The sequence below is a fragment of the Kitasatospora sp. NPDC032757 genome (assembly GCF_055579305.1).
This window is the reverse complement of sequence record NZ_JBVINN010000010.1, coordinates 96,024-179,773: the sequence shown is the minus strand read 5'-3', so window position 1 is coordinate 179,773 and position 83,750 is coordinate 96,024. Positions and strand designations below refer to the sequence as shown.

Genomic DNA, 83,750 nt, shown 5'->3' with positions numbered 1-83,750 from the left:
TCGCCTGGTGCCTGGGCCTGGCCGTCCTCGGCTACTTCTGGTCGACCTCCACCTTCAACCGCGACCCCAAGTAACCGCCGTGACAGCGCGGGCCGTGTCCCGCAACCCGCTCCGCCCCAGGGCGGCGTACTCCGACACCGCGTCGGCGTACGCCGCCCCGTCGGCGTCCGGGGGAAGGGTCTCCAGGGGAAGGGCGTCCGGGGAGGGGCGTCCCGTCGTACGGGTGATCCAGTGGCCGGCCGGGATTTGGGCAGGTGTTCGAGTCAATGGGCCTATCTCATATGACTGTTCCCGTTCGTCGGTGGAGATCGTTGCGCAGGGGTAATGCTGAGCCGACCGGGTGGCGGGTGCTGAGAGGACCGCGGTGCGCTTCGCCGTGCCGGTCGGCCTCCTCGACACGTCCAGAAAGGCTCGCCCGGTGACTCAGCCGTTCGAACTGCCCTCCTTCTACGTGCCGCACCCGGCACGCCTCAACCCCCATCTGGAGGAGGCCCGCACCCACTCCACCGCGTGGGCCCGGGAGATGGGGATGCTGGAGGGCTCGGGGATCTGGGACCAGGCCGACCTGGAGGCGCACGACTACGGCCTGCTCTGCGCGTACACCCACCCGGACGCCTCCGCCGAGGCGCTGTCGCTGGTCACCGACTGGTACGTGTGGGTCTTCTTCTTCGACGACCACTTCCTGGAGATCTACAAGCGCACCAACGACCGTGAGGGCGGCAAGGCCTACCTGGACCGGCTGCCGCTGTTCATGCCCGCCGACCCGTCCACACCGATGCCCGAGCCCACCAACCCGGTCGAGGCGGGGCTGGCCGACCTCTGGCGGCGGACCGTGCCGACGATGGGCGAGGACTGGCGGATCCGGTTCGCCGAGAGCACCCGCAACCTGCTCAACGAGTCGCTCTGGGAGCTCGCCAACATCAACGCGGGCCGGATCGCCAACCCGGTCGAGTACATCGAGATGCGCCGCAAGGTCGGCGGCGCGCCGTGGTCCGCCGGGCTGATCGAGTACGCGGCCAACGCCGAGGTGCCGCAGGAGGTTTCGGGCTCGCGGCCGCTGCGGGTGCTGATGGACGCCTTCTCGGACGGCGTCCACCTGCGCAACGACATCTTCTCCTACCAGCGCGAGGTCGAGGACGAGGGCGAGCTGAGTAACGGCATCCTCGTACTGGAGACCTTCCTCGGCTGCTCGACCCAGGAGGCCGCCGAGGCCGTCAACGACCTGCTCACCTCGCGGCTCCAGCAGTTCGAGAACACCGTGCTCACCGAACTCCCGGCGCTGTTCGCCGAAACCGGGCTGGATCCGGCGGGCTGCGCCAAGGTGCTGGCCTACGTCAAGGGCCTCCAGGACTGGCAGTCCGGCGGCCACGAGTGGCACATGCGGTCCAGCCGGTACATGAACGACGGCGGGGCGGCCGCCAAGTCGGCCGAGAGCAACTGGTGGGACCCGTACGCGATCGGCGGGGTCGGAACGTCGGCGCTGGACGTGCTCCGGCCCGGCCCGGAGCGTGCATTCCCGGGCGGGCTCGGCGAGTTGGGATCGCTGAGCGGCGCGTTCGGGATCAACACGCTGGCCGGTACGCCCGGGTCGCCGGGCGGCGTCGACCCGGCGGTGCGGCGGGCCCGCTCGCACAGCCACGTGCCGTTCCAGCGCGTCGGACCGTCCCAACTGCCTGAGTTCAAACTCCCGTTCAGCGTCGACCTGAGCAGGCACCTGGACACCTCGCGGCGCAACACCCTCGCGTGGGCCGAGAGGATGGGCATGCTGGAGGCGCAGCCGGGCCTGGCCCACTCGGACATCTGGACGGCCGAGAAGGTCGCCGACTACGACTTCCCGCTCTGCTCGGCCGGCATCCACCCGGACGCCACCGCCGACCAACTCGACCTCACCTCGGCCTGGTTGACCTGGGGCACCTACGGCGACGACTACTACCCGGTGGTGTTCGGGCGCTCCCGCGACCTGGCCGGCGCCAAGCTCCTGACCGCACGCTTCTCCGAGTTCATGCCGGTCGACGGCGGCCCGGCGCCGGAGCCGGTGAACGCCCTGGAGCGCGGCCTCGCCGACCTGTGGGAGCGGACCGCCGGGCCGATGGCCGCCGATGCCCGGCGGAAGTTCCGCACGGCCGTCGAGGACATGGTGGAGAGCTGGGTCTGGGAGCTCAACAACCAGGCGCAGCACCGGATCCCCGATCCGGTCGACTACATCGAGATGCGCCGCAAGACCTTCGGCTCCGACCTCACCATGAGCCTCTGCCGGCTGGCCCACGACCGGTCCGTCCCGCCCGGGATCTACGAGAGCGGGCCGATGCGCTCGCTGGAGAACGCGGCCGCCGACTACGCGTGCATGATGAACGACCTGTTCTCGTACCAGAAGGAGGTCGAGTACGAGGGCGAGGTGCACAACGCGGTGCTGGTCGTGCAGAACTTCTTCAACTGCGACTACCCGGCCGCCGTCCGCATCGTCGACGACCTGATGCACTCGCGGGTGCAGCAGTTCCAGCACGTGGCGCAGAACGAGTTCCCGGTGCTGTACGACGACTTCGAGCTGGGGCCGGAGGGCCGGGCGCTGCTGGAGGGGTACGTCAAGGAGCTCGAGAACTGGCTCGCGGGCATCCTGATCTGGCACCGGGGCTGCAAGCGGTACACGGAGGACGACCTGAAGCGGCACTTCGGGCGGGAGGAGCTCCCGGCGGGGCCCGCCGTGGCGGAGGCGGCGGCGTTGGGGCCGAAGGGCCTGGGGACGTCGGGGGCGCGCGTTGCGGTGGCGGCGGCACCGGCGGGTGGGGGCGTCGGGGCGGGTGTCCCCGCGGGCGTCCTTGCGCGTGTTCCTGCGCGCGTCGGTGCGGGTGTCGGTGTGGCCGAGGCGGCGCCGAGGCCGGGGCTGGTCCCGTCCGGGCCGGCCGGCTTCGGGACGGCGGGGGCGCGGGCGCCGTTCACCGCGGCCGTTCCGGCCGCTTCCGCTGTTCCGACCGTTCGGGGTGTTCCCGGCGTTCCTGGCGTTCCCGGCGGTGCGGTGGGTGCGGCCGGGTAGCGGCTGCTCGCTCCGGGACGGCCCGCCGGTGGGTGTACCGGCGGGCCGTCGCCATCGGCGAGGTGACCCAGGCGTGGCTCGGGGCGCGGCCGGGCGGGGGACTGGCTACTGTGGCGAATCGGGGCAAAACGTCACCAATGCCACAAGAAGAGGTGCAGAGACATGGCCGCGCTACCCGAGGGCACACCCTGCTGGGCCGACGCGATGTTCGCCGACCTGGACGGCGCCAAGGCGTTCTACGGCGAGGTGCTCGGCTGGACCTTCGGCGAGAGCTCGTCGGAGTTCGGCAACTACACGACGGCGTACTCGGACGGCAAGGCGGTCGCCGCCGTCGTGCCGCCGATGCCGGGCGAGGACGCGCCGCCGTCCGCCTGGTGCCTGTACTTCGCCTCGCCCGACGCCGCCGCCACCGCGGAGGGCATCCGCGCCAACGGCGGTGAGGTCCTGATGGGCCCGATGCAGGTCGGTGACTTCGGCACCATGGTGATCGGCAAGGACCCGGGCGGCGTCACCTTCGGCGTCTGGCAGGCCGGCAGCCACAAGGGCTTCGAGAAGCAGGGCGCGCCCGGTGCGTACACCTGGGCAGAGGTGCTCACCCGCGAGCCCGGCAAGGCGGACGGGTTCTTCCCCGCCGTCTTCCCGTTCACCGTCAAGAAGATGGACACCGACGAGGTGGACTACAAGATCTTCCACGTCGACGGCCAGCCCGTCATCGGCCGGATGAAGATGGGCCCGGAGGACCTCCCGCCCGAGGCGCCGTCCTACGTCAGCGTGTTCTTCGCCGTGGCTGACTGCGACGCGACCGTCGCCAAGATCACCGAGCGCGGCGGACAGGTGTACGCCGGTCCGATGGACAGCCCGTTCGGCCGGTTCGCGGCGGTCGGCGACCCGCAGGGCGCGGCCTTCGGCATCATCGACCTCGGCACGACGTCCGGGGACATGCCCGTCCTGGCGGACATCTGATGCGCGGGGTGTCCCGGTGAGCAGCGAGCGGACCGACCTGCTGGAGACGCTGGACAAGCACCGCGGCTTCCTGCGCTACACCGTCCGCGACGTCACCGACGAGCAGGCCGCCCGGCGCACCACCGTGAGTGCGCTGTGCCTGGGCGGCCTGATCAAGCACGTCATGGGTGTCGAGAGCCGGTGGATGCGGTTCGCGACCGGCGGTGCGGCGGCGATGCGGAGCGAGCCCGTCGACTGGGAGGGCCAGTTCCGGATGGCGGACGGCGAGACGCTGGCCTCGCTGCTCGACGCCTACGAGCGGGTGGCGCACGAGACCGACGAGCTGATCTCGACCCTTCCCGACCTGGACCTCGCCCACCCGCTGCCGGAGGCGCCGTGGTTCGAACCGGGCGCGAGCTGGTCGGTACGGCGGGTCCTGCTGCACATCATCGCGGAGACGGCACAGCACGCCGGGCACGCGGACATCATCCGGGAGTCGCTGGACGGGGCGAAGACGATGGGGTGAGGGGCAGGATCCGGCGTTGGCTCCGGGGGCCGGCTGTCGGGCTCCCGGGGCCGGCGCTCGGGCGGCGAGCCCTCAAGGGCGGTTGTCCCGGGTGAGCCCTCTCACGCGAGCTGGAGACCGAGCAGCTCGTGCAGGGCCCGGTCGCCGTCCGCCGTCACCCGCAGGGCCCGGCCTGAGCCGATCCGCTCCACCCAGGCCCGGTCCAGCGCCGTCCGGCACAGTGCGGCACCGAGCGCCCCGCCGAGGTGGGTGCGGCGCTCCGTCCAGTCCAGGCAACCGCGCACCACGGGGCGGCCGCCGCCGTGCCCCGCCCGGGCGGGCAGCTCGATGCCGGCGCCGGCCAGCCACTCCCGCCCGCGCTCGGTGACGGCGAGCCCGGCGTCGTCCGCCACCAGGCCACGGGCCAGCGCGGCGTCGGTGACGGCCACGCCGAGGCGGCCGGCCAGATGGTCGTAGCAGGTCCGGGCGCGGGCCTCGGCGCTCAGCCGGGTGGACTCGCGCAGATTGCGCGGGGCCCTGGTGGGGGCCGTCGCGGTGGCCGCGGTCTCCGCGAAGACGGTGAGGTCCTCGATCAGCGCTGCCGCCTCCGGGCCGGCCAGCCGGACGTACCGGTGGCGCCCCTGACGCTCCTCGGCCAGCAGGCCGCCGGCGATCAGGCGGGACAGGTGCTCGCTGGCCGTTGACGGCGCGACACCGGCGTGCCGGGCCAGCTCGCCGGCGGTCCAGGCCCGGCCGTCGAGCAGGGCGGTGCAGAAGGCGGCGCGGGTCGGGTCGGCGAGCAGACCGGCGAGCTGGGCGAGTGGCATGGGTCCATGGTGCCCCGGGCACGGTTCGGCCGGGGCCGAAACGTTCCGCTCCTACCGTGGCGTGCATGAGCACCCCGACTACCTCCGAGCCTGCCGAGACCTCCGAGACCTCCGAGGCCTCCGAGGCCTCCGAACGGGCCACTGATCGTGGCTCCGAGCGGCACTCCGCGCGGTCCGCCACCGTGGTCGCGCGGGCCCGCGTCGCCGAGCCGGCGTACCACGCGGGCCCGGTGGGCGACCTGCGCCCCGTTGCGGAAGAGGTCGGGCCGTGACTCCGTTCGCCGCGCTCCACCACCGCCCCGGCGAGCCGCTGCTGCTCCCCAACGCGTGGGACCACGCCTCCGCCGCCGCCCTCGCCGAGCAGGGCTTCGCCGCGATCGGCACCACCAGCCTCGGCGTGGCCGCGGCCGCCGGTCTGCCCGACGGCGCCGCCGCCACCCGCCGGGAGACCGTCCGGCTCGCCCGCCGGCTCGGGCGCGGGCGGTTCCTGCTCACGGTCGACGTCGAGTCCGGATTCTCCGACGACCCGGCCGAAGTCGCCGATCTGGCTGCAGAGTTGGTTTCGTTCGGGGTGGCCGGAGTCAACCTGGAGGACGGCCGTGCGGACGGGACGCTCGCGCCCGTCGCCGTGCATGCCGCGAAGGTCGCGGCCGTGAAGGCCGCCGCCCCCGACCTCTTCGTCAACGCCCGCACCGACACCCACTGGCTCGGGACCGCCGACCCCGGGCCGGAGACCGTCCGGCGCCTCGCCGCCTACCAACAGGCGGGCGCGGACGGCGTGTTCGTCCCGGGGCTGGCCGACCCGGCAGCCATCGAGGCGCTGGTCGGGCGGCTCCGCGTCCCGCTCAACATCCTCCACAGCCCGGCCGGCCTGCCGCTGAGCCGGCTCGCGGACCTCGGCGTCGCCCGGGTCAGCCTCGGCTCGCTGCTCTACCGGGCGGCGCTGGCGGCCGCCGTGCAGACGGCCGTGGCCGTCCGGGAGGGCTGGGCCGGGCCGGTGCCGGGCGCGGTGCCGGCGTACGCGGCGGTCGCGGCACTGCACCTCGACGACGCCGCGGGAGAGGGTGCGAGCGTCATCTGACGAACCAATAGCTAATCCATCGACATATCCCAATGGTTGACCTATGCTCCCGATCATGGGAAACCGTCAACTACAGGAGCCGACCAGGCTCGTGCTCACCGCGCTGGCCGACGCCCCGCGGCACGGCTACGCCATCGTCCAAGAGGTCCTGGCCATCTCCGGCGGCCGGACCAAGCTCCTCACCGGCACCCTCTACACCGCGCTGGACCGGCTCCTCCAGCAGGGGCTGATCCGGATCGACCACGAGGAGGTCGTCGCCGGGCGGCTGCGCCGCACCTTCGCGCTCACCGAGGACGGCCGCGGGGTGCTGGCCGAGGAGACGGAACGCCTGCGCGCCGGGGTCGTCGAGGCCGAGCGCCGGCTCGCCCTCGGCCGCCGCCCCGGCCTCCAGGCGAGCTTCATGCGGCTCGCGCCGGCCGGGGGTGCGGCATGAGCGCCTCCTCCCCCCACCTCGGCACGCCCACCCGGCTCCCGCTCCTCGGCCTCTACCCCGCCAAGTACCGGGCCGCGAACGGCGAGGAGATCGTCGCCGTCCTCGCCGAGTCCCTCCAGGGCGCCGACCGCCGCACGGTGCTGCGCGAATGGGCCACCGTCGCCGCGCACGCCGTCCGGCTGCGCACCCGGCTCAGCTCCAGCGACCCGGCCGGCCGGTTCCTCGCCGGCGCCGCACCGTTCCTGCTGGCCGGCGGGGCGGGCCTGGCCATGGTCCACCTCCTGCTCGGGCTCTTCCTGCCCGACCAGTTCGGCGACGAGGGTCACCCCGCCGCCCGGGTCGCGGTCGGGGCGGCGCAGACCGTTCCGTGGATCCTCGCCCTGGTCTGCGCGGGATCCGGCCGCTGGGGAGCGGCCCGGCTCCTCGTCCTGGCCGGCACCCTCGTGCGGACCGCGGCCGCCGCGGCCTTCTTCGCCCACGAGAGCCTGGCGCTGTTCCAGTACCTCCCCCTGGCCGGCTTCTGGCTCCTCCTCGGCGCGCTGCTCCTCGCCCCGCCGGACGGCATCGACGTCACCCGTCGTGCCCGCTCCGAGATGGTGGCCACCGCGCTCGCACTCGCCCTGCCGATGGGCGCGATCGCCGTCATCTGGCCCTGGCCGGAGGAGGGCCTGGCCGTCGACCACGTCTTCTCGGACGCCAACCGCACCCTGCTGGACGTGTCCACCGCCTGGCCGGCCGTGGTGATGAGCATCGCCCTGCTGCTCAACCTCGCCCGCCGCGACACCGACCGCGTCCGCGCCGCCGGAGTCGCGCTGGCCGTCCTGCCCTGGACGGTCATGCTGGCACCGCCCTACTACTGGCGGCCGCCGTTCAGCGGGCCCGACCTGCTGCGCAACCTGCTCGTCGTGGTCGGCCTGCTGGTCCTCACCGCCACCGTGGCCGCCACCCGTCACCGGGTCGCCGCCTCGACGGACCCGGTCGAACCGGCCTGATTGCTTCCACGGCCCGGCCGTTGCGCCGGTCCGACCGTGCCGGCGGCCCGGCCGTTGCGCCGGTCCGACCGTACCGGCGGCCTGGCCGTGCCGGCGGCCTCCCCGCTCCCGGGCCTCGCCCCGGAGCGGGGAGGCCGGTGGTGTCCCGGCGGCTGCCAGGTGGCGGCGTCAGTGGGCAGCGCGCTCGTCGGTGCCGGGGATCTTGGCGGTGCTGAGGGCGATGCGGTTCCAGGTGTTGATGGTGAGGATCATGGCCAGCAGGCGGGCCAGTTCCTCCTCCGTGAAGTGGGCGGCGGCGAGGGCGTAGACGTCGTCCGGGACACCGCCCTGGCCGATGAGGGTGACGGCCTCGGTGAGGGCGAGGGCGGCGCGTTCCTGCGCGGTGAAGAAGTGGCCGGCGTCCTTCCAGACGGCGACCATGTGCAGCCGCTCCTCGCTCTCGCCGGCTTTGCGGGCGTCCGAGGTGTGCAGGTGGAGGCAGTAGGCGCAGCCGTTGAGCTGCGAGGCGCGGATCTGCACCAGCTCGACGAGGGCCGGGTCGAGGCCCTCGCGGGCGGCGGCGTCGAAGCCGATCAGGGCCTTGAAGGCCTTCGGGGCGGCGGTGGCGAAGTTGATGCGGGGGTTCGTCATGACCATGAATCTATGGGCTGACAGACCGGTGGAAAAGGGCATTTCCAGGGTGGAGCCATGGGTCAATTCCGCGTGAGGGTGAGGAGTTGCTCGTCCGGGCCGAGCGTCCGGCCGCGGGCGAAGGCGGCGTCGAAACCGCCGGCGCCGAGGCGCTCGCGGGCCCGCTCGGCGGCGCGGTCCACGTCGACGCGCTCGGCCCGGGGGAGCGGGGAGCCGACGGAGTCGCGGAGGGCGGCGGCCGTGCCGAGCAGGGCGGCGGCCTGTTCGCCCTGGCCCGCCGCGGCGCGCGCCCCCGCCAGACCTTCGAGGGCGAGTGCGAGGGCGCGCACGTCCCCGGTCCGGCGGGCGGCGGCGAGGCCGTCCAGGTGGAGCCGCTCGGCGAGCCTGGCGTCGCCGCGCTGCTCGGCGACGTAGCCGAGCTGGGCGAGGATCAGCGCGGTACCGGACTCGACGCCGAGGCGGCGGTTCCACTCCAGCCAGGGGCGCAGATGCCGCTCGGCGGTGTCGAGGTCACCGCGGCGGCGGGCGCCGATGGCGAGGCCGGTCTCGGCGAACTGTTCCGCCGGGCGGTGCGACTGCTCGACGGCCAGCCGCCGGGCCCGCTCGTGGAACTCGTCGGCCTGGGCGTGGTCACCGGTCAGCAGGGAGATCCGGCCGCGTCTGGCCAGCTGGAAGGAGGCGTCCGTCCAGAGCTCCAGCTCCTCCGCGCTGCGGACACCGTCCCGGTGCAGGCCGGCGGCGGCCTCGTAGTCCCCGGCGATCTCGGCGAGTACGCCGAGCTGCTCGGAGGCCTTCAACTGGCCCCAGCGGTCGCCGAGTTCGGCGAAGAGAGCGGCGCTCCGGACGGCGTTGCGGCGCAGCTCCTCGAGATCGCCCCGGTAGAGGGCCAGGGTGGCGCGGGTGCTGAACGCGGCGGCCTCGCCCCAGCGGTCGCCGAGCGCGCGGAACTCGTCGGGCAGGCCGTCGAGGCGGCGCCGGACCAGCGCGTCGTCGAAGCCGCACTGGGCGTGGGCGAGCAGCCAGCGGCCGCGGGCGTCGGCGCCCTCGAAGGGCTCGGCCGGAAGGGTGTCGTCGGGCCGGGTGTCCTCGGGCCGGGCGTCGTGCGGCCGGGTGTCCTCGGGCCGGGCGCCGTCGCCGGTGAGCAGGGTGAAGGCGGCGTGCCGGATGCGGGCGGCGGCGAGGAGGGCGGCCGTCTCCGCCGCGTGCGCCGTGTCTGCGGCGCCTGCCGCGCCTGCCGCGCCCTGGCCCGCGCCTGCCGCGTCCAGGGCGCGGGCCAGGGACCTGCCTGCCTCGCCGACCCGGCCGCGCAGGTGCCAGTACCAGGTGAGGCCGTTGACCAGGCGGAGCCCGAGGAGGGGGTCGCCGTCCGTGGTGGCGTGGTCGAGGGCGGCCCGCAGGTTGAGGGTCTCGTGGTCGAGCCTGCGCAGCCAGTCCCGCTGGTCGTGGCCGTGCAGGTGGGGTGCGGCGCGTTCGGCGAGGTCGGTGTGGTGCCGGGCGTGGCGGTGGCGGGCGTGAGCGGTCTCGCCGGCCTCGGCCAGGCGCTCCAGGCCGTAGGCGATGACCGATTCGAGCATCCGGTACCGGGGGCCGTCGTCCGCCGTGCCGCCGTGCGCGGCACCCCCGTGGTACGGCGGGACGACCAGGGAGCGGTCGACCAGGCGGGTCACGAGGTCGAGCACGTCGTCGGCGTGGACGTCCCCCGCGGCGCAGACCGCCTCGGCGGACTGCAGGGTGAACCCTCCGGAGAAAACGGCGAGTCGGCGCAGCATCGCCTGCTCGGGCGGAGAGAGCAGCTCCCAGCTCCAGTCGATCATCGCGCGCAGGGTGCGCTGCCGGGCCGGCGCGTCCCGGCGGGCCTGGTTGAGCAGGCGGAACCGGTCGTGCAGACGGTCGGCCAGGGCCTGCACGCCGAGTGTGCGGACCCGGGTGGCGGCCAGTTCGAGCGCGAGCGGGATGCCGTCGAGGCGGCGGCAGATGAGGGCGACGGCCTCGCGGTTCTCCGGGCCGAGGGCGAAGCCGGGAGCGGCCGCCGCGGCGCGCGCGGCGAACAGCTCGACGGCCGCCTCCTCGTCCAACGGAGCCACGGCGTCGAGGACTTCGCCGGAGATCGCCAGCGGCTCCTGGCTGGTGGCGAGGATGTGCAAGCCCGGCGCCCGGCGCAGCAGACGGTCGGCCAGCGCGGCGACCGGGGCGATCACGTGCTCGCAGTTGTCGAGCACGAGCAGCAGCCGTCGCTGCCCTAGTACCTCCGCGAGCCGGTGCTCGACCGGCTCGCGGGTGCTGAGGTCCGTTGCGTCGTCGTCGCGCACGCCGAGTGCGGCCGCCACGGTGGTGGCCACCTCGCCGGTGGTGCCCGCGAGTTCCACGAAGCGGACGCCGTCGGGGAAGCCCTCCGCGAGGCGGGCCGCCGCCGCCAGGGCGAGCCGGGTCTTGCCGACCCCGCCAGGCCCGGTGAGGGTGACCAGCCGGCCGGCCCCGACGAGTGTGCTCACCCGGGTGACGGCGTGCTGCCGTCCGATCAGCGAACTCGCCGGTACGGGAACGGCGTTCCGCCGACCGGCCGCGCCATCGGTCGCGGTCGCGGCCGCGCTCTCGGTCGCGGTGTCCGCCGGGCTTGCGGCGGCAACGGCGGAGGGCCGGGCTTCCGGGCCGGGGGCGAGCGACGGGTCCTGCCGCAACATCGCCTGGTGGAGTGCGGCGAGTTCGGCGTCCGGGTCGATGCCCAGCTCCTCGGCGAACCGGCGTTCCAGTTCCCGGTAGGCCTCCAGAGCCTCGCTCTGCCGCCCGGACAGGTAGAGCGCCCGCATCCGGGCGGCGTGCAGCCGCTGGCGCAGCGGGTGTTCGGCCGCCAGCGGCGCCAACTCGTCCGCGAGCATGGCGTGTTCACCGAACTCCAGCCGGAGGCCGGCCAACTCCTCCAGTGCGGTGAGCCGTTGTTCCTCCAGCCCGGCGATCGCGGCCTGCGCGAACCCGGCGTCCCGGAAGTCGGCGTACGCCGGCCCGTGCCAGAGGCCGAGCGCCTCCGTGAGCAGCGCCGCCCGCGCCCGCGGCTCGGCCGCCTGCCGGGCCCGGGCCGTCAACCGCGCGAAGCGGCCCGCGTCCACCGCCTCCTCGGCCACCGTCAGCGCATAGCCCGCCGGGCCGTACGCGACCAGCGCCCGGGTGCCCTCCTCGGCCTTCGCCAGGGCGCGGCGCAGCTGCGAGACCTTGGTCTGCAGGGTGTTCTCGGGATTGCCCGGCAGGCCGTCGCCCCACAGGTCGTCGATCAGCCGGTCCACCGGAACCGGCCGACCGTGGTGCACCAGGAGGCCGGCGAGCAGTGCGCGGACCTTCGCCTCGGGGACGGGAACGGGATCCCCGTCGTCCGTCCGTACCGCCACCGGGCCCAGCACCTCGAAACGCATGCCGCCCACGCTAACCGGTGCGCACCGGGCCGTCGTGCGCCGGTCGTCGGCGGCCGTGCGCGGACCGTCAGCGGACCGTGCGCGGCCCCGGGCACGGTGAGTCCTGTGAGCGCGGCGGAACACCGCCGCGGAAGCCCCGACAACTCCCCGCGGAGGGAAGCACCATGACCGTGTCCCATGAGATCCGCCTCGCCGCCCGCCCGGCCGGCGCACCGACCGCCGGCAACTTCGAGCTGGTGGCCACCGAAGTCCCGGAGCCGGGCGAGGGCCAGATCGTGGTCCGCAACACCTGGATGTCGGTGGACCCGTACATGCGCGGCCGGATGGACGACGCCCCCTCGTACATCCCGCCGTTCGAGCTCGGCGCCGCCCTCGACGGGAGCGCGATCGGCGAGGTGGTCGCCTCCCGGGCCGCCGCAGTCCCGGTCGGCTCGACCGTCTCGCACTTCCTCGGCTGGCGCGAGTACGCCGTCCTGGACGCCGCGGCGGCCACCGTTGTGGACACCTCGCTCGCCCCGGCGGAGGCCTACCTCGGTGCCCTGGGCACCACCGGCCTGACCGCCTACGCCGCCCTCACCCGGACGGCGCCGGTCCGCGAGGGCGACGTCGTGTTCGTCTCGGCGGCGGCCGGAGCGGTCGGCAGCGTGGCCGGCCAACTGGCCCGGCAGCTGGGCGCGTCCCGGGTGATCGGCTCGGCGGGCGGCCCGGAGAAGACCAAGAAGCTGCTCGACCGGTTCGGCTTCGACGCGGCGGTCGACCACCGCCAGGGCAGGCTCGCCGAGCAGCTCGCCGAGGCCGCCCCCGCCGGCATCGACGTCTACCTCGACGCCGTCGGCGGCGACCACCTGCAGGCCGCGATCGGCGCCCTCCGCAACGGCGGACGGATCGCCCTGGTCGGCGCGATCAGCGGCTACAACGCCACCGCGCCGGCGCCCGGCCCCGACAACCTCTTCCGGGCCGCCGCCAAGGAGGCCACCCTGCGCGGGATGCTGGTCAGCAGCCACTTCGACCTCTTCCCGGAGTGGATCGGCAAGGCCTCCGGATGGCTGGCCTCCGGCACGCTGCGCACCGAACAGACCGTCGTCGACGGCATCGAGCAGGCCCCCGAGGCCTTCCTCGGCGTGCTGCGCGGCGTCAACACCGGCAAGATGCTGGTCCGGCTGGGGGCGCAGCGATGACCACCGAGCCCGTCACCGCCACCCGCGAGGGCCGGCACGCCCTGCTGGTCGTCGCCCACCCGCGCACCGACTCGCTGACCGCCCAGCTCGCCCGCCGCACCCGGGACCGGCTGGCCGCCGAAGGCCTCACCGTCGACCTGCTCGACCTGCACGCCGAGGGGTTCGACCCGCGGCTGGGCCCCGAGGACGAACCGGACTGGGCCGACCCCGACAAGGAGTACTCGGCCGAGGTCCGCGCCCACATGCGGAGGATCGACGCGGCCGACGTGATCGTGGTGGTCTTCCCGCTCTGGTGGTTCGGCCTCCCGGCGATCCTCAAGGGCTGGATCGACCGGGTGTGGAACCACGGCTTCGCCTACGGCCGTGGACGCCCCCGGCTCCAGGGCAAGCGGATGGTCTGGATCGGCCTGGTCAGCTACGGCCGGGACAAGTTCACGGAGCTGGGGTGGGACGGACCGGTCTCCCGCATCCTGCGGGAGGGGATCTCCGGGTACTGCGGGATCGACGACGCGGCGGTCCACTTCGTCCACGACTCCCTGAACGCGGGCGGGACGGCGTTCGAGGTGGTGGACTTGGCGCTCGACTCCTTCGCGCCGTAGCTCCCGGGGGAAGGGTGGAAGGCAGAGGCCCCGGCCGGGTGATCCGGCCGGGGCCTGCGCGTGCCGCGCCGGCGCTGCTCGTCGTGCGGCACCCTGGCGGTCGTCGGCCGCGCCGCCGACCGTGCCGACCGCGCCGACCCGTGCCGACCGCGCCGGCCAGCAGGCCGAGCACGTCGACCGTCCTGGGCCGAGGCGCTCGTCCGGCGAGACGATCGGACATCTTTCCAAGACTGAAGGATATTCAGAGGATCGCTCGACCTTCCTAGAGTTGAGGACATCAGAAGCCGACCCGGCAGCGGGCCGGACGATCCGGAAGGAAGAACTCCCATGCGCGCAGTCATCCAGAAGTCCTTCGGCGGCCCCGAGGTCCTCGAGACGGTCGAGACCGAGCGTCCCGCCCCGCTCGGCGGCGAGGTGCTCGTCCGGGTGCACGCCAGCGGGGTCAACCCGGTTGACCTGGCGGTCCGTTCGGGTGCGTACCCGCTGTTCGGCGAGCCGCCCTACGGGGTCGGCTGGGACATCTCCGGTGTGGTCGAGGAGGTCGGCCCCGGGGCTCGGTTCAAGGTGGGTGACGAGGTGTTCGGAATGCCCTTCTTCCCCCGCGCCGCCACCGGATACGCCGACTACGTCGCCGTGCCGTCCCGGCAGGTGGCCCGCAAGCCCGCCACGCTCGACCACGTGCAGGCCGCCGCCATCCCGCTGGCCGCCCTCACCGCCTGGCAGGGCCTGGTCGACGCGGCGCAACTGTCCGAGGGACAGCGGGTGTTGATCCACCGCGCGGCCGGCGGCGTCGGCCACTTCGCGGTCCAGATCGCGAAGGCCCGCGGCGCCCACGTCATCGCCCTCGCCAGCGAGCCCAAGCACGAGTTCCTGCGCGGCCTGGGCGCCGACGAGGTCATCGACTACCGGACCGCCGACTACACCGAGGTGGTGCGCGACGTCGACGTCGTCTTCGACTCGTCCTCCGAGGGCACCCGCGCCCTGTCGGTGCTGCGGCCCGGCGGCACCCTGGTCAGCATCATGGAGCACTTCAGGCTGGACCTGGCGGCCGAGATCGAGGCGGCCGGGCGGAAGTTCGCGGGCGTCTCGGTCGAGCCCGACTACGCCTCGCTGGAGGCGATCGCCGCCCTCGTCGACGCCGGCCGGATCCGTCCGCACGTCGCCGAGACCTTCCCGCTCGACGACGCCGCCAAGGCCCACGAGCTGGTCGGCTCCGGGCGGGTGCAGGGCAAGGTCGTCCTCACCGTCGCCTGAACGGGACGGGGTGAACGGGAGCGGTGCCGGACGGGATCCGACGGGGGTGGGTCCCGTCCGGCGCCGGACGAGGGTGGGGGAGTGGCGTGACGGGGGTGGGTGAGTGGCGCGGCAGGGGCAGGGTCCTAGGGTGGGGCCGAGAACGGTGAACGGGGGGAAGGCCATGGACATCCTGACCGAGGCGCTCGGCTCCATGAGGACCGGACACCCCACGTCCGTCCGTACCGAGGGCCGCGCCCCCTGGGGGCTGCGTCTGCCCCCGGTCGCGGGCGCCGGCTTCCACGTCGTGCTGCACGGCACGTGCTGGCTGATCCCGCTCGGGTGTGCCTCCAGTCAGGAGCCGATCGCCCTCAGCCCCGGTGACGTGGTCTTCCTGCGGGACGGCAGCGGCCACGTCCTCGCCGACCACCCCGCGACGCCCGCCGAGCCGGAACGGCCCGACCAGTACCGGCCGAGCACCCCGATCGGCACGGTCACCCTCGGCGGTGACGGCCCCCGGACCAGCCTGCTCTGCGGTAACTACCACCTGGACCAGGGACGCCCGCACCCGCTGGTGCGCAACCTGCCCGAGGTCATCCACCTGGCCACCGGGCAGGGACGGCACCCCGAGCTGACCGCCGCCGTCCAACTCCTCGGCGCCGAACTGGAGAACCCCCGGCTCGGATCGACCGGGATCGTCCCCGCGCTGATCGACTCGCTGCTGCTGTACATCCTGCGCGCCTGGTTCGAGGACCAGCCCACCGTGACCGCCGTCGGCTGGGCCGCCGCCCTCAGCGACTGCGCCGTCGCCCCGGCCCTGGCCGCCATCCACGAGACCCCCTCGACCCCGTGGACCGTCGAGTCACTGGCAGGCCGGGTCGGCCTCTCCCGTGCCGCCTTCGCCCGCCGCTTCACCAACCTCGTCGGCGAACCGCCCATGGCCTACCTCACCCGCTGGCGCCTCACCACCGCCGCCCGGCTCCTCCGCGAGTCCGAGGCCCCGCTCACCTCCATCGCCACCCAGGCCGGCTACGGCTCCGAGTACGCCTTCGCCAAGGCCTTCAAGCGCGAGTACGGACAGGCCCCCGGCGGCTACCGCCGCGACACCCGCGCGGCCTGACCGGCCTGACCGGCCTGACCGGCTCGCCCGCCCTGACCGGCCTGACCGCCCCGACCGGCCCGACCGGCTCGCCCTGCCGACCCGATCGGCCCGCCGGCCGCTCCGATCCCCAACTGCCCTACCCCGCTTGTCCGCTCACCCCTACGGTGATCCCGGACACCGGTCCGAACATCCGAGCCACGGGGAGCGAACGAGAATGCGCAAGGCCTTCCACGCAGCACACGTCTACATGATTCTGGGGCTGGTCTCCGGCCTGTACCACCGCGAGCTCACCAAGCACGAGGACTTCCACGGAGACAGTCAACTCGCCGTCGTCCACACCCACTTGCTCGCCCTGGGCATGCTGGTGTTCCTCATCGTCCTCGCCCTCGACAAGCAGTTCGGACTCTCCGGGACGAGACAGTTCACCGCGTTCTTCTGGTTCTACAACACCGGTCTCGCGATCACCGTCCTGGCCATGCTCTTCCGCGGCACCCAGACCGTCCTCGGCCACGAGGTCCCCGAGGCCGTCTCGTTGATAGCCGGCCTGGGCCACATCGTCCTCACCGTCGGCCTCGTCCTCTTCTTCACCCTGCTCGGCAAGCGCCTCAAGGCGACGGAGCCGGCCGCGGTCGACAAGGCCTGAGCAGCAGCCGGCGCCGCTCGCGGAGCGCCGGAGGCCCCGGCCGCCCGAGCTGCCGGGGCCGCCCAGGGTCAGGGAGTGTCGGCCGGCTCCGCCGCCACCGGCAGGGCCTTGAGCCGGCTGACGGGGGAGAGGACCAGCCCGATCACGACGAGGGCGGAGGCCGCGGCCGCCACGGTCAGCGCGTTCTCCGCCCCGATCCGGCCGGCGAGCACGCCGGCGGTCAGGCCACCGAGGGCGCCACCGCCGAACAGCAGGGTCCGGAAGGCCGCCGTCATCCGTCCCATCATCGCCTGCGGAGTGAGGGCCTGGCGCAGGCTGACGATGATGACCCCGGCCACGCCCAGCCCCAGGTACGTGGTGAAGAAGGACAGCACGAACATCGTGATCACCACCGGCCGGGGCCCGGCGGCGACGGCGATCAGGGTGGGCCCGAGCAGCAGCGCCGACTGGGCGATCAGATAGACCCGGCCGAGCGGGAACCGCGCGATGACCCTGCGGGAGACGAGCGCGCCGATCAGCCCACCCACGGAGGCCGTCGCGAAGACCGCGCCGAGCGTGGCCGAGCCGAGGTGGAGGTCGTTGGTGCCGTGCAGCAGGAACATGGTCCAGACGGTGACCATGGAGAAGTTGCAGCAGAAGCCGACGAGCGCCAGGGCCCGCAGGACGCCGTCGCGCAGCACCCAGCCCAGCCCGTCCCGGAGTTCGCGCAACAGGTGCCGGTCCGCGGCCGGTTCGGGGCGCGGCTCGGGGGTGCGGATCAGCAGCAGCGACACGAGGGACAGCGCGTACGAGCAGGCGTCCACGACCAGGGCCACCGGTGCGGTGAGCGCCGACACCAGGAGTCCCGCGAGCCCGGGCCCGGCAACGTCGGCGGCGGAGGAGCTGGTGCCCATCCGGGCACTGGCCTCCACGTAGTGCTCGGGCTTGCGCACCAGCACCGGCACGTACGACATCCAGCTCACGTCGAAGACCACCGACGCGATGCCGACGGCGCAGGCGATCACGAGGAGGACGGTCAGGTCGAGGGCGTGCCACCAGTACAGCAGCGGGACCAGCGCGACGAGGACCAGCCGGACGAGGTTGGCGCCGACCATGACGGGCCGGCGCCGAACCCGGTCGGTCCAGACCCCGATCAGCAGGGCCAGCCCGAGGTACGGGACGAGCTGCAGGAAGCGCAGCAGCCCGACCTGCTCGTCGGTGGCGTGGAAGGCGCGGATCGCCGTCAGCGGCAGGGCGAGGTTGGTGACCTGGGTGCCGAGCAGCGAGACCGTCTCGCCGAGCCAGAACTTGAGGAAGTCGCCGTTGCGCCACAGGCTCTCGGGCGGTGCCGGTGCCGGTGCCGGCGCAGGATCAGCGGTGGCGGTGGCGGTGGCGGTGGCGGTGGCGGTGGCAGTGGTGTCGGGGTCGGGGTCGGGGGCGCTGCCGGCCAGAGGGGGTCCGGCCGAAGCCGCGGTCATCGGGCTCCTCCCGCCAGCTCGGCGACCGTGCCGGCCACCGCGTCGACCTCGTCCTCGGTGTTGTAGTAGTGCGGCGACAGCCGCAGGCACCACTCCACGTCCTTGTCGGCGAAGTCGAACTGCGCGAACTCCCGGAAGCTCAGAGCCGAGTTGATCCCGCGCGCGTCCATCGCCGCCTTGAACGGCTGCGGCTGCCACCCGTCGATCGCGAAGGTGACCAGTGCGGCGGGGGCCGGACCGCCATCGAGCACCCGTACGCCGGGCAGGCCGGCCAGGTGCGAGCGCAGCCGCCCGGCCAGGGCGGGGGTGCGCCAGGAGATGGGTTCGATCCCGACCCGCAGTGCGTAGCGGACGGCGGCCGCGCAGCCGAGCACGGTGGCGTAGGGGAACTCCCACTCCTCGAACCGGGCCGCGGTGTCGACCGCCCGGTAGGTGTCGGGACCGGTCCAGCGGGCGCCGTACATGTCGATGAACAGCGGCTCGTAGCCGGCCGCGAGCACCCGGTCGGAGACGTACAGGAAGCCCGAACCGCGCGGCCCGCGCAGGAACTTGCGACAGGTCGCGGTGAGCAGGTCACAGCCGATCCGCTCGACGTCGATCTCGTACTGGCCGACCGACTGGCAGGCGTCGACCAGGTACAGCAGGTCGAGTTCGCGGCAGTGGCGGCCGATCTCGGCCACCGGCTGGACCAGTCCGGAGTTGGTCGGCACATGGGTGGCGGCGACCAGCCGCGGGCGGCGGGCGCGCATCAGCGCGGCCATCGCCTCGACGTCGACGCCGCTGCCGTCCGGGTGGTCGGGCGCGTGGACGACCTCCACGCCGTGGCGCCGGCGCAGTGCGAGGAAGGCGATCTGGTTGGAGATGAAGTCGTTGCGCGTGGTGAGGACGACGTCGCCGGGGCGGAAGTCGATCGCGGACAGGGCCTTGGTGTAGGCGTGGGTGGCGCTGCCGGCGAAGGCGATGTTGCCGGGCCGGGCGTTGATGAGCTCGGCGACCGAGGCGTGGAAGTCGGCGACCTCGGCGGCCCGGGCCGCCGAGGCCTCGTAGCCGCCGATGGCGGCTTCCAGGCCCAGGTGGTCGAGCATCGCTGTGAGGACCGGACGGGCCATCAGGCCGCAGCCTGCGTTGTTGAAGTGGATCACCGAGTCGCAGCCGGGGGTGTCGGCCCGCAGGGCGGCGATGTCGAGGAGCGGTTCCGTCGCTGGCGCGAAAGCGCTATCCTGGTTCGTCATGTCTGACGGTAGCAGTACTGAGACCTTGGTGGCGATCCTCCGGGCGGAGATCGCCGCACTCACCCCGGGCGACCGGCTGCCCAGCAGCCGCGACCTGATCGCCCGTCACGGGGTCGGCCCGGTCACCGTGTCCCGTGCGATCGCGCTGCTCGCCGCCGAGGGAGTGGTGGTCACCCGCCCCGGCAGCGGCACCTACGTCGCCGCCCGCAGGACGCCCCGCGGCGACACCGCGCCGGACACCTCCTGGCAGGCCGTCGCACTGGCCGGCCGCGACCACGATCCCGGCGCCGATCCCGGTGCCGAGTCGTCCGTGGCCGACGGAGCGTCGGAACCGCTGCCCGCCGGGACCATCACGCTCTCCGGCGGCTACCTGCACGAGAACCTCCAGCCCACCCGCGCGCTCGGCGCCGCCCTCGCACGCGCCGCCCGCCGGCCCGACGCCTGGCACCGCGCCCCCGCGGCCGGCCTGGCCCCCCTGCGCGCGATCTTCGCCCGGCAGGCCGGCAGTGGCGTGGGCCCCGAGGACGTACTGGTCACCGGCGGCGGCCAGGGCGCGCTCTCCATGCTGTTCCGCGCCGTCGCCGCGCCCGGCAGCCCGGTGCTGGTCGAGTCGCCCACCTACCCCGGGGCGCTCGCCGCCGCCCGCGCCGCCGGTCTGCGGCCGGTACCCGTCCCGATCGACGACGACGGGGTCCGGCCCGACCTGCTGGCCGACGCCTTCGCCATGACCGGAGCCCGGCTGTTCTACTGCCAGCCGACCTTCCACAACCCCACCGGCACCGTGCTCGCCACCGAACGCCGCCTCCAGGTCGTGGACGTGGCCCGGGCCGCCGGAGCGTTCCTGATCGAGGACGACTTCGCCCGCCACCTCGGCCACGGCCGGCCGGTGCCGCGCCCCCTCGTCGCCGACGACCGCGACGGCACCGTCGTCCACCTGACCTCGCTGACCAAGCCGGCCTCACCCAGCCTGCGGATCGGCGCCCTGATCGCCCGCGGCCCCGTGATGCGGCGCCTGCAGGGGATGCGACTGGTCGACGACTTCTTCATCGCCCGCCCGCTCCAGGAGGCGGCCGTCGAACTGCTCAGCACCCCCGCCTGGGACCGCCACCTGCGGGCCCTGGCCACCGCGCTGCGCGAGCGCTGCACCGTCCTGGCCGACGCGCTCGCCCGTGAACTCCCCGACTGGACCCTCGCCCGCAGCCCGGCCGGCGGCCTCCACCTCTGGCTCCGGCTCCCGCCCGCGCTCACCGACACCGCCGTCGCCGAAGCCGCCCGCGCCCACGGGGTCTCCGTCAACGCCGGCCGACGCCACTTCCCCGCCGAAGCACCCGCCGCCCACCTGCGCCTCGGCTTCGCCGCCGCCGCCGACCCCGCCGACCTCGCCACCGCCGCCCGCCGCCTCGCGACGGCCGCCCGCACCCTCGCCCCCTGCGGGTGAGCCGCCCGCGGACCGGGCACCGTTGTCGGCCGCTTCCGGTATCAATGGGCGCGGAAGCGGCCACCGGCCACGGCCGGGGCGGAACAGACGCAACAGGGGGCGGGGAAGCGAGTGACCGATCAGGAGGTGTTCGTGCTGGGCGACGACCTGCACGCCCTGGAGCCGACCGCGTTCGAGACGGAGGCGGAGTTCCAGGAGCTGCTCGCGCGCCACCCGCGGGTGCTGGACTTCGGCTCGCTGGCCGACGGCCGGCCGCTGCGCCTGGTGCTGGTGGCACGGGAGATGGGTGTCCCGACCAGCGCGGACGGCGGCCCGGCGTACCGGCTGGACCACCTCTTCGTCGACGCCGACGGCGTCCCGACGCTGGTGGAGGTCAAGCGCGCGAGCGATACGCGCATCCGGCGCGAGGTGGTGGGCCAGATGCTGGACTACGCGGCGAACGGCGCGCGGTACTGGCCCGGCGCGCTGCTCCGGCGCTCCTTCGAGGAGACCTGCCGCGCGGACGGCCGGGAGCCGGACGACGCGTACCGGGACCTGCTCGGCGACCGCTCCCCGGAGGAGTTCTGGACGACCGTCGAGGAACGGCTGGCCGCCGGGCAGATGCGGCTGCTGTTCGTCGCGGACCGGATCCCGCTGGAGCTGAGGGCGATCGTCGAGTTCCTCAACAGGCAGCTGCGGCAGACCGATGTGTACGCGGTCGAACTGACCCAGTACGGCGGCGGCGGAGACCTCCGCGTCCTCGTCCCGCGCATCCACGGCGAGGTCGCCACGGCGGCGAAGTCGCCCTCCCGCCGCGGCATCACGCGGCGGACCACGCGTGCCGACATGGACGCGGCGATACGGGCCCGACTCGCCCCGGGGCCACGGCGGATCGCGTCCGCACTGCTCGACCACGCCGCGGCCAACGGCCGCCTGGAGGGCGGCACGGCCAAGTACCCGAGCATGTCCGTCTACTATCCCGCCGCCGGCCGGCAGGTGCCGGTCTGGACGCTCTCCCTGTACGACGGCCCCGCGAAGGAGGACCTCGCCTTCAGCTTCGGGTCGATCACCCACCACCTCGGCGCCGACCGCGCGGCCGCGTTCGCGGCGTCCCTGCCGGCCGTCCCCGGTCTGGCCGAGAAGCTGGAGGCGCAGCGGGGGAAGGGCTACAAGGGCTGGCCGTCGGCACCCCTGGCCGCCCTGGCGGCCCACGACGGAGCCGTCGAGGGGATTCTGGCCGCGATCCAGCAGCTCATGGACGCTCCGGAGGCGTCCTGACGAGAGCGGTCAGGAACACGCCCCACCCGCCTCGGGTGACCCGCCGTCATCGGCGCTGATGCGCACAGGACGCGGACGTGCGGAGGATCGGGCATCTCGACGGGGCCGTCCATCGAGGTCCGGACCTCGATGGACGGCCGGCGCGCGGTATGGCGGCCCGGGAGCCGGGGAAGGAGCCCGGCGACGGAACGCCCGGGCATGCTCAGTGCCCGGTGGGTCGAGTGGCCGCGCTCCGCAGTGCGTCGAGCAGTCTGTGCAGCGCGGGTTGGGCGGATGACGGCTCCCGCACCGCTGCGTAGATCGCCCGCACCGGCTCCGGATTGCGGACCTCGCGCACGACTACGGCGGGATGGCGGTTGCCCAGTCCCATCTCCGGAATCAGGCTCACCCCGAGCCCGGCGGCGACGAATCCCTGTGCAGTGGCGTAGTCCCCGCTCTCGACGACGAAGTCCGGGCTGAAGCCGGCCGAGCCGCAGGCCTCCAGAACGGGGTCCAGACAGGGGCCCGGCTGGTCGCTGCCGACCCAGGGCTCATCGGCGAGGTCGGTCAGGTCGAGCTCCTGCTTCGCGGCAAGCCGGTGACCCGCGGGCAGCACGGCGACATACCTGTCGTCGGCCAGGTGCACGAACCGGATGCCGTCGACGGACACCTTGTCCCGTGGCCGGACCACGAGGGCCATGTCGGCCCGACGCTCCCTCACCTCCACCAGTGAATCCTCGGGATCACTCAGTCTGAGTTCGATCTGAACACCGGGCTGCTCGCGGCGGAGCGCTGCCACGGCGGGGGCCACCATCGTCGCCCCCGCCGAGGCGAAGTACCGGACCACCACCCGGCCCGTCCGCCCGGCCCGCAGTTCGGCGAGCGCGGTCTCCGCCTCGGCGACGTGTCTGCCGATGACGGCCGCGTACGCGGTGAGCAGCCGCCCGGCCTCCGTGGGCCGGACGCCCCGCCCGGTCCGCTCCAGCAGCCCGATCCCCGCCTCCTTCTCCAGCGCTGCCATCTGCTGGCTGACGGCGGAAGGCGTGTACCCGAGATTCCGCGCTGCCGCGGTGACCGATCCACTGGTGACCACAGCCCTCAGCACCTGCATACGCCGCATATCAAGCATGTAGAGCAGCTTAACTCTGCATCCAGATCTTTTCGCTTGTCTTACGACGACCGGCGGGGCACCGTACGGGAAGGAAGAACCCACCAGGAGGCGGACAGTGCTCAGCGGCTCACGCGGAACCCCCCTACGCATGGCCGTCCTCGCCCTGCTGTGGGGATCGGGCTTCCTCTGGATCAAACTCTCCCTGGCCGGCGGCCTGTCCCCGCTCCACATCACCGTCATCCGCTGCGCGCTGGGAGCGGGAGTGCTGCTGGTCCTGGCCCGCCCCGGCGTCCGGGGCCTCCCACGCGACCGCAGGACCTGGAGTCACCTCGTGGTGGCCGCCTTCTTCTGCAACGTCCTGCCGTTCTTCCTCTTCGGTATCGGCGAACAGAGCGTCGACTCGGGCGTGGCCGGCGTGCTGAACGCCACAACTCCCCTGTGGTCCTTGGCCATCGGGGTCGCGCTCGGCACCGAGCGCGGTATCCGTCCGGTCCGCCTCATCGGCCTCCTGCTCGGCTTCGCAGGTACGGTGCTCATCTTCGCCCCGTGGCAGAAGGCCGGCCTGACCGGCTGGGGCGTGCCGGCCCTGCTCGCCGCAGCCCTCAGCTACGCGGTGGCCTTCGCCTACATGGCCCGACACCTCATCGGCCGCCGGACCGCCCCGCTCGCCCTCTCGGCGGCCCAACTCCTCGCCGCGACAGGCCTGACCACCCTTGCCCTTCCCGCAGGCACCACGACCCCGTCCGCTCCCACCCTCACCGCGGTGGCCGCCGTCGCCATCCTCGGCGTCTTCGGCACGGGCATCACGTTCCACCTCAACTCCCGGCTCATCGCCGACGAGGGCCCCACCACCGCGGCGACCGTCGGCTATCTGCTGCCAGTGGTCTCGGTGGCCCTGGGCGCGATCGTCCTCCACGAACAGGTGGGCCTGCGCGTCATGGCCGGCATGGCCCTGGTGCTCGTCGGCGTCGGGATGACGCGCACTCGGAAGTCCGGCCACGCCCGGTCCGGCGCCGAAGTACCGCAGCAGAGCGCCGGCTCGGGCATCCGATGACATCGACCACGCAGGCCGAATCACCCCGGCGGAAAGCCGACCGCCGACACGACTCCCGACCCGCGAGCGGCGATCAGCGCCGGGCGCGGTCGCGGGCGGCCGGAGGAACGCCGATTGACTGTGGCGCGCGTCACGGGAACCCGGCCCGGATGCCGGACAGCCGACAGGAGTGACCACAGAGATGCGAACCCGGGTGCGGTCCGGGGATCCTGATGCCTTCTCGGAGCTGTTCGACAGCTACGCCCGCACCGTCTACAACCACGCCTTCCGGTTGACCGGCGACTGGTCCGTTGCGGAGGACGTCATGTCGGCGGCCTTCATGGAGGCGTGGCGGCTGCGCTGCGCGGTGGAACCCGATGGAGGCTCGCTCCGGCCGTGGCTGCTGGGGGTCGCCACCAATCTCGCCCGCAATCACTGCCGCAGCAATCGGCGGTACCGCGCCGCGGCCGCTGCTGCCGCCGCGGCGGTGGCGCCCGTGCCCGACCACGCCGACGAGGTGGTCGGCCGGCTCGACGACCGGCGGCGCATCGCGGTCACGCTGGCGCAGCTGAGTGCGCTGCGGCGGCCCGAGCGCGAGGTCCTCCTCCTGTGCCTGTCGGAGGGCCTGGAGTACGCCGAAGCCGCCCGGGTCCTCGGGATCCCGGTCGGCACCGTCCGTTCCCGGCTGTCCAGGGCCCGCGCCAAGCTGCGCAAGCTTGCCGACGCGGAACTGAAGGGGAACAGACGGGAACTCGCCGATCGCCCGCGACAGACACATGGCGACCGCGCGAACGCGGTCCGGCCCGCACCGGAAGGAATCCGATGAACGCCAACCTTTCCCAGCCCCACCCGGCCGAATGGGAGGAGGCCGAGCACCTCCTGCCGTCCGTGGAGCGGGAACTGCCGGCGGGCCGCCACCAGTTCCACAAGGAGCACCTCATGACCCGGATCCACGACGACCTTCGCTCCGCCGACGCCGCCCCCACCCGGCCCGCCCGCACCACGAGGCCGCGTAGCCCGTTCCTGCGCCGCGCGATCCTCCTGCCCGCGGCAGCCTGCGTCCTGGCCGGCGCGGTCGCGACCGGCCTCCACCTCCTCGACACCGCGGACGCCACGGACCACGGTCCCGGCCTCGCCACCGGCCCGGCGCTGACCACCCGGATCGGTCCCGCGGACTCCAACGGGGCCCCGCAGCTCCTGGACCGCATCTCCCTGGCCGCCGCGGCCCTCCCCGGCCCGTCGCAGGTGCGCGAGAACCAGTTCATCTACATCGGCACGAAGTCGGCCGGCACGCACGTGAAGACCGTGAACGGCAAGAGCACCCTGGTCGGCGACGAGCTGCACCTGCGCCGGACCTGGAACTCCCCGGACGGCACCAAGGGCTGGCTGATCGAGCCCGGCACCACCGGTCCCGAGGGCATCACCCTGGCGGGTCCCACCGAGACCGGCCGGGCGCCGCAGGCGTACCTCAACGCGCCCACGTACAACTACCTCGCCGCCCTGCCCACCGACCCCGACGTGCTGCTGCGGAAGATCTACACGGAGACCCGGGGCCACGGTCGTACCCCCGACCAGGAAGCGTTCACCACCATCGGTGATCTGCTGCGCGAGAGCTACCCGCCGGCCGAGCTGACGGTCGCGCTCTACAAGGCCGCGGCGAAGATCCCCGGCGTGGTCACGGTGGACGACGCGGTCGACGCCGCCGGCCGGCACGGGGTCGCCGTCGCCCGCCTGGACGAGACCTCAGGGCAGCGCACCGAATGGATCTTCGACGGCAACACCCTCGTGTTCCTCGGCGAGCGCACCGTCCAGGTCGAGGGAAGCTCCGGCGAGCAGGACCTGATCAAGCCCGGCACGGTGGTGTTCACCCAGGCCGTGATGACGCGTGCGGTCGTCGACCGGATCAAGGAGACGCCCGCCCAGAGCGGATGACCGTCCCGCTCGGCGGGGCAAGTCCGTCCGATGCGAGCGGGCCCGGAGACGGCCGTGGAGAAGGCTCGTCCGGCCCTTACCCGCTGAATGCGTCCCGCCCTCGGCTGGTGAGGGCGGGACGACTGGGGTCCCCGTCGGCAGCGCGACCGTAGGCACGCCACCCGCCAAATCGTGGGCAGGGCCCGGGCCACTGCGGCGCCGGCCCCGAATACGACGAAGGCCCGGACCGTCGGAACGGTCCGGGCCATCTGCCGGCGGAGGATACGAGATTCGAACTCGTGAGGGATTGCTCCCGACACGCTTTCCCACGGTCCGCCCGGTCGTCCGGCGGCGGCCGGAGACGTCCTGACCTGTGGCGGAGCGGTTCAGTAGCCAGGCTCTGAACGGCGCTGGACGGGGGTGAATGCAACCGAAACTGCACCCAGGCCGGCCTCGGTCACGGCGAGGATCGTTGAGTCTGGCTGGACCGTTTCGCCCTCTGTCTCCCGACGTCTAACTGTCAGTGTCCTTCGGACGCCGAGTGGAGGCGTACACGAGGTGGACGGTTCGCTTGGCCTCGTCGACGAGGTAGCGCACCCGGCCGCCGGCAGTCACCTCGTACTCCCGCTGGGGAAGTTCGTCGCCCCCGAGGTCGCGGGTGGCGAGGCGACCGCGCAGCCGATGCTGACGATCCGGATCGCTCATCGACAGCGGGTTGGTGCGCAGGGCCTCGAAGCAGCGGCGACTGTTCCCGGCTGCCTCGGTGCAGAGATCGCTCCAGCCCTTGGCTGCCTCGCTCGTAGCGAAGCGGAGCCGCCACTCGTTGCCGACGGGCGGCGGTGCGACGTCGTCGCCGCGCTTTGGACTCATGGCGCGGAGACCTCGCCGTGATCCTCGCCGGTGAGAGGGGCGGAGAGCTGTGCGGTCAGTCCGGGATCGGCCAGGATCCTGGCAGTGGCACGCCACTCGACGATCACGCGGTGCAGGTTGGCGTGTACGTCCAGCTCCGCGACATCGCGGGTGCCGTCCACGAGGTCGACGACGAACTCCCGCACTTCCTCGGCTGACAGGTGCCGGGTCCAAGGAAAGACTGTGGGTAGAGCGAGGAGCACGGCCCGTGCACCCTCATCGCTGCTGATCAGGGCCGCAAACAGACGCGCGGTGACGTCGGCGGTCTCCTCGCGCTGCCGATCATGCCGCTCGGTAGTGAGGTAGAGATCCTCGCCGTCGCGGCGCGAGACGTGGATGCGCTGGGCCTGCTCCACGGTGTCGGCGACCCGTTTGGAGTTCTTCGACAAGTCAGAGAACGAGACGGTGAGAGTGGACATGCCCCCCACGCTACTTCGGAACACGTTCCGAAGTCAAGGATGGTGGACACTGAGCAGTCCGGATCAGCGATGGCCTGGGGGCGGGAACGACGATGGCCCGGACCGCTGAGCGGTCCGGGCCATCTGTCGGCGGAGGATACGAGATTCGAACTCGTGAGGGATTGCCCCCAACACGCTTTCCAACTGTTCGTCCGGCCGTCCGGGGGTGGCCGTAGGTTTCCTGGCCTGTGGCGGAGTGGCTGGCTCGGGCGAGCTGCGGACGGCGCTGGACGGGGGTGAATGCAGCCAAAACTGCAACCGCGCCGACCGGCAGTCCAGGGCAGGGGTCGTATTCCTACTTCTTTGATAATCTGGCTCCATGACTGAGATGCCCTACAGCATCGGCGAGGGGCCGGCCACCAGGGTCAGCCTCTCCCTGCCCGAAGGTACGGCCGAGGCCATCCGCCAACGGGTGGGCAAGCGTGAGTTTTCGGCGTTCATCACCGCGGCCGTTGAGCGGGAGCTGCGCGGCCAGATCCTGGACGAGTACCTGGCCGACTATGAACGTCGGAAGGGGCCGGTCTCGGCAGGCGAACAGGAGCGCGCGCGGCAGGTCTTCGACGAGGTTTTCGCCGAGGAGGGCGGATGGCCCGTCGCAAGCTGAGCCACGAGGGCACGCTGGTGCTCGACTCCGAGGGCCTGTCCAAGCTGCTCAACGACCACGAGCCCGCTGTCGCGCTGGTCGGGGAGGCGCGGAAGCGTGGCATGGAGGTGGTGATCAGCGCTCTGACCATCATCGAAGCAGTACACAGCCGTACCGACCAGGCTCGCCTCCGGTGGATTCTCTCTGGACTGCGGATCGTGCACGTGGGGGACGAGGAGGCCCGAGCGGCTTCCACGATGCTGATCGCCGCAGGTCTCCACGGCCACAAGTACGCGATCGACGCGGCAGTGGCCGAGATGGCGCTGCGGCAGCAGCGGCCGGTCGTGCTGCTGACGTCGGACATCGACGACATGACCAAGCTGTGCGGTGACCGCGTCCGACTCGTGGCCGTCTGAAGGTTCCGCCCCTGGGTAGGCAGGATCGGAAGCGGCCCTGGCCAAGGTCGAAGAAGGCGGAAAGCGGGCCCGAGAACGCCGAAGGCCCCGACTGCTTAGCAGTCGGGGCCTTCGAGCTGTCCTGGCGGACAGAGGCGGAGGATACGAGATTCGAACTCGTGAGGGATTGCTCCCAACACGCTTTCCAATTCTCCCGAACGGGGTCCGCCGGGGTCCGCATCCGTCCTGACCTGGGGTGGAGCGGGCTGGTGGGTGGTGGCCGGACCGGGCTGGACGGGGGTGAACGAGACCAGAACTGAGACCAGCCCGAGCTCGTAGGCCCCGGTGACGACGCGCTCGGTCATCATTCAACGCGCGTCAGCCCTTCCTCCGCAGCACCATGTACTCCTCCGGCTTGAGCAGGTCCGGGCTGTAGTGGAGTGTGCCGTCCGACGGCGCTGTGATCAGGCGGTAGATCGACCTGTCGGTGATGCACGTGTCACCGGGCGAGGAGCCGGTCTCCCGGGACGCGTAGGTGGCCTTGCTCTCGTCGGCCTCGCTGAGCGTCCACGCGCCCTCGCACCAGGTGCCGGTATTCGGCGTCTCGGCGCGGATCTTGCTCTTCTCCTCACTCGGCGCCGACTGGACGATGGTGAGGGTGACGGTGGTGACGTCCCCGTTGGCGGCCTTGCGCTCGCCGACCCACGTCCCGAGGAACTTCGTGGGGATGATGCCCGGCCCCGGGTCCGTGGGGACCGCGCCGGGCGCGGGGCTGTCGTCGGCCGGATCGGAACCGTCGCCGGTCGGCGCGGAGCTCTCCGAAGCCGGGGAGGCGGGCGCCGTCCTGCCCGCGGCCGGGGCGGTCGGCCCAGGGTTCGACGCGGCGGCGGAAGCATCGGCCTGCCGGTCGTTATCCCGCAGCCGCTCGGTCAGCAGGTATCCGCCGCCCAGCAGCAGTACGACGGCCAGCACGGCCGCCAGCGCGCCGTACCCCCGCCGGCCGCGCGGCTGTGGGTACGGCCCGTAGCCCGCCACCGTGACCGGTACCGGCGGTGCCGGGAGAGGGGTGGGGAGCGGGGTCGGCGTGTACGGTCCGACCGGCCCTGTGGCCGGCGGGCCGAAACCCGGCGGGGCCGGCGGCCCGAACCCGGGCACACCGCCGCCCGGTCCAGCCTTCGCCGCCTCGGCCACTCGCGCCGCCCTCGCCGCCTCGGCAACCGTCCGGACCTCGGCGGGGGCCCGGGTTCCAGGAGCCGTTGCGGGAGCCGCCGCAGCAGCCCCGTCCCCCGCGACCGTCCCCTCCCCGGCCTCCCGCTCTCCCTCCAGGTCCAGCAGCTGCACGGCACTGCGCCCGACCGCCGCCGCCAGCGCCGTCGGCAGCCAGTCCCCGTGCCCCAGTCGGGCGGCGGCCGCGCCGTCGCCGTCGAGCCGCTCCCGCAGCTGGCCGGGCGTCGGACGGGCGGACGGGTCCTTGGCCAGGCAGTCGCGCACGATCGCGCGCAGCGGCCCGGCCAGTCCGGAGATGTCCGGCTCCTCGTGCAGCACCCGGTAGAGGAGGACGGGTGCGCTCACCCCGGAGCCGAACGGCATCGTGCCCGTCGCCGCGTACGCGAGCACCGCGCCGAGCGAGAAGACGTCGCCGGCCGGCCCGGCGGGCAGCCCGTTCGCCTGCTCCGGCGACATGAAGCCCGGCGAGCCGAACACCTGTCCGGACTGGGTGAGCACGGTGGTGGCGTCCAAGGCGCGGGCGATGCCGAAGTCGATCAGGCGCGGCCCGTCCAGCGTCAGCAGCACGTTCGACGGCTTGACGTCCCGGTGCACCAGCCCGAGGCCGTGCACATGGGCGAGCGCCTCGGCGAGGCCGACGCCGAGGGTCCGCACGGCCGGCTCGGGCAGCGGCCCGAACTCCCGTACGGCGGCGGTGAGCGCGGGGCCGGCGACGTAGCCGGTGGCCACCCAGGGGTGCTCGCCCTCGGTGTCCGCATCCAGGACCGGTGCCGTCCAGGTACCGCTGACCCGCCGGGCCGCCGCCACCTCCTGACGGAACCGGGCCCGGAACTCGGGGTCCCCGGCCAGATCGCGACGGACCACCTTGACGGCGACGGTCCGCCCGCCCGTGGTCCGGCCGAGGTAGACCCGGCCCATGCCGCCCGCACCGAGCTGCCGCAGCAACCGGTACTCGCCCACCTGCCGCGGATCGTCCGCTGCCAGCGGCTGCATGCCCACGCTCCCCTCGACGCCCGGCACGGCCGTCCCCGCCTCACGTGCCCGGAGCAAACGCTATCGGTCCGGGACCACCCGCGGGACGGGATCGCGGTCACGGAATCATCATCAGATGATCACAGCGCACCCGGACCCTGCCGGCCCCGGGTCGGCCCCCTATGGAGGCCGCACTGACCCGCAGCCGCCCACCTGCTGCGGGACGACGGTGCGAGCGCTTTGAAGCGTCGCACCATCCGGCAACGCGGCCGAGCTGCAGCACGGTCGGGCCGATCCGTAGTCCTGCGGTCGCCCCGGCCGGGCGACCGCGGCCAAAACCGCAACCACGGAACGACGAAGACCCGGGCCGCTGAGCGGTCCGGGTCTTACAGGCGGAGGATACGGGTTTCGAACTCGTGAGGGGTTGCCCCCAACACGCTTTCCACATGTTCGTCCGGCTGTTCGGGAGTGAACGTAGGCATTCTGACCTGGGGCGGAGTAGTCCGGCCGCTGAGGTGCGGACGGCGCTGAACGGGGGTGAATGCAACCAGAACTGCAACCAGGGCAGTGGGCGCTCCATGTCCGACCGGGCTCCGGATGGCGGAGCTCGGAGGCGGGTGGGCAGAAGCCTCGAAGGGCAGATGTACATCGGCTACATTTGTGACATGAGTGAACCGGTGATCGCATCCATGGCCGAGGTTCGCAGTCACTTGGCGGACGTCCTCGATCGGGCCCGTCGGGACGAGACCCCGACGATCATTACTCGGCGCGGCAAGCAGGAAGCCGTCGTGATCGACATCCTTGAGTACCGGCGTCTGAGCCGGTTGGCTGAGCAGGCCGAGGAGTCCTGGCTGAATCAGTTGGCCGACGAGGCGGAATCCGAAGGCACCGAAGGTTCGGTCTCGCTCGAAGAGATGGCCGCCCTGCTCCGTGCCCACCACGCCTGATCTCTATGGGCCACGTGACGCGGTTCACCCCGCACGCGCAGCGGGACATGCTCAAGATCCCGCGCCCCGACGCTCTGCGGATCCTCTATCGCCTGACCGAACTCCAGAAGGGGTTGGACGTGGGCGACACAACGGCCTTCGACATCAAGGCTCTTCAGGGACACAGCTCGCGGTGGCGTCTCAGGGTCGGCGACTACCGCGTCGTGTACACGATCGAGGACGGCCAGCTGATCGTGTGGGTGATGGCTGCCGGAAACCGCCGCGACGTGTACCGCGGCCTGTAGGTTCTGTGGCGCTGAGAATCCACGACGCTCGGGCCGGTGGGGCGCCACTGATGCTCCTATTGGCTGTCAAGCGGTGGTGAGCCAGTCGCGGTAGGCGGCGGCGAGGGTGTCGTCGCGGCGGGTTCCTCGTTCGATGCAGGAGATGACGGCGGGCCAGACACCGAAGTGGTTGGCGACGGCGGTGAGGGTGATGTTCTTCGCCTGGCGTGCCGGCCTGAGATCGGCGATCTCGGGGACGGCGACGGTCGTGGTGAGGCATCGGAAGGCCTCTCGGGCAATGGCGCGTTTCAGGAGACGGATGATCTCCTATGGACTGGAGGGCTGCCCCGTCGACCTGTCTCCGTCACGCGGTGCCCGGGGCTGCTCCGGTCGACGCGGAATCGGGCGACGATGCGGCGTAGTCGCGCAGCCGGACCGGGGTGGTTCGGGTGTTCTCGGGCGCCTGGGCTGCCAGCATGTCCAGGATCTCCTGGGTGGGCGCGGGCATGAAGAACCGCTCTGCGCCCTCACGGCCCAGGGTCTGGTGCTCCGTCGCGTAGCCGCGCATCTCACGCTCGTACGCGGCGAATGCCGTGGCGTGGTCACCACCAGAGGCGGCGAGTTCACCGGCCAGGATGTAGGCGCCGATCAGGGCCTGCGAGGTGCCGCGGCCCGAGGTCGGGCCGGCGCAGTAGCCGGCATCGCCGAGCAGCACGACCCGCCCCTTGGACCAGGTGTCCATCTCCACCTGGGCGTTGGCGTCGAAGAAGAAGTCGGGTGCCTGCGCCATCTCCTGGAGCAGGCGCGGGATCTCCCAGGCGTCGTCCGCGAAACGCTCGGCGATGATGCGCTGCTGCCCGGCGCGGTCGTGGCGGTCGTACTCCAGGTGCTCGGCGGCGAAGTGGAAGGCGGCGCGGGCCTCGGTGTTGGCGCGGGCGGTGAAGATGTTGGCGGCCTTGCCCGGGGCGGCGTAGAGGCGGCCGGTGTTCTTCAGGCCGAGGTAGTTGTCCAGGCTGAAGATGGCGGTGTAGATACCGAGGTGGCGCACGAACTGCTCTTCGGGGCCGAAGGTGAGTGCCCGGGTGCGCGAGTGCAGACCGTCGGCGCCGACGACCAGGTCGAAGCGGCGGGCGGCGCCGCGCTCGAAGGTGACCTCGACGCCGTGCTCGTCCTCGGTCAGGCTCGCGATGGAGTCCCCGAAGACGTACTCGACGTCGTCGCGGGTGGCCTCGTACAGCATCCTGGTCAGGTCGCCCTTGAGGACCTCCAGGTCGCCCGCGAAGATCACGGCCGGCAGGGTCGCGTACTGGCGGCCCTCGGCGTCCACCATGGCGGCGTCGCCCATCTCGGTGTCCAGCTCGCGGATCTGCTCCAGCAGGCCCATCCGGTCCAGCACGTCCAGGGCCTCGCCGCGGAAGTCGACCGCGTAGCCGCCCTCGCGCACCGCTTCGGCGCGCTCCACCACGGTGGGGACGAAGCCGTGGCGGCGCAGCCAGTAGGCGAGGGCGGGGCCGGCCACGCTGGCGCCGGAGATCAGCACGGTGCGGGTGGTGGTGGTCATCTCGGGTTCCTCTCTCAGGTCGATGCGTACAACGTATGGGCGGCAGATTCCCCTGTGAAGTGCGAAATTGAGGAAGGAATCCTAGTGCACTAGGCTTCATGTACTAGTACACCAAGGAGTGCCTCATGTCCGCAGAGCCGCCGTACGCCAAGATCGCCGCCGAGCTGCGGCACCGCATCGAGACCGGCGAGCTGCGGCCGGGTGACCGGGTGCCCTCCACGCGGGCGCTCACCCAGCGGTGGGGGGTCGCCATGGCCACGGCGACCAAGGCACTGGCCGTCCTGCGGCAGGAGGGCCTGGTCCGAGGGGTGCCTGGGGTGGGAACCGTGGTCTGCGCCGTGCCCCGCGCGTCGCGGGCGGCCGCAGCGGCGGCGGGCCAGCGGCAGGAGGGGCCCTCGGAGGAGTCGGCGGCGCGCCGGCGCCTGGTGCGGGCGGGGATCGCAATCGCCGACGCGGAGGGGGCGGCCGCGCTCACCATGCGGCGGCTGGCCGCCGAACTCGGCACCTCGGCGATGTCGCTATATCGGCACGTGCAGAACCGGGACCAGCTCCTCGCGTTGATGGTCGACGCGGCCTACGCACAGGCGCACCTGCCCACCCCGGCCCCGCCCGACTGGCGGTCCCGCCTTGAGCTCTCGGCCCGGGCCCAGTGGCGGCTCTACCAGGAACACCCCTGGCTGGCGGCAACGATGAACCTCGCCCGCCCGCTGCTCGCGCCGAACGGCATGCGCCATGTCGAATGGGCCTTGGCGGCCTTGGAAGGCCTGGGTCTCGACGCTGGTACCCGGATGCACGCGGCGGTCTCGCTCTTCGGGTTCGTCCGGGGCTGCGCGGTCGACCTCGCGGCGGAGCAGGAGGCGGGTCGGGCCAGTGGTGTCACCGGCGATCAGTGGATGCAAGTCCAAGAGGCCCGGATGGCCGTGCTGCTGTCGGACGGTACGTTCCCGGCCTTCACCGCCACCCGCGCCGACCCCGGCCTGGACCTGTCCGGCGAATCGCTGTTCGCCTTCGGCCTCGACCGCCACCTGGACGGTTTGGCGGCCCTGATCGCGGCTGTGGGACCAGGAGCTGCGGGAATCTCGTAGTGCCGTCCGCTGCGGCGAGGTATGCGGCCGCGCCGTCCGGGATGTCGCGGACGTGGTGGGCGAAGTGGCCCCCGCGCGGCGGCGACGGAACGACGAAGGCCCGGGCCGCTGGTGCGGCCCGGGCCTTCTGCCGGCGGAGGATACGAGATTCGAACTCGTGAGGGATTGCTCCCAACACGCTTTCCAATTCTCCTCGGTGTTGTCCGCAGGAGTACGTCAGCGACCTGAGCTGGGACAGAGTGAGCCTGGGGCCATCGGCTGGACCTCAGCGGACGACAATGAATGAGACCAGAACTGAGACCACCCGCCATCGCCTAGTGCGGGTCTGGCGGTGCTGTCGCCGGGCTGAGGCTCGGTCTGGGCTGGCTTGCAGGTGCTGGTGCGGCAGACGTTCGGTGTGGTGGTGTTCCTGTCGAGGGGCTGGCCACTGAGAACGGTCATCGTTATGAGTCTGCGGTCGCCGCAGGAGGGGGCGTGTCACTCATCATCCAACGCCTCGGTGCTGCTGGCCCTCCCCTTCTCGCGGTTGTCCGCGACGTAGAGCAGCAACTGGGTCAGGGCCACTGCCGTTCCCGCGACGGTCGCGCCGCCGAGTATCTGTTCTTTGGGAAGCCACATGCCGAGCCCGAAGGCGGCCAGGGCGACCAGGATCGAGATCAGTCCCCGCTGCCTGGTCTTGGGCAACCTGGATGAGGCACTCTGGAGGCGCCGGAAAGTGCGCATGCCGCTCGCTTTCAGGTCAGGATGCCGCCAGGCCACGATGGCTGAGGTGTGCAGCCAGGGGCCTTCGTGTCCGGCGGCGTCCGGTGGTGTCCGACGTAATCCTTTGTAGTGCATCGCCGAACTCCCAGGTCACCACCAGCGCCATACAGGATAAGTTGGTGACAAGAGTGGGATAAGTCGTTGACGGCGGATGGTGGGGGCTCGCGGTGAAGCGTCGTATAGGGGAGCCGAAGGTTCCGAAGGGCCCGCAGTATGAGTTCTTCCTGCTGATGCAGCGGTACGTACTGCGTCAGGGAGACAGATCGCTGGCTGGCCTGAGCAAGGAGTCTGGGTGGTCACGCCAGACGTGGCATAAGGCACTTCGCGGCCCCGAACTGCCAAACCGTGACTTGGTCAAGGAATTGGTGGGGCATCTATTCCCCGAGCAGGACAATGCACAAGTCCACCGCAGGACGGTGGAGGAGGCGCTTGCCGCGTGGACGGCCGCTGTCGATGAGCGAACCTTTGGGCCATACGCTGACCAGCTGGAGCCTGTGCCTGAGACCGCTGCTATCAGGCCGTTGACTACAGTCGACGCGCCCGGAGTCGAGAGCAAGCTATCGGCCAGTGGCACGACTTCCAGTGCCCCGCAGTGGGCTCAGTTTCGGTGGAACCATGCCAAACAGCGAGAGAACCTGCCGGAAGAGGCGCGGTTCTTCCAGCTCCTCTACGAGTACTACGTAAGTGCCGGGAGGCCGACCGTGCGCTGGGTAGCGGCTCGTATGCCTGAGGAGTTGCGGGTGACGCGCAGCACCCTCAACGAGTGGTTCAACGGCACCACTCTGCCGTCGTACACCCAAAGGTTGCAGAAGGTGTTGGAGGTTATGCGCCAGAACCTTCCTGTACCTGATAGCGAGCTTGAGGCGGATGTTGCCAAGCAGGGTGAGATCCAAGAAGCTCTCACCCTTGCTTGGAGTGCTCGCCCTCAATAGCTACCTTCAACGACCCTATGTCCGCCGTGCCGGCAGCATCGTCCGGTGTGCCGGCAAGCTCTGACCAGGGCGCTTTCATGAGAGAGGAAGCTTTGTCCGGCGGCCCAGCACCTATGTCTGGTGCGCCGGCAGGCTGAGGGCCATGGCCCTCAGCCTGCCGGAGAGCTAGGCGGAGTCGCTGCTCCCGCCGGAGTCTGTTATGGGAATGTTGGTTGGAGCGTCAGCTGACCCAGATACCGTCGGGCGAGATCCGGCGTGCGAGGCGCCGGCCGGCGGCGCTGACGGGAGTCGACCACGACACATCGGTGGTCTGACACCCGGAATCGTCGGCGAGGGTCTGTACGAGCGTCGCGCCAACGCCCTTTCGACGGTAGGAGTCTGCGACCCAGATCAGATCGATGCACGGACGTAGGGTGTCGTCCTGATCGCCGTACTCCGACTCGTCGAGCAGGTCCCAGCGGTGGTGCTCGCTGACATCGTGGGTCGCCAGGTAGCCGATGACGTATCCGTTGGCCTGCAGTAGGTATGCGCGCACGTTGTCCGGGGTCTGCTCTGGCTCGCCAAGGTGGGACCACGAGTTGACGTCGTAGTGGTTCTCCCTCTGCGGCATCCGCCCCACCTGGTATGCCAGCTTCCGCCAGGCGATGGGCGACTCGGTGGTCACCACCGCCAGGTCGCTCCACCACTCCAAGTTCTTGGGTGCCCGAACGCCGATCACCCACATCGCATGGTGGGCGGCGTGTTCATTCCCGCCGTCCTCAGGGGCTCGCAGGGTCATTCCGCAGGGGCATTTCCCGCCACTCGGCGCCTGTACATGTCGGAATTGGACAGGGGCCGCGCGGTGACTGAGGTTCTGTCCTCTGCCACCCACCCATGGCCGCTCAGGCGCGTCCTCCGGCTCAACGTATCCGGTCCATCGGTCCACCCAGCCGGGGTGTTGCTCGGGAAACAGCTCCCGCTTTTGCTTTTCGGCGAGCGGCAGTGTCGGGCGAATCCACACACTGCCCATGGTTGCCCGGCCGTTGAGGCGTACTCCGTGCCGCTTGGCCTTGCCGCGCAGGAACCGCAGAAACACGCTAGGTGGCGCGGAAAAGTTGACGCCGCGGACCAGCTCACGCTCGCCGGGGGCGAGCCAGTCCTCGATGGGAAGTGCCAGTCGGTCGGCGAGAGCGTGAAGTCCGCTGTAGTCGTGGTTGACCTCGGCACCGCACAGTGCTGCGACTGCCGCTCCAACCTGGGCAAAGGGAACAGTCAGACTGACCCAGCTTGGTCCGGTGCTCCACGAGAGCATGCCCAGGTACCCGTCGTACCTGAGCCAATCGGCAGATGTGTTCTGCGCCCGGGTAACTGCCTCTGTATAGGCGGTGGGTAGATCTGGAGTGTCTCCCCGCCAGTTCAAGGCATCGACGTACCCATCGCGGTCGAGTTCGACCGCGGTGTACCAGCGGCTGGCCCGGACGTTGATCTTCCGAGAGCTGGGGTCGCGTCGATCAGGGTCGAGGTAGATCGTTCGCTCAGTCATGCGCTCTGCTCCTCCTCCTCGGGTACTCCCGCGCTCGGCTGCTTGCTGGGATAGGGCCTGCCGTTCTCGTCCGTGATCGTGGCGCGCGACGCTGGCTGGACCTCGACGCGGAGCATGGGCCAAACCATGCCCTCCTGGCCAGAGCCATCGATCAAGAGCATGTGGCTTACGAAGGCGCCCACCAGGAAGTTGTGCTCGGCGAGCCTGCTCAGGTAGCTCTGTAACCCCTTCTCGGCGTCGCGATTCTCGCGCACACTGTGTAGCTCAGCTGCGATGTCGCAGTAGTCCTGGACCGCGTCCAGGAACTCCAGAATGAGGTCTTCATCCTCCTCGGGGAGACCGTCTGGCAGCGCGCACTCGAAGGTGACGCTGGACTTGATCATGTTCCACAGCGGGTTGCCGCGGGTGATCAGCTTCAGGATCCGAGGCTGCGGGAACCCCGGGTCGGGCACCAACTTCAGCCGGCCTGGCGTTGCTTCGCCGAGCGAGCGCATCCATGCGGCGTGCTGGGCCTTGATCTCGCGCAGTCGATCCACCGTGAAGTGGCCTGGCTGGTCATCGATTTGCTTGTGATGCCTGTTGCACAGCAGGACCAGGTTCGTATGGCTGTCGATGGATGCGTCGTCCAGCAAGCCGGCTCTTGGTCCGCCTTTCGAGCGGGCGACTATGTGGGCCTCCTCGCCGAAGACCGAGGGGTCGTCGCAGTCAGTCCCGGGTGTCACCGCCTGCGCCCGGCAGATCGCGCACCTGCCGCCTGCCTCACACCAGATGATCTTGCGGGTCTTTTCGGACACGGCCATGGATTGCACCCTGCCAGGGGAGCGGTGCCCAGCGGGCGCGAATCCGACGGCTCGGTCAGTGAGGCCGTCAGCCGGATGCGGTCGTGCACCCGCCCCATCCCGTGGATCCTGGCAACTGCAACCAAAACTGCAACCACGGAACGACGAAGGCCCCGACCGCTGGGCGGTCGGGGCCTTCGTGCTGCCATGGCTGGCAGAGGCGGAGGATACGAGATTCGAACTCGTGAGGGATTGCTCCCAACACGCTTTCCAAGCGTGCGCCCTAGGCCTCTAGGCGAATCCTCCGTGGGAGAGCTTAGTACATGTTCAGGGGTGGTCGCGACCACGTATCTCGTAGGCGAGGGCGGGGTGTGACCTGCGGATCGGGATGGTGGAGGTGGGGGTGGGGATCGGGTACTGTTGGGGGCAGCCCCTCGTGTGGCGTCATCTTTCTGAACTCCCCCAGGGCCGGAAGGCAGCAAGGGTAGGAGAGCTCTGGCGGGTGCGCGAGGGGTCTTTGCGTTCCCGGGGGCGTGGTGGCCCGGTTGAGGGGCGACGCGTTTGTCGGCCCGTCCCGATATCGTCGGTGGTGTGTCCCTAGCCCTGTACCGCCGCTATCGCCCCGAGACTTTCGCCGAGGTCATCGGGCAGGAGCACGTGACCGCTCCGCTCCAGCAGGCCCTGCGCAACAACAGGGTCAACCACGCGTACCTGTTCAGCGGCCCGCGAGGCTGCGGGAAGACGACGAGCGCGCGCATCCTGGCCCGCTGCCTGAACTGTGAGCAGGGGCCGACGCCGACCCCGTGCGGGGAGTGCCAGTCCTGCCGGGACTTGGCGACGGGCGGGCCCGGGTCGATCGACGTGATCGAGATCGACGCCGCGTCGCACGGTGGTGTGGACGACGCGCGTGAGCTGCGGGAGCGGGCCTTCTTCGCGCCGGTGCACAGCCGGTACAAGATCTTCATCCTGGACGAGGCGCACATGGTGACCTCGGCCGGCTTCAACGCGCTGCTGAAGGTGGTGGAGGAGCCGCCGGAGCACCTGAAGTTCATCTTCGCGACCACGGAGCCGGAGAAGGTGATCGGGACGATCCGCTCCCGCACGCACCACTATCCGTTCCGGCTGGTGCCGCCGGGGACGCTGCGCGACTACCTGGCGGAGGTCTGCGGGCGGGAGCAGATCCAGGTGGAGGACTCCGTCTTCCCGCTGGTGGTGCGCGCCGGTGCCGGGTCGGTGCGTGACTCGATGTCGGTGATGGACCAGCTGCTCGCCGGCGCCGGCGAGGGCGGTGTGACGTACCAGATGGCGACCGCGCTGCTCGGGTACACCGACTCGGCGCTGCTGGACGAGGTGGTGGACGCCTTCGCCGCGCACGACGGGGCGACGGTGTTCCAGGTGATCGACCGGGTGGTCGAGGGCGGGCACGATCCGCGCCGGTTCGTGACGGACCTGCTGGAGCGCCTGCGGGACTTGGTGATCCTGGCCACCGTGCCGGACGCCGGGGAGAAGGGGCTGATCGACGCCCCGGCCGACCGGGTCGCGATCATGCAGGCCCAGGCGGACGTCTTCGGGGCGGCCGAGCTGAGCCGGGCGGCGGACATCGTCAACACCGGGCTCACCGAGATGCGGGGGAACGCGGCCCCGCGGCTCCAGCTGGAGCTGATCTGCGCCCGGGTGATGCTCCCGGGCGCGTACAGCGACGAGCTGTCGTTGCAGGCGCGGCTGGACAAGCTGGAGCGCCGGGCCTCGGCCGGGGGCTTCGCGGCTCCGGCGGCCGGGCAGATGGCACCGATGGCACCCGCAGCGCCGATGGCACCCGTGGCACCCGTGGCACCCGTGACGCCCATGCCGGCGATGCCCGCGGCGCCCGTGCAGGGCGCCCCGGTGCCGGGTGAGGCCGCACAGCCGGCACAGGTCGTGCAGGCCGCACCGATGCAGGCACCCCCCGTCCAGCCCGCGCCGGCCCCGGCCGGGCCCGCGCCCGGCGCGTGGCCGATTCCGCGCAGCTTCCCGCCGGCCGGTGGCGCGCCCGCGCCCGCCCAGCCGGCGCCCGTGCAGACCCCGCCGCAGCCGATGCCCGCGCCCGTCCAGGCCCCCACCCCCGTCCAGGCCCCCGCGCCCACGGCGGTCCCGGCAGCGGCCCCGGCCGGCGGGCAGCCGTCGGGTGCCGCACAGCAGGGCGCCGCACAGATCCGGCAGATGTGGCCGCAGATTCTGGAGGCGGTGAAGAACCGCCGCCGCTTCACCTGGATCCTGCTCAGCCAGAACGGCCAGGTGGCCGGGTTCGACGGCAGCGTGCTCCAGGTGTCGTTCATCAACGCGGGCGCCCGGGACAGCTTCGTCGGCAGCAACAGCGACGACGTGCTGCGCCAGGCGCTGTCGGACGCGCTCGGTGTGGACTGGCGGATCGAGTGCATCGTCGACCCGTCGGGCGGCTCGTCCGGCGGGGTCGCAGGTGGCGGAGGCGGCACCGCCCCGGCGGCCGGCGGCAACTTCGGCGGTGGCGGTGGCGGCGGTTGGGGTGCACCCCCGGCGCGTCCGGCGGCGTCCGCGCCCCCGATGCAGGCTTCCGCACCGGCGCCCGTCCCGTCTCCCGCGCCCGCACCCGTGGCCGCACCCCCGTCGGCACCGGTCGCAGCGGCCGCCCCGACGGCGCCGGCTCCGCCCGTGCAGGCCCGGCCGGCGCCCGCCGCTCCGGCGGTCGCCCTGGAGGACGACATCCCGGAGGAGGACGATCCGGACCTCAAGGAGGAGACGTTCTCCGGCCAGGAGCTGATCATCCGCGAGCTGGGGGCGACGGTCCTGGAGGAGATCCGCCACAGCGGCGGCTGACGGGCGGGCACCACGTAGGCTCGTGGCGAAGACGTCGGACGACAACGTCGGGCGACGACGCAGACGAAACCCGAACGCAAGGGAGTGAGCCGTGTTCCCCGGTGGTGGCCAGCCCAACATGCAGCAGCTGCTCAAGCAGGCGCAGAAGATGCAGCAGGACCTCGCCAAGGCCCAGCAGGAGCTGGCCGAGACGCACGTGAACGGTTCGGCGGGCGGCGGCCTGGTCGAGGCCACGGTGACCGGTGCCGGTGAGCTGGTGGCGCTGACCATCGCCCCGGCGGCCGTCGACCCGGAGGACACCGAGACCCTGGCCGACCTGATCCTCGCGGCGGTCCGGGACGCGAACCAGTCCGCGCAGAAGATGCAGGCCGAGCGGATGGGCCCGCTGACCCAGGGCCTGGGCGGCGGCATCCCGGGTCTGCCGTTCTGACCTGCGGAACTTCCCCGAGCGGTCGGGAAAGTCCGAGGTCATGATGGTCTGAAGGTCAGACGACGGACCTGTGTGATTTATGCGGGAGTAGGGCGTCGGGCGGTGCGCCCGGCGCCCGATTCGTTGGATGATGGCACCGGAGTACCCCGCGCGGGTGCCCCACCGACCGGCCGAGACCGACCAACCCGACGGAAGGCGCGACGTGTACGAGGGCGTGGTTCAGGACCTGATCGACGAACTGGGCAGGCTGCCCGGCGTCGGGCCCAAGAGCGCGCAGCGGATCGCCTTCCACGTCCTGCAGGCCGACCCCACCGACGTGCGCCGGCTGGCGCACGCGTTGCTGGAGGTCAAGGACAAGGTCCGGTTCTGCGCGGTCTGCGGCAATGTCGCGGAGGCCGAGCAGTGCCGCGTCTGCCTCGACCCGCGCCGCGACCTCGCGGTGATCTGCGTGGTCGAGGAGCCCAAGGACGTCGTCGCCATCGAGCGCACCCGCGAGTTCCGCGGCCGTTACCACGTGCTGGGCGGCGCGATCAGCCCCATCGAGGGCGTCGGCCCGGACGACCTGCGGATCCGCGAGCTGCTGGCGCGCCTCGCGGACGGCACGGTCACCGAGCTGATCCTGGCCACCGACCCCAACCTGGAGGGGGAGGCGACCGCCACCTATCTGGCCCGGCTCTGCAAGCCGATGGGCCTGAAGGTGACCCGGCTGGCGAGCGGTCTGCCCGTCGGCGGGGATCTGGAGTACGCGGACGAGGTCACCCTCGGTCGCGCCTTCGAAGGGAGACGACTGCTCGATGTCTGACCGGACGCTCAACCAGCAGCCCCACACGCCCCACCAGGGCGGCCCCCACCAGGCCGGCCCGCACCCGGCCGACCCGCAGCAGGACCGGCACGCCCCGCACATCCACGCGCACGGCTCGGAGCCGGACGACTTCGCGGTGCAGATCGCGGACTCGGTGGAGAGCTTCGTGCTCGCCGTCACCGAGGTCGCCAAGGGCGACGAGCCAGGCAGCGCGGTCTCGCTGCTCCTCCTGGAGGTCTCGCAGCTGCTGCTGGCCGGCGGCCGGCTCGGCGCCATCGAGGACGTCGTCCCCGAGGACCGGTTCGAGCCCGACGCCGGGCCGGAGCCGGACGGTGAGCAGTTGCGGGAGCGGCTGGCCGAGCTGCTGGCGCCGATCGACGTCTACCACGAGGTCTTCGACCCGTACGGGCCGCCGGAGAAGCCGAACGCGTTCCGGATCTCGGACGACCTGGCCGGCGTGGTCAGCGAGCTCCAGCACGGGCTCACCCACTACCGCGAGGGGCGGGTCAGCGAGGCGCTCTGGTGGTGGCAGTTCTCGTACCTCTCCAACTGGGGCACGACCTGCTCGGCGGTGCTCCGGGCGCTGCAGTCGCTGATCGCCCACGTCCGGCTGGACAGTCCGATCGGGGCGGTGCCGGACGGTGCGGACACCGACGACGACGGGCTCACCGACGAGCAGCTGGAGCAGCAGGCCGGTGACCTGATGGCCGCCGAGCTCGGTCTCGGACGGTAGGACCTCGGCAGCGGAGGACGGACTGTGACGCACGCCTCAGGCTCCGAGGCCGGAAGGGAAAACCCCGGGGCCGCCGTCCGTTCGTCCGCCGATTCTCCGGGGCCGCTCCGGATACCCCGCAGACCTGCCGGTGTCCGGTCCCGTACCGCCGCCCACCTGCTGAAACGGGCGTCTCATCATATGGAAAGCGACAGTCGCGGCACCCCTGCTCGGTAGACTGGCGCGGACCGCACAACCCCCGCCACCCGGGGGTGCGGGGGCCCCGGGCCCCCGGAAACGACACAAGTCGAGGAGCGCACGTGGGCCTTGTCGTGCAGAAGTACGGCGGCTCATCCGTTGCGGATGCCGAGGGCATCAAGCGCGTGGCCCGTCGAATCGTTGACGCCAAGAAGGCCGGCCATGAGGTCGTCGTCGTGGTGTCCGCGATGGGCGACACGACGGACGAGCTCATCGAACTCGCGGAGCAGGTGTCACCCATCCCTGCCGGCCGTGAGTTCGACATGCTGCTGACCGCTGGAGAGCGCATCTCCATGGCCCTGCTGGCCATGGCGATCAAATCCCTGGGTCACGAGGCCCAGTCCTTCACGGGCAGCCAGGCCGGTGTCATCACCGACTCCGTCCACAACAAGGCGCGCATCATCGACGTGACGCCGGGCCGCATCCGCACCGCCCTGGACGAGGGCAACATCGCGATCGTGGCCGGCTTCCAGGGCGTCTCGCAGACGAGCAAGGACATCACCACGCTCGGCCGCGGCGGCTCGGACACCACCGCCGTCGCCCTCGCCGCGGCGCTCAGGGCCGAGGTGTGCGAGATCTACACCGACGTGGACGGCGTCTTCACCGCCGACCCGCGCGTGGTGAAGAAGGCTCGCAAGATCGACTGGATCGCCTACGAGGACATGCTGGAGCTGGCCTCGTCGGGTTCCAAGGTGCTGCTCGACCGCTGCGTGGAGTACGCGCGGCGCTACAACATCCCGATTCACGTACGCTCGTCCTTCTCGGGCCTTCCCGGGACGATCGTCAGCAACGACAACCCGAACAAGCCCGAAGGGGGCGAGATGGAGCAGGCCATCATCTCCGGAGTCGCCCACGACACGTCCGAGGCCAAGGTCACGGTCGTCGGCGTGCCGGACAAGCCGGGCGAGGCGGCGCGCATCTTCCGCGCCATCGCCGACGCCGAGGTCAACATCGACATGGTGGTGCAGAACGTCTCCGCCGCGTCGACCGGCCTGACCGACATCTCCTTCACCCTGCCGAAGAGCGAGGGCCAGAAGGCCATCGACGCGCTCGGCCGGGTCAAGGAGGGCATCGGCTACGAGTCGCTGCGCTACGACGACGCGATCGGCAAGATCTCCCTGGTCGGCGCCGGCATGCGCTCCAACCCGGGCGTCACCGCGACCTTCTTCGAGGCGCTCTCCGAGGCCGGCGTCAACATCGAGCTGATCTCCACCTCGGAGATCCGGATCTCGGTCGTCACCCGTGCCGACGACGTCAACGAGGCCGTGCGCGCCGTCCACAGCGCCTTCGGGCTGGACAGCGAGTCGGACGAAGCGGTCGTCTACGGCGGCACCGGGCGATGACCCGGCGGCCGAACCTCGCCGTCGTCGGCGCCACCGGCGCGGTCGGCGAGGTACTGCTCGGCCTGCTCTCACTCCGCCAGGACATCTGGGGCGAGGTGCGCCTCGTCGCCTCCCCGCGCTCGGCCGGCCGCAAGCCGGTCGTGCGCGGGGAGCCCGTCGAGGTCCTCCCGCTCGCCGAGGAGGTCTTCGACGGGATCGACGTCGCCGTGTTCGACGTACCCGACGAGGTCTCCGCGCGCTGGGCGCCGATCGCGGCCGCCAAGGGCGTCGTGGTGGTCGACAACTCCGCGGTGTTCCGGATGGACGACGCCGTCCCGCTGGTCGTCCCCGAGGTCAACGCGGCCGCGGCCCGGATGCGCCCGCGCGGCATCGTCGCCGGCCCCAACTGCACCACCCTCACGATGATCGCGGCGCTCGGCGCGCTGCACGCCGAGTACGGGCTCAGCGAACTCGTCGTCGCCTCCTACCAGGCCGCCTCCGGCGAGGGCCGGGCCGGCGTGGACACGCTGCGCGAGCAGGTCGGGCTGGTCGCCGGCACCGAGGTGGGCGAGCACACCGGCGACCTCCGCGCGATGATCGCCGACAACGGCCCGTTCGCCGCCCCGCTCGCGCTCAACGCGGTGCCGTGGAGCGGCTCGCTGATGGACGGCGGCTGGTCGTCCGACGAGCTGAAGATCCGTGACGAGTCGCGCAAGATCCTCGGCCTGGCGGGCCTCAAGGTCTCCGCGACCTGCGTCCGCATCCCGGTGGTGCGCACCCATGCGCTCGCCGTGCACGCCGTCTTCGAGCGCGAGGTCACCCAGGAGCACGCCCAGGAGCTGCTCCGGGACGCCCCCGGTGTGGTGCTCTATGACGACCCGGAGGCGGGCGAGTTCCCCACTCCCAACGACGTGGTCGGGACGGACCCGGTCTGGGTCGGGAGGGTCCGCCGGGCGCTGGACGACCCGGCCGCGCTGGACCTCTTCCTCTGCGGTGACAACCTGCGCAAGGGGGCGGCGCTCAACGCCCTGCAGATCGCCGAACTGGTCGCGGGCGAGCTGCCCGGCTGACGTCGCCGCCGGCGTTCCGCGCTGACGTTGCGTCGGCCCTTCCGTCCGACTCTTCGTCCGGCCTTCCGTCCTGGCGCTCTCGGCCGGCGTTTCGTCCGGGTTTGGGATGGACCGGCCGAGGCTGTGCGGACGGGCCGACCCAGTATCCGGACAGCCCGCTCACGGAATCCGCCCGAATCCCCTGGAGGCGGCTTCGGCCCATGGGCGAGAATGTCCCGTGGGCTGGGCAACCATGACAGGGGATCGAGTGTCCAACGGGCGTGGCGAACGTGATGGTGGGAGCAGGGGCGGGCATCTCGGCAACGGCCGCGGTGACGTTCCCTCCGCGCGCCCAGTGGCCTGCGGATAGGCCGGAAGATAGCCAGATGACGGCGGTCGCACCCGGCCCGGCGGACTCCGGTGCCGGTACCAGCGCGGGCACCAGCGAGGATCTGCTCACCGAGACCTATCAGGCCCACTACCGTTCGCTGCTCCGGTTGGCGGCGTTACTCCTCGACGACCTCTCGACGTGTGAGGACGTGGTCCAGGAGGCGTTCATCCGGGTCCACGCGGCCAGGCGCCGGGTTCGCGAGCCCGAGAAGACGCTCGCCTATCTGCGGCAGACCGTCGTCAACCTGTCCCGCTCCACCCTGCGGCGCCGGATCCTCGGCCTGAGGCTGCTGCCGAAGCCCATGCCTGACATGGCCAGTGCAGAAGAAGGCGCCTACGATGCGCTGGAGCGCGATCAGTTGAAGGCCGCGCTACGGGGTCTGCAACGCCGTCAGCGGGAGGTTCTGGTGCTGCGTTACTTCGTGGACATGACGGAGGCGCAGGTCGCGGAGACCCTGGGCATCTCGCTCGGTTCGGTGAAGGCGTACGGCTCGCGGGGGCTGGCCGCGCTGCGGGTCCAGATGGAGGCCGGGCATGGCTGACGACAGGGGAGGCCTGCTCGGCGCGGGCGGGCCGAACCCGGGCGGGCCCGGCGCGGACGGGCTGAATCCGGGCGGGCCCGGCGCGGACGGGCTGGACGCCGAGGAGCGGCTGGTCCGCGAACTGATGCAACGCGCGGTGTCCGATCTCCAGCCCGACCCGGGCGGACTGCACCACATCCGCCGCGCCGTACCCCGTCGGCGGGCCGCCGTACGCGGAGCCTGGACCGGCGCCGCCGCACTGGCGCTCGCCTTCGCCATCGCGCTGCCCACCCTGCACGACACCGACCACCTGGACCTCTCCGGCGGCCCCGGCTCGCCCGGCGCCCAGGGTGGGACGACCTCCGCCTCGACCGGAGGCACCACGGCCGTCGGCGAGCCGGCCGGCCCGAACCAGACGCCGCACGCCGGCACGGGCGGGACGGGCACCGGCGCCGGGCCGTCCGGCTCCGCCGGCGCCTCGCCCAGCCCCGGGGCGACCACCCCCGACGCGGGCCCGGGTGCGGTCACCCCCGCCACCGCGCCCAGCACCGGCGGCGGCGTGCTGGTGCCGCTCTGCACCCGCGGCGACCTCGGGCAGGGCACCGCCCAGGTCGGCACCGCCGACGCCGAGGGGCGGATCTACGGATACTTCACCGTGCTCAACACCTCCGGGCAGGCCTGCCGGCTCGGCGGCCCGGGCGCGGTCTCCGTCATCGCCGTCGCCGGGACGGACGCCGCCCGGATCCGGGTGACCGACCACACGGCCGGCGACCCGGCGACCGGCCTGCCCGCCGCCGGAACGGGCGCCGGCGCCTCGGCCGCCGCCGTGGACGGGGCCGTCCAGGGGCTGCTCCTGGCGCCGCGGACCGGGTACCGGGTGGACTTCGGCTGGGTGCCGGACGCCGGCGGCTGCCCCGCCCCGGGTGGTTCCTCGCCCAGCGCGACGGCCGGCCAGGGCGGATCGGCCCTGGCGGCCGGGTCGGGCCAGGGCAGCACCTCGGGCGCGCAGGCCGGAGCCACGGGCGGTCCGGGCGGTCCGGGCGGTCCGGGTGGCTCGGGCGGCCCGGGCCTGGCGGCCGGCTCCTCGAGGGCATCCAGCGCCGCGCCCCCGGCGACGACCACGCCGACGGCCGGCCCGACCACGGCCACGAGCCCCACGGCCACCCCGACCACCGGCCCCAGCGCGCCGCCGCCCACCGTCACCCTCGCCCACACGCCGGCCCCGGGCAGCCCCTCCACCGCGACGGCCGGCCTCCCGGGCGCCTGCGCGGGCACCGTCTACCGCACCGCCCCCCAACCCCTCCAGGCCCCGCCCGCGCCCACCGCGACCACCTCCCCGTCGGCCGGCTGAACCCCGGGCGCACCTGGCGCGCCCCGCGCACAGGAAGTCGGCCGGGCCGACTTCTCGGGCGGCCGGCGGACCCCTGTGGTCGGGAGGGGCGTGAGGAATGGTTACCGTGGGGGTGTGTACCGGTTCCTCCTGACTCCGCGCTGGCTGAGCGGCACCGCGCTGGCCGTCGCGGCCGTGGCGGTGTGCGTCTGGCTCGGCACCTGGCAGCTCGGCCGGTTCGAGGACAAGGTCTCCTCGCACCAGGAGATCAGCAAGTCGGTGGACGACGCCGGTACGGCCAGGCCGCTCGGCGAACTGCTCGGCGCCGACCGGCCGCAGGTCACCACCGACACGGTCGGCCGGGCCGTGACGGTGTCCGGCACCTTCGACCAGGAACACCAACTGCTCGTCCCCAACCGGGTGCTGGACGGCAAGCAGGGCTACTACGTGCTCACCCCGCTGCGCACCGGGGACGGCCGGACCGTCGCCGTCGTCCGGGGCTGGGCGCCGGGCACGCCCGCCGCCGGCGGCACCACCACCGCCTCGGCGGCGCCCGTCGGCGAGGTCACGGTGACGGGGCGGCTCCAGGCCGGCGAGACCAGCGGCAGCAACGGCGCGGTGGCCGGCGGCCTCCCGGCCGGACAGCTCGGCACGATCAACCAGGCCGCGCTGGTCAACAAGCTCTCCTACGACGGCTGGTACGACGGCTGGGTGTCCGCGGACGCGGCGCCGGCCGGGCTGACCACGGTGCCGACCGTGCAGCCCCAGGGCGGCAACGGGCTCACCCTGCGGGCGTTCCAGAACCTGGGCTACACGCTGGAGTGGTTCGTCTTCGGGGGCTTCGTCGTCTTCATGTGGTTCCGCCTGGCGCGCCGCGAGGCGGAGGCCGAGCAGGACCGGGCCCTCGGGCTGGACCCGGTCCTGGAGTAGCCCCCTCGGCGGGGGCTCAGCGCGTCGGCTTCGCCGGTGGCACGGACGGCACCACCGGCCGGGACGGTGTCGGAGGCTTCGCCGGTGTGGCCGACAGGGACGGGGACGGCGAACCGGACGGAGACGAGGACGGCGAACCCGACGGCGGAGGGTCGCACCGCCTGCTGTTGTTGCCGTTCCCGCTGCCGTTGTCGTCGTCATCGTCGTGGTCGGTGTGGTGGCGCACCTTGCGTCCGCTCTTGGAGCCCTTCGACCCGGACGACTTCGACCCGGACGACTTCGACCCGGACTTGGCGAGCACGACCACGCCGTCGTCGCTCTCGCCGGGCTTGCCGGCCCCGTCGGCCTCGTCGCCCTCGCCGTCCTCGACCGTGCGGTAGGCGGCCTGCAGGGCGAGGCTTCCCGCCGAAGCGGTGGCCGAACCCGAGGCCGAAGCGGTGGCCGAGGACGTGGCCGACGCCGTCGGCTGCGTGGACGGCGACGCGGGCGGCGGGCAGGCCGCTCCACTGTCGCTGTCCTGACCCGAGCAGCCGGTGAGCACCAGGGCCCCGGCCACCCCCACCCCCACGATCGCCAGCAGACGTCTCACCCGGTCCCCCCGTCCTCCGGTGCGGCGTCCGCCGCCCCCTCGGCCCGATTCTCCCCGGCGGCGTCCGCGCCGAGGTGGCGCCGGACGAAGTCGATCTCCAGCCGCAGCTGCTTGATCCGCTCCTCCACCACCAGCGAGCCGTGCCCGGCGTCGTAGCGGTAGACCTCGTGCGGCTTGCCGAGCTGCTCCAGCCGCTCGACGTAGTTCTCGATCTGCCGGATCGGGCAGCGCGGGTCGTTGACCCCGGCGCTGATGTAGACCGGCACCCGCACCCGCTCGACGTAGGTGAGCGGCGAGGAGGCCGTCCAGCGCTCGGGCACCTCCTGCGGGGTGCCGCCGAAGAGCGTGCGGTCGAGCGACTTCAGCGCCTCCATCTCGTCGTCGTACGCGGTCAGGTAGTCCGCGACGGGGACGGCGGCGACGCCGAGCGACCAGTTCTCCGGCTGCACGCCGAGGCCGAGCAGGGTGAGGTAGCCGCCCCAGGAGCCGCCGGTGAGGACGAGCCGGCCCGGGTCGGCGAGCCCGCTCGCCACCGCCCACTCGCGGACGGCGCCGATGTCCTCCAGCTCGATCAGGCCGACCCGCTCGCGCAGGGCGTCCGTCCAGGCCTGGCCGTAGCCGGTGGAGCCTCGGTAGTTGACCCGGACCACCGCGAAGCCGTGGTCCAGCCAGGCGGCCGGCCCGGCGGCGAAGGAATCGCTGTCGTGATGGGTCGGCCCGCCGTGGATCTCGAAGACGGTCGGGAACGGGCCGTCGCCCCGGCCGGCCCCGGCGGGCCGCTGGACGAGCGCGTGCACCCGCCCGCCGGGACCGTCCACCCAGACGTCCTCGACCGGCACCGAACCGGGCGGCACCGAGCCGGGGGCCCGCAGCACGACCGTGCCGGCGGTGGAGCGGACGGCGGACGGCTCGGCGGCGGAGGACCAGAGGAACTCCACCGTGCCGTCCGGGCGCGGGGTGGCACCGCCGACGGTGCCGCGCGGGGTTTCCAGCCGGGTCAGGCGGCCGCCATCGCCTGGGGCTTCCTCCAGCGAGAACGAGAACAGCTCGCTGCGCGCCTCGTACTCGTGCTCGACCAGCAGCGCGGTCGCGCCTGGCCGCCACTGCGCGGAGACGTCGCCGGGCAGCTCGCGGCCCTGCTCGTCGCGGAGCGGCAGCGCGGTCTCGGCGCCGGTGGCGACGTCCCAGATCATCGGCTCCCAGCGGCCGGTGCGCTGGTGGGCCACCAGCAGCCGGGTGTCGCCCTCGACCGGGGCGAAGCCGAGGCAGGCGACCCCGCGCGGGTCGTCGCGGCCGGTGACCTCGTCCAGCTCGGCGACGGTCGCGCCGTCCGTGAGCCGGACGATCCGGATCGCCGCGTGCATCGCGTCGCCGTGCTCGGTGTGGTCGATGGCGAGCAGCGTGCTGTCGTAGCTGAGGTCGCCGACGCCGCCGTACTCCTCGTGCCGGTAGATCTCCACCGCCTCCGCCGCGCCCGGGCGGCGCAGGTGGAGGGTGGTGCCGTGCTCGTCGGTGGAGCGGCCGACCACCACCGTCCCGTCCCGGCCGAGGGCCAGGCCCGCCGAGTAGGAGGCGGCCAGACCGGGCACGGCCTCCTCGTCGGGGCCCTCCGCGCCGTCGGGCCGGCCGGCGAAGGGCTGGCGGCGCCAGATCCCGAACTCGTCACCGTCGTTGTCGTCGAACCACCAGACCCAGGCGCCGTCGGGGGACAGCTCGGCGTCGGTGGTGCCGTTCGGGCGGTCGGTCACCCGGCGGTGGGTGTCGTCGGCGCGGTCCCAGGCGTACACCTCGTAGGTGCCGGTCGCGTTGGACACGTACAGCGCCCGGTCGGGGGCGTCCTCCGCCCAGTCCGGAAGGGAAACCCGGGCCGCCCTGAACCGCTGCTCCCACGCCGGTACGGCGCTCTTCTCCTCGCTCATCCACCCATCCAACCCGATCGGGGGGAGGGAACGGAACGGGCGGGTGGGCCCGGAGGCCCACCCGCCCTGCTGTTCCTCGCCGGCCGCCGCCCCTGGGCCCTCGGCCCGGCCGACGGCTCCGCGGTCTCGTCCGTCCGGCCCTCGGCCTACCCGGCGGTGCGGCGGTCTCGTCCGTCCGGCCCTCAGGCCGCCCGGCGGGGCAGCAGCTGCACCAGACCCGCCAGCAGCAGCTCCAGCACCGTCAGCACCGCCAGGCTCCGGCCGAAGGCGACGGCCGGGTCGGCGGCGCCGTAGTAGACGATGCCGATCAGTGCGATCCCGAGCGAGCCCGCGACCTGCTGGACGGTGGCCACCACCCCCGCCGCCGACCCGGCCAGCTGCGGCTCCACCCCGGCCAGCACCACGGAGGTCACCGGCGCGATCACCAGGCCCATGCCGAGACCGTCCACGAAGAGGCCCGGCGCCAGCCACCAGACGCTGCCGGTCGTCCCGGCGGCGTGCACGGCGAGGCCGAGCAGGCCCAGCCCGGCCGCCATCAGCAGACCGCCGAGCGCGACCGCCTGGCGGCCGAGGCGGGCGGCGACGCGGTGCGCGGTGGTCGAGGTGAGCAGGTAGCCGACGCCGATCGCGGTGAAGACCAGACCCGCGCCCAGCGCGTCCAGGCCCCGGCCGGGCTGCAGGTAGAGGGCGAGCACCAGGAAGAACGACGACTGGCCGAGCCAGAAGGCGAGCTGGGCGAGCAGCCCGGCGGCGAACGAGCGGGTCCGGAACAGCCGGGTGTCGACCAGCGGCGAGCCGGTGGCGCGGGAGCGGTGCTGGTGCACCGCGAAGGCGGCGAGCAGCGCGACGGAGCCGCCCAGGCAGAGCCAGGTCCAGAGCGGCCAGCCCTGCTCGCGGCCCTGGATCAGCGGCAGCACCAGGCCGGTCAGTGCGACGGTGACCAGCAGCACGCCCACCGGGTCCAGACCGGGCCGCTGCGGCGCGCGGGACTCCGGCAGGCAGCGGCGGACCAGCGCCAGGGCGGCCAGGCCGACCGGCAGGTTGATCAGGAAGCAAGTGCGCCAGTCCAGCCCGAAGAGGTCCGCCCGGATCAGCACCCCGCCGATCAGCTGGCCGAACACCGCGCCGACGCCCATCGTCAGCCCGTACATCGCGAACGCCCGGGCCTGCGCCGCGCCGCTGAACGCCGTCCGCAGGATCGCCAGCACCTGCGGACCCATCAGCGCCGCCGCCAGGCCCTGGGCGACCCGGGCGCCGACCAGGGCGGCCGCCGTCGGGGCCAGGCCGCAGCCGGCCGAGGCCAGCGTGAACAGGGCCAGGCCGAGGGCGAACACCCGGCGCCGGCCGTAGCGGTCGCCCAGCCGGCCGGCGGTGATCAGGCCGGCCGCGAGCGCCAGGCTGAAGCCGGCGATCACCCACTGGACGGCCGAGGGCCCGGCGCCCAGGTCGGCCTGGACGGAGGGAACGGCGACATTGACGACGAAGACGTCGAGGGCGGTCATGAAGGTGGCGGTCAGGACCACCGGCAGCAGGCCCCGGGTGGAGGATCCCGTCCCGGCGGGGGCCTGCCGGGCCTTCGGGGCGGCCGTACGGGTGGGCAGGGCGGTGCTCATCTGGGGTGCTCCTCACGGGGGCGGCGGGGCGGGCCCGGGGGCGGGCCCGCCCGTGCGGCTCGGTGGCCCGGTGGCCGGGCCGGCTCTGCGGTCGGTCCGGCCCGGGGCCCGGTCGTGCGGGGTGCGACTTTCCCGGCGCCGGCTCAGGCGCCCGGGACGCGGTCCAGGAAGCCGAACACCGAGGCGATCCGGCCGTCCGGGCCGGCCACCAGGACGTCGAACCCGATCACCAGCGGCTCCTCGCCGGCCGGCCCGAGGTTCCAGGTGAAGCGGGCGATGTCGTGGTGCGCGTCGACCGCGCCGAGGGTGAACTCCAGGCCGGGGAACTGCGCCTGGGCGGCACCGATCAGGGCGTCCACGCCGTCCCGGCCGGTGACGGCGGCCAGCGGGTCGGTGTAGCTGCCGTCCTCGGCCCACGCCTCGTCGATCAGCTTGCGGCGGGCGGCCGGGTCGGTCTCGTTCCAGACGGCGAGGTAGCGCTCGGCGAGCTGCTGGAGGTCGGTCGCCTGGACGGTGGTCTGCCGGATGTCGGTCATGGTCTTCTCCCGTGTTCCGCTGGGCTGTTCGGCGGGTCGTTCCCGCTGGTCATGAAGGTACGGACGGCGGGCGGCGGGCGAATCTGTCACGGATAGGTACAGGGACGCGCAAGGACGTAGGTAGGTCGCGCCAGTAGGGTCGGAGGATGGGGATGCTCTACGGGCGGGAACAGGAGCAGGCCGTCGTCGAGGCGCTGCTCGACGGGGCGCGGGACGGCCGCAGCGGGGTGCTGGTGCTGCGCGGCGAGCCGGGCATCGGCAAGACCGCGTTGCTGGAGTACGCGGCGGCAGCGGCCGGCGACGCGTTCCGCGTGGTCCGGGCCACGGGCGTCGAGTACGAGGCCGAACTCCCGTTCGCCGGCCTGAGTCTGCTGCTCGCACCCGGCCTGGACCGGCTCTCCGCGCTGCCCGGACCGCAACGGCGCTCCCTGGAAGGCGCGTTCGGCCTGAGCGACGACGCGGCGCCCGCCGGTGCGCCCGGCGACCGGCTGCTCACCGGGCTCGCCACCCTCGGGCTGCTCGCCGAACTGGCCGCCGAACAGCCGCTGTTGTGCATCGTGGACGATGTGCAGTGGCTGGACCGGGCCTCGCTGGACGCGCTGCTTCTCGCCGCCCGTCGGCTCCAGGCGGAGGGCGTCGCCCTGCTGCTCGCCGTTCGCGACGCGGGCGCGCCGGGGGGTGCCGCGGGTCGCGGGGGTGCCGGGGGTTCGGCGGGCCCCGGGGGTGCGACGGGCCCCGGGGGCGGCGCCCTGCCGCTCGCGGGCCTGCCCGAACTCCGGCTCGCCGGCCTCGCCGAGCCGGCGGCCGCGCAACTCCTCGACGCCCGAGCGGCATCGGGGCTAGCGGGCGGAGTCCGCCGCCGACTGCTCGCCGAGGCCGCCGGCAACCCGCTGGCACTCACCGAACTGCCTGCCACCGTCGAGGAGTCCGCCGACTCCGCCCGCGGTGCGCTGCCGCTCACCAGCCGCCTGCAGATCGCCTTCCACGGCCAGGTCACCGGCCTGCCACCGGCCACCCAGAACCTGCTGCTGGTCGCCGCCGCCGAGGAGAACGGCGACCTCGACGTCGTCCTCGCGGCGGCGGCCACCCTCGGCGCGACCGCCGAACACCTCGCCCCCGCCGAGGAGTCGGGCCTGGTGGCCGTGGACGCGGAGCGCCGGCTCGCCTTCCGGCACCCGCTGCTGCGCGCCGCCATCCTGCAACGCGCTCCACTGCAACAGAGGTTGACGGTTCACCGCGCTCTCGGCGAGGCGCTGGAGGACGGCGACCGCCGGACCTGGCACCTGGCCCTCGCCGCGACCGCACCGGACGCCGAACTCGCCGACGCGCTGGAACGCACCGCCCTCCGCGCCGAGGCCCGTGGCGGACACGGCGGCGCCGCCGCCGCGTACGAGCGCGCCGCCCGCCTCACCCCCGACCGCGACGGCGCCACCCGTCGCCTCGTCCTGGCCGCCGAAGCCGCCACCGAGGAAGGCAAGTTGGAGCAGGCCGAGGCGCTCGCCGAACGGGCCGGCGCCCGGACCGACAACGTCTTCGCGCACGCCCTGCTCGACCACGTCCGGGCCACCGCGCACTTCTGGCGCGGCTCCTACCCCACCGCCTACCGCCTGCTGCTGGACGCCGCCGGCACCGGCATCGAGCCGCCGCACGCCGCCCGGATGCTGTTCCAGGCCTTCCACGCCGCCTGGTACGCGGGCGAGGAGCCGGTGGTCGCCGTCCTGGACCGGCTCGCCGTCGTCCTGGCCGAACTCCCGGAGGACGACCCGCTCACCCCGCTCGCCCGGCACCTGCCCGCCGCCGTCCTGCCCGCCCTCGGACGCCCCGCCGTGCCGCTGCCCGCGGCCCGGGACACCGCGGCGGCGGCCCGCCGGGCGGGCGCCGAGACCCCGAGCGACCTGGTCCAGCTCTGTGGCGCGACGCTGATCCTCGGCCGCGACGCCGAAACCGTCGAACTCGCCGCCGAACTCGTCGCCGAGGCCCGCGCCAAGGGCACCGTCGGCGTGCTGCCCACGCTCCAGTTCTTCCTCGCCGAGGCCGAGTTGTTCCACGGCCGCCACCGCGACGCCGAGGTCACCGCCACCGAGGCGCTCGCCCTCGCCCGCGACACCGGGCAGCACCAGTGGGTCAGCCAGCTCAGCGCCCTGCTCGCCTGCCTGGCCGCGCTCGCCGGCGACGCGGAGCACACCACGACGCTCACCACGAAGGCACGGACGGCGACTGCGCTGACCACGACGACGCCGACCACGACGACGCCGACCACGACCACGCCGACCACGACCACGCCGGCCGGCAGCGCGGCGGGCACCGCCGCCCCCGCCCCCGGCGAACCGTGGGCCCAGTGGGCGCTCGGCCTGCTCGACCTCGGCCACGGCCGGGCCGGTGACGCCGCCGACCGGCTCCAGGCCCTCACCACCGGCCCCTACCGGCACCACGTCAGCGGCACCCGGGCCGTCCCCGACCTGGTCGAGGCCGCCGTCCGCCTCGGCACCCCCGAGCGTGCCGCCGGCCCGTACGAGCGGTTCGCCCGCTGGGCCCGCGCCGCCGGCGTGCCGTGGGCCGAGGCGCTACGACTGCGCTGCCAGGCCCTGCTCGGCCCGGACGAACTCGCCGAATCCGCCTACCTCGCCGCCCTCGACCTGCACGACGGCACCCACCGCCCGTTCGAGCAGGCCCGCACCGCGCTCCTCTACGGCGAGTGGCTGCGCCGCGAACGCCGCCGCACCGACGCCCGCCCGCACCTGCGCGCCGCCCTGGAGACCTTCGAACTCCTCGGCGCCCGCCCCTGGGCCGACCGCGCCCGCACCGAACTCACCGCCACCGGCACCAGCGCCCCCGCCCCGGCCGACGCCCCCGCGGGCGCGCTCACCGCGCTCACCCCGCAGGAGCTCCAGATCGCCAGGCTCGCCGCCCGGGGCCTCACCAACCGCGACATCGCGGCACAGCTCTTCCTCAGCCCCCGCACCGTCGGCCACCACCTCTACAAGGCCTACCCCAAGCTCGGGATCGCCTCCCGGACGGACCTCCCGGCGCTGTTCTGAGGCGGCACCGACCCGAGGGGCCGGGGGGCCGCCGGCTCCTCGGCTCAGGCCCGGTTCGCGTGCGCGGCGAGGGTGGCCCGCAGCGATGCCACGGTGGGCGCGGTGGCGATGCCGGGCAGCAGGTACCACCAGAGCCGGACGATCCGCTCCGGCAGGTCGGCCCGGTCGCTCCGCAGGTGGGACATGATCTGTGAGCCGGTGTACGCCGCGACCAGGAGCTGCGCGACCTCCGCCACATCGACGCCGGGCAGCAGCTCGCCCGCCTGCCGCGCGGCCTCCAGCTCCGCGCGGAACTGGTCCGCCCACATCTCGTACGGTCCGAATTCGCGCAGCCCGAGCTGCCCCTGCTCGACGGCGAGCGTCACGCCCGCGCGCAGCAGTACGTTCGCCTTCAACTCATCGGCCAGATAGAGGTTCAGGGCGACGAGCTGGCCCAACCCGGTCGCCTCCGTCGGGAGTTCGAGGTCCGACGCCTGCTCGTCGATGACCGCCTTGGCCAGCTCCTCCTTGGATCTGAAATGGAAGTACATCGCCCCCTGCGTGGTCCCCGCCCTGGCGATGATCCGGCTGACGCTCGACCCGTTGAACCCGAACTCGTCGAAGACGTGGGCGGCGGCCCGCAGAATCGTCTCGCGCGTGCGTACGGCCCGGTCCTGCTGGGCTCTCGCCACCGGTGGCTCCCAAGGTCCAACAGACAAAAAAGAACGACCTCAATGTTATTCGCCCCCGGAGCACCACCAACGCGGGCGCCGGCCAGCGAATGCCGACCAGTTGGCAGCCGCCGCCCTGGCGGAGACACCGGTGCGCGTGCGGGCCCGGGCTGACGCGAAGTGACCGGGCGGGCTGTGCCCGCGAACGCCGTCGGCTCGCGAACGTCAGGAGCCGACCGGTTGCGGCACCGGGCGGACGGCCTCGATCGCGGGAACGTCTGCGGTGCCGAAGCAACTCGGGTGGTCGGGCGAGGTGGAGGGGGAGCGTCGATGACCTGCACGGACAGACCGCGGGCGTCCATGGACGTACGCCGAAGCCCGGGGTCGTCGTAGCGCAGTCGGTCACGCGGGGGCGCTGTCGCACGCGCCCGTGCCAGACGGCGGCGGCTCGTGTCAGCGGGAGTCGGTGGTCCCGTGGGGCGGGTATGGAGCTTCCGTCCGGCGGCCGGCCACGGCTGCGGCGAGCGCCAGCAGGGCTTCGACCTGTGCGACTTGTGCGCGCAGTTCGTTGGTGGCTTGCATCCCGGTGAGCTTGATCCGCGCCAAGATGTCGCTCGCAGCCTGGGCGTGTGCTTCATAGCTGGCCATGCCGAACTCCGACGTCTGTTGGGTCGTACGGGAACCGAACTACGTCGACGGTAGAGCCTGGGCCCTGGTATCGGCCGCACGCTGCCGTGCGTGTGGTGGAATCTCCACGGCCAGGTGACGCTGTCGGAACTGCGGGCACCGACCTGGGCCACGTGTTCCGGACGGGGCGGCCCTGCTCCCTGCGAGGGCGTGCCCGTGGGGGAGATCTCCCGACCGGTCGGCCACTCCTGCGCCGCCGTGACGGAGGAGGTCCACCGGAAGCAGAGCCGCCCGGTGATCCGGACCCGAGCGACCGTCATGGACGACCTGTTCGCGCAGGATCCCCTGAGGCTTGGTCACGCAGGTGGTCACGCACAACGAATCAGGGCCCTACCGGATTTCTCCGGCAGGGCCCTGATTCGTACTACTGGGTCGGGGTGGCGGGATTTGAACCCACGGCCTCTTCGTCCCGAAGCAACATGGGCGCTTGCCTGACCTTGGTGAGCAGTGCCGCTGACCTGCCCAGACGGTCCCTGAATGTCCGTGACTGTTCGCCGTAGTGCGCGCTCGTTGTAGCGCAGTTAGACACTCAGCTCCGCGTGGCAGCAGACGCCTGCTGCCGTAGAGTCTCCCTGCCGACCAGCAACGCCACTGTGCCAACCACCACCGAGAGCCAGCCTTGATTCGGCCTGACTAGATCACCTCGGCCTGGCCTTGATGGGACTGTTCTAGCTGCTGCTCACGCATGCGCTGGTCGGCCCGCAGAGCTTCAACAGTAGTGGCAAAGCTCTCCAGGCTTTGTTCGTCATCTCGGCCATATGGAAAAATTCCCAGTTCGAGCGCAATGACGTGCTGCTCCATACTGTCGGCAGTTTGCTGCAAGTTGAAAGCTCGCTCCCGTGGCTTGAAATATCCAATCACGGCCGTAATTACCGTGATGGTAAATCCCAGGGCGATCAGCACCCCCTTTCCTGGCTGGGGAGGGTCGTACCATGCAGTGACTGCAGAGACTGCTGCGGATCCAGTGAAGATCACCCACTGCAAATAGAGATGGACGCGCCGATAGTAGCGAGACTCCTTTCGGAGTCTAACCACTTCACTGGGGATTCGCTCCTTGTATGACGCCCGACGATCAACGGTAGACGGCGTGAGCCGCCTTGCCTCAAGAATCCTGCGTTCCTCGGCAAGCTCCAGGTCGAGCTTAAGGTCGCTTACCGCTGCTCTGCGATCGTCCCAGCCGTTCCAGCTTGAATTGAACTCCATGTTCGCCAGCGGAATAAAGCTGATCAGAAGTGCCACGAGAATTCCGCCAAGCATGCCATTGACTTCGCCGGGATTGCGCCTGCCTAGCCAGAAGAATCCGATCGTGGCCCAGAATAGAATGGTGAGAGTAAATAGCAAAGGAATTCCAAAGAGGGCGGCAACCTGCCAGCGTCGATTCTTAATTCGCTGACGGAGATTGGCTACCTCGCGCCGATGCTGAATCAGGGCGTCCGTCGCATCCACTACTCCTGAGGCATCCATCGATTCCGGCATCAGGTTTCCATCCCCACAAACATAGGTCTTCCCACTGTTCGGATGATTCTGCCAGTCCACGGGTCTTCCCGGGCGCTTTTAGGTAGATTCCTTGCGTCCAGGTGTAGCTATGTCCGCTCGTTCCGGAAGCTCGCTTCGCTCCCGGTTCCTCCCGGATCGAACTCAGCTGCCGCAGCTGTTCCCGCTTACGGGCGGCGGAGCGGTTTTGGCCGGTGTCCTGTCTGGTTTGGGGTCGAGCATGATCGGGGGGCCGTAAGCTCACCCGCGAATCGGGCAGGCTTCTCGCCTGCCCGCAATCTGGCCGAGTGGCCCCCCGTTCTTGCTCGACGCGGGTCCCGGGCCAGGGAGGTGGGTAAAACCGTGGAGGAGCCCGTCACCAGCCACGGCCAGCAGTGGCCTGCACCCATCCCCTTCGGTCCGACGCCTGGCGCGGCCGGCCGCCGCCCGCCCCGGGCGAAGACAGGGGGCGAGGCGAGCGGCAAGGCCTGCGCCCTGGCGCGCAACGCGCGCCCTTGAACCCGTAGAGAAGAGTTTTACGCACCCCTCCTCCCCTCATCACCCCACCCTCCTTACCTCCTCCGCCCCTGCTCCTTGGCCCGCCGGCCGCCTATGATCGGCAAGCTCTGAACTGACGGTTCTTCACCATCTTGCGCGGGGGCCATGGATACGATCACCCAGCTTGTGACCATTGCGGCCGTGGTTCTCGGTGGGCTCACGACGTACCTGACGAACAGCCTGATGGAACGGAGCCGGCGCAAGGACGGGCTGCGGCTCCGCTGGGACGAGAAGAAGTTGGACGCCTACGCCGACTACGTCGGGCAGGTCCGGACCACGATCCACATCTCGGTCCTCCTGTACGAGGTCCGGGAAGAGATCCGGCAGATGCCTCGTACCGAGCACGAGCTGTCGATGGAGCTCACCGAAGCCGGCGGGGATCAAGCCAAGGCCTTCGAACGGGTCATGCTGCTCGCCGGCGACGACGTGATCGAGGCGGCGCACTCGATCCAGGAGACCCTGGCTGCGATCGGCTGGCAGGCACGAGGGATGGTCGACGGCACCCTTGCCGAGTGGCGGGCCTTGCACACTGAGGTGTTCAAGGCAATCAACCGGTTCCATGAAGCCGCTCGCACCGACCTGGGCGTCCGGGGCCGCTTCGAGGGTGATCAGCACACCGCCCGTGGGCTTCTCCTGCCCGGCGCTCGGGCCGCCGACGGGTCGCCTGACCGCACCTGAGCCCGGGCAGCAAACGGCCCCAGCAAGCTGCCGGGGCCGATCCTGCCGCATCACGCTCAACCTGCGTCGATCCGCCAGTTCTCCAGTGCCAGCAGAGCCTCTGCCCGGGCCTGGACGACCGCCATGCGCGCGGCCCGCTCGATCTCCTGGCTGTGCGCCGCCTGGTGGGTGCTCTGCCCGGGCCACTTCCGGTACAGGAGCCCGGTGCCCGCGACGAACCACCCGCGGCTGACCGCGTTGAGCGCCAGCAGCAGCCCAGTGTCCTCGGACGCCGGAAGTGCCATCCACCCGCCGAGCGCGAGCAACAGGTCCCGCCGCACACACAGCGTCGCCGGGTGCACCTGGGCGCGGAAGTCGTGGGCCTTCCAGTGCTCCAGCACCTCGCCGCGCTCGATCGGCCCTGCTGGCGGGTCCTGGTCGAAGCCCACCGTGCTCCCGTCCGGAAGCAGGTCGAGCACGCGGGATGTCGTCCACGCCACGTCCGGCCGGCTCGTGAGGACGACAAGGTCCCGGGCCAGCGTCCCGGGCGGCAACATGTCGTCGGCGTCGAGCACCTTCACGAACTGCCCGACGGCGCGGGAGAGCCCCATCGTGCGCGCCATGCCCGCACGCCCGTGCCGGCCCTGGCCAAAGCTGATCCGCGCGTCGTCCGGGACGTGCGGGGCGACGTCGTCCGTCTCGCCGTCCTCCTGGATCACCCACTGCCAGTCCCAGCCGTCCGGCATGTCCTGGTCCAGCAGCGACTTGTAGGCGTCGGCAAGGTATTCGGCACTCGGCCCGTGGACCGCCGTGATGACGGTAACGAGGTTGGTCATGCTCACCACCTGTTCAGCTTGGTCGTGTAGACCATCTCGGTACGGTCGCCGGGCAGTACGACATCGGAGACCTCCACGACGCGGTCCGTCGTGTCGATGCAAGTCTTCCGGAGAACGATCACCGACACACCTACCAGCAGGCCGAGTTCTTCGGTCTCCTCGGGCGTCGGCGGCCGGGCCCGGAAGGTCTCCACGATCCGGTCCAACTCGATGCCGACGGTGTGCAGCTGGTTCTGCGTCCCGCCCGGCCACGGCTCCTGGTCCTCGCGGAGCAGGTCGGGGTTCCCCGCGATCATGTCGAGCACGAGGTAGGACCGGGCCACGTTGAACGGCGCGTGCTCCTCGCTGTACCGGGTGCGGTAGGTCCGCTCCAGCAGCATGGTCCCCTCGGGGATGCCGAACGCGGCGGCCAGGTCGGCGTTCGCCGGCACCTTCTCGTACTGTGCGGAGAACACGAGGTCGTTCACCGTCAGCCCGGTGTCGTGCTCGGTGGCGCCGGTCTTCAGACGCTCGGTCTCCGACTCGCGGGCACGATCCTTCTCCCACTGGTGGCGCTGGTTGTCGCGCTTCACCTTGGTCGGCTGCCGGCGGACGAAGGTCCCACGGCCGTGCTGCTTCTCCACCAGTCCTTCGCCCTGGAGCACGCCCACGCCCTGGCGGACGGTCGGAACGCTCACCCGGTACTGGTCCGCAAGCGCGGTCTCGGCCGGCAGCCGGTCGCCCGGGGCCAGCTCGCCGGTGTCGATCCGGCGCCTGAGATCGGCTGCAATCCGCTCGTACTGGTTGGCCATGGTGCTGGTCACCGTCCTGTCGTGGTCTCCCGCTCATCCTAAGTCCTAAAGAGGTGTTGACGACTAGCTGATGAGCCGTCATAGTCATGGAAGCAGCAACTCCTAATGAGGACTTGAAGACAAGATCTCAGGAGGTGCTGATGACACCCGGTATCTGCCGTGGTGAGGCTGCTCCGAGGACTGACGAATCCCCTCGGTGCCAGATGAAGGAGCCCAGCTCATGCGCTTCATCCCCGTCGACACGACCGCCGCGCTGGTGATGGTCGCCCAGGCGCCCCGCCCGAAGCTCAAGGACCGCCGCACCGGCGAGATGGCCATGGACACCGAGACCGGCGCGCCGCTGGTCACCCTGGACGTCACCTTCGTGGCCAACGGTGAGGCCGACATCCTGTCCCTGACCGTCCCGCAGCCGGGCATTCCGGACGGGCTCGCCCCCGGCATGCTGGTCAGCCTCACCCGGCTGATCGCGCGGCCGTGGGAGAACGAGTTCAACGGTCAGAAGCGCTCCGGCATCGCCTTCCGGGCCGACGCCGTGACCGTCACCGCCGCCCCGGCGCTCGCCGGCGCCGGCGCCTGACCGCCATGGACGCCCTGACGACGACGCTCCTGGAGCTGGGCGCCCCCGCTGCGGTCCTCGGCTCCGGAGCCCTCTACGCGAGGGCCAGGATGCCCCGCACGTACTGGGCGACTGTCGGCCTGCCGCTGACCGTCCACCGCATCCGGAGCGACTACGAGAACGTGATGGAGGCCTGCGGCCTCACGGTGGAGCCCTCGTTCTGGCGGGCCATGGCCTCCTCGGCCACCAACCGGCCCGCGCGGCCCGCGATGCCCAAGGTCCGCAGCATCACGGCCAGTTCGACCGGGCTTCGGTTGCGGCTGCGGCTCGCCCGTGGCCAGGAGACGGCCGACGTGGTGAACGCCACTGAGCGTCTGCGGCACGCCTGGGGCGTCCACGCGGTGTACGCCTCGGAGGTCAAGCCCGGTGTGGTGGATCTGCGGATCGTCGGCTTCGACGTGTTGCAGAACGTCCGCCTGCCCCGCCGGGCCAACGCCAAGGCCGCCCGCCTGCTGAGGGTCCCGGTCGCTCTCCGGGCTGACGGCACCATCCACCACCGGGACTTCCGGCAGTCGCCGAACGGGCTGAACCTCGGCGCCAACCAGTCGGGCAAGTCGATGTTCACCCGGAACCTGATCCATGGCCTTGCCTCGCAGCCGGTCGCCCTGGTGGGCATCGACTGCAAGCGTGGCGTGGAACAGCGACCCTTCGCCCCGCGGCTGTCTGCCCTGGCCACCGACCAGGGTGAGGCGCTCGGCCTGCTGCTGGCGCTGCTGGTCGAGATGGACGACCGGTACGACCTGATCCGCGCCTATCAGGGTGTGCCCGGCTCGGTCGCTGCCGAGGAACTGACCGCCGACATCTGGGGCCTGCCGGCGAAGGTCCGGCCGGTGCCCGTCATCGTCCTGGTGGACGAGATCGCCGAACTCTTCCTGGTCGCGAGCAAGGCCGACGAGGAACGCCGGAACCAGATCGTCACCGCGCTCATCCGGCTCGCCCAACTCGCCCGCGCCGCCGGCATCTTCTTGGAGATCTCGGGCCAGCGCTTCGGCTCCGAACTCGGCAAGGGTGCCACCCTGCTCCGTTCCCAGCTCACCGGCCGCACCGTCCACCGGGTCAACGACCTGGAGACGGCGAAGATGGGGCTCGGTGACATCTCCGAGGCCGCCATGACGGCCGCCACTCGGATCAGCCCCGACATGCCCGGCATGGCCGTCGCCGCCGACACCTCCGGCCGCTGGTCCGAGATCCGCACGCCCTTCCGCTCGCTCGCCGAGATCGCTGAGCGCTGCGCGAACTTCGCCCACCTGGTGCCGGACCTGCCGCGCCTCGCGGCCTTCCGCCCGCCGGTGGTGCCCATCATCCCGCCTCAGCCCACCGCCCCGCCGGTCTTCGCTCCGCTCCCGGCCGCCGAGTAGCTCCCCCCGCCCACGGTCGGCGCGACCGCTTCGCGCCAATTCCCTACCCCCGCCATGCCTCGACCAGAAGGAGAACGCCCATGTCCCGCAAGCCGTCCATTTCCGAGATCGGCGCCTTCATCGGCCGCCTCAAGGCCAACGCCGACCGCCGCGCCGACTCCGGCCCGCTGCTGGCCGAGAAGGCCGATCTGCTGGAGCGCATCACCAAGGCCAACCCCGACGACCGCGACGCCGCCGAGGTGGCCCGGGACGCCCGCGCCGCCGCCGATCGCGCCCAGCGCAACGCCCGGTGACCCCGGTGGCCGCCCGCAAGCGCCAGACGGCGCCCAAGCCCGCGCCCTGCCAGCCCTGCGAGGGCACCGGCCAGACCACCGAGACCGTCTATGCCGGCCGTGGTCCGCGCCGGCGCCAGATCGCCGAACAGGAGGCCACGTGCCTCGACTGCCTCGGCACGGGAATTACGTTGGGGGTCCCGCAGTGATCCAGATTCGCGTGATCTGCGACGTCAACAACGTGCACCTGGTGGTCGCCGACCTGTGCCGCCTTTGGAGCGTGCACGAGGTCAGGGAGTACCCGACGCGCACCCCCGGTCAGCAGCGGCTCTACATCACTGCGTCCCGCCGTCCGAGCAACGCCCAGTAGAGCCCGTCCACCGAGCCCGGGCGGCCAGCCAACCGGCCCCGCCCGGTCTCCCATCCCATCGAACTGGAGGTGAACCGACATGCGCCGACTCCCCAAGCTGGACGCCGTCCTGGCGCAAGCGGTGATCGCCGCCGCACTCTCCTTCGCTCACTTGCACGACCTTGCCGAGGCGGCCGGCCAGACCGGTTGGAAGTCGTGGGCCTACCCGGTGTCCGTCGATCTGCTGCTCGTCGCCGCCTGGCGTCGACTGCGTTCCGGGGCCTCGGTCCGGCTCGCCTGGTGCTGGTTCGTCATCGCGCTGGCCGCCTCGCTCGGCGCGAACATCGGCACCGCCGGCCTGCTCGACCTCGCCGACGCTCCGGCTTGGCTCCGCGTACTCGTCGCCGGCTGGCCCGCCGCCGCGTTCCTCGGCGGCACCCTGCTGGCCCACTCGACCGCCGAATCCATCCCGGATGCCGCTCCGGAGCAGGACGACACCGAGGTCGACGACCTGCCGCTCTACTCCGCGGACGTCGAGCCGGTGACCGAGCCGACCCCGGTCCTTCCGCCGCCGCCCATCCCGGAGATCGCCCCGGCTCCCACGCCGGACCCGACCCCGGTCCCGGTTCCCGCTGCGGCTCCGGCCGTCCCGTCCTTCCTCCTCGATCACGCCCGCAAGGTCGCCGACGACCACCGCACCCGCACCGGCAACCCGATCGACGCCGCCACGCTCCGCACCCGGCTCGGCATCAAAGACCCGCTCGCCTCGGCCCTCGTTGCCGAACTCGCCTAAAGGAACGGCCTGATGAACATCTCGCTGCCCCTCCTGCCCGTGCTCGCCCTCGTCGCCTGGTTCATCGTGCGGAACCTCCGCCTGCGCTGGTGGGCCGTCGCCGCACTCGTCCTCCTCGGCTTCTACCTCGCCGGGTCCTCGGCCGCCCCGCTGATCGACAACACCACCCGCGACGGCGTGAACGTCATCAACAAGACCGGCACCAAGTAGCCATCCCCACAGGAGAGTTCCTCATGAACACCAAACTCCTGAGCCTGCCGCCCTTGGTGACGGCCGACGGTTCCGGCCTCGTCGCCGAGATCGAGGCGTACTTGGCCACGCTGCCCACCCCGGTCCGCGTCCCTGTCCCGTACGTCTCGCCCCTCGGCTCCACCGTCCAGCCCTGGAACGCCGGCTACCCGCTCCCGCACGCCACCCTGCTCGACCGGCTCACCCGGCGCCCGGCCCGCCCGGTCCCGGTCACCGCTGCCGACCACCTGCGGCTCGCCTCCCGATACATCACCGCCGTCGGCTGGCTCCAGGGCGCCATGTGGGACTCCGCCGGCCGCGTCTGCCTCCTCGGCGCCCAGACCGCCGTCCTCGTTCACGGCTACGGCACGCCGGCCACCGTCCAGACCGCCCGGGTCCAGCTCATGGAGGTCCTGCACGCCACCGGACGCCCCGTGAACTCCCCGGACGAGTTCAACGACCGCTCCACCACCCGGCAGGCCGACATCCACCACCTGCTCGACCGCGCCGCCGCCCGCGCTCAGTCGCTGGGCCTCTGACCTCCCCGGGGACGGCCAACACGCCGCCAGCATCCCGCCGCCCCGGAGATCGCAACCCTTCCACCGCCCATCACGAAGGACCGCTCATGGATCTGCCCACGATCTTTGCCGCCGGTGCACCGCTGATCGGATGGACCACACATGGCCTCTGGCTGAACCGCCGCCTGGCCACCGCCCGCCGCGACCCGCTCACCGGGCTCCACACCCGCGACGGCTTCACCGCCCGCGCCCACCGGTTGATCGAGCACTGCCCCGACCGCGCGTCGGTGCTGCTGATCGACCTGGACGACTTCAAGGCGACCAACGACACCCACGGCCACGCCGCCGGCGACGAGGTACTCGCCGCCACCGCCAAGCGTCTCTCCGCCTGGTGCGGCCGTTCCGGAATCGCCGCTCGCCTCGGCGGGGACGAGTTCGCCGCCGTCGTCCTGAACGGGCCCGATCGCCTGCCGGACCTGCTCGCGGCGCTCCACCAGCCGGTTCCGTACGCCGGCTTCACGCTCCCGGCCTCCGCTTCGGTGGGCATCTGCCCCGTCGCCGAGCTGCCGGTGGTCTCGCTCACGGACGCGCTCGCGGCCGCCGACCGGGACATGTACGCGCACAAGCGCGACGGCCGTACCTCCCGCCGCCGCTGACTTCCAAGACCGGCCCCAGGGCGGCAACACGCCGCCAAGCATCCCGCCGCCCCGGGGCCGCAACCCCTTCCCGAACCGAAGCCCACGAAGGAGAGCACCATCATGCCCCAGCACAGCCACGCCCCGACCCGTATCTGCCCGACCTGCTCGGGTCACGCCACGGCGCACATCGCCACCGGCATGCGCCTGCGTGACGGCTCCCGTGCCACCGTCCCGGTCAACTGCCCCACCTGCCACGGCACCGGCACTGTCGCCCGCCCGCTGGCCAGCGCCGCGACGGCGGTCTGACATGGCACTCCTCGACTGGCGACACTCGCGCCACTGGGCCAAGAAGCCCGCCCCCTGTGGCATCTGCGACAAGCCCACCAACCTCCGCTCCGACCTCGGCAAGCCCGTCCACAAGGTGTGCGCCGAGGAGTGGATCGACAAGCACCAGAAGCCCGCTGACCGGTCCTGACCACCCGGCCCCGGAGTCTGCCAACCGGCTCCGGGGCCCTCCCCCACATCGGAGGTGAACCACATGACCACCACCACCGCGCCGCCGGTCTCTGACCTCATCGGCCTCGCCCAGCTCGGCACCATGCCCGACCTGATGCGGCAGCTGTCCGGCCTCGCCGGCTGCACCTCGCCCATCCGGCTCGACGGCTGGCGCACCGAGATCAACGAGACGACCGGGCAGGTACTCCACCACCTGCAGTCCGCTGACCTGCCCGCCGGGAACCTGCTCGTGCGCTGCGGCAACCGCCGCACCACCCGCTGCCCGTCCTGCGCCGAGACGTACCGCCGGGACACGTACCACCTGATCAACGCCGGACTCGTCGGCGGCAAGGGCACCCCGGACACCGTCACCACGCACCCCCGGGTCTTCGCCACCTTCACCGCCCCGTCCTTCGGCCCCGTCCACAACCGACCCGCCTCCGGCCGCTGCCGCTGCGGCGCCGCCCACGTGGCCGATGATCCGGCACTCGGGACCCCGCTCGATCCGGAGACGTACGACTACGAGGGCGCCGTCCTGTGGAACGCCCACGCGGGCAAGATCTGGGCGCGCTTCTCCATTCACCTCCGCCGGGAAGTCGCCAAGCGGGCCGGCCTGACGCAGCGCGAGTTCAGGGAGTTCGCCCGGATCTCCTTCGGAAAGGTTGCCGAGTACCAGAAGCGCGGTGCAATCCACTTCCATGGCGTGATCCGCCTCGACGGCCCCGAAGGCGGCGACAGTCCTCCGCCGGCCTGGGCCTCGGCCGAGCTGCTGACCGACGCCATCCGCGCCGCCGTCCGCCGGACCGAGATCCCCGGCCCGCTCCTCGACGGCCGTCAGCGCCGCTTCGCCTTCGGCCGACAGCTCGACATCCGCACGATCCGCGCCGCCGACTTCACCGGGCCCATCCCGATCACGGAACGGGCCGTCGCGGCCTACATCGCCAAGTACGCCACCAAGGGCGCCGAGACTGCGACTGGCACCCTCGACCGCCCCGTGCGACTGCTCGCCGAGATCGCCCAGCACGACATACCTGAGCACGCCCGCCGGCTCATCCGAACCTGCTGGAAGCTCGGCGCCCGCCCTGAACTCGGCGAACTCCGTCTTCGGGCCTGGGCGCACATGCTCGGCTTCCGCGGCCACTTCTCCACCAAGACCCGCAGGTACTCGACCACCCTCGGGGCGCTCCGCGACGCCCGCACCGCGTGGCGCCGTGCCCAGACCTTCGAACGCCTCCATGGCCCCGACGCCCCGGCCGTTGAGGAGTCGACGCTCGTCCTCGCCCACTGGGTCTTCGCCGGCCGAGGCCTCACCCGGGGTGAGTCCTGGCTCGCGGCTGCCATCCAATCCGCACCCGGGACGGAAGGAGAACCCACGCATGGCTGAGGCTGTGTTGGCCCGGCCCGCTCTCTACCGGGTGGCGGACGCCGTGGAGGTACTGAACCTGAGCCGGACCGTCATCTACGACCTGATCCGTATGGGACGCCTCCGCACGGTTTGTGAAGGCCGTTCTCGACGCATTCCGGCGTCCGCCATCGCCGATTACGTCGCGCTGCTTGAGCGCGAAGCAGGAGGGAAGCAGTGACCACCCGTCGCAGTAGGGGAGACGGCGGTCTTCATTGGGACGAGAAGCGGCAGCGCTGGATCGCGACCGCCAGCCTCGGCTATGACCCGAGTGGCAAGCGCATCGTGAAGCGGGGGAGCGGCAAGACCAAGACCGAGGCGAAGAACAAGCTCAAGGAAGTCCTTCGCGATCACGAGGACGGTCTCGCCATTGCCCCCACCAATTACACGGTGGAGAACGCAGTCAACGATTGGCTGGCGTACGGCCTCGCCGGCCGCGACGACGAGACTGTGGCCACCTGCACGAGCCTCTGCCGTATCCACGTGATTCCCGCGCTCGGTGCCCGGAAGCTCCGAGACCTCAGCGCTGAGGACGTGGACCTATGGCTGGCCAAGAAGGCCAAGATCCTGAGCAGTCGCACCTTGGAGGGGCTCCACTCCTGCCTGAACCGGGCCGTCAAGCGGGCCATGGCCCGGGACAAGGTGAAGCGCAACGTCGTGGAGCTGTGCTCCGTACCGACCGGCCAGCCGGGACGGCCCTCGAAGGCGCTGACATTCATTCAGGCCGAGGCGGTGCTGAAAGCAGTGGAGAAGACCCCGATGCACGCCTACGTCGTGGTGTCCCTGCTCACCGGTGCGCGGACCGAGGAACTGCGGGCACTGACCTGGGACCACGTGTTCCTGAAGGCTCAGCTCGACGTGAACCCGCCGATTCCGCCGCACATCGCCGTATGGCGCTCGGTCCGGGCCGGCGGCGACACCAAGACCCGGAAGTCCCGGCGGACGCTCGCGCTCCCCGCCCGCTGCGTGGAAGCGCTTTGGGATCACTGGGTGGACCAGGGATGGGACCGGCTCGCGGCCGGCGACAAGTGGGAGGAGAACAACCTCGTCTTCCACTCTGCGGTGGGCACGGAGCTGGACCCGTCCCACGTTCGCCGGGCCTTCCGTACCGCGATCGCCAAGGCTGAGGGAGTCAACGCCGCCGAGTGGACGCCCCGTGAGCTACGCCACAGCTTCGTATCCCTGCTCTCGGACAAGGGCGTGCCCCTGGAGGAGATCTCCCGACTCGTCGGCCACTCCAGTACCGCCGTCACGGAGGAGGTCTACCGGAAGCAGATCCGCCCGGTGATCCAGACCGGAGCGACCGTCATGGATAACCTGTTCGCGCGGGATCCTGAGCCTTAGTCACGCAGATAGTCACGCACAACGAATCAGGGCCCTACCGGATTTCTCCGGCAGGGCCCTGAACTCGTACTACTGGGTCGGGGTGGCGGGATTTGAACCCACGGCCTCTTCGTCCCGAACGAAGCGCGCTACCAAGCTGCGCCACACCCCGGTCCTGCTGTTTGTCGCTCCGTCTCCTTCGCGACGAGTAGAACTCTACCGGACGCTCGCCGAGAGACGAAATCCGATTCCCGGCGGGCGTCCGGTGCAGGTCAGGGGGCGGGTGTGAGGGTGAGGAGGGTGGCCTCGGGGGGGCAGGCGAAGCGGACCGGGGTGTAGCGGTTGGTGCCGCAGCCGGCGGAGACGTGGAGGTAGGAGCGGCGGCCGCCGGCCTGGTGGGTGGAGAGGCCCTTGACCCGCTTGGCGTCGAGGTCGCAGTTGGTGACCAGGGCGCCGTAGAAGGGGACGCAGAGCTGGCCGCCGTGGGTGTGGCCGGCGAGGACCAGCGGGTAGCGGTCGGCGGTGAAGGCGTCCAGGACGCGGAGGTAGGGCGCGTGCACGACGGCGAGGGAGAGGTCGGCGTCGGGGGAGGGGCCGCCGGCGACCTCGCTGTAGCGGTCGCGGCGGATGTGCGGGTCGTCGAGGCCGGTGAACTCGAGGTCGAGGCCGCCGATGGCGAGCCGGCCACGGGCGTTGGTGAGGTCGAGCCAGCCGGCCGCGTCGAAGCCGTCGCGCAGCTTCTCCCACGGGTTGTGGACGGCGCCGGTGATGCCGCGCCGCGCGGTGCCGTCGGGGTTGTTCATGCCGTGGGCGCCGCTGCGCATGGCCTGGAGGTAGCGGGCGGGGTTCTTGCGGGCCGGGCCGTAGTAGTCGTTGGACCCGAAGACGTAGACGCCGGGGAACTCCATCAGCGGTCCGAGCGCGTCGAGCGTGGCGGGGACGCCGAGCGGGTCGGAGAGGTTGTCGCCGGTGTTGACCACCAGGTCGGGGCGCAGGCCGGCGAGGCTCTGCAGCCAGCGCTGCTTCTTGCCCTGTCCGCTCACCATGTGGATGTCGGAGACCTGGAGGACGCGGATGGGGCGGGCGCCCCGGGGCAGGACGGGGATGTCGACCCGGCGGAGCCGGAAGGAACGGACCTCGTACCCGACGGAGTAGGCGAGGCAGGCGGCGCCGGTGGCGGCGATTCCGAGGGGGACGGAGTACAGCGGTCGCATCGCTCCATGCTCTCAGACGGCGGATCAGCCGGTGAACGTCCCGGCGGTGCGGAGGGACACGCCGGCTTGCTCCGTACGCCCCCGGTGCGGCGCGGGCTCGGCGGCGACGGGGTCGGTGCGGCGCGCCGGTGCTCGCGCTGCCGGGCGCGTTCCACGGGGCCGACGGGCTGCTCCTGGCGGAACCGGAGCACGGTGCCCGCCGGCGAGGTCAGCGGGGATCGTCGTCGGCCCGGTCGTCGGCCCGGTCGTCGGCCCGGTCGTCGGCCCGGTCACGCCGGGCCCGCAGTGCCCGGACCTTGTGGCGGTTGCCGCAGCGTTCCATCGAGCACCAGCGCCGTCGTCCGGGTCGTGAGGTGTCGACGAAGATCAGGGAGCAGTCGTGGGCGCCGCACTCGCGGACCCGGTCCGCGTACGGGCCGGTGAACAGGGCGATCGCGTCGCGCGCGACGGTCGAGGCGAGCTGGTCCCCGTCGGCCGGCAGCGGTGGTGCCGCGGTGCCGTCCGAGCCGATCTGCGGGACCAGCGGCGGGTGGGCGGCGGCCCGGTTGAGCTCGGCGTAGTCCGCGGCCGCCCCCGTCCCGCCGTGCGCGCGAGCCGTCGCGAGCCGCCGGAGCGCGTCCCGCAGGGTCCGTACGGCGGCCAGCTGCTCCGGGCTGATGCCGATGTGCGTGCCGGCGGGAAGCCGCAGCCGGGACTGTCCGAGCCAGTCCGCGAGGTCCCGGGGCCGGTGCAGGACCTCGTACCGTGCGTACGCGCCGGGGCCGCCGGTGGTGAGGAGCTCCAGGCAGAGCGCCCCGGGGTCGAAGAGGTACCGCGTCCCCTCGGGGGCGTGCAGGACCAGCCCGGCGCAGGGCTCCTCGACAGCAGTCATGTAACTACTATAAGTAGTTACCTCCTGGTGGAAAGTCCCGGTACCCGGAAATGCCCCCTTGCGTTAATGGCGGGCAGCCGAACGCCGCAGGTGGGAGACTCAGGGCCATGACCACGCTCAAGGAGCAGCTGCAGGAGGACCTCACGGCTGCCATCAAGGACCGGGACGAGCTGCGCTCGTCCACCATTCGGCTCACGCTTTCCGCTGTCACCAGCGAGGAGGTGGCGGGCAAGGCCAAGCGGGAGCTGTCGGACGCCGAGGTGCTGAAGGTGCTCGCCCGTGAGGCGAAGAAGCGCCGGGAGGCCGCCGAGGCGTTCGACGGTGCCGGTCGGACCGACCAGGCCACCCGGGAGCGGGCCGAGGGCGAGGTGCTGGCCGGCTACCTGCCCAAGCAGCTCTCCGACGAGGAGCTGGCGGCGATCGTTGCCGCCGCCGTCGCCGAGAGCGGCGCGACCGGGCCGCAGGGCATGGGCGCCGTGATGAAGCTGGTCAAGCCGAAGGTGGACGGCCTGGCCGAGGGCGGCCGGGTGGCCGCCGCCGTGAAGGCCGCGCTCACCGGCTGACGCGCACCGACACGTAGGACCCGCACCGAACGCACCACCCGCACCGGCACCGCGTGCACAGCAGCAGACACAGGGGCGCCCCCCGAGCGATCGCTCGGAGGGCGCCCCTGTCGTCGCGCGTCGGTCTCGGCTAGTGCCGGCCGCCGCCGTTGCCGTTGCCGTTCCCGTTCCCGCCGATGATCCCGGGCGGGAGGGTGAACCCGCCGCCGATCATCCCGCCGGGATTGCCGCCCGGGGTTCCGCCGGGGTTGCCGCCCGCGGCGGCCGCGTCGCCGCTCGGCGGCGTGGCGGCGCCCGGCGGCGTGGCGTTCGGGTCCGGCTTGGGCGCCGGGTCCGGGATGTCGAGGGTGGGCAGCTTCTCCATGGGGGCGCCGCGCAGGGCCTGGTTCATCGCCAGCTGCCAGATCGGGCCCGGGCCGGTGGCGCCGAAGACGCCGTCGCTGCCGTAGTAGGTGTCACCGATCTTGATGTTCTTCATCTTCACGCCGCCGGCCGGGCCGCCGAGCCAGACGGAGGTGGCGACCTGCGGGGTGTAGCCGCTGAACCAGGCGGCCTTCTTCTCGTCGGTGGTACCGGTCTTGCCGGCGATCTGACGGCCGCCCTCCAGGCCGAGGGAGGCGCCGGTGCCCTTCTCGGTCACGTTGAGCAGGACGGTGTTGAGGTTGTCCGCGGTGGTCTCGGAGTAGGCCTGGTTGCAGGTCGACTGCGGGACCTTGACGTCCTTGCCGTCCACGGTAGTGATCTTGTTGATGGCGATCGGGGTGCAGTACTTGCCGCGGGCGGCGAAGGTCGCGTAGACGTTCGCCATGGTCAGCGGGGACAGCTCCAGGGTGCCCAGGACCATCGAGGGGACCTCGACGAACGGGTCGCCCTTGGCCGTCTGGCTGATGCCGAGCTTGTTGGCCATCTGCTTCATCGCGCAGAGGCCGACCTGCTGCTCCATCTGCACGAAGTAGGTGTTGACCGAGAGCGCCATCGCCTGCTTCAGCTCGTACGGGCCGACCTCGCTGGGCGACTCGTTGCCGACGCTGCGGTCCTTGCCCTTGGCGGTGTTCTTCCAGGTGCCCGAGCAGGTGGACATCGTGGGGTAGTCGATCCTGTTCTCGGACGGGAACGGCTGGGTGGGCGACATGCCCGACTCCAGCGCGGCCGCGGCCAGGACCGGCTTGAACGTCGAACCGGTCTGGAAGCCGTTGCCGCCACCCATCGCCGCGTCGACGTTCAGGTTGACGACGGTCTGGTTCTTGTTCGGGTCCAGGCCGTACGGGCGGGTCTGGGCCATCGCCAGGATCTTGCCGCTGCCGGGCTCCATCATGGTGGCGGCGGCCGACACCGGGTCGGTGACCTTCACCTTGGAGGTCACCGCGTTCTGCGCGGCGGCCTGCTTGTCCGGGTCGAGGGTGGTGTAGATGTTCAGGCCGCCCTGGTCCCAGAACTTCTTCCGGTCGGCGACGTTCTTGCCGAACACCGGGTCCTGCTTGACCACGTGGCGGACGTAGTCGCAGAAGAAGCCCATGCCCGCCTGGGCGGTGATGCAGCCGTTCTGCGGGTCCTTGTACTTCAGGCCCAGCGGGGCGGCCTTGGCCTCCTTGGCCTGGTCCGCGGTGATGTGCTTGTTCTCGACCATCTTGTCGATCACGATGTTGCGGCGCTTGACCGTGTTCTCCGGGTAGCGCACCGGGTCGAACGACGAGGGGTTCTGCACCATGCCGGCCAGGGTGGCGGCCTCGGCGACGGTGAGGTCCTTGTTGTTCTTGCTGAAGTACCGCTGGGAGGCGGCCTCGACCCCGTAGGCCTGGTGACCGTAGAAGGTGATGTTCAGGTAGTTGGTGAGGATCTGGTCCTTCGTCAGGTCCTCCTCCAGCTTGATCGCGACCTTCAGCTCCTGGATCTTGCGGCCCAGGGTCTTGCGCTGGGCCTCCAGGACGGCGGCCTGGTCGTCGCCGGCCTTCTCGACGTTGACGTTCTTCACGTACTGCTGGGTCAGCGTCGAGGCGCCCTGCGAGGCGGTGCCGCTCTCCGCGTTCTTGCTGACCGCGCGGAGCACGCCCTTGAGGTCGACGGCGCCGTGCTCGTAGAAGCGGGCGTCCTCGATGTCCACCTGCGCCTGCCGCATGAACGGCGACATCTGGTCGGCGGCGAGGACGGTACGGTCGCGCTCGTAGACCTTGGCGATCAGCCCGCCCTTGGCGTCGAAGATCTGGGTGGCCTGGGTCAGCGGCGGGGTCTTGAAGTCGTCCGGGATGTTCTCGAAGCTCTCCGCCGTGCTCTTGGCGGTCAGTCCGAGCGCGCCGACAGCGGGCAGGGCCATGCCGGCCAGCAGGACTCCTGAGAGCACGCTGACGCCCAGGAACTTCACTCCGTGTCCCGCGAAGTCGAGCGGTGACCCGCGGCGCCGGCCGCGCGGAGCTCCGGTGTTGCCTGGGGGCTGGGGTGCCTGGGGGCGCTTCGGTGCCATGAGGAGAACCCTACGTCGCCGATTCCCCTCCGCCGGGGCAGGTGTTCGCCTAGGCTTGTCACAAGCTTGCGACAGCTTCGGTACGTCAACATCGTTCACTCTTGTGAGTGATGAGCTTTGCCCGAATTGCCCCCCTGTGTAGTGGTTTTGAGGTAGCTGTCGCCCGTTGTACCCCTGCTTTTGGTGGCACTCCGTGACCACGCGCGTGGCGAGAGTGGCCCCGGTGTTCCTGGCAAGGCTTGCTACCTGCAGTCACTCCAACGAGTGAGCTGGCCGATACCCATAGTCCAATTGGGTCATGCGAGATTGAGCCCGAAGGGGCTGTTGCAAGCTGTCGTTCTTCCGTAACGTCCTCAACTGGCAACGGTGAATATGCCGTTGCCGCCGTGGGGGAGCCTCGATTCGGGAGAGGACGGCGCCGGCATGGGCTGGGTTGACGACTGGAGTGCGCAGGCCGCCTGCCGCACTAGTGATCCGGACGAATTGTTCGTCCAGGGGGCGGCGCAGAATCGCGCCAAGGCGGTGTGCAGTGGGTGCCCCGTTCGCACGGAGTGCCTGGCGGACGCGCTGGACAACCGGGTGGAGTTCGGGGTCTGGGGCGGGATGACGGAGCGGGAGCGCCGGGCGCTGCTGCGCCGCCGGCCGACGGTGATGTCGTGGCGGCGGCTGCTGGAGACGGCCCGCACCGAGTACGAGGAGTCCCTCGCCACCGGCGTGATACTGACGGACTACGCCCAGGCGGGCTGAGCACCGGGCAAGGCGGGTCCACCGCCCGAGCACCGGGCCAGGCGGGTCCACCGCCCGAGCACCGAGTCGCCGAGGCCGAGCGCGGAGGCCGGGCCCGGCGGGCCGAGCCACCACCCGCCCGGTGCGGCCGAGCTACACGACACCGCTCAGACGGTCGCCGATGGCCCGCAGCCCCTCCAGGTCGTGGACGTCCCCGGGCAGCGCGCCGACCTCGACGATCGGCACGTCCGGGTAGACCGAGACGAAGCGGTCGCGGGTGCGGCGCTCCCGCACCATGATCTGCATCCGCTCCGCGTGCAGCCGCAGCAGTCCGGCCGCGAGCAGCTCGGCCTCGGGGGAGGCGTGCTCCGCGCCGTTCTCCTCCAGTGCCTCGGCCGCCGCCAGCGCACGTTCCGCGGTGAGCTGCGGGGCGCCCGTTCCGTGCACCCGGTTGAGCACCAGCCCGGCCAGGGGCATCCGGTCGGCGGCCAGCCGGTCGACGAAGTACGCCGCCTCGCGCAGGGCGTCCCGTTCCGGTGCGGCCACCACCAGGAACGCCGTGCCCGGCGCCTTGAGCAGTTGGTACGTCCGGTCGGCGCGTTCGCGGAAGCCGCCGAACATCGAGTCCATCGCGCTGACGAAGGTCTGCACGTCGGTCAGCAGCTGGGCGCCGAAGATCTTGCCCAGGGTGCCGGTGAGCAGGCCCATCCCCACGTTGAGGAACTTCATCGCGCTGCGCCCGCCGACCTTGGCCGGCGCGGTCAGGATGCGGATCACCTTGCCGTCCAGGAAGGACCCGAGCCGGTTCGGCGCGTCCAGGAAGTCCAGCGCGGAGCGGGACGGCGGGGTGTCGACGACGATGAGGTCCCACTCCTCGGCCGCGCGAAGCTGGCCGAGCTTCTCCATCGCCATGTACTCCTGGGTGCCCGCGAAGCCGGCCGAGAGCGACTGGTAGAACGGGTTCTCCATGATCGCCTTGGCCCGTTCGGGTTCGGCGTGGGCCAGCACGACCTCGTCGAAGGTCCGCTTCATGTCGAGCATCATGGCCTGGAGCTCGCCGTCGCCGGTGACGCCCTTGACCACCCGTGGGGTGTTGTCCAGCTCGGTCAGGCCCATCGACTGGGCGAGCCGGCGGGCCGGGTCGATGGTCAGCACGACGACCTTGCGGCCGCGTTCGGCCGCCCGCAGCCCGAGCGCCGCCGCGGTGGTGGTCTTGCCGACACCACCCGAGCCGCAGCAGACGATGATCCTGGTCCTCGGGTCGTCGATCAGCTCGTCCACGCCGAGCCGGCTGCCGCTCCCGCGGAACCCGTTGCCGCCGCCGCTCACGCCGCCACCGTCGCTCATGCCGCCGCCGCCGCTCACGCCGCCGCTGTCACTCCTACCGCCGCCGCTCACGCCGCTCCCTGACGCTTCAGTTCGGCCGCCAGCCGGTACAGCCCGCCGAGGTCCACGCCCTCGCCCAGCAGCGGAAGTTCATAGGTGGGCAGCTTCAGCTGCTGGAGGTCGGCGCGCTGTTCGCGCTCCAGCTCCACCCGCTCGGCGTGCTCCCGGGCCTGCTCCAGCAGCGGGTCGAGCAGGGGGTCCACAGCCGCCCGGACGGTGTCCGGCCTGCGCGAGCGGCCCCCGAGGCCCGCCTCGCCGAGGGCCAGCGCGACCTCCTCGCGGTGGTCCCCGTCCACCGCGGCCACCGCGGCCGCGTCCAGGACCGGCGGCCGGACCATGTTCACCATCACCCCGCCGACCGGGAGGGCGGCCTCGCGCAGCTCGGCGAAGCCGTCGACCGTCTCCTGCACCGGCATCTCCTCCAGCAGGGTGACCAGGTGCACCGCGGTCTCCGGCGATCTCAGCACCCGCATCACGGCCTGCGCCTGAGTGTGGATCGGGCCTATCCGGGCGAGCCCGGCCACCTCGGAGTTCACGTTCAGGAAGCGGGTGAGCCGGCCGGTCGGCGGTGCGTCCATCACCACCGCGTCGTACGCACGCCGCCCGTCCGGGCCCTTGCGCCGGGCCGCCTCGCAGGCCTTGCCGGTGAGCAGCACGTCCCGGACGCCGGGGGCGACGGTGGTGGCGAAGTCGACGAAGCCGACCTTCTGCAGGGCCTTGCCGGCGCGGCCGAGCTTGTAGAACATGTCGAGGTACTCGAGCAGCGCCTGCTCGGTGTCGATGGCCAGCGCGAAGACCTCGCCGCTGGTGGCCTCGCCGCCCGGCCCGGCCGCGGGCAGGCCCAGCTGCGCGCGCGAGACGGACGCGATCCGCCGCTCCTCGTACGGCAGCGCGGCGATCCCGAACAGCTCGGCGATGCCCTGGCGGCCCTCCACCTCGATCAGCAGGGTCCGCCTGCCCTCGGCGGCGAGGGCCAGTGCCAGTGCCGCCGCCAGGGTGGTCTTCCCGGTGCCGCCCTTGCCGCTGACCACGTGCAGCCGGACGCCCTCCCAGTCGGGATCGCGCCGGGCCGCCGGGCCGGGGGTGCGTGCCACGCTCCGTCTCCGTCCGTCTTCGAGGGCCGGGGGCCACTGCGGGCCGCCACCGCTCGGGTGCCGTCCCACAGGTGCTCTCCCACAGGGGCCCTCACACAGGTGCCCTCCCGCGAGGGTAACCAGGGACCGCGCCGGATGCCGGGAGCACCAGGGGGGCCAGGCCTGAATCATGCCCGGTTTGTGGGCCACCTCACACGCCTGCCCGCGGGCCGCACGGCTCGCCGGGGCCGCTCGTCTAGAGTCTGGCCATGACCAAGTGGGAATACATGACGGCGCCCCTGCTCGTGCACGCGACCAAGCAGATTCTGGACAACTTCGGCGAGGACGGCTGGGAGCTCGTCCAGGTCGTGCCCGGCCCCAACCCCGAGCAGCTGGTGGCCTACTTCAAGCGGGAGAAGAACGCATGAGCAAGGTCGAGGAGAAGCTTGCCGAGCTGGGCCTGAGCCTGCCGCCGGTGGCCGCGCCGGTCGCCGCCTACGTGCCGGCCCTGCGTTCGGGCGAGTTCGTGTTCACCTCCGGCCAGCTGCCGATGGTGGGCGGCAAGCTGCCGAGCACCGGCAAGGTCGGCGCCGAGGTCACCCCGGAGGAGGCCAAGCAGCTCGCGCAGACCTGCGCGCTGAACGCGCTGGCCGCCATCAAGTCGGTGATCGGCGACCTGGACCAGATCGAGCGGGTCGTGAAGGTGGTCGGCTTCGTCGCCTCCGCCCCGGACTTCACCGGCCAGCCCGGTGTCATCAACGGCGCCAGCGAGCTGCTCGGCCAGGTGCTGGGCGAGGCGGGCGTGCACGCCCGCAGCGCGGTCGGCGTCACGGTGCTGCCGCTGGACGCGCCGGTCGAGGTCGAGCTGCAGGTCCGGGTCAAGGCCGGGGTCTGACGCACTGATCGGAAGAGGCGGGGTTGGGCCTGTCCAACCCCGCCTTCGTGCGCTTAGCATCCGGGCATGGACCATCGAGCAACGACGCTCCCGATGCCGCCCGGTTGGCCTGCCCGGATCCGGGCGGTCGACGCCGGCGAGCTGACCCCGCCCGTGCCCAGGCCCGCCGCCACCGTGGTGCTGCTGCGGGACGCGGCCGCCGGGCCGGAGGCCTACCTGCTGCGCCGTCGCACCTCGATGGCGTTCGCCGCGGGCATGTACGCCTACCCGGGCGGCGGGGTGGACCCGCGCGACGCCGAGGCCGAGCTCGGCTGGGCCGGTCCGGGCCCGCAGGAGTGGGCGGAGCGGCTGGGCGTGGACGCCCGGACCGCGCAGGCGGTGGTCTGCGCCGCCGTCCGCGAGACCTTCGAGGAGGCCGGAGTCCTGCTGGCCGGCCCGGACGCCGACAGCGTCGCCGAGCCCCGGGACTGGAGCGCCGAGCGCGCCGCCCTGGAGGCCCACGAGCTCTCCTTCGCCGACTTCCTCCGCAAGGAGGGCCTGCTGCTCCGCAGCGACCTGCTGGCCGGCTGGGCCCGCTGGGTCACCCCGGAGTTCGAGGAGCGCCGGTACGACACCTGGTTCTTCGTCGCCGTTCTGCCCTCGGGCCAGCGCGCCGCGCTGGAGGTCGGCGAGGCGGACAGGGTCACCTGGCTGACCCCGGCCGAGGCCGTCCGCGGTCACGAGGAGGGCCGGTTCGGCATGCTGCCGCCCACCGTCACGGTGCTGCGCGAGCTGCTGCCGGTGCGCAGCGCCGCCGAGGCGCTGGCCGCCGCGGCGGGCCGGTCGCTGGACCCGGTCCTCGGCCGCGCCGAGGTCCGGGGTGATCGAATGACGGTTCGATGGCCGGGGTATGAAGAGCTGACCATCGACGGAGAATTTCCCGAAGCCGACTGACCCGCGAGGATCACTGCGGCCCGAAGCCCACCGACCCACCGACCCGCGGAACGGCTGACGCCCGAAGCCCACCGACCCGCGGAACCGCTGGGCCCCTGAGTCCCTGAGCCCACTGACCCGCGAACCCCACGGACCTTCGGAGACCGCCGGGTTTCCGAAGAGCACTACCCCGCACTCGCCTCCAAGGAAGGACCGACGCCCGATGACCCACAACGACGTGGCTCGCCGGACGGCGCGCACGATGCCGGCCCGCAGCCTGACCGCCCGCACCCTCGCCTGTGACAGCGCCGTCCCCTTCCCGGAGATCGTGCAGCGCGCCCTCGTCCGGGCCGTTCCGTCGCGCGTCCTGCACCGGGTCAGCGAGGGCGGCCGGTGAGCGGACTCCTCCCGGGTGACCCCGCCGCCGCCATCGGCGGCGAGGCCACCCCCCGGGCACTCTGTGTGCTGGCGCCCAACCCGTCCCCGATGACGCTGGACGGCACCAACACCTGGCTGCTCTCCGAGCCCGGCTCGGACCTCGCGGTGGTCGTCGACCCCGGCCCGCTCCACGAGGGCCACCTGCGCCGGGTGATCGAGACCGCCGGGCAGCAGGGCAAGCGCATCGCGCTCACCCTGCTCACCCACGGCCACGCCGACCACTCCGAGGGCGCCGCCCGGTTCGCCGAGCTGACCGGGACGGAGGTCCGCGCCCTGGATCCGGCGTACCGGCTCGGTTCCGAGGGCCTGACCAACGGGCAGCGGTTGGACGTCGGCGGCCTCGACCTGCGGGTGGTCGCCACCCCCGGCCACACCTCGGACTCGCTCACCTTCCACCTGCCGGCCGACGGCGCGATCCTCACCGGCGACACCGTCCTCGGGCGCGGCACCACGATGGTCGCCCACCCCGACGGCCGGCTCGGCGACTACCTGGACTCGCTGCGCCACCTGCACACCATGGCCTCCGAGCACGGCGTACGCACCGTGCTGCCCGGCCACGGGCCGGTGCTCGCCGACGCGCTCGGCGCCGTCGACTACTACCTCGCGCACCGGGCCGGCCGGCTCGCCCAGGTGGAGACGGCGGTCGAGGCCGGCCTGAGGACGGCGCCCGAGGTGGTGGCCCGGGTCTACGCGGACGTGGACCGCTCGCTCTGGCCGGCCGCCGAGCTGTCGGTCCAGGCCCAGCTGCAGTACCTGGAGGACCACGGGCTGATCTGACCCGCCGCGGGCACGGACCGGTCCGACCCGGCGCGGGGCACGCGCCGATCCGACCCGACCCGGCATGCGCGAGGGCCCGTACACCGTCCTCGGTGTACGGGCCCTCGGCGTCGGACGGGGCGCTCGCAGTGAGCTCGGGGTGATCAGCGCGAGCGGCGGGAGAGCCGCTCGACGTCCATCAGGACCACCGCGCGGGCCTCCAGCTTCAGCCAGCCGCGGCCGGCGAAGTCGGCGAGCGCCTTGTTGACCGTCTCGCGGGAGGCGCCGACCAGCTGGGCCAGCTCCTCCTGGGTGAGGTCGTGGGCGACGTGGATGCCTTCCTCGGACTGCACGCCGAAGCGGCGCGAGAGGTCCAGCAGGGCCTTGGCGACGCGCCCGGGCACGTCGGAGAAGACCAGGTCGGACATCACGTCGTTGGTCCGGCGGAGCCGGCGGGCGATGGCCCGCAGCAGCGCGATCGAGACCTCGGGGCGGGCGTGCAGCCAGGGCTGGAGGTCGCCGTGGCCGAGGCCGAGCAGCTTGACCTCGGTCAGCGCGCTGGCGGTGGCGGTGCGCGGGCCCGGGTCGAACAGCGACAGCTCGCCGATCATCTCGCTGGGGCCGAGGACGGCGAGCATGTTCTCGCGGCCGTCCGGCGAGGCGCGGTGCAGCTTGACCTTGCCCTCGGCGACGACGTACAGCCGGTCGCCCGGGTCGCCCTCGTGGAACAGCGACTCACCGCGGGCGAGGGTCACCTCGGTCATGGAAGCGCGCAGCTCGCCGGCCTGTTCGTCGTCGAGTGCCGCGAAGAGTGCGGCGCGCCGCAGAACGTCGTCCACGTGCTTCCTCCTTCTCGGCCGTCGGGCTGTCAAGCCCGTCGGCGCAAGTTCGTACAGTGCTCTGCATCACCAAGCATGGCGCATGTCGCTCCGATCATATGAGGAGGGGGTGCGCCGAGGTGCGCTGCGCGGGGCCATTCGTACCGCCAGGCCGGCTTTTATCCGCGCGAGGATTCGGTCTCAGCTGAATCAATTGAGCCGACAGTGCCCGGGCAACAGGATTCAGGTCGACAGCCCGACCGCACGAAAGACGGTGACTCCGCATGTCCTCCGAGACCCGCACCAGCACGTCGCCCACGCCGCTCAGCTCCGGCGCGTCCCCCACGTCGCACACGTCCCTCACGTCGCTCCGGGAGCGGGCCCTGCGGCTGCGGGCGCTGGTGGCCGACGGGGCACCCGGTGCGGCGCCCGGTGCGGCGCTCGTCCTGCCGAACGCCTGGGACGCCGGCAGCGCCGCCGTGATCGCCTCGGCCGGTGCGGCCGCGATCGCCACCACCAGCGGTGGCGTCTCCTGGTCGCTGGGCCGCGGCGACGGCCAGCAGCTCGGCCGGTCGGAGGCGGTCGAGGCGGCCCGCCGGATCGCCGCCGCCGTCGACCTGCCGGTCACCGTCGACGCCGAGGGCGGCTACGGCCCGAAGCCCGCCGACGTCGCCGACACCGTCCGGGCGCTGATCTCCGCGGGCGCGGCCGGTGTCAACCTGGAGGACTCGGCGGCCCCCGGCGGCCCGCTCTTCACGGTGGCCGAGCAGACCGCGCGGTTGCGGGCCGCCCGGGAGGCCGCCGCCGGGGCGGGCCTGCCGGAGCTCGTGGTCAACGCCCGGACGGACGTCTTCCTGTTCGGGATCGGCCCGGCCGAGGGCCGGTCCGACGACGTGCTGGCCCGCGCGGCGGCGTACGCGGAGGCGGGCGCGGACGGCCTCTTCGTCCCCGGGCTGCTCGACCTCGACGCGCTGGCCCGGCTCTGCGCCGCGTCCCCGCTCCCGGTGAACGCGATGGCGGTGGCGGGCGGGCCGACCGTGGCCGAGCTCGCCGCCGCCGGGGTGCGGCGGATCAGCGTCGGCACCGGCCTGGCCCAGCTCGCCTACACCGCCGCCCGCCGGGCCGCCGCCGAACTGCTCGGCGCGGGCACCCTGACGGAACCGGGCGGCGCGCTGGGCTTCGGCGAGCTGGACGCGCTGTACCGGCGCTGAGCCAGGGCCGCTGCCGACGGGCGCACGGGGGCGTGCGCACGGGGGGCGGGCGGGGACGGGTGGGCGGGGGTGCACCGGCGCTCGCAGGGGAGGCGCCGGTG

Annotated in this window: 83 protein-coding genes, 2 tRNA genes and 1 other RNA gene; 56 read left to right on the top strand and 30 right to left on the bottom strand. The window is 72.2% G+C overall.

Translation table 11 applies throughout. From position 1 onward, the window contains the following. Positions 1-418: 418 nt before the first annotated feature. The 3 genes from ACZ5WK_RS15375 to ACZ5WK_RS15365 all read left to right on the top strand — a co-directional run bounded on the left by ACZ5WK_RS15375 (position 419) and on the right by ACZ5WK_RS15365 (position 4,499). Positions 419-3,031, top strand: coding sequence for a terpene synthase family protein (locus ACZ5WK_RS15375; protein WP_465547808.1), 2,613 nt, complete (start codon positions 419-421; stop codon positions 3,029-3,031). Positions 3,032-3,193: 162 nt separating this feature from the next. Further along, positions 3,194-3,994 (top strand): VOC family protein, encoded by an 801-nt coding sequence (locus tag ACZ5WK_RS15370; RefSeq protein WP_465547807.1) that lies wholly within the window; start codon positions 3,194-3,196, stop codon positions 3,992-3,994. A gap of 16 nt (positions 3,995-4,010) precedes the next feature. Then, positions 4,011-4,499, top strand: coding sequence for a DinB family protein (locus tag ACZ5WK_RS15365; protein ID WP_465547806.1), 489 nt, complete (start codon positions 4,011-4,013; stop codon positions 4,497-4,499). A gap of 101 nt (positions 4,500-4,600) precedes the next feature. On the opposite strand, the gene ACZ5WK_RS15360 is transcribed toward ACZ5WK_RS15365, so the two are convergent. Next, positions 4,601-5,305, bottom strand: a complete 705-nt coding sequence (locus tag ACZ5WK_RS15360) for an ArsR/SmtB family transcription factor (protein ID WP_465547805.1) — start codon at positions 5,303-5,305, stop codon at positions 4,601-4,603. A 65-nt stretch (positions 5,306-5,370) separates the two neighbouring features. On the opposite strand from ACZ5WK_RS15360, the gene ACZ5WK_RS15355 reads away from it, so the two are divergent. The 4 genes from ACZ5WK_RS15355 to ACZ5WK_RS15340 are packed head-to-tail and all read left to right on the top strand — an operon-like array spanning position 5,371 to position 7,811. Beyond that, a complete protein-coding gene (locus tag ACZ5WK_RS15355) occupies positions 5,371-5,577 on the top strand; it encodes a hypothetical protein (protein WP_465547804.1) in 207 nt (68 codons plus the stop codon). Next, complete coding sequence (locus ACZ5WK_RS15350) at positions 5,574-6,386, top strand: isocitrate lyase/PEP mutase family protein (protein ID WP_465547803.1); 813 nt, start codon at positions 5,574-5,576, stop codon at positions 6,384-6,386. The genes ACZ5WK_RS15355 and ACZ5WK_RS15350 overlap by 4 nt, the downstream gene beginning before the upstream one ends. Positions 6,387-6,441: 55 nt before the next feature. Beyond that, positions 6,442-6,819, top strand: coding sequence for a PadR family transcriptional regulator (locus ACZ5WK_RS15345; protein ID WP_396324038.1), 378 nt, complete (start codon positions 6,442-6,444; stop codon positions 6,817-6,819). Continuing rightward, positions 6,816-7,811: a hypothetical protein gene (locus ACZ5WK_RS15340; protein ID WP_465547802.1), complete on the top strand. Its 996-nt coding sequence runs from the start codon at positions 6,816-6,818 to the stop codon at positions 7,809-7,811. Before ACZ5WK_RS15345 ends, ACZ5WK_RS15340 begins: the two co-directional genes overlap by 4 nt. Positions 7,812-7,979: 168 nt before the next feature. Here ACZ5WK_RS15340 and ACZ5WK_RS15335 read toward each other — a convergent pair whose 3' ends face one another. Both ACZ5WK_RS15335 and ACZ5WK_RS15330 read right to left on the bottom strand, forming a co-directional pair. Further along, a complete protein-coding gene (locus ACZ5WK_RS15335; protein ID WP_465547801.1) occupies positions 7,980-8,441 on the bottom strand; it encodes a carboxymuconolactone decarboxylase family protein in 462 nt (153 codons plus the stop codon). Positions 8,442-8,503: 62 nt separating this feature from the next. Next, positions 8,504-11,845, bottom strand: coding sequence for an AfsR/SARP family transcriptional regulator (locus ACZ5WK_RS15330; RefSeq protein ID WP_465547800.1), 3,342 nt, complete (start codon positions 11,843-11,845; stop codon positions 8,504-8,506). 164 nt (positions 11,846-12,009) lie between these two features. On the opposite strand from ACZ5WK_RS15330, the gene ACZ5WK_RS15325 reads away from it, so the two are divergent. The 5 genes from ACZ5WK_RS15325 (at position 12,010) to ACZ5WK_RS15305 (ending at position 16,600) form a co-directional block, all read left to right on the top strand. Next, positions 12,010-13,023 (top strand): NADP-dependent oxidoreductase, encoded by a 1,014-nt coding sequence (locus ACZ5WK_RS15325; RefSeq protein WP_465547799.1) that lies wholly within the window; start codon positions 12,010-12,012, stop codon positions 13,021-13,023. Then, positions 13,020-13,622 carry an NAD(P)H oxidoreductase gene (locus tag ACZ5WK_RS15320; protein WP_465547798.1) on the top strand — a complete coding sequence of 201 codons (603 nt, stop codon included), beginning with the start codon at positions 13,020-13,022 and terminating at the stop codon, positions 13,620-13,622. The genes ACZ5WK_RS15325 and ACZ5WK_RS15320 overlap by 4 nt, the downstream gene beginning before the upstream one ends. A gap of 327 nt (positions 13,623-13,949) precedes the next feature. After that, positions 13,950-14,876, top strand: a complete 927-nt coding sequence (locus tag ACZ5WK_RS15315) for an NADP-dependent oxidoreductase (protein ID WP_465547797.1) — start codon at positions 13,950-13,952, stop codon at positions 14,874-14,876. A 163-nt stretch (positions 14,877-15,039) separates the two neighbouring features. Continuing rightward, complete coding sequence (locus ACZ5WK_RS15310) at positions 15,040-15,975, top strand: AraC family transcriptional regulator (RefSeq protein ID WP_396324034.1); 936 nt, start codon at positions 15,040-15,042, stop codon at positions 15,973-15,975. A 196-nt stretch (positions 15,976-16,171) separates the two neighbouring features. Continuing rightward, positions 16,172-16,600 (top strand): DUF2871 domain-containing protein, encoded by a 429-nt coding sequence (locus ACZ5WK_RS15305; RefSeq protein WP_465547796.1) that lies wholly within the window; start codon positions 16,172-16,174, stop codon positions 16,598-16,600. A gap of 68 nt (positions 16,601-16,668) precedes the next feature. On the opposite strand, the gene ACZ5WK_RS15300 is transcribed toward ACZ5WK_RS15305, so the two are convergent. Continuing rightward, positions 16,669-18,057 (bottom strand): MFS transporter, encoded by a 1,389-nt coding sequence (locus ACZ5WK_RS15300; protein ID WP_465547795.1) that lies wholly within the window; start codon positions 18,055-18,057, stop codon positions 16,669-16,671. Next, positions 18,054-19,289, bottom strand: a complete 1,236-nt coding sequence (locus tag ACZ5WK_RS15295; protein ID WP_465547794.1) for an aminotransferase class V-fold PLP-dependent enzyme — start codon at positions 19,287-19,289, stop codon at positions 18,054-18,056. Before ACZ5WK_RS15295 ends, ACZ5WK_RS15300 begins: the two co-directional genes overlap by 4 nt. Here ACZ5WK_RS15295 and ACZ5WK_RS15290 point away from each other — a divergent pair. After that, positions 19,288-20,727, top strand: coding sequence for an aminotransferase-like domain-containing protein (locus ACZ5WK_RS15290; protein WP_465547793.1), 1,440 nt, complete (start codon positions 19,288-19,290; stop codon positions 20,725-20,727). The genes ACZ5WK_RS15295 and ACZ5WK_RS15290 overlap by 2 nt on opposite strands. Before the next feature lie 111 nt (positions 20,728-20,838). Continuing rightward, positions 20,839-21,984, top strand: coding sequence for a hypothetical protein (locus ACZ5WK_RS15285; RefSeq protein ID WP_465547792.1), 1,146 nt, complete (start codon positions 20,839-20,841; stop codon positions 21,982-21,984). A gap of 202 nt (positions 21,985-22,186) precedes the next feature. Here ACZ5WK_RS15285 and ACZ5WK_RS15280 read toward each other — a convergent pair whose 3' ends face one another. Beyond that, positions 22,187-23,092, bottom strand: a complete 906-nt coding sequence (locus tag ACZ5WK_RS15280) for a LysR family transcriptional regulator (RefSeq protein ID WP_465547791.1) — start codon at positions 23,090-23,092, stop codon at positions 22,187-22,189. A gap of 130 nt (positions 23,093-23,222) precedes the next feature. Here ACZ5WK_RS15280 and ACZ5WK_RS15275 point away from each other — a divergent pair, with 130 nt between their 5' ends. The 3 genes from ACZ5WK_RS15275 (at position 23,223) to ACZ5WK_RS15265 (ending at position 26,039) form a co-directional block, all read left to right on the top strand. Then, complete coding sequence (locus tag ACZ5WK_RS15275) at positions 23,223-24,128, top strand: DMT family transporter (RefSeq protein ID WP_465547790.1); 906 nt, start codon at positions 23,223-23,225, stop codon at positions 24,126-24,128. Positions 24,129-24,309: 181 nt separating this feature from the next. Continuing rightward, on the top strand, positions 24,310-24,933 hold the full coding sequence (locus ACZ5WK_RS15270) for an RNA polymerase sigma factor (protein ID WP_465547789.1): 624 nt from the start codon (positions 24,310-24,312) through the stop codon (positions 24,931-24,933). Continuing rightward, the gene (locus tag ACZ5WK_RS15265) at positions 24,930-26,039 is read left to right on the top strand and encodes a CU044_5270 family protein (RefSeq protein ID WP_465547788.1); all 1,110 of its coding nucleotides are present in this window, start codon (positions 24,930-24,932) and stop codon (positions 26,037-26,039) included. The genes ACZ5WK_RS15270 and ACZ5WK_RS15265 overlap by 4 nt, the downstream gene beginning before the upstream one ends. Before the next feature lie 492 nt (positions 26,040-26,531). On the opposite strand, the gene ACZ5WK_RS15260 is transcribed toward ACZ5WK_RS15265, so the two are convergent. Next, the gene (locus tag ACZ5WK_RS15260; RefSeq protein ID WP_465547787.1) at positions 26,532-26,888 is read right to left on the bottom strand and encodes a hypothetical protein; all 357 of its coding nucleotides are present in this window, start codon (positions 26,886-26,888) and stop codon (positions 26,532-26,534) included. Further along, complete coding sequence (locus ACZ5WK_RS15255; RefSeq protein WP_465547786.1) at positions 26,885-27,346, bottom strand: prevent-host-death family protein; 462 nt, start codon at positions 27,344-27,346, stop codon at positions 26,885-26,887. The genes ACZ5WK_RS15260 and ACZ5WK_RS15255 overlap by 4 nt, the downstream gene beginning before the upstream one ends. Positions 27,347-27,704: 358 nt before the next feature. On the opposite strand from ACZ5WK_RS15255, the gene ACZ5WK_RS15250 reads away from it, so the two are divergent. Then, positions 27,705-27,989 carry a hypothetical protein gene (locus ACZ5WK_RS15250; protein ID WP_465547785.1) on the top strand — a complete coding sequence of 95 codons (285 nt, stop codon included), beginning with the start codon at positions 27,705-27,707 and terminating at the stop codon, positions 27,987-27,989. Further along, positions 27,971-28,384 carry a PIN domain-containing protein gene (locus tag ACZ5WK_RS15245; protein ID WP_465547784.1) on the top strand — a complete coding sequence of 138 codons (414 nt, stop codon included), beginning with the start codon at positions 27,971-27,973 and terminating at the stop codon, positions 28,382-28,384. The genes ACZ5WK_RS15250 and ACZ5WK_RS15245 overlap by 19 nt, the downstream gene beginning before the upstream one ends. Positions 28,385-28,741: 357 nt before the next feature. Here the strand turns inward: ACZ5WK_RS15245 and ACZ5WK_RS15240 are convergent, their stop codons facing one another. Continuing rightward, complete coding sequence (locus tag ACZ5WK_RS15240; protein ID WP_465547783.1) at positions 28,742-30,583, bottom strand: serine/threonine-protein kinase; 1,842 nt, start codon at positions 30,581-30,583, stop codon at positions 28,742-28,744. Positions 30,584-31,227: 644 nt separating this feature from the next. Here ACZ5WK_RS15240 and ACZ5WK_RS15235 point away from each other — a divergent pair. Together ACZ5WK_RS15235 and ACZ5WK_RS15230 are read left to right on the top strand one after the other, a co-directional pair. After that, entirely contained in the window at positions 31,228-31,509 is a 282-nt protein-coding gene (locus ACZ5WK_RS15235) for a type II toxin-antitoxin system Phd/YefM family antitoxin (RefSeq protein ID WP_329884972.1), read from the top strand. A 5-nt stretch (positions 31,510-31,514) separates the two neighbouring features. Then, entirely contained in the window at positions 31,515-31,793 is a 279-nt protein-coding gene (locus ACZ5WK_RS15230; RefSeq protein WP_465547782.1) for a type II toxin-antitoxin system RelE family toxin, read from the top strand. A 343-nt stretch (positions 31,794-32,136) separates the two neighbouring features. Here ACZ5WK_RS15230 and ACZ5WK_RS15225 read toward each other — a convergent pair whose 3' ends face one another. Next, positions 32,137-33,333 carry an FAD-dependent monooxygenase gene (locus ACZ5WK_RS15225; protein WP_465547781.1) on the bottom strand — a complete coding sequence of 399 codons (1,197 nt, stop codon included), beginning with the start codon at positions 33,331-33,333 and terminating at the stop codon, positions 32,137-32,139. A 125-nt stretch (positions 33,334-33,458) separates the two neighbouring features. Between ACZ5WK_RS15225 and ACZ5WK_RS15220 the strand changes: the two genes are divergently transcribed. Beyond that, the gene (locus tag ACZ5WK_RS15220; RefSeq protein ID WP_465547780.1) at positions 33,459-34,418 is read left to right on the top strand and encodes a TetR/AcrR family transcriptional regulator C-terminal domain-containing protein; all 960 of its coding nucleotides are present in this window, start codon (positions 33,459-33,461) and stop codon (positions 34,416-34,418) included. A gap of 477 nt (positions 34,419-34,895) precedes the next feature. On the opposite strand, the gene ACZ5WK_RS15215 is transcribed toward ACZ5WK_RS15220, so the two are convergent. Then, on the bottom strand, positions 34,896-35,255 hold the full coding sequence (locus tag ACZ5WK_RS15215; protein WP_465547779.1) for a hypothetical protein: 360 nt from the start codon (positions 35,253-35,255) through the stop codon (positions 34,896-34,898). Between the two features lie 92 nt (positions 35,256-35,347). Here ACZ5WK_RS15215 and ACZ5WK_RS15210 point away from each other — a divergent pair, with 92 nt between their 5' ends. Then, positions 35,348-36,112, top strand: a complete 765-nt coding sequence (locus ACZ5WK_RS15210; RefSeq protein ID WP_465547778.1) for a hypothetical protein — start codon at positions 35,348-35,350, stop codon at positions 36,110-36,112. Between the two features lie 220 nt (positions 36,113-36,332). Here the strand turns inward: ACZ5WK_RS15210 and ACZ5WK_RS15205 are convergent, their stop codons facing one another. The 3 genes from ACZ5WK_RS15205 to ACZ5WK_RS15195 form a co-directional block, all read right to left on the bottom strand. Then, positions 36,333-37,634, bottom strand: coding sequence for a GNAT family N-acetyltransferase (locus ACZ5WK_RS15205; RefSeq protein ID WP_465547777.1), 1,302 nt, complete (start codon positions 37,632-37,634; stop codon positions 36,333-36,335). Continuing rightward, positions 37,631-38,434 carry an HNH endonuclease gene (locus ACZ5WK_RS15200; RefSeq protein WP_465547776.1) on the bottom strand — a complete coding sequence of 268 codons (804 nt, stop codon included), beginning with the start codon at positions 38,432-38,434 and terminating at the stop codon, positions 37,631-37,633. The genes ACZ5WK_RS15205 and ACZ5WK_RS15200 overlap by 4 nt, the downstream gene beginning before the upstream one ends. Before the next feature lie 200 nt (positions 38,435-38,634). Further along, positions 38,635-38,719: transfer RNA gene (locus ACZ5WK_RS15195), tRNA-Ser, on the bottom strand. Between the two features lie 119 nt (positions 38,720-38,838). Here ACZ5WK_RS15195 and ffs point away from each other — a divergent pair. From ffs to ACZ5WK_RS15145, 10 genes are all read left to right on the top strand, one after another. After that, an RNA gene (ffs, locus tag ACZ5WK_RS15190) (signal recognition particle sRNA small type) lies at positions 38,839-38,935 on the top strand. Positions 38,936-39,004: 69 nt separating this feature from the next. After that, entirely contained in the window at positions 39,005-41,245 is a 2,241-nt protein-coding gene (locus ACZ5WK_RS15185; RefSeq protein ID WP_465547775.1) for a DNA polymerase III subunit gamma and tau, read from the top strand. A 91-nt stretch (positions 41,246-41,336) separates the two neighbouring features. Beyond that, the gene (locus ACZ5WK_RS15180; RefSeq protein ID WP_396324022.1) at positions 41,337-41,675 is read left to right on the top strand and encodes a YbaB/EbfC family nucleoid-associated protein; all 339 of its coding nucleotides are present in this window, start codon (positions 41,337-41,339) and stop codon (positions 41,673-41,675) included. Between the two features lie 202 nt (positions 41,676-41,877). Next, positions 41,878-42,477: a recombination mediator RecR gene (gene recR, locus ACZ5WK_RS15175; RefSeq protein ID WP_030246467.1), complete on the top strand. Its 600-nt coding sequence runs from the start codon at positions 41,878-41,880 to the stop codon at positions 42,475-42,477. Continuing rightward, positions 42,470-43,210 (top strand): DUF5063 domain-containing protein, encoded by a 741-nt coding sequence (locus tag ACZ5WK_RS15170; protein WP_396324021.1) that lies wholly within the window; start codon positions 42,470-42,472, stop codon positions 43,208-43,210. Before recR ends, ACZ5WK_RS15170 begins: the two co-directional genes overlap by 8 nt. Before the next feature lie 299 nt (positions 43,211-43,509). Beyond that, a complete protein-coding gene (locus ACZ5WK_RS15165; protein WP_465547774.1) occupies positions 43,510-44,790 on the top strand; it encodes an aspartate kinase in 1,281 nt (426 codons plus the stop codon). Then, positions 44,787-45,839: an aspartate-semialdehyde dehydrogenase gene (locus ACZ5WK_RS15160; RefSeq protein WP_465547773.1), complete on the top strand. Its 1,053-nt coding sequence runs from the start codon at positions 44,787-44,789 to the stop codon at positions 45,837-45,839. The genes ACZ5WK_RS15165 and ACZ5WK_RS15160 overlap by 4 nt, the downstream gene beginning before the upstream one ends. Before the next feature lie 365 nt (positions 45,840-46,204). Beyond that, a complete protein-coding gene (locus ACZ5WK_RS15155; protein ID WP_360181438.1) occupies positions 46,205-46,750 on the top strand; it encodes a SigE family RNA polymerase sigma factor in 546 nt (181 codons plus the stop codon). Next, positions 46,743-48,080: a hypothetical protein gene (locus ACZ5WK_RS15150; RefSeq protein ID WP_465547772.1), complete on the top strand. Its 1,338-nt coding sequence runs from the start codon at positions 46,743-46,745 to the stop codon at positions 48,078-48,080. The genes ACZ5WK_RS15155 and ACZ5WK_RS15150 overlap by 8 nt, the downstream gene beginning before the upstream one ends. A gap of 114 nt (positions 48,081-48,194) precedes the next feature. Beyond that, positions 48,195-48,989: an SURF1 family protein gene (locus ACZ5WK_RS15145; protein WP_465547771.1), complete on the top strand. Its 795-nt coding sequence runs from the start codon at positions 48,195-48,197 to the stop codon at positions 48,987-48,989. A gap of 16 nt (positions 48,990-49,005) precedes the next feature. Here the strand turns inward: ACZ5WK_RS15145 and ACZ5WK_RS15140 are convergent, their stop codons facing one another. The 4 genes from ACZ5WK_RS15140 to ACZ5WK_RS15125 form a co-directional block, all read right to left on the bottom strand. After that, a complete protein-coding gene (locus tag ACZ5WK_RS15140) occupies positions 49,006-49,578 on the bottom strand; it encodes a hypothetical protein (RefSeq protein WP_465547770.1) in 573 nt (190 codons plus the stop codon). Continuing rightward, complete coding sequence (locus ACZ5WK_RS15135) at positions 49,575-51,497, bottom strand: S9 family peptidase (RefSeq protein WP_465547769.1); 1,923 nt, start codon at positions 51,495-51,497, stop codon at positions 49,575-49,577. The genes ACZ5WK_RS15140 and ACZ5WK_RS15135 overlap by 4 nt, the downstream gene beginning before the upstream one ends. A 182-nt stretch (positions 51,498-51,679) precedes the next feature. Then, on the bottom strand, positions 51,680-53,110 hold the full coding sequence (locus tag ACZ5WK_RS15130; RefSeq protein WP_465547768.1) for an MFS transporter: 1,431 nt from the start codon (positions 53,108-53,110) through the stop codon (positions 51,680-51,682). A gap of 143 nt (positions 53,111-53,253) precedes the next feature. Next, positions 53,254-53,646 (bottom strand): nuclear transport factor 2 family protein, encoded by a 393-nt coding sequence (locus ACZ5WK_RS15125; protein WP_465547767.1) that lies wholly within the window; start codon positions 53,644-53,646, stop codon positions 53,254-53,256. A 146-nt stretch (positions 53,647-53,792) separates the two neighbouring features. Between ACZ5WK_RS15125 and ACZ5WK_RS15120 the strand changes: the two genes are divergently transcribed. Further along, entirely contained in the window at positions 53,793-56,684 is a 2,892-nt protein-coding gene (locus ACZ5WK_RS15120; protein WP_465547766.1) for a helix-turn-helix transcriptional regulator, read from the top strand. 44 nt (positions 56,685-56,728) lie between these two features. Here the strand turns inward: ACZ5WK_RS15120 and ACZ5WK_RS15115 are convergent, their stop codons facing one another. From ACZ5WK_RS15115 to ACZ5WK_RS15105, 3 genes are all read right to left on the bottom strand, one after another. Then, on the bottom strand, positions 56,729-57,355 hold the full coding sequence (locus ACZ5WK_RS15115) for a ScbR family autoregulator-binding transcription factor (protein WP_396324011.1): 627 nt from the start codon (positions 57,353-57,355) through the stop codon (positions 56,729-56,731). 432 nt (positions 57,356-57,787) lie between these two features. Then, a complete protein-coding gene (locus ACZ5WK_RS15110) occupies positions 57,788-57,982 on the bottom strand; it encodes a hypothetical protein (RefSeq protein ID WP_405365706.1) in 195 nt (64 codons plus the stop codon). A 672-nt stretch (positions 57,983-58,654) separates the two neighbouring features. Beyond that, the gene (locus ACZ5WK_RS15105) at positions 58,655-59,557 is read right to left on the bottom strand and encodes an SLATT domain-containing protein (RefSeq protein ID WP_465547765.1); all 903 of its coding nucleotides are present in this window, start codon (positions 59,555-59,557) and stop codon (positions 58,655-58,657) included. A 600-nt stretch (positions 59,558-60,157) separates the two neighbouring features. Here ACZ5WK_RS15105 and ACZ5WK_RS15100 point away from each other — a divergent pair. Further along, complete coding sequence (locus ACZ5WK_RS15100; protein WP_465547764.1) at positions 60,158-60,730, top strand: hypothetical protein; 573 nt, start codon at positions 60,158-60,160, stop codon at positions 60,728-60,730. Between the two features lie 56 nt (positions 60,731-60,786). Here ACZ5WK_RS15100 and ACZ5WK_RS15095 read toward each other — a convergent pair whose 3' ends face one another. Next, positions 60,787-61,545 (bottom strand): glycosyltransferase family 2 protein, encoded by a 759-nt coding sequence (locus tag ACZ5WK_RS15095; protein WP_465547763.1) that lies wholly within the window; start codon positions 61,543-61,545, stop codon positions 60,787-60,789. Positions 61,546-61,547: 2 nt separating this feature from the next. Next, positions 61,548-62,336 (bottom strand): GntR family transcriptional regulator, encoded by a 789-nt coding sequence (locus ACZ5WK_RS15090; protein ID WP_465547813.1) that lies wholly within the window; start codon positions 62,334-62,336, stop codon positions 61,548-61,550. Between the two features lie 220 nt (positions 62,337-62,556). On the opposite strand from ACZ5WK_RS15090, the gene ACZ5WK_RS15085 reads away from it, so the two are divergent. The 13 genes from ACZ5WK_RS15085 to ACZ5WK_RS15025 all read left to right on the top strand — a co-directional run bounded on the left by ACZ5WK_RS15085 (position 62,557) and on the right by ACZ5WK_RS15025 (position 70,349). After that, positions 62,557-62,913 (top strand): SCO3933 family regulatory protein, encoded by a 357-nt coding sequence (locus ACZ5WK_RS15085; RefSeq protein ID WP_465547761.1) that lies wholly within the window; start codon positions 62,557-62,559, stop codon positions 62,911-62,913. 5 nt (positions 62,914-62,918) lie between these two features. Beyond that, positions 62,919-64,310 carry an FtsK/SpoIIIE domain-containing protein gene (locus ACZ5WK_RS15080; protein WP_465547760.1) on the top strand — a complete coding sequence of 464 codons (1,392 nt, stop codon included), beginning with the start codon at positions 62,919-62,921 and terminating at the stop codon, positions 64,308-64,310. An 80-nt stretch (positions 64,311-64,390) separates the two neighbouring features. Next, positions 64,391-64,603 carry a hypothetical protein gene (locus tag ACZ5WK_RS15075; protein ID WP_465547759.1) on the top strand — a complete coding sequence of 71 codons (213 nt, stop codon included), beginning with the start codon at positions 64,391-64,393 and terminating at the stop codon, positions 64,601-64,603. A gap of 184 nt (positions 64,604-64,787) precedes the next feature. Continuing rightward, on the top strand, positions 64,788-64,952 hold the full coding sequence (locus ACZ5WK_RS15070; RefSeq protein ID WP_465547758.1) for a hypothetical protein: 165 nt from the start codon (positions 64,788-64,790) through the stop codon (positions 64,950-64,952). Between the two features lie 79 nt (positions 64,953-65,031). Continuing rightward, on the top strand, positions 65,032-65,724 hold the full coding sequence (locus tag ACZ5WK_RS15065; protein ID WP_465547757.1) for a DUF2637 domain-containing protein: 693 nt from the start codon (positions 65,032-65,034) through the stop codon (positions 65,722-65,724). Between the two features lie 12 nt (positions 65,725-65,736). Next, on the top strand, positions 65,737-65,934 hold the full coding sequence (locus tag ACZ5WK_RS15060) for a hypothetical protein (protein WP_465547756.1): 198 nt from the start codon (positions 65,737-65,739) through the stop codon (positions 65,932-65,934). Between the two features lie 23 nt (positions 65,935-65,957). Beyond that, on the top strand, positions 65,958-66,491 hold the full coding sequence (locus tag ACZ5WK_RS15055) for a DUF6197 family protein (RefSeq protein WP_465547755.1): 534 nt from the start codon (positions 65,958-65,960) through the stop codon (positions 66,489-66,491). Between the two features lie 86 nt (positions 66,492-66,577). Then, complete coding sequence (locus ACZ5WK_RS15050) at positions 66,578-67,126, top strand: GGDEF domain-containing protein (RefSeq protein ID WP_465547754.1); 549 nt, start codon at positions 66,578-66,580, stop codon at positions 67,124-67,126. Positions 67,127-67,228: 102 nt separating this feature from the next. Continuing rightward, entirely contained in the window at positions 67,229-67,414 is a 186-nt protein-coding gene (locus ACZ5WK_RS15045; protein ID WP_465547753.1) for a hypothetical protein, read from the top strand. Position 67,415: 1 nt separating this feature from the next. Continuing rightward, a complete protein-coding gene (locus ACZ5WK_RS15040) occupies positions 67,416-67,583 on the top strand; it encodes a hypothetical protein (RefSeq protein ID WP_465547752.1) in 168 nt (55 codons plus the stop codon). A gap of 63 nt (positions 67,584-67,646) precedes the next feature. Next, positions 67,647-68,987, top strand: coding sequence for a replication initiator (locus ACZ5WK_RS15035; protein ID WP_465547751.1), 1,341 nt, complete (start codon positions 67,647-67,649; stop codon positions 68,985-68,987). After that, a complete protein-coding gene (locus ACZ5WK_RS15030) occupies positions 68,980-69,186 on the top strand; it encodes a helix-turn-helix domain-containing protein (RefSeq protein ID WP_465547750.1) in 207 nt (68 codons plus the stop codon). The genes ACZ5WK_RS15035 and ACZ5WK_RS15030 overlap by 8 nt, the downstream gene beginning before the upstream one ends. Then, on the top strand, positions 69,183-70,349 hold the full coding sequence (locus tag ACZ5WK_RS15025) for a site-specific integrase (protein WP_465547749.1): 1,167 nt from the start codon (positions 69,183-69,185) through the stop codon (positions 70,347-70,349). The genes ACZ5WK_RS15030 and ACZ5WK_RS15025 overlap by 4 nt, the downstream gene beginning before the upstream one ends. Positions 70,350-70,426: 77 nt before the next feature. Here ACZ5WK_RS15025 and ACZ5WK_RS15020 read toward each other — a convergent pair. The 3 genes from ACZ5WK_RS15020 to ACZ5WK_RS15010 all read right to left on the bottom strand — a co-directional run bounded on the left by ACZ5WK_RS15020 (position 70,427) and on the right by ACZ5WK_RS15010 (position 72,413). Next, a tRNA-Pro gene (locus ACZ5WK_RS15020) sits at positions 70,427-70,500 on the bottom strand. Positions 70,501-70,600: 100 nt separating this feature from the next. After that, positions 70,601-71,542, bottom strand: a complete 942-nt coding sequence (locus ACZ5WK_RS15015) for a metallophosphoesterase (protein ID WP_396324009.1) — start codon at positions 71,540-71,542, stop codon at positions 70,601-70,603. Positions 71,543-71,750: 208 nt separating this feature from the next. After that, entirely contained in the window at positions 71,751-72,413 is a 663-nt protein-coding gene (locus ACZ5WK_RS15010; RefSeq protein ID WP_465547748.1) for a CGNR zinc finger domain-containing protein, read from the bottom strand. A gap of 107 nt (positions 72,414-72,520) precedes the next feature. Between ACZ5WK_RS15010 and ACZ5WK_RS15005 the strand changes: the two genes are divergently transcribed. Beyond that, entirely contained in the window at positions 72,521-72,976 is a 456-nt protein-coding gene (locus ACZ5WK_RS15005; RefSeq protein ID WP_405360384.1) for a GatB/YqeY domain-containing protein, read from the top strand. A 130-nt stretch (positions 72,977-73,106) separates the two neighbouring features. On the opposite strand, the gene ACZ5WK_RS15000 is transcribed toward ACZ5WK_RS15005, so the two are convergent. Beyond that, positions 73,107-75,434, bottom strand: coding sequence for a transglycosylase domain-containing protein (locus ACZ5WK_RS15000; protein WP_465547747.1), 2,328 nt, complete (start codon positions 75,432-75,434; stop codon positions 73,107-73,109). A gap of 423 nt (positions 75,435-75,857) precedes the next feature. Between ACZ5WK_RS15000 and ACZ5WK_RS14995 the strand changes: the two genes are divergently transcribed. After that, complete coding sequence (locus tag ACZ5WK_RS14995; RefSeq protein ID WP_033333275.1) at positions 75,858-76,181, top strand: WhiB family transcriptional regulator; 324 nt, start codon at positions 75,858-75,860, stop codon at positions 76,179-76,181. A 132-nt stretch (positions 76,182-76,313) separates the two neighbouring features. Here ACZ5WK_RS14995 and bagB read toward each other — a convergent pair whose 3' ends face one another. Next, on the bottom strand, positions 76,314-77,507 hold the full coding sequence (bagB, locus tag ACZ5WK_RS14990; protein WP_465547812.1) for an ATPase BagB: 1,194 nt from the start codon (positions 77,505-77,507) through the stop codon (positions 76,314-76,316). 47 nt (positions 77,508-77,554) lie between these two features. Then, a complete protein-coding gene (gene bagA, locus ACZ5WK_RS14985; RefSeq protein ID WP_465547746.1) occupies positions 77,555-78,640 on the bottom strand; it encodes an ATPase BagA in 1,086 nt (361 codons plus the stop codon). A gap of 248 nt (positions 78,641-78,888) precedes the next feature. Between bagA and ACZ5WK_RS14980 the strand changes: the two genes are divergently transcribed. From ACZ5WK_RS14980 to ACZ5WK_RS14960, 5 genes are all read left to right on the top strand, one after another. Further along, complete coding sequence (locus ACZ5WK_RS14980; protein WP_094743074.1) at positions 78,889-79,047, top strand: DUF4177 domain-containing protein; 159 nt, start codon at positions 78,889-78,891, stop codon at positions 79,045-79,047. After that, positions 79,044-79,514 carry a RidA family protein gene (locus ACZ5WK_RS14975; protein WP_396326002.1) on the top strand — a complete coding sequence of 157 codons (471 nt, stop codon included), beginning with the start codon at positions 79,044-79,046 and terminating at the stop codon, positions 79,512-79,514. The genes ACZ5WK_RS14980 and ACZ5WK_RS14975 overlap by 4 nt, the downstream gene beginning before the upstream one ends. Positions 79,515-79,580: 66 nt before the next feature. Further along, positions 79,581-80,447, top strand: coding sequence for an NUDIX hydrolase (locus ACZ5WK_RS14970; protein ID WP_465547745.1), 867 nt, complete (start codon positions 79,581-79,583; stop codon positions 80,445-80,447). 202 nt (positions 80,448-80,649) lie between these two features. After that, positions 80,650-80,823: a hypothetical protein gene (locus tag ACZ5WK_RS14965; RefSeq protein ID WP_396326004.1), complete on the top strand. Its 174-nt coding sequence runs from the start codon at positions 80,650-80,652 to the stop codon at positions 80,821-80,823. Beyond that, a complete protein-coding gene (locus ACZ5WK_RS14960) occupies positions 80,820-81,641 on the top strand; it encodes an MBL fold metallo-hydrolase (RefSeq protein ID WP_465547744.1) in 822 nt (273 codons plus the stop codon). Before ACZ5WK_RS14965 ends, ACZ5WK_RS14960 begins: the two co-directional genes overlap by 4 nt. Positions 81,642-81,784: 143 nt before the next feature. Here ACZ5WK_RS14960 and ACZ5WK_RS14955 read toward each other — a convergent pair whose 3' ends face one another. Beyond that, a complete protein-coding gene (locus ACZ5WK_RS14955; protein WP_030240972.1) occupies positions 81,785-82,459 on the bottom strand; it encodes a Crp/Fnr family transcriptional regulator in 675 nt (224 codons plus the stop codon). 263 nt (positions 82,460-82,722) lie between these two features. On the opposite strand from ACZ5WK_RS14955, the gene ACZ5WK_RS14950 reads away from it, so the two are divergent. Beyond that, on the top strand, positions 82,723-83,649 hold the full coding sequence (locus ACZ5WK_RS14950; RefSeq protein ID WP_465547743.1) for an isocitrate lyase/PEP mutase family protein: 927 nt from the start codon (positions 82,723-82,725) through the stop codon (positions 83,647-83,649). Positions 83,650-83,750 lie beyond the last annotated feature (101 nt).

What these genes read in the sequence shown, in the direction of transcription:
- ACZ5WK_RS15370 (WP_465547807.1), top strand. Translation starts at nt 3,194, where the DNA reads ATGGCCGCGCTACCCGAGGGCACACCCTGCTGGGCCGACGCGATGTTC.
- ACZ5WK_RS15360 (WP_465547805.1), bottom strand. Translation starts at nt 5,305, where the DNA reads ATGCCACTCGCCCAGCTCGCCGGTCTGCTCGCCGACCCGACCCGCGCC.
- ACZ5WK_RS15355 (WP_465547804.1), top strand. Translation starts at nt 5,371, where the DNA reads ATGAGCACCCCGACTACCTCCGAGCCTGCCGAGACCTCCGAGACCTCC.
- ACZ5WK_RS15345 (WP_396324038.1), top strand. Translation starts at nt 6,442, where the DNA reads ATGGGAAACCGTCAACTACAGGAGCCGACCAGGCTCGTGCTCACCGCG.
- ACZ5WK_RS15340 (WP_465547802.1), top strand. Translation starts at nt 6,816, where the DNA reads ATGAGCGCCTCCTCCCCCCACCTCGGCACGCCCACCCGGCTCCCGCTC.
- ACZ5WK_RS15335 (WP_465547801.1), bottom strand. Translation starts at nt 8,441, where the DNA reads ATGACGAACCCCCGCATCAACTTCGCCACCGCCGCCCCGAAGGCCTTC.
- ACZ5WK_RS15330 (WP_465547800.1), bottom strand. Translation starts at nt 11,845, where the DNA reads ATGCGTTTCGAGGTGCTGGGCCCGGTGGCGGTACGGACGGACGACGGG.
- ACZ5WK_RS15325 (WP_465547799.1), top strand. Translation starts at nt 12,010, where the DNA reads ATGACCGTGTCCCATGAGATCCGCCTCGCCGCCCGCCCGGCCGGCGCA.
- ACZ5WK_RS15320 (WP_465547798.1), top strand. Translation starts at nt 13,020, where the DNA reads ATGACCACCGAGCCCGTCACCGCCACCCGCGAGGGCCGGCACGCCCTG.
- ACZ5WK_RS15315 (WP_465547797.1), top strand. Translation starts at nt 13,950, where the DNA reads ATGCGCGCAGTCATCCAGAAGTCCTTCGGCGGCCCCGAGGTCCTCGAG.
- ACZ5WK_RS15310 (WP_396324034.1), top strand. Translation starts at nt 15,040, where the DNA reads ATGGACATCCTGACCGAGGCGCTCGGCTCCATGAGGACCGGACACCCC.
- ACZ5WK_RS15305 (WP_465547796.1), top strand. Translation starts at nt 16,172, where the DNA reads ATGCGCAAGGCCTTCCACGCAGCACACGTCTACATGATTCTGGGGCTG.
- ACZ5WK_RS15300 (WP_465547795.1), bottom strand. Translation starts at nt 18,057, where the DNA reads ATGACCGCGGCTTCGGCCGGACCCCCTCTGGCCGGCAGCGCCCCCGAC.
- ACZ5WK_RS15290 (WP_465547793.1), top strand. Translation starts at nt 19,288, where the DNA reads ATGTCTGACGGTAGCAGTACTGAGACCTTGGTGGCGATCCTCCGGGCG.
- ACZ5WK_RS15295 (WP_465547794.1), bottom strand. Translation starts at nt 19,289, where the DNA reads ATGACGAACCAGGATAGCGCTTTCGCGCCAGCGACGGAACCGCTCCTC.
- ACZ5WK_RS15280 (WP_465547791.1), bottom strand. Translation starts at nt 23,092, where the DNA reads ATGCTTGATATGCGGCGTATGCAGGTGCTGAGGGCTGTGGTCACCAGT.
- ACZ5WK_RS15275 (WP_465547790.1), top strand. Translation starts at nt 23,223, where the DNA reads ATGGCCGTCCTCGCCCTGCTGTGGGGATCGGGCTTCCTCTGGATCAAA.
- ACZ5WK_RS15270 (WP_465547789.1), top strand. Translation starts at nt 24,310, where the DNA reads ATGCGAACCCGGGTGCGGTCCGGGGATCCTGATGCCTTCTCGGAGCTG.
- ACZ5WK_RS15265 (WP_465547788.1), top strand. Translation starts at nt 24,930, where the DNA reads ATGAACGCCAACCTTTCCCAGCCCCACCCGGCCGAATGGGAGGAGGCC.
- ACZ5WK_RS15260 (WP_465547787.1), bottom strand. Translation starts at nt 26,888, where the DNA reads ATGAGTCCAAAGCGCGGCGACGACGTCGCACCGCCGCCCGTCGGCAAC.
- ACZ5WK_RS15255 (WP_465547786.1), bottom strand. Translation starts at nt 27,346, where the DNA reads ATGTCCACTCTCACCGTCTCGTTCTCTGACTTGTCGAAGAACTCCAAA.
- ACZ5WK_RS15250 (WP_465547785.1), top strand. Translation starts at nt 27,705, where the DNA reads ATGACTGAGATGCCCTACAGCATCGGCGAGGGGCCGGCCACCAGGGTC.
- ACZ5WK_RS15245 (WP_465547784.1), top strand. Translation starts at nt 27,971, where the DNA reads ATGGCCCGTCGCAAGCTGAGCCACGAGGGCACGCTGGTGCTCGACTCC.
- ACZ5WK_RS15240 (WP_465547783.1), bottom strand. Translation starts at nt 30,583, where the DNA reads ATGCAGCCGCTGGCAGCGGACGATCCGCGGCAGGTGGGCGAGTACCGG.
- ACZ5WK_RS15235 (WP_329884972.1), top strand. Translation starts at nt 31,228, where the DNA reads ATGAGTGAACCGGTGATCGCATCCATGGCCGAGGTTCGCAGTCACTTG.
- ACZ5WK_RS15230 (WP_465547782.1), top strand. Translation starts at nt 31,515, where the DNA reads ATGGGCCACGTGACGCGGTTCACCCCGCACGCGCAGCGGGACATGCTC.
- ACZ5WK_RS15225 (WP_465547781.1), bottom strand. Translation starts at nt 33,333, where the DNA reads ATGACCACCACCACCCGCACCGTGCTGATCTCCGGCGCCAGCGTGGCC.
- ACZ5WK_RS15220 (WP_465547780.1), top strand. Translation starts at nt 33,459, where the DNA reads ATGTCCGCAGAGCCGCCGTACGCCAAGATCGCCGCCGAGCTGCGGCAC.
- ACZ5WK_RS15215 (WP_465547779.1), bottom strand. Translation starts at nt 35,255, where the DNA reads ATGCACTACAAAGGATTACGTCGGACACCACCGGACGCCGCCGGACAC.
- ACZ5WK_RS15205 (WP_465547777.1), bottom strand. Translation starts at nt 37,634, where the DNA reads ATGACTGAGCGAACGATCTACCTCGACCCTGATCGACGCGACCCCAGC.
- ACZ5WK_RS15200 (WP_465547776.1), bottom strand. Translation starts at nt 38,434, where the DNA reads ATGGCCGTGTCCGAAAAGACCCGCAAGATCATCTGGTGTGAGGCAGGC.
- ACZ5WK_RS15170 (WP_396324021.1), top strand. Translation starts at nt 42,470, where the DNA reads ATGTCTGACCGGACGCTCAACCAGCAGCCCCACACGCCCCACCAGGGC.
- ACZ5WK_RS15160 (WP_465547773.1), top strand. Translation starts at nt 44,787, where the DNA reads ATGACCCGGCGGCCGAACCTCGCCGTCGTCGGCGCCACCGGCGCGGTC.
- ACZ5WK_RS15155 (WP_360181438.1), top strand. Translation starts at nt 46,205, where the DNA reads ATGACGGCGGTCGCACCCGGCCCGGCGGACTCCGGTGCCGGTACCAGC.
- ACZ5WK_RS15150 (WP_465547772.1), top strand. Translation starts at nt 46,743, where the DNA reads ATGGCTGACGACAGGGGAGGCCTGCTCGGCGCGGGCGGGCCGAACCCG.
- ACZ5WK_RS15135 (WP_465547769.1), bottom strand. Translation starts at nt 51,497, where the DNA reads ATGAGCGAGGAGAAGAGCGCCGTACCGGCGTGGGAGCAGCGGTTCAGG.
- ACZ5WK_RS15130 (WP_465547768.1), bottom strand. Translation starts at nt 53,110, where the DNA reads ATGAGCACCGCCCTGCCCACCCGTACGGCCGCCCCGAAGGCCCGGCAG.
- ACZ5WK_RS15125 (WP_465547767.1), bottom strand. Translation starts at nt 53,646, where the DNA reads ATGACCGACATCCGGCAGACCACCGTCCAGGCGACCGACCTCCAGCAG.
- ACZ5WK_RS15120 (WP_465547766.1), top strand. Translation starts at nt 53,793, where the DNA reads ATGGGGATGCTCTACGGGCGGGAACAGGAGCAGGCCGTCGTCGAGGCG.
- ACZ5WK_RS15110 (WP_405365706.1), bottom strand. Translation starts at nt 57,982, where the DNA reads ATGGCCAGCTATGAAGCACACGCCCAGGCTGCGAGCGACATCTTGGCG.
- ACZ5WK_RS15100 (WP_465547764.1), top strand. Translation starts at nt 60,158, where the DNA reads ATGGATACGATCACCCAGCTTGTGACCATTGCGGCCGTGGTTCTCGGT.
- ACZ5WK_RS15095 (WP_465547763.1), bottom strand. Translation starts at nt 61,545, where the DNA reads ATGACCAACCTCGTTACCGTCATCACGGCGGTCCACGGGCCGAGTGCC.
- ACZ5WK_RS15090 (WP_465547813.1), bottom strand. Translation starts at nt 62,336, where the DNA reads ATGGCCAACCAGTACGAGCGGATTGCAGCCGATCTCAGGCGCCGGATC.
- ACZ5WK_RS15085 (WP_465547761.1), top strand. Translation starts at nt 62,557, where the DNA reads ATGCGCTTCATCCCCGTCGACACGACCGCCGCGCTGGTGATGGTCGCC.
- ACZ5WK_RS15080 (WP_465547760.1), top strand. Translation starts at nt 62,919, where the DNA reads ATGGACGCCCTGACGACGACGCTCCTGGAGCTGGGCGCCCCCGCTGCG.
- ACZ5WK_RS15075 (WP_465547759.1), top strand. Translation starts at nt 64,391, where the DNA reads ATGTCCCGCAAGCCGTCCATTTCCGAGATCGGCGCCTTCATCGGCCGC.
- ACZ5WK_RS15065 (WP_465547757.1), top strand. Translation starts at nt 65,032, where the DNA reads ATGCGCCGACTCCCCAAGCTGGACGCCGTCCTGGCGCAAGCGGTGATC.
- ACZ5WK_RS15060 (WP_465547756.1), top strand. Translation starts at nt 65,737, where the DNA reads ATGAACATCTCGCTGCCCCTCCTGCCCGTGCTCGCCCTCGTCGCCTGG.
- ACZ5WK_RS15055 (WP_465547755.1), top strand. Translation starts at nt 65,958, where the DNA reads ATGAACACCAAACTCCTGAGCCTGCCGCCCTTGGTGACGGCCGACGGT.
- ACZ5WK_RS15050 (WP_465547754.1), top strand. Translation starts at nt 66,578, where the DNA reads ATGGATCTGCCCACGATCTTTGCCGCCGGTGCACCGCTGATCGGATGG.
- ACZ5WK_RS15045 (WP_465547753.1), top strand. Translation starts at nt 67,229, where the DNA reads ATGCCCCAGCACAGCCACGCCCCGACCCGTATCTGCCCGACCTGCTCG.
- ACZ5WK_RS15040 (WP_465547752.1), top strand. Translation starts at nt 67,416, where the DNA reads ATGGCACTCCTCGACTGGCGACACTCGCGCCACTGGGCCAAGAAGCCC.
- ACZ5WK_RS15035 (WP_465547751.1), top strand. Translation starts at nt 67,647, where the DNA reads ATGACCACCACCACCGCGCCGCCGGTCTCTGACCTCATCGGCCTCGCC.
- ACZ5WK_RS15030 (WP_465547750.1), top strand. Translation starts at nt 68,980, where the DNA reads ATGGCTGAGGCTGTGTTGGCCCGGCCCGCTCTCTACCGGGTGGCGGAC.
- ACZ5WK_RS15015 (WP_396324009.1), bottom strand. Translation starts at nt 71,542, where the DNA reads ATGCGACCGCTGTACTCCGTCCCCCTCGGAATCGCCGCCACCGGCGCC.
- ACZ5WK_RS15010 (WP_465547748.1), bottom strand. Translation starts at nt 72,413, where the DNA reads ATGACTGCTGTCGAGGAGCCCTGCGCCGGGCTGGTCCTGCACGCCCCC.
- ACZ5WK_RS15005 (WP_405360384.1), top strand. Translation starts at nt 72,521, where the DNA reads ATGACCACGCTCAAGGAGCAGCTGCAGGAGGACCTCACGGCTGCCATC.
- ACZ5WK_RS15000 (WP_465547747.1), bottom strand. Translation starts at nt 75,434, where the DNA reads ATGGCACCGAAGCGCCCCCAGGCACCCCAGCCCCCAGGCAACACCGGA.
- ACZ5WK_RS14995 (WP_033333275.1), top strand. Translation starts at nt 75,858, where the DNA reads ATGGGCTGGGTTGACGACTGGAGTGCGCAGGCCGCCTGCCGCACTAGT.
- bagB (WP_465547812.1), bottom strand. Translation starts at nt 77,507, where the DNA reads ATGAGCGACGGTGGCGGCGTGAGCGGCGGCGGCAACGGGTTCCGCGGG.
- ACZ5WK_RS14980 (WP_094743074.1), top strand. Translation starts at nt 78,889, where the DNA reads ATGACCAAGTGGGAATACATGACGGCGCCCCTGCTCGTGCACGCGACC.
- ACZ5WK_RS14975 (WP_396326002.1), top strand. Translation starts at nt 79,044, where the DNA reads ATGAGCAAGGTCGAGGAGAAGCTTGCCGAGCTGGGCCTGAGCCTGCCG.
- ACZ5WK_RS14970 (WP_465547745.1), top strand. Translation starts at nt 79,581, where the DNA reads ATGGACCATCGAGCAACGACGCTCCCGATGCCGCCCGGTTGGCCTGCC.
- ACZ5WK_RS14965 (WP_396326004.1), top strand. Translation starts at nt 80,650, where the DNA reads ATGACCCACAACGACGTGGCTCGCCGGACGGCGCGCACGATGCCGGCC.
- ACZ5WK_RS14950 (WP_465547743.1), top strand. Translation starts at nt 82,723, where the DNA reads ATGTCCTCCGAGACCCGCACCAGCACGTCGCCCACGCCGCTCAGCTCC.